The 115,343-nt window shown below is 72.1% G+C and carries 95 protein-coding genes, 2 tRNA genes and 2 pseudogenes (2 of these 99 running past the window's edge); 55 read left to right on the forward strand and 44 right to left on the reverse strand.

Going from position 1 to position 115,343, the window contains the following annotated elements:
* Both NYF13_RS26640 and NYF13_RS26645 read right to left on the reverse strand, forming a co-directional pair.
* Positions 1-573, reverse strand: partial view of a TetR family transcriptional regulator C-terminal domain-containing protein gene (locus NYF13_RS26640; protein ID WP_315660491.1) — the 5' portion only. 66 nt of this gene lie to the left of the window's left edge; the window shows 573 of its 639 coding nt (coding positions 1-573); the start codon lies at positions 571-573; the stop codon falls past the left edge of the window.
* A gap of 44 nt (positions 574-617) precedes the next feature.
* The gene (locus tag NYF13_RS26645; RefSeq protein ID WP_315660492.1) at positions 618-1,070 is read right to left on the reverse strand and encodes a nitroreductase/quinone reductase family protein; all 453 of its coding nucleotides are present in this window, start codon (positions 1,068-1,070) and stop codon (positions 618-620) included.
* Between the two features lie 123 nt (positions 1,071-1,193).
* Between NYF13_RS26645 and NYF13_RS26650 the strand changes: the two genes are divergently transcribed.
* From NYF13_RS26650 to NYF13_RS26665, 4 genes are all read left to right on the forward strand, one after another.
* Positions 1,194-1,805, forward strand: coding sequence for a TetR/AcrR family transcriptional regulator (locus NYF13_RS26650; RefSeq protein ID WP_315660493.1), 612 nt, complete (start codon positions 1,194-1,196; stop codon positions 1,803-1,805).
* A 45-nt stretch (positions 1,806-1,850) separates the two neighbouring features.
* Positions 1,851-2,027, forward strand: a complete 177-nt coding sequence (locus tag NYF13_RS26655; protein ID WP_315660494.1) for a hypothetical protein — start codon at positions 1,851-1,853, stop codon at positions 2,025-2,027.
* Between the two features lie 172 nt (positions 2,028-2,199).
* Positions 2,200-3,312: a glutamate--cysteine ligase gene (locus tag NYF13_RS26660; protein WP_315660495.1), complete on the forward strand. Its 1,113-nt coding sequence runs from the start codon at positions 2,200-2,202 to the stop codon at positions 3,310-3,312.
* Positions 3,313-3,322: 10 nt separating this feature from the next.
* A complete protein-coding gene (locus tag NYF13_RS26665) occupies positions 3,323-3,991 on the forward strand; it encodes an HAD family hydrolase (protein WP_315660496.1) in 669 nt (222 codons plus the stop codon).
* 7 nt (positions 3,992-3,998) lie between these two features.
* On the opposite strand, the gene NYF13_RS26670 is transcribed toward NYF13_RS26665, so the two are convergent.
* Positions 3,999-4,451, reverse strand: a complete 453-nt coding sequence (locus tag NYF13_RS26670) for a hypothetical protein (RefSeq protein ID WP_315660497.1) — start codon at positions 4,449-4,451, stop codon at positions 3,999-4,001.
* A 259-nt stretch (positions 4,452-4,710) separates the two neighbouring features.
* Between NYF13_RS26670 and NYF13_RS26675 the strand changes: the two genes are divergently transcribed.
* Together NYF13_RS26675 and NYF13_RS26680 are read left to right on the forward strand one after the other, a co-directional pair.
* Positions 4,711-6,120 carry an MFS transporter gene (locus NYF13_RS26675; RefSeq protein ID WP_315660498.1) on the forward strand — a complete coding sequence of 470 codons (1,410 nt, stop codon included), beginning with the start codon at positions 4,711-4,713 and terminating at the stop codon, positions 6,118-6,120.
* 207 nt (positions 6,121-6,327) lie between these two features.
* A complete protein-coding gene (locus NYF13_RS26680) occupies positions 6,328-7,230 on the forward strand; it encodes a universal stress protein (RefSeq protein ID WP_315660499.1) in 903 nt (300 codons plus the stop codon).
* 151 nt (positions 7,231-7,381) lie between these two features.
* On the opposite strand, the gene NYF13_RS26685 is transcribed toward NYF13_RS26680, so the two are convergent.
* Positions 7,382-7,858: a MarR family transcriptional regulator gene (locus NYF13_RS26685; RefSeq protein ID WP_315660500.1), complete on the reverse strand. Its 477-nt coding sequence runs from the start codon at positions 7,856-7,858 to the stop codon at positions 7,382-7,384.
* A gap of 80 nt (positions 7,859-7,938) precedes the next feature.
* Here NYF13_RS26685 and NYF13_RS26690 point away from each other — a divergent pair, with 80 nt between their 5' ends.
* Together NYF13_RS26690 and NYF13_RS26695 are read left to right on the forward strand one after the other, a co-directional pair.
* Positions 7,939-8,325 carry a hypothetical protein gene (locus NYF13_RS26690; RefSeq protein ID WP_315660501.1) on the forward strand — a complete coding sequence of 129 codons (387 nt, stop codon included), beginning with the start codon at positions 7,939-7,941 and terminating at the stop codon, positions 8,323-8,325.
* A gap of 142 nt (positions 8,326-8,467) precedes the next feature.
* Entirely contained in the window at positions 8,468-9,928 is a 1,461-nt protein-coding gene (locus NYF13_RS26695) for a sulfatase (protein ID WP_315660502.1), read from the forward strand.
* A 48-nt stretch (positions 9,929-9,976) separates the two neighbouring features.
* Here the strand turns inward: NYF13_RS26695 and NYF13_RS26700 are convergent, their stop codons facing one another.
* From NYF13_RS26700 to NYF13_RS26720, 5 genes are all read right to left on the reverse strand, one after another.
* The gene (locus NYF13_RS26700) at positions 9,977-10,729 is read right to left on the reverse strand and encodes a GAF and ANTAR domain-containing protein (protein ID WP_315660503.1); all 753 of its coding nucleotides are present in this window, start codon (positions 10,727-10,729) and stop codon (positions 9,977-9,979) included.
* Between the two features lie 277 nt (positions 10,730-11,006).
* Positions 11,007-11,162: a hypothetical protein gene (locus NYF13_RS26705; protein WP_315660504.1), complete on the reverse strand. Its 156-nt coding sequence runs from the start codon at positions 11,160-11,162 to the stop codon at positions 11,007-11,009.
* A gap of 252 nt (positions 11,163-11,414) precedes the next feature.
* On the reverse strand, positions 11,415-11,864 hold the full coding sequence (locus tag NYF13_RS26710) for an MSMEG_6728 family protein (RefSeq protein ID WP_315660505.1): 450 nt from the start codon (positions 11,862-11,864) through the stop codon (positions 11,415-11,417).
* Between the two features lie 117 nt (positions 11,865-11,981).
* Positions 11,982-12,182: a hypothetical protein gene (locus tag NYF13_RS26715; protein WP_315660506.1), complete on the reverse strand. Its 201-nt coding sequence runs from the start codon at positions 12,180-12,182 to the stop codon at positions 11,982-11,984.
* A 367-nt stretch (positions 12,183-12,549) separates the two neighbouring features.
* Complete coding sequence (locus NYF13_RS26720) at positions 12,550-13,722, reverse strand: AI-2E family transporter (RefSeq protein WP_315660507.1); 1,173 nt, start codon at positions 13,720-13,722, stop codon at positions 12,550-12,552.
* A 354-nt stretch (positions 13,723-14,076) separates the two neighbouring features.
* Between NYF13_RS26720 and NYF13_RS26725 the strand changes: the two genes are divergently transcribed.
* From NYF13_RS26725 to NYF13_RS26745, 5 genes are all read left to right on the forward strand, one after another.
* A complete protein-coding gene (locus tag NYF13_RS26725) occupies positions 14,077-14,505 on the forward strand; it encodes an ATP-binding protein (protein ID WP_315660508.1) in 429 nt (142 codons plus the stop codon).
* A 69-nt stretch (positions 14,506-14,574) separates the two neighbouring features.
* Positions 14,575-14,997 carry an ATP-binding protein gene (locus tag NYF13_RS26730; RefSeq protein WP_315660509.1) on the forward strand — a complete coding sequence of 141 codons (423 nt, stop codon included), beginning with the start codon at positions 14,575-14,577 and terminating at the stop codon, positions 14,995-14,997.
* 214 nt (positions 14,998-15,211) lie between these two features.
* Positions 15,212-15,643, forward strand: coding sequence for an STAS domain-containing protein (locus NYF13_RS26735; RefSeq protein WP_315660510.1), 432 nt, complete (start codon positions 15,212-15,214; stop codon positions 15,641-15,643).
* A 605-nt stretch (positions 15,644-16,248) separates the two neighbouring features.
* Complete coding sequence (locus NYF13_RS26740; RefSeq protein ID WP_315660511.1) at positions 16,249-16,686, forward strand: SRPBCC family protein; 438 nt, start codon at positions 16,249-16,251, stop codon at positions 16,684-16,686.
* 26 nt (positions 16,687-16,712) lie between these two features.
* Positions 16,713-17,507: a DUF1295 domain-containing protein gene (locus tag NYF13_RS26745; protein ID WP_315660512.1), complete on the forward strand. Its 795-nt coding sequence runs from the start codon at positions 16,713-16,715 to the stop codon at positions 17,505-17,507.
* 568 nt (positions 17,508-18,075) lie between these two features.
* Here the strand turns inward: NYF13_RS26745 and NYF13_RS26750 are convergent.
* From NYF13_RS26750 to NYF13_RS26780, 7 genes are all read right to left on the reverse strand, one after another.
* Complete coding sequence (locus tag NYF13_RS26750; protein ID WP_315660513.1) at positions 18,076-19,161, reverse strand: spore photoproduct lyase family protein; 1,086 nt, start codon at positions 19,159-19,161, stop codon at positions 18,076-18,078.
* Positions 19,158-19,904: a pyrimidine reductase family protein gene (locus NYF13_RS26755; RefSeq protein WP_315660514.1), complete on the reverse strand. Its 747-nt coding sequence runs from the start codon at positions 19,902-19,904 to the stop codon at positions 19,158-19,160. The genes NYF13_RS26750 and NYF13_RS26755 overlap by 4 nt, the downstream gene beginning before the upstream one ends.
* A 45-nt stretch (positions 19,905-19,949) precedes the next feature.
* On the reverse strand, positions 19,950-21,755 hold the full coding sequence (locus NYF13_RS26760; protein WP_315660515.1) for a glycoside hydrolase family 15 protein: 1,806 nt from the start codon (positions 21,753-21,755) through the stop codon (positions 19,950-19,952).
* The gene (locus NYF13_RS26765; protein WP_315660516.1) at positions 21,752-22,966 is read right to left on the reverse strand and encodes a glucose-6-phosphate dehydrogenase; all 1,215 of its coding nucleotides are present in this window, start codon (positions 22,964-22,966) and stop codon (positions 21,752-21,754) included. Before NYF13_RS26765 ends, NYF13_RS26760 begins: the two co-directional genes overlap by 4 nt.
* Positions 22,967-22,991: 25 nt before the next feature.
* Positions 22,992-24,359, reverse strand: coding sequence for a mycothione reductase (locus NYF13_RS26770; protein WP_315660517.1), 1,368 nt, complete (start codon positions 24,357-24,359; stop codon positions 22,992-22,994).
* Positions 24,360-24,483: 124 nt separating this feature from the next.
* Positions 24,484-25,677 (reverse strand): cytochrome P450, encoded by a 1,194-nt coding sequence (locus NYF13_RS26775; protein WP_315660518.1) that lies wholly within the window; start codon positions 25,675-25,677, stop codon positions 24,484-24,486.
* Positions 25,674-26,348: a tRNA-dependent cyclodipeptide synthase gene (locus tag NYF13_RS26780; protein WP_315660519.1), complete on the reverse strand. Its 675-nt coding sequence runs from the start codon at positions 26,346-26,348 to the stop codon at positions 25,674-25,676. The genes NYF13_RS26775 and NYF13_RS26780 overlap by 4 nt, the downstream gene beginning before the upstream one ends.
* A gap of 368 nt (positions 26,349-26,716) precedes the next feature.
* Here NYF13_RS26780 and NYF13_RS26785 point away from each other — a divergent pair, with 368 nt between their 5' ends.
* The 4 genes from NYF13_RS26785 to NYF13_RS26800 all read left to right on the forward strand — a co-directional run bounded on the left by NYF13_RS26785 (position 26,717) and on the right by NYF13_RS26800 (position 30,809).
* On the forward strand, positions 26,717-27,472 hold the full coding sequence (locus tag NYF13_RS26785) for a class I SAM-dependent methyltransferase (protein WP_315660520.1): 756 nt from the start codon (positions 26,717-26,719) through the stop codon (positions 27,470-27,472).
* A gap of 108 nt (positions 27,473-27,580) precedes the next feature.
* Positions 27,581-27,748: a hypothetical protein gene (locus tag NYF13_RS26790; RefSeq protein WP_315660521.1), complete on the forward strand. Its 168-nt coding sequence runs from the start codon at positions 27,581-27,583 to the stop codon at positions 27,746-27,748.
* Between the two features lie 352 nt (positions 27,749-28,100).
* Positions 28,101-29,414 carry a tachylectin-related carbohydrate-binding protein gene (locus NYF13_RS26795; protein ID WP_315660522.1) on the forward strand — a complete coding sequence of 438 codons (1,314 nt, stop codon included), beginning with the start codon at positions 28,101-28,103 and terminating at the stop codon, positions 29,412-29,414.
* Positions 29,415-29,483: 69 nt separating this feature from the next.
* Complete coding sequence (locus NYF13_RS26800) at positions 29,484-30,809, forward strand: tachylectin-related carbohydrate-binding protein (protein WP_315660523.1); 1,326 nt, start codon at positions 29,484-29,486, stop codon at positions 30,807-30,809.
* 502 nt (positions 30,810-31,311) lie between these two features.
* On the opposite strand, the gene NYF13_RS26805 is transcribed toward NYF13_RS26800, so the two are convergent.
* Positions 31,312-32,262, reverse strand: a complete 951-nt coding sequence (locus NYF13_RS26805; protein ID WP_315660524.1) for a LuxR C-terminal-related transcriptional regulator — start codon at positions 32,260-32,262, stop codon at positions 31,312-31,314.
* Between the two features lie 189 nt (positions 32,263-32,451).
* Here NYF13_RS26805 and NYF13_RS26810 point away from each other — a divergent pair, with 189 nt between their 5' ends.
* Positions 32,452-32,988, forward strand: a complete 537-nt coding sequence (locus NYF13_RS26810) for a hypothetical protein (RefSeq protein ID WP_315660525.1) — start codon at positions 32,452-32,454, stop codon at positions 32,986-32,988.
* A 395-nt stretch (positions 32,989-33,383) separates the two neighbouring features.
* On the opposite strand, the pseudogene NYF13_RS26815 reads toward NYF13_RS26810, so the two are convergent.
* Positions 33,384-34,187, reverse strand: a pseudogene (locus NYF13_RS26815) (hypothetical protein); the annotation flags it as partial.
* Between the two features lie 129 nt (positions 34,188-34,316).
* Here NYF13_RS26815 and NYF13_RS26820 point away from each other — a divergent pair.
* Positions 34,317-35,249 (forward strand): hypothetical protein, encoded by a 933-nt coding sequence (locus NYF13_RS26820; RefSeq protein ID WP_315660526.1) that lies wholly within the window; start codon positions 34,317-34,319, stop codon positions 35,247-35,249.
* Positions 35,250-35,390: 141 nt separating this feature from the next.
* Here the strand turns inward: NYF13_RS26820 and NYF13_RS26825 are convergent, their stop codons facing one another.
* Positions 35,391-35,615: a DUF6480 family protein gene (locus NYF13_RS26825; protein ID WP_315660527.1), complete on the reverse strand. Its 225-nt coding sequence runs from the start codon at positions 35,613-35,615 to the stop codon at positions 35,391-35,393.
* 187 nt (positions 35,616-35,802) lie between these two features.
* Positions 35,803-35,879, reverse strand: a tRNA-Pro gene (locus NYF13_RS26830).
* Positions 35,880-35,977: 98 nt separating this feature from the next.
* Here NYF13_RS26830 and NYF13_RS26835 point away from each other — a divergent pair.
* Positions 35,978-36,051, forward strand: a tRNA-Gly gene (locus NYF13_RS26835).
* On the opposite strand, the gene NYF13_RS26840 is transcribed toward NYF13_RS26835, so the two are convergent.
* A complete protein-coding gene (locus NYF13_RS26840) occupies positions 36,003-40,742 on the reverse strand; it encodes a HAMP domain-containing protein (protein WP_396287751.1) in 4,740 nt (1,579 codons plus the stop codon). The two genes, NYF13_RS26835 and NYF13_RS26840, sit on opposite strands and share 49 nt — an antisense overlap.
* Before the next feature lie 156 nt (positions 40,743-40,898).
* On the opposite strand from NYF13_RS26840, the gene NYF13_RS26845 reads away from it, so the two are divergent.
* Both NYF13_RS26845 and NYF13_RS26850 read left to right on the forward strand, forming a co-directional pair.
* Positions 40,899-42,446, forward strand: a complete 1,548-nt coding sequence (locus NYF13_RS26845) for a PP2C family protein-serine/threonine phosphatase (RefSeq protein WP_315661252.1) — start codon at positions 40,899-40,901, stop codon at positions 42,444-42,446.
* A 53-nt stretch (positions 42,447-42,499) separates the two neighbouring features.
* Positions 42,500-43,060, forward strand: coding sequence for a type 1 glutamine amidotransferase domain-containing protein (locus NYF13_RS26850; RefSeq protein WP_315660528.1), 561 nt, complete (start codon positions 42,500-42,502; stop codon positions 43,058-43,060).
* A 383-nt stretch (positions 43,061-43,443) separates the two neighbouring features.
* Here NYF13_RS26850 and NYF13_RS26855 read toward each other — a convergent pair whose 3' ends face one another.
* Positions 43,444-44,718: a protein kinase domain-containing protein gene (locus NYF13_RS26855; protein ID WP_315660529.1), complete on the reverse strand. Its 1,275-nt coding sequence runs from the start codon at positions 44,716-44,718 to the stop codon at positions 43,444-43,446.
* Between the two features lie 161 nt (positions 44,719-44,879).
* Between NYF13_RS26855 and NYF13_RS26860 the strand changes: the two genes are divergently transcribed.
* From NYF13_RS26860 to NYF13_RS26870, 3 genes are all read left to right on the forward strand, one after another.
* The gene (locus tag NYF13_RS26860) at positions 44,880-45,977 is read left to right on the forward strand and encodes a hypothetical protein (protein ID WP_315660530.1); all 1,098 of its coding nucleotides are present in this window, start codon (positions 44,880-44,882) and stop codon (positions 45,975-45,977) included.
* 137 nt (positions 45,978-46,114) lie between these two features.
* A complete protein-coding gene (locus tag NYF13_RS26865) occupies positions 46,115-46,951 on the forward strand; it encodes an SAM-dependent methyltransferase (protein WP_315660531.1) in 837 nt (278 codons plus the stop codon).
* Between the two features lie 19 nt (positions 46,952-46,970).
* The gene (locus NYF13_RS26870; RefSeq protein WP_315660532.1) at positions 46,971-47,240 is read left to right on the forward strand and encodes a hypothetical protein; all 270 of its coding nucleotides are present in this window, start codon (positions 46,971-46,973) and stop codon (positions 47,238-47,240) included.
* 36 nt (positions 47,241-47,276) lie between these two features.
* Here the strand turns inward: NYF13_RS26870 and aspS are convergent, their stop codons facing one another.
* Positions 47,277-48,386 carry an aspartate--tRNA(Asn) ligase gene (aspS, locus tag NYF13_RS26875; protein ID WP_315660533.1) on the reverse strand — a complete coding sequence of 370 codons (1,110 nt, stop codon included), beginning with the start codon at positions 48,384-48,386 and terminating at the stop codon, positions 47,277-47,279.
* Between the two features lie 515 nt (positions 48,387-48,901).
* Positions 48,902-50,050 (reverse strand): xylose isomerase, encoded by a 1,149-nt coding sequence (gene xylA / locus NYF13_RS26880; protein ID WP_315660534.1) that lies wholly within the window; start codon positions 50,048-50,050, stop codon positions 48,902-48,904.
* Between the two features lie 119 nt (positions 50,051-50,169).
* Between xylA and NYF13_RS26885 the strand changes: the two genes are divergently transcribed.
* On the forward strand, positions 50,170-51,324 hold the full coding sequence (locus NYF13_RS26885; protein ID WP_315660535.1) for an ROK family transcriptional regulator: 1,155 nt from the start codon (positions 50,170-50,172) through the stop codon (positions 51,322-51,324).
* A gap of 49 nt (positions 51,325-51,373) precedes the next feature.
* Here NYF13_RS26885 and NYF13_RS26890 read toward each other — a convergent pair whose 3' ends face one another.
* On the reverse strand, positions 51,374-54,577 hold the full coding sequence (locus NYF13_RS26890; RefSeq protein WP_315660536.1) for a S8 family serine peptidase: 3,204 nt from the start codon (positions 54,575-54,577) through the stop codon (positions 51,374-51,376).
* 294 nt (positions 54,578-54,871) lie between these two features.
* Here NYF13_RS26890 and NYF13_RS26895 point away from each other — a divergent pair, with 294 nt between their 5' ends.
* The 4 genes from NYF13_RS26895 (at position 54,872) to NYF13_RS26910 (ending at position 60,230) form a co-directional block, all read left to right on the forward strand.
* Positions 54,872-56,341 (forward strand): amidohydrolase family protein, encoded by a 1,470-nt coding sequence (locus tag NYF13_RS26895; RefSeq protein WP_315660537.1) that lies wholly within the window; start codon positions 54,872-54,874, stop codon positions 56,339-56,341.
* 177 nt (positions 56,342-56,518) lie between these two features.
* Complete coding sequence (locus NYF13_RS26900; RefSeq protein ID WP_315660538.1) at positions 56,519-58,873, forward strand: GH92 family glycosyl hydrolase; 2,355 nt, start codon at positions 56,519-56,521, stop codon at positions 58,871-58,873.
* A 266-nt stretch (positions 58,874-59,139) separates the two neighbouring features.
* Positions 59,140-59,583, forward strand: coding sequence for a hypothetical protein (locus NYF13_RS26905; RefSeq protein WP_315660539.1), 444 nt, complete (start codon positions 59,140-59,142; stop codon positions 59,581-59,583).
* Positions 59,584-59,735: 152 nt separating this feature from the next.
* Positions 59,736-60,230, forward strand: a complete 495-nt coding sequence (locus tag NYF13_RS26910) for a DUF2127 domain-containing protein (protein WP_315660540.1) — start codon at positions 59,736-59,738, stop codon at positions 60,228-60,230.
* A 25-nt stretch (positions 60,231-60,255) separates the two neighbouring features.
* Here the strand turns inward: NYF13_RS26910 and NYF13_RS26915 are convergent.
* The 5 genes and pseudogenes from NYF13_RS26915 to NYF13_RS26935 all read right to left on the reverse strand — a co-directional run bounded on the left by NYF13_RS26915 (position 60,256) and on the right by NYF13_RS26935 (position 67,774).
* A pseudogene (locus NYF13_RS26915) lies at positions 60,256-60,970 on the reverse strand (PP2C family protein-serine/threonine phosphatase).
* A gap of 106 nt (positions 60,971-61,076) precedes the next feature.
* Positions 61,077-62,951: a glycosyltransferase family 39 protein gene (locus tag NYF13_RS26920; RefSeq protein WP_315660541.1), complete on the reverse strand. Its 1,875-nt coding sequence runs from the start codon at positions 62,949-62,951 to the stop codon at positions 61,077-61,079.
* Positions 62,948-64,234 (reverse strand): glycosyltransferase, encoded by a 1,287-nt coding sequence (locus NYF13_RS26925; RefSeq protein ID WP_315660542.1) that lies wholly within the window; start codon positions 64,232-64,234, stop codon positions 62,948-62,950. The genes NYF13_RS26920 and NYF13_RS26925 overlap by 4 nt, the downstream gene beginning before the upstream one ends.
* A gap of 71 nt (positions 64,235-64,305) precedes the next feature.
* Positions 64,306-66,147, reverse strand: coding sequence for a glycosyltransferase family 39 protein (locus NYF13_RS26930; protein ID WP_315660543.1), 1,842 nt, complete (start codon positions 66,145-66,147; stop codon positions 64,306-64,308).
* Positions 66,148-66,244: 97 nt separating this feature from the next.
* Positions 66,245-67,774, reverse strand: a complete 1,530-nt coding sequence (locus tag NYF13_RS26935) for a HAMP domain-containing sensor histidine kinase (protein WP_315660544.1) — start codon at positions 67,772-67,774, stop codon at positions 66,245-66,247.
* 141 nt (positions 67,775-67,915) lie between these two features.
* Here NYF13_RS26935 and NYF13_RS26940 point away from each other — a divergent pair, with 141 nt between their 5' ends.
* Positions 67,916-68,503, forward strand: a complete 588-nt coding sequence (locus NYF13_RS26940; RefSeq protein ID WP_315660545.1) for a hypothetical protein — start codon at positions 67,916-67,918, stop codon at positions 68,501-68,503.
* A 9-nt stretch (positions 68,504-68,512) separates the two neighbouring features.
* On the opposite strand, the gene NYF13_RS26945 is transcribed toward NYF13_RS26940, so the two are convergent.
* A complete protein-coding gene (locus tag NYF13_RS26945; protein ID WP_315660546.1) occupies positions 68,513-68,734 on the reverse strand; it encodes a hypothetical protein in 222 nt (73 codons plus the stop codon).
* A 129-nt stretch (positions 68,735-68,863) separates the two neighbouring features.
* Positions 68,864-69,706: a fructosamine kinase family protein gene (locus tag NYF13_RS26950; protein ID WP_315660547.1), complete on the reverse strand. Its 843-nt coding sequence runs from the start codon at positions 69,704-69,706 to the stop codon at positions 68,864-68,866.
* A gap of 205 nt (positions 69,707-69,911) precedes the next feature.
* Here NYF13_RS26950 and tig point away from each other — a divergent pair, with 205 nt between their 5' ends.
* From tig to NYF13_RS26975, 5 genes are all read left to right on the forward strand, one after another.
* Complete coding sequence (tig, locus tag NYF13_RS26955) at positions 69,912-71,318, forward strand: trigger factor (RefSeq protein ID WP_315660548.1); 1,407 nt, start codon at positions 69,912-69,914, stop codon at positions 71,316-71,318.
* Between the two features lie 137 nt (positions 71,319-71,455).
* Positions 71,456-72,067 (forward strand): ATP-dependent Clp protease proteolytic subunit, encoded by a 612-nt coding sequence (locus tag NYF13_RS26960; RefSeq protein WP_315660549.1) that lies wholly within the window; start codon positions 71,456-71,458, stop codon positions 72,065-72,067.
* A gap of 26 nt (positions 72,068-72,093) precedes the next feature.
* Positions 72,094-72,747, forward strand: coding sequence for an ATP-dependent Clp protease proteolytic subunit (locus NYF13_RS26965; protein WP_315660550.1), 654 nt, complete (start codon positions 72,094-72,096; stop codon positions 72,745-72,747).
* 240 nt (positions 72,748-72,987) lie between these two features.
* Entirely contained in the window at positions 72,988-74,283 is a 1,296-nt protein-coding gene (clpX, locus tag NYF13_RS26970) for an ATP-dependent Clp protease ATP-binding subunit ClpX (protein ID WP_315660551.1), read from the forward strand.
* A gap of 196 nt (positions 74,284-74,479) precedes the next feature.
* Entirely contained in the window at positions 74,480-74,878 is a 399-nt protein-coding gene (locus NYF13_RS26975) for a hypothetical protein (protein WP_315660552.1), read from the forward strand.
* Positions 74,879-74,899: 21 nt separating this feature from the next.
* On the opposite strand, the gene NYF13_RS26980 is transcribed toward NYF13_RS26975, so the two are convergent.
* Both NYF13_RS26980 and fdhD read right to left on the reverse strand, forming a co-directional pair.
* On the reverse strand, positions 74,900-75,835 hold the full coding sequence (locus NYF13_RS26980) for an alpha/beta hydrolase-fold protein (RefSeq protein WP_315660553.1): 936 nt from the start codon (positions 75,833-75,835) through the stop codon (positions 74,900-74,902).
* Positions 75,836-76,008: 173 nt separating this feature from the next.
* On the reverse strand, positions 76,009-76,833 hold the full coding sequence (gene fdhD / locus NYF13_RS26985; RefSeq protein ID WP_315660554.1) for a formate dehydrogenase accessory sulfurtransferase FdhD: 825 nt from the start codon (positions 76,831-76,833) through the stop codon (positions 76,009-76,011).
* A 112-nt stretch (positions 76,834-76,945) separates the two neighbouring features.
* Here fdhD and NYF13_RS26990 point away from each other — a divergent pair, with 112 nt between their 5' ends.
* Positions 76,946-78,298, forward strand: a complete 1,353-nt coding sequence (locus tag NYF13_RS26990) for an OFA family MFS transporter (protein WP_315660555.1) — start codon at positions 76,946-76,948, stop codon at positions 78,296-78,298.
* On the forward strand, positions 78,298-78,438 hold the full coding sequence (locus tag NYF13_RS26995) for a hypothetical protein (protein WP_315660556.1): 141 nt from the start codon (positions 78,298-78,300) through the stop codon (positions 78,436-78,438). Before NYF13_RS26990 ends, NYF13_RS26995 begins: the two co-directional genes overlap by 1 nt.
* A gap of 5 nt (positions 78,439-78,443) precedes the next feature.
* Here the strand turns inward: NYF13_RS26995 and NYF13_RS27000 are convergent, their stop codons facing one another.
* Positions 78,444-79,118, reverse strand: coding sequence for a GntR family transcriptional regulator (locus NYF13_RS27000; RefSeq protein ID WP_315660557.1), 675 nt, complete (start codon positions 79,116-79,118; stop codon positions 78,444-78,446).
* 145 nt (positions 79,119-79,263) lie between these two features.
* Here NYF13_RS27000 and NYF13_RS27005 point away from each other — a divergent pair, with 145 nt between their 5' ends.
* Positions 79,264-79,686 carry a VOC family protein gene (locus tag NYF13_RS27005; RefSeq protein WP_315660558.1) on the forward strand — a complete coding sequence of 141 codons (423 nt, stop codon included), beginning with the start codon at positions 79,264-79,266 and terminating at the stop codon, positions 79,684-79,686.
* Between the two features lie 63 nt (positions 79,687-79,749).
* Positions 79,750-81,177 (forward strand): LCP family protein, encoded by a 1,428-nt coding sequence (locus NYF13_RS27010; RefSeq protein ID WP_315660559.1) that lies wholly within the window; start codon positions 79,750-79,752, stop codon positions 81,175-81,177.
* Between the two features lie 60 nt (positions 81,178-81,237).
* Here NYF13_RS27010 and NYF13_RS27015 read toward each other — a convergent pair whose 3' ends face one another.
* Together NYF13_RS27015 and NYF13_RS27020 are read right to left on the reverse strand one after the other, a co-directional pair.
* A complete protein-coding gene (locus NYF13_RS27015) occupies positions 81,238-83,550 on the reverse strand; it encodes an FdhF/YdeP family oxidoreductase (RefSeq protein ID WP_315660561.1) in 2,313 nt (770 codons plus the stop codon).
* A 99-nt stretch (positions 83,551-83,649) separates the two neighbouring features.
* Positions 83,650-83,994, reverse strand: coding sequence for a hypothetical protein (locus NYF13_RS27020; protein ID WP_315660562.1), 345 nt, complete (start codon positions 83,992-83,994; stop codon positions 83,650-83,652).
* Between the two features lie 59 nt (positions 83,995-84,053).
* On the opposite strand from NYF13_RS27020, the gene NYF13_RS27025 reads away from it, so the two are divergent.
* The gene (locus NYF13_RS27025; protein WP_315660563.1) at positions 84,054-86,681 is read left to right on the forward strand and encodes a valine--tRNA ligase; all 2,628 of its coding nucleotides are present in this window, start codon (positions 84,054-84,056) and stop codon (positions 86,679-86,681) included.
* Positions 86,682-86,855: 174 nt separating this feature from the next.
* Here the strand turns inward: NYF13_RS27025 and NYF13_RS27030 are convergent, their stop codons facing one another.
* Both NYF13_RS27030 and NYF13_RS27035 read right to left on the reverse strand, forming a co-directional pair.
* Positions 86,856-87,740, reverse strand: coding sequence for an SGNH/GDSL hydrolase family protein (locus NYF13_RS27030; RefSeq protein WP_315660564.1), 885 nt, complete (start codon positions 87,738-87,740; stop codon positions 86,856-86,858).
* 118 nt (positions 87,741-87,858) lie between these two features.
* On the reverse strand, positions 87,859-88,482 hold the full coding sequence (locus NYF13_RS27035) for a class I SAM-dependent methyltransferase (protein ID WP_315660565.1): 624 nt from the start codon (positions 88,480-88,482) through the stop codon (positions 87,859-87,861).
* Positions 88,483-88,557: 75 nt separating this feature from the next.
* On the opposite strand from NYF13_RS27035, the gene NYF13_RS27040 reads away from it, so the two are divergent.
* From NYF13_RS27040 to NYF13_RS27080, 9 genes are all read left to right on the forward strand, one after another.
* On the forward strand, positions 88,558-90,276 hold the full coding sequence (locus NYF13_RS27040) for a bifunctional folylpolyglutamate synthase/dihydrofolate synthase (protein ID WP_396287719.1): 1,719 nt from the start codon (positions 88,558-88,560) through the stop codon (positions 90,274-90,276).
* Positions 90,273-90,722, forward strand: a complete 450-nt coding sequence (locus tag NYF13_RS27045) for a DUF4233 domain-containing protein (protein ID WP_396287720.1) — start codon at positions 90,273-90,275, stop codon at positions 90,720-90,722. The genes NYF13_RS27040 and NYF13_RS27045 overlap by 4 nt, the downstream gene beginning before the upstream one ends.
* Positions 90,723-90,800: 78 nt before the next feature.
* Positions 90,801-92,348 carry an alkaline phosphatase D family protein gene (locus tag NYF13_RS27050; protein ID WP_315660566.1) on the forward strand — a complete coding sequence of 516 codons (1,548 nt, stop codon included), beginning with the start codon at positions 90,801-90,803 and terminating at the stop codon, positions 92,346-92,348.
* Positions 92,349-92,429: 81 nt separating this feature from the next.
* Positions 92,430-92,840, forward strand: a complete 411-nt coding sequence (gene ndk, locus NYF13_RS27055; protein WP_315660567.1) for a nucleoside-diphosphate kinase — start codon at positions 92,430-92,432, stop codon at positions 92,838-92,840.
* A gap of 83 nt (positions 92,841-92,923) precedes the next feature.
* Positions 92,924-93,634, forward strand: a complete 711-nt coding sequence (locus NYF13_RS27060) for a maleylpyruvate isomerase family mycothiol-dependent enzyme (RefSeq protein WP_315660568.1) — start codon at positions 92,924-92,926, stop codon at positions 93,632-93,634.
* Positions 93,635-93,732: 98 nt separating this feature from the next.
* Entirely contained in the window at positions 93,733-97,098 is a 3,366-nt protein-coding gene (locus tag NYF13_RS27065) for a phosphodiester glycosidase family protein (RefSeq protein WP_315660570.1), read from the forward strand.
* 50 nt (positions 97,099-97,148) lie between these two features.
* Positions 97,149-98,090 carry an ABC transporter ATP-binding protein gene (locus NYF13_RS27070; RefSeq protein ID WP_315660571.1) on the forward strand — a complete coding sequence of 314 codons (942 nt, stop codon included), beginning with the start codon at positions 97,149-97,151 and terminating at the stop codon, positions 98,088-98,090.
* Positions 98,090-98,893 carry an ABC transporter permease gene (locus NYF13_RS27075; RefSeq protein ID WP_315660573.1) on the forward strand — a complete coding sequence of 268 codons (804 nt, stop codon included), beginning with the start codon at positions 98,090-98,092 and terminating at the stop codon, positions 98,891-98,893. The genes NYF13_RS27070 and NYF13_RS27075 overlap by 1 nt, the downstream gene beginning before the upstream one ends.
* A gap of 148 nt (positions 98,894-99,041) precedes the next feature.
* A complete protein-coding gene (locus tag NYF13_RS27080) occupies positions 99,042-99,884 on the forward strand; it encodes an ABC transporter permease (protein ID WP_315660575.1) in 843 nt (280 codons plus the stop codon).
* Between the two features lie 21 nt (positions 99,885-99,905).
* Here the strand turns inward: NYF13_RS27080 and NYF13_RS27085 are convergent, their stop codons facing one another.
* Positions 99,906-101,354 (reverse strand): S8 family serine peptidase, encoded by a 1,449-nt coding sequence (locus tag NYF13_RS27085; protein ID WP_315660576.1) that lies wholly within the window; start codon positions 101,352-101,354, stop codon positions 99,906-99,908.
* A 517-nt stretch (positions 101,355-101,871) separates the two neighbouring features.
* On the opposite strand from NYF13_RS27085, the gene NYF13_RS27090 reads away from it, so the two are divergent.
* From NYF13_RS27090 to proB, 5 genes are all read left to right on the forward strand, one after another.
* Positions 101,872-105,528, forward strand: a complete 3,657-nt coding sequence (locus NYF13_RS27090) for a translation initiation factor IF-2 N-terminal domain-containing protein (protein WP_315660577.1) — start codon at positions 101,872-101,874, stop codon at positions 105,526-105,528.
* A gap of 182 nt (positions 105,529-105,710) precedes the next feature.
* Positions 105,711-106,025, forward strand: a complete 315-nt coding sequence (rplU, locus tag NYF13_RS27095) for a 50S ribosomal protein L21 (protein ID WP_315660578.1) — start codon at positions 105,711-105,713, stop codon at positions 106,023-106,025.
* A 49-nt stretch (positions 106,026-106,074) separates the two neighbouring features.
* Positions 106,075-106,338 carry a 50S ribosomal protein L27 gene (gene rpmA, locus NYF13_RS27100; protein ID WP_315660579.1) on the forward strand — a complete coding sequence of 88 codons (264 nt, stop codon included), beginning with the start codon at positions 106,075-106,077 and terminating at the stop codon, positions 106,336-106,338.
* A 114-nt stretch (positions 106,339-106,452) separates the two neighbouring features.
* On the forward strand, positions 106,453-107,949 hold the full coding sequence (gene obgE, locus NYF13_RS27105) for a GTPase ObgE (protein ID WP_315660580.1): 1,497 nt from the start codon (positions 106,453-106,455) through the stop codon (positions 107,947-107,949).
* Complete coding sequence (proB, locus tag NYF13_RS27110; RefSeq protein WP_315660582.1) at positions 107,946-109,055, forward strand: glutamate 5-kinase; 1,110 nt, start codon at positions 107,946-107,948, stop codon at positions 109,053-109,055. The genes obgE and proB overlap by 4 nt, the downstream gene beginning before the upstream one ends.
* A 17-nt stretch (positions 109,056-109,072) precedes the next feature.
* Here proB and NYF13_RS27115 read toward each other — a convergent pair whose 3' ends face one another.
* The 4 genes from NYF13_RS27115 to NYF13_RS27130 all read right to left on the reverse strand — a co-directional run.
* The gene (locus NYF13_RS27115) at positions 109,073-111,046 is read right to left on the reverse strand and encodes a glycoside hydrolase family 31 protein (protein WP_315660583.1); all 1,974 of its coding nucleotides are present in this window, start codon (positions 111,044-111,046) and stop codon (positions 109,073-109,075) included.
* A 239-nt stretch (positions 111,047-111,285) separates the two neighbouring features.
* Positions 111,286-113,013 carry an arginine--tRNA ligase gene (gene argS, locus NYF13_RS27120; protein WP_315660584.1) on the reverse strand — a complete coding sequence of 576 codons (1,728 nt, stop codon included), beginning with the start codon at positions 113,011-113,013 and terminating at the stop codon, positions 111,286-111,288.
* Between the two features lie 68 nt (positions 113,014-113,081).
* A complete protein-coding gene (locus tag NYF13_RS27125; protein ID WP_396287721.1) occupies positions 113,082-114,416 on the reverse strand; it encodes an MFS transporter in 1,335 nt (444 codons plus the stop codon).
* Positions 114,417-114,928: 512 nt separating this feature from the next.
* Positions 114,929-115,343, reverse strand: partial view of a RecQ family ATP-dependent DNA helicase gene (locus NYF13_RS27130; RefSeq protein ID WP_315660586.1) — the end only. The gene runs 1,694 nt beyond the window's last position; only the last 415 of its 2,109 coding nucleotides appear in the window; the start codon falls outside the window, past its right edge; it ends in the stop codon at positions 114,929-114,931.

Consider the following 115,343-nt stretch of genomic DNA (forward strand, 5'->3'; position numbering starts at 1 on the left):
CTCCAGCGGTTTGGTGTCCCGTTCGAGCTGGGTCATCAGCAGGGCGCCCTGCAGGGTGGAGAGCACGGTCATCGCGAGGTTGCCGGCGTCCGCGCCGGGCCGGAGCTCTCCACGGGCCTGCATGTTCCCCAGGCCGGTGCGGATCCCGCGCTCCCAGCGCCGGAACGCTCGCGCGAGGTCCGAGCGCGCCCCGGCGTCGATCTCGGCCAGCTCGCTGCCGAGAGCGCCGATCGGGCAGCCGCCGCGGCACTGCCGCTGCCGCTGGTGCTCGACCAGGAAATCCCGCCAGGCCCGCAGGCCCGCCATGGAGTCGATCCGGGTGAACATCGGCTCCTGACCGCCGACCACAGCGTCGGACTGGAAGTCGACGACGGCGAGGATCAGTGCCCGTTTGTCGGCGAAGTAGTGGTACACCTGCGAAGTGCTGACTCCCGCGGCCAGGCGGACGTCCTCGATGGTCGTGCCGGCCACGCCGTTCCCGGCCATCAGCTCGGCTGCCGCCTCGATGATCCGCAGGCGGGTCCGCCGGCCTTTGCCGGTCAGTTTCGGGTTCGTCGGGTTTCGGTCGGCCACGCCCTGATGCTAGCGCGTTGTGGAATGTCCGATCCAGACTGAGGTCAAGGTTCGAGCAGGACCATCGGAATCTCTCGATTGCCGTTCTCGAGGGCCTGGCGGCGATACTCGGCGAAGAAGGGGTACAGCTGCTCGGTGTATTCGGCCCAGCTCTCCCGTTCCGCGCCCTCGGCCACCCGTGCGGTCATCAGCCGGCGCTCGGGGCCGTCCTGCAGCTGAACCGTGGGGTGGGCCACCAGGTTGTGGAACCAGCTCGGATGGCGGTCCTGCCCGCCGGCCGACGCGCCGACCGCGTAGACGCCGTCGCGCTCGATCCGCATCAGGGCCACCTTCCGCAGCTTGCCGGAGCGGGCGCCGCGCACGGTCAGGACGACGACGGGGTGGCCTGCCATGGTCGCGCCCTCGCGTCCGTCGGTGCGCTCGTAGAGCTCGACCTGGTCACGGGTCATGGCGTTCGCGCTCGGCTCGTATTCGCCGTCCAGCCGGTCTGCGGTCATGGCGATGGGCTCCTTCGGTGAGACTTATGATGATGATTAACATCATAGACTGCCCGCCGGGCTCGTGGACACCCAATTTGATGATGGGTAACATCGGAGCTGACGCCCAGGGAGGTGGCCGAAGTGCCCCGGATCACGCGAGAGCAGAAGCGGCTCAACCGCGAGAAGATCGTCGGCGCGGCCGGTGCGGGCTTCCGGCTGCGGGGTATCGACGGCATCGGCATCGAAGAGCTGATGAAATCGGCCGGGATGACCCACGGCGGGTTCTACAACCACTTCGCCTCCAAGGACGAGCTCGCGCTGGAGGTCCTGCACCAGGGCTTCACCGATTCGCTCGGCGCACTGGAGGCCATCCGCGAGGCCCACCCGCGCTCCGCCCGCGCGGCCCTGCACGACCTGGTCGACGGTTACGTGACCGCCGAACACCGCGACCACCCGGAGGCGGGCTGCGCTTCGGCCGCCTTGGCCGCCGACGCCGGCCGACACGGCCACGCCGCCCAGGCCGAGTACGAGCGAGGTCTGAACGGCTACTTCAAGTCCATCGCGGAGATGCTGCTGGAGCGGGCCGCTCAGACCGGCACCGAGCTTTCACCGGCCGAAGCGCGCGAACGGGCCGTGGGGCTGTTCTGCCAAATGGTCGGCTCGCTGGTGGTCTCGCGCGCGATCGCCGATGCGGCCCCGGCCCTGTCGGACGAGGTGCTGGCGACCAACCGGAAGCAGCTCAAGAAGGGGTGACCGGACCGCGAGGACAGCTTGCTCTTCGACCGGAGTGGTGATCAAGTGGCAGAACGGAAGAAGTTCGCCTGGTGGTCGGTGGTGATCACCGGTCTCCTGGCCGTGGCCGCCCTGGGTATCGCGTTGGCCGTCCCGGGGGCGGGGTTCATGCAGTACGTGGCCGTGGGACTGTTCGTGGGGGCGGTGGCGACGATTTCGGAAAGCTGGTTCAAGAAGAGCTAGGGTTCGCGGACCTGTGTTCTCCGGCCAGATCCTCGGTCGACTGGCTGCCCCCGTACGCCCGCCGAGTTCGTCGGAAGGAAATCCGCACCGGGGCGGAAACCGGGTTTTCCCCGCTCCCACCTGGGGTATCCCCGCTTCGTTCTGGTCGAGCGAGGATGGGGGAAGCACTCCGGTGAGGGTCGAGAACGGCAGCCACGGCGCACTGACTTTGGGTGTGGAGGAAGAGTTCCTGCTGGTGGACGCGGCGGGGCGGCTTTCGCGGCAGGGGCCGGACGTGGCCACGCGCACCGATGCGCCGGACGGGGAGCTCCAGCAGGAGCTGGTCCGGTGCCAGGTCGAATCGGCCACGGGCATCTGCTCGTCCATCGACGAGGTCGTCGAGCAGCTCGGCGGTCTCCGGCGCCGGCTGGCCCGCACGGCGGCCGACCGGCAGTTGCGGCTGCTGCCGATCGGCTGCCCGGTGCTCGCCGAGGAGCGTTCACCCGAGATCACGCCGAACCCGCGGTACGAGCGGGCCGCCGCGGAGTTCGGGGCCACCGCGCGGGTGGCGGCCACCTGCGGGTGCCACGTGCACGTGGCGATCCCGGACAAGGAGACCGGGGTCCGGCTGATCGACCACCTCCGGCCGTGGCTGCCCCTGCTGCTCACGGTCACCGCGAACTCCGTGTTCGCCGACGGCGCCGACAGCGGTTACGCGAGCTGGCGCTACCCGCTGTGGTCCCGGTGGCCCTCGGCCGGCCCGCCGCCCGCGTTCGGCTCGCTGGACCAGTACGAGTCCACAGTGGAGACCATGCTCCGCTCGGGCGCGATCATCGACCGCGGCATGGTTTACTGGGACATCCGGCTCTCGGACGACCAGCCCACGCTGGAATTCCGGATCGGTGACGTCGCGGCCCACGTCGACGAGGCGGCCCTGCTCGCCGCGGTGATCCGCGGTCTCGTCCGCACCGCGCTCGAGGAGATCGGCGACGGGCGCCCCGCTCCGGCGCTGTCCTCGGAGGCGTTGCGCGCCAACCTGTGGCGGGCTTCCCGGGACGGGTTCACCGGGCAGGTCCTGCATCCGAAGACCGGTTACCTCGCCCCCGTCGCGGTCCAGTGGGCGGAGACCGTGGAGCTGATCCGCCCGGCCCTCAAGGAATACGGCGACGACGAGTTCGTCGAGCAGGGTTTCGCCCGGCTCCGGGAGAACGGCGGAGGCGCCCGGCGCCAACGGGCCGCGTTCGACCGCCGCGAGAACCTGCACGACGTGATCGACCTGCTGGCCGTCGAACCCGGCCGGGACTGAGGAGGACGGGATGAGCAAGTCCGCGGTGCTGTTCGACATCGACGGGACGCTGGTGGACTCGAACTACCTGCACGTGCAGGCGTGGGTGCGGGCGTTCGCCGAGTCCGGGCTGGCGGTCGACTCCTGGCGGGTCCACCGCGGGATCGGCATGGACTCCGCGCAACTGGTGTCCGAGCTGGTCGGGGACCGGATGGCCGAGAAGGTGGGCGAGCGGGCCGAGGCGCGGCACAGCGAGCTGTACCTGGAGTCGGCGTCCTCGCTGCGGCCGTTCGACCAGGCCCGGTCCCTGCTGCAGGCGGTCAGTGCGCGGGGGATCGAGGTGCTGCTGGTCACCTCGGCCGGCCCGGACGAGCTGGACCGGCTCAAGCAGGTGCTGGACCTGGGGGACGAGGTCGCCGGCATCGTCTCGGGCGACGACGCCGACACGGCGAAGCCGGAGCCGGACATGGTCGAGGTGGCGCTGGACCGCGCGGGCGTCGAGGCCGGTCGCGCCGTGTTCGTCGGCGACTCGATCTGGGACGTGGTGGCGGCGAAACGGGTCTCCGTGCCGACGATCGGACTGCTGTCCGGCGGCACGAGCGAAGCGGAGCTCACCGAGGCCGGCGCCGTGAAGGTCTACGCGGACGCGGCCACCCTGCTGGACGGCCTGGACGGCAGCCCGATCGGCCGGATGGGCTGAGCCCCGCTCACCCCGGTGTGGAGCGGGCGCGACGCCACGCCTCCCGCACGATGCCGAGCACGGCCGGCGACTCGGCGCCGACGTGCAACTGCAAGGGCGCGATCATCACTCCGCCGGATCGGTGACCGGCGAAGGCTTTCTCCTTGGCGTTGCCGAATTCGACGAACTCGGCGCCCTTGAGTTCGTGCACGTCCGGAGCGACCAGGTCGCGGAGCCACTCTCCTCGGCGGAGCGTGAACCACCGCAGATAACGGCTTTCCACGACGATGCGTTCGCTGGTGACGAGGTAGCGGCCGTGCGTGAGCAGGTTCTTGTCCACCGACAGCAGCGCCGGCAGCACCAAGGGTAGCCAGGCGAAATCGAGCCAGGAGGACCAGCCCACGAGGAAACCGGAGCTCACGTACGCGACGAACAAGGTGATCAGGGCCGCGAGGAGGAATTGCGCCCGTTTTGTTCGCATCGGGGTCGACGAACCCCGCCACAGGACTTCCTCTCCGTCCTGAAGGGGTGCGTCTCTCCGTCTTCGCTGCTCCGCTGTCATGGGGATGAGGTACCCACCACGCCGCCGATTTTCCCGGGTTGACCAGGGAAATTCTGCTTCGCGGGCGCCGCGCGAGCGGGGCCCAGCCGGTGATGGAAGTCGGCTGACTCGCCGAGGTGAAGTCCAGCCGGGGAAAGAGTGCGGCCGTCCCGTCGGCCCGGGGCTAGCATTCGGGACCATGCGGTCCGAAACCGGTGCAGCCGTCACCGTCGCGTCGGCGGCGACGTTCCTCGTCTTGGTCGCCTTCACCACCCCGCTCGCCACGTTGCCGGTCACGGCATCGGCGCTTGGTTCCGGGCCGGGGGGACAGGCGTGGATCCTCAGCTCGATGAGCATCGGGCTCGCGGTCGCGCTGTTGTCCGGCGGGGCGATCGCCGACGACCTCGGGCGGCGCCGCGCGCTGGTGCTGGGCAGCCTGGTGCTGGCCGCCTCCTCCGTGGTCTGCGCCGTGGCCCCGACGACGGCGGTGCTCACCGCCGGGCGGATCGGCTCCGGGGTGGGCGGGGCGGCGCTGATCGCCGCCGGGCTCGGGCTCATCGGCCACGTGGTCCCCGCCGGCGGCCCGGAGGCGAGGCGGGCGAGCGGGATCTGGGGCGCGTCGCTCGGGGCCGGGATCGCGGCCGGGCCGCTGCTCGCGACCGGCGCGCAGAAGCTGGCGGGCTGGGCTTCGGTGTACTGGCTGGAAGCCGGGCTCGCGGTGGTCCTCGCGGTGGCAGCGCGGCTCCTGCTCCAGGAATCCCGCGCCGAGCAGCCCCGCCGGATCGACGGGCCCGGGGTGGTGCTGCTGGCCACCGGGGTCGCGGTGCTGCTGACCGGGCTGGTCGAGGCGCGCGGCGGACCGGGCCGGCCGCTGGTGGTCGGGCTGGTGCTCGGCGGCCTGGCGCTGCTCGGGGTCTGGCTGCTGGTGGAGCACCGCCTGGCCTCGCCGATGCTCGACCCGGCACTCTTGCGGTCCCCGCGGTTCCTCGCCGCGACGCTGGGCGCGTTCGCGACCGGGGCCGGGATCATCGCCACCTCGTCGTTCCTGCTCACGGTGATGTCACGCGGTCTGGGCGCCTCTGAGGTGGTCGCGGCGGTGGTGCTGCTGGCCTGGTCGGCGACCGGCGTGGTCACCTCGTTGCTGGCGCGCCTGATCCCGGTGTCGGTCAGCGCCCGGGCCCAGCTGGGCGGCGGCCTGGTCGTGGTCGCCGCCGGGCAGTTGCTGTTGCTCGGCGCCACGCCGGACTCCTCGCCCTGGCGTTACGTTCCGGGGCTGCTGGTCGCCGGGGTCACCAGCGGAGTGGTCAACTCGGCGCTGGGCCGCGAGGCGGTCGCGAGCGTGCCGGCCGGGCGCGCGGCCATGGGCAGCGGGGCGAACAACACCGCCCGGTACGTCGGATCCGCGATCGGCACGACCGTCGTCGCGATCATCGCCACCCGGCCCGGACTGCCCGCGGGACCGGCGGGCCTGCTCCGCGGGTTCGACTCCGCGGTGCTGGTGGCGACCGCGTTCAGCGTGCTCGGCGCGATCGGGGTGTTCGCCTGCCGCCCACGCACGGCCACCCGCCGCGCCCGCGCCGCCCGTCCGGAGCCGGACGCCCGCCCGTGACTCCGCTCGCTCTGCCCGTCCCGCGCCGATACGGAGGATCCGGGCGATCCACGGAGTGGTCGGGGGAACCCGTGCGCTCGCCCCGGCCGCAGCGGACCTGGTCGTGGCCTGGCCCAGGTTCCCTGAGCGGGTGACTTCGGGCGGTGTTTTCCCGTCCGGCCGGTACTTTCGCGGTGAAGACCGTGCACCGAGGGAAAGCAGGGCGGGATGAGCGGGTCGGGTTCAGCAGTGGTGGCCGGTGTCGACGGTTCCGGGGCGGCGCTCACGGCGGTCCGCTGGGCGGCGCTCGTCGCGCGCGAACGGCGTCGGCGCCTTCGCTTGATCCACGCCCTACCCGAGCTGCCCACGCTCTACCCGGGGACGGACACAACGTTCGAGCAGGTCCAGGAAGCGATTGGCGAGCGGGGCGAGCGCGTGCTCGCCGAAGCGCGCGACGCGGCTTCGGATGCCGCGCCCGGTGTCGAGGTGGAGTCGGAGGTCCGGGCCGAAGGGGCCGCCGAAGCCCTGCTCGCCGAGGCGGACGGCGCGACGATGCTCGTACTCGGCACCCCGGGCCGCAGCGAGCTCGGACGCGTGCTGCTCGGTTCGGTTTCGGTCGCGCTGGCCGCGCACGCCCCGTGCCCGGTGGCCGTGGTTCGCCCGCACGTCGGGGACGACGAAGCGCCGAAGGAGGGGCCGGTCGTGGTGGGGGTCGACGGCACCCCGCTGAGCGAAGCCGCGATCGCGACCGCGTTCGAGGAGGCGTCCTGGCGCCGGGCCCGGCTGATCGCGGTGCACAGCCGGGCCGAGGGGTTCCTGTCCGAGCTGTTCCAGGAGCGCGGCTGGAAGACCGGCCGCGAAGCCGGCGAGCAGCAGGAGCACGAGCTGCTCGCCGAGCGCCTGGCCGGCTGGCCGGAGAAGTTCCCGGACGTGGCCGTCGAGCGCGTGGTCGAAAGCGGCCGCCCGGCCGAACGGCTGCTCGACCTCGCCGACCGGGCGCAACTGCTGGTCGTCGGGAGCCGCGGGCTCGGCGGACTCGGTGGGCTCGCTCTGGGATCGACGAGTCAGTCCCTGATCTCGTACGCCCTCTGCCCGGTGGTGGTCGTCCGCGGGACCCGGGCGCAGGACTAGCGCCTCCGCCGGGCCGGGGGAGGTCGCGGACGGCGACCCGGCGGGCTCGTCCTCGACGCGGAGTGCGGTGATCGGGCGGGCCGGTTCTCGGCGCCCGAGGACGTGCGTGGCGATCGGGGCGAGGATCGCGGCGCCCGGGTGAACCCCTCGGTCAGGTGGGAAGGCCGAGGGTTTCGACGATGCGCGCGGCCGCGGTGCAGACGGCGAGGAAGTCGTCGCCGAGTGGTTCGACGGCCAGCCGGCGGATGGTGGCGACGTGGTCGGGGGCCGCGGCTTCGACGTGGGCGCGGCCGGTTTCGGTGAGGCTGACGAGGGTGAAGCGCCGGCCCCGACCGGTCTGCACTCTTCGCTCGACCCAGCCGCGGTCCTCCAGCCTGGTCACGGCGTGGGAAATGCGGGGGAGCGAACCATTCGCCATCTCGGCGACTTCGCTCATCCGCAGCGTCTCGCCGGGGATCGCGGCGAGGCGGGACAGGATCATGTAGCCGAGCAGGGTGAGGTCGGAGTCGCGCAGGAGCTGGCTCTCCAGCGCTCCGGGCAGGACGAGCAGGACTTTCACCAGGTTGATCCAGGCCCGGCCCTCTTCGGGTTCGGGCCAGCCTGCCGGTTCGCCGGTCGTGAGCACCACGGCGCCAGCCTGCCCCGCTTGACTTCAACACGCAACCCACTTAATTTGGGTTGCACACGCAACCTACTTGAGGAGCAGCGATGACCGCAGCCACCGTCACCGTTCCCACCATCGCGGCCCGCCTCGGCCTGGCCGCCGTCGCTTCGATGGCGGTGAACGCGGTCATCGCGCTGGTCGCGGGCGCGCTGGACACCGGGGGGATCGGGGTGGGGCTCTCGCCGCTGGAGTACCTGCCGTTCACCGTGCTGGGCGTCCTGCTCGGGACCGCCGGTTACCTGCTGGTCAGCCGGTACGCGCCGAAAGCGCTCCGCGTGGTCGTGCCCGCGGTGCTGGTGCTGACCTGGATCCCGGACCTCCTGCAGCTCAACGCCGGCGCGACCGGCGCCAACGTCGCCGGGCTCATGCTGATGCACGCCGTGGTCGCGGTCTCGGTGGTCACCGCCCTGCGCGGGTGGGCGCACCGGTGAAGATGAGTGGTGCCCGCGCACTGCCGGACCCCGACTGCGGTCCTTTGTGGACGCCGAGCCACCGGTGCGGGCCGGGCGCATCTTTACCGAACCCGAACAGAACGCTGACCGGCTCCGATGCTCGCGCTCCTAGCGTGGGGGCATGTCGCAACGCGCCCGCCTGCTCCTGACCGCGGCACTGGTCGTGGCCCTGGCCTCGACCGCCGCCTGCACCGCCGGCAGCTCCGCCGCGCCCGGGTCCGCCGGCCCGCCGGGAGGCAAGCCGAACCTCGTCCTCGTGCTCACCGACGACCTGTCCACGAACCTGCTCCCGTACCTGCCGCACGTGCAGGACCTGGCCAAGACCGGCACTTCGTTCGCCAACTACACCGTGACCGACTCCCTGTGCTGCCCGTCGCGCTCGTCGCTGTTCACGGGCATGATGCCGCACGACACCGGCGTGTTCACCAACGGCGGCCAGGACGGTGGCTACGGCGTCTTCCACGGCCGCGGCGACGACAAGTCGACCTACGCGACGTCGTTGCAACAGGCCGGGTACCGCACCGCGATGATGGGCAAGTACCTCAACGGCTACCAGCCCAAGACCGACGGGGTCCCGCCGGGGTGGAACGAGTGGGACGTCGCCGGCAACGGCTACGGCGAATTCAACTACGACCTGAACGAAAACGGCACGGTCAAGCACTACGGCAAGAAGCCCGAGGACTACCTGGTCGACGTGATGGCCGGGAAGGCCGCCCAGTTCGTCTCCGGCTCGGCGGCCGCGCACACGCCGTTCGCCATCGAACTCGCCACCTTCGCCCCGCACGGCCCGTACACCCCGGCGCCCCGTGACGCCGACGCGTTCCCCGGCCTCACCGCCCCGCGCGGACCGGCGTTCGACACGCTGCCGTCCGCGGCCCCTTCGTGGCTCGCGTCCCGTACACCGTTGACGGACGCGGAAAAGCAGAGCATCGACAAGGACTTCCGCAAGCGGGCCCAGGCGGTGCAGTCGGTCGACAAGATGATCGGCACCGTCGAGGACGCGCTGGACAAAGCCGGCGTGCGGGGCAACACCGATCTGGTGTTCACCTCGGACAACGGCTACCACATGGGAGAGTACCGGCTCACCCCCGGCAAGCAGACCGCGTTCGACACCGATGTGCACGTGCCGCTGGTGGTCAGCGGACCCGGCGTCAAGAGCGGCGCGACGGTGAGCCAGCCGGCGGAGAACGTCGATCTGCGACCGACCTTCGAGGCCCTGGCCGGTGCCGCCACCCCGGCCGAGGTCGACGGCGAAAGCCTGGTGCCGCTGTTGAACGGGACTTCGCCCCCGGCGTGGCGCACGGTCGGGCTGGTCGAGCACCACGGGCCCGACTTCGACCAGGCCGACCCGGACAAGCCGACGAAGCACAGCGGCAACCCGAGCACCTACGAAGCGATCCGTAGCACCACTTACACCTACGTCGAGTACAAGGACGGGACGAAGGAGTACTACGACCGCAGCACGGATCCTCAGGAGCTGCACAACACGGCGGCCCAGCTACCCGCGGACAAGGCGCAGCAACTGCACGACACGTTGCAGGCCATGATCTCCTGTCACGGAGCAACCGCCTGCCGGCACTGAGAGCCGGTCGTCGCTCGAGGCAACCGGTGGCCGGGAAGGGCCCGCGCTTCAGACTTGGCCGGGCACGCTGGAGGCGGAGGCGGTGGCGACGAATTCCTGCGCGGCGTCGCGGAGCTTGACGTTCTGCTCCTGGGAAGCCTTGACCAGCAGCGCGAACGCGTCGTCGGCCGGGATGCCGTGCAGGGCCATCAGGATGCCCTTGGCCTGGTCGATCACGGCGCGGGAGGTCAGGGCGGTGCGGAGCTGGACCATCGTCTCGTGGGCGGTCTGGTGCCGCCGGGTGCTGCGCAGCGCCGACTCGGCCGCGGTGGTGTAGAGCTCCAGCAGGGCCGCGTCGAGGGTGCCGAAGCTGTTGCCGCCGGTGTCGTAGAGGTTGAGCGAGCCGTGGTAGCCGTCGTCGACGAACAGCGGTGCGGACAGGTAGCCGAGCACGGCGGATTCGGTTGCGGCGGCGGCGAATTCGGGCCAGCGCCCGGCCGCTTCGGCCACCAGGCCGCGCTGGAGCTCGCCGGTCCGGGCCGCTTCCAGTCCGGGACCTCGCCCCGCGGAGTCCTGGGCCTGGTCGATGCGGTACGCGGCGTCATCGGTGGCGGTGGCGGTGTAGGGGTTGCCGTCGCGCAGCAGGGTGATGCCGGCGATTTCGGCGTCGGGCACGGCGTGCATGGCCTGGCGGCACACGCGCTGGAGGGCGACGGTCAGGTCCTCCTCCTGGTCGAAGGTGCCGGCCAGCCGGTCCAGTGCGGCGGTGACGTCGTCCACCCGCCGCGCGGCGTCCCGCTCGTCGAGCAGGTTCTCGTCCATGTGGGTGCTCCCTCGGGGTCGATGCGCTCCGCGGTGCGGACGACCTTACTGCCGGGCCGCCGGGGCGGCGGGGTCTCGCGCCGGGCGGCCTGCGTTCGCCCGGGGACACGACCGGCCGAGGAAAGTACCCCGGGTGCGGAGTCCGCACCCGGGGTACTGTGCGCCCGGTCGCCGAGCCGGTGCGGGTCGGTGCGACCGCCCGGCCCGGCGGTGTACCGGTCTGGCTAGGGGGCCTGCCTCACGCCGGCCCTCGAGCCCGGCCTCGCGGGGACGAGGCTCAGAACCAGTGCGCTCGCCCGCCGATCTTACGGCCGGTTCCGCCCAGCACCGCCAGGATGACGCCGGCGACAGCCAGGATGATGCCGATGGTGTAGAGCACGGGGATGCCGACGATGAAGCCGATGATGAGCAGAATGACACCGAGAATGATCATGCTTGAAAGGCTCTTTCTCTGACGGGGAGTCGCGGTACCCGGAGTGGCGCCGTCTTGCCCCGGGCCCGGAGTGCCCAATAGTCCGCACGGTCAAACAAGCTTTTTCACTCAATGGGGTAACTTTCTGGGCCGAGTCGCCTCGCTGTGTCACCAGCCGTGGTCTCCTAGCTGCCCTTTTGGCCCGTTCGAGCTGAAAACCGCGGTCGCGGAAATCGCGGTTTCCGGTTGGTGATCGGGACCACGATCGGCCGCTCAGCGGTCCGAGGCCGGCCACACGTAGGGCAGGTCGTCCGGAACGTCGGGGAACAACGGCCGGTAGTGCTCCGGGTCCTTGCGCACCAGTGCCGATCGGTGACTGCGGTGGACCGCGTCGTCGCCCAGCCACGGCGGGAGCTCGCCGGCGTCCGCCAGTTCGGCCTGCGTCCGGATCTCGCCGCCCGCGTACTGGTCGACGAGCTTCACCGCGCAGGTGTCGGCCGCGCCGGTGGCGCACCAGGCCTCGCACACGTCGAGTCCGTAGCGGGTGAGCGCTTCGGGATAGCCGGTCCACATCTTCGCCGCCGGGTGGTTCCGCCAGCCGTAGCCCGGGATCACGAGGGCGCGCAGGACCTGCAACGTTTCGACTCGTTGTTTGCCCAGCCGCCGCCGGTCGAGTACGCGCGCACTTCCGACGAAGTCCGGGGAAGGGAGAAAGGTCTGCACCTGGGCCCGAGTACCCCGAACCAGGCCCGGCAACCCCGGTCCGGCGTGATCACCCGCGGGCACGGGTTTTCCTGGCCCGGCGGGCAGATCGACGGCTGGGCACACCGCCGGCTGGGGTCAGTTGCGGGAGCCGTTCAGGCTGCCCGCGACCAGGGATGCGCACTGGCTCAGGGAGATGTGCCGCTCCCGCGCCAGCTCGCCCAGGGCGGCTCGAGCCCGTCCGGGGTGCACGCCCTGCCCGGCCAGCACGGCCAAGGCGCGGTCGATGTCACTGAGGCCACCGAGGTGACCGAGGACGGGCTTGCGGATCTGCACCATGACCCCCAGGAGTCGGCCGGGCGAACAGTTCCTGATAACCGGTCCGGCCCGGTGCCAAACCGTTCGGCCGGGACGAAACCGCGGACCCGGCCGCGTTCCGCTGAAAAGGTGCCGGACGTTGCGGCGAATGGCGGATGCGCCGCGAACGGGAATGGGGTGGGCAGACCGGATGCGGACACGCGCGTGGGCCCGGCGCTCTGTTGTACCGGGCCCACTGCGCGGGGCATGGGAATGTCACTCGCGCATGCAGTGGCTGCCCCGTTCGGGCGGAAGTAAAACTCCCGGTGGCCGGTGGATTTCCGAAATCTCCCAGCGCTGCTCCGGAGCGGGGGAGCCGATCGCGGCCCACCGGTGGACTCCGGGCCGGTCAGGCGGTGTCGAGGCGGGGATAGAGGACCTGTTCGAGGAGCAGCAGGATCGCGGCGGCGACCGGGATCGCGACGAGCGCACCGACGACGCCGAGCAGGGCTCCGCCGAGCAGCACGGCGACCACGGTGACCAAGGCCGGCACCTTGAGCGCGTTGCCGATGATCCGGGGCACCAGCAGGTAGTCCTCCACCACCCGGTAGACCAGGGCGAACCCCACCGTCGCGAAGAACACCGGCAGGGACACCGTGAGCGCCACGAGGGCGATAAGCGCGCCGCCGATCACCGAGCCGATCACGGGGACGAGGTCCAGGACCGCGACGGCGATGGCCAGCAGGGCCGCGTAGGGCACCCCGAAGCTCAGCAGCCAGACCAGCGTGAGCACCCCGGCGATGACGGAGACGGCCAGGTTCCCCAGGACGTAACCACCGACCTTGGCGAAGATGTCGTCGCCGATCAGGATCGCGCGGGGCCGGCGGGAATGCGGGATCAGCCGGTACATCGTGGCGCGGATGCGGGGCAGGTCGGCGACGAAGTAGATGGTCAGGACGACCAGGATCAGTCCGTCGGTCACGACGTTGAACACCGCCTTGCCCGCGCCCAGGACACCGCTGGTCAGACCGTCACCGGAAGTGACCGCCGACTCGATCGCCTGCTGCAGGTGGAAGCGTTCGTTGAGCCGGCCGAGGAAGGTGTTGTGGTCCTGGGCCTGGCGCAGGTACCCCGGGGCCTGGTTGACCAGCGCGGTGGCCTGTTCGACGATGACCGGGATGGCCGCGGCGAGGAACCCGCCGAGCGCGGCGAAGGCGACGACGAACACGGTGGTGACCGCGAGCCAGCGCGGGAAGCGGTGGTTGACCAGCCACGACACCGCCGGTTCCAGGCCGATGGCCAGGAACAGGGCCAGCCCGACCAGGACGAGGATCTGCTCGGCCCCGGCGAGGAGCTGGATCAGGCCGTAGGTCACGGCGACGCCGGCCGTGGCGGCCATGCCGATGAAGAACGGGGACCGCCGGTCGAGCCGTTTGCCGACGGTGCCCAGGGGCTGCTCGGGGGTGCTGATCTCGGCGGCTTCGGCTTCCGCCTCGGCGACCGAGCCCTCTTCGTCTTCGCTGTGCGGTTGCCCGACGAGGGGGTGGTGGCCCTCGGCGGCTGGATCGGACGACGATGTCATGGGTACCGCACTGTCTCGCACCGCTCGGTGCGCGTGGAGGAGGGCCGGCTCGATCTCGTGACAGACCTGCGTGCCAAGGGTCGGCTGTGGGCTCAACCTCGGGCAGGATAGCGAACCCAAGGCACAGGTTGGCCCGCGTTCGAGGTTCGGCGCGGGCGCAGCGTTTCACGGCAGCCCGGCGCGTGCCGTCGATGCGGATTTCGACCGGACCGGAGCCCGGCCCGCCGGCCGGTCGGCGTGACGGCCGCCACCTTGCGCTCGCCGCCGGTGAGGTGTGAGCGGCAGCCGGATCGGGCAATCGGATTCGGACAGCGATGTCACAGCGGAACCGGATGGGAACTGGGTGGGTTTTCGATGACGGCTGAGTACGCCGAGCGGACCTCGGGTGAGGTCGAGGTCCGGATGCTGGATGTGGCCGACGACCTGGCCGAGCTGAGCCGGGTGCGGGCGTGGGCCCGCGCGGCGCTGCAGGATGTTCCGGCGCGGGAGCTCGCCGACATGATCATGGTGCTGGACGAGCTGGTGTCCAACGCGCTGCGGCACGGGGTGCCGCCGCGTCAGGTGCGGCTGAAGCGGCGGCCGGGCTGGCTGCGGATCGAGGTCGACGACGCCTGCGTCGACGAGGCTTGCCCGCGTCCGCCCTCGGACACCGGCGGCCGGGGCCTGGCGCTGATCGAGTCCTGCGCGATGGTGTGGGGCCAGCAGCAGCAGCACGACACGGGCAAGACCGTGTGGGCCGAGCTGACCTCGGTCGACGATCCGCAGGGCGCCGTCACCGAATAACTCCGGCCGGATCGGGTAGCCGTGGTTTCACGAGTGACCGGTCCGGGATCCGGCGGAAGGCAGGCCATGATGACCAGCAGCAACTCGACCGAGTCCGCCCCGTCGCAGCCCGGCGTGACGGCGCGGTGTTCGCTGAGCCCGGCGGCGGGCCCGGACGGTCCGCGCCAGGTTCGGGCCTGGGTGCGCCGGACCGTGAGCCGCCTGCTGCCCGGGGTCGGCGCGAGCTGGGTCAGCGACGTGGTGATGGTGCTGGACGAACTGGTGTCCAACGCGCTGCGGCACGGCCGGGGCTGCCGGAACGTGCAAGTGACCCTCGGCGAGGACCACATCGTGCTGCAGGTCACCGACGCCAGCCCGGCCCCGGCCCGGCTCGTGGACACCGCGGTGCGCCGGGTCAGCGGTCTGCGGCTGATCGAGCAGGCGTGCACCCGGTGGGGTCAGGGCGCCGCCCGCGGAGGCAAGACCGTGTGGGCCGAGCTGCCGCGCGGGTGAACCGGGCCTGCCCGGAGTGACGGCTACGTCACAACGTGGGCGCGAGTCGGACCCGGGGTCGGGGAACTGTCGGTCCGGGCGGCTACCGTGGTGGCACGGCATCGTTGAGTCCACAGCTTGCCCGGTTTTACCCGCTGCTTCCCCGGTGCGGCCGCGTCCTGCGCGCCGGCCGCCGGTCAGCGGGTTTCCGTTCGCTGCGGCTGGAGTCCCTGAGATGATGTCCGAATTCACCCCTTACCCGCGCTCGCGGGACGCGTTCACCGTCGAGGTCGCCGATCGCGGCGACGTGGTGATCGTCGAGACGACCGGGGAGCTGGACCTGGCCGCCGATCCACTGCTGGGCGCGACCCTGGCCCAGGCCGAGGCGCTGGGCCGGCCCGTGGTGGCCGATCTGACCGCGGTGTCGTTCTGCGCGTCGTGCATCCTCGGGCAACTCGCCGCCGCGGCGACCCGGCTGAGCGCGGCCGGGCAGGAACTGGTGGTGGCCACCGAGGCGTACGTGGTCCGGCGCCCGCTGAGCCTGCTGGGCATGGACCGCTACTTCACGGTCGTGCCCGACGTGCCCGCCGCCCTCGCCCACCTCGGCCGGTCCGCCGCAGCCCCGGCCACACCGGAGCCGAGCCGGTTGGAACCCGACCCGAACTGAGCCGAACCGGTTGGGACCCGACCCGAGCCGAGGCCCCCGGCTGAGTCGAGCCGAGCCGCCTCGATCCGGGTCAGGCGACCGATCCCGGGCCCGCCCGACCTGCGCCGCCTCGACCCGGATCAAGCCGACGGAACCGGGACTGGGCCGAGGCCGAGCCGAAGCACTCGGCCGGACAGGGCTGAGCCGAATTCATACGAACCGAACCGAGCCGAGTCCGACCCGAAGCACTCGGCCGGACAGGGCTGAGCCGAATTCATACGAACCGAACCGAGCCGAGTCCGAGCCGAAGCACCGTGCCGGACCGGCTGACCCGAACTGATCCGAGGCCGAACCGATCCGAGGCCGAACCGGCCCGAACCGACCTGGCCCGCGTTGAGCCGACCTGGCTCGATCGATCCCGGCGCGAGACGGGTGCGCACTTCCGGGCCACGGAAAGCCGTCCGGCGTCCCTCGCCGTGACACCTCGGCCGCTGTCCTCTCGACGCGGCGGCCCCGGCCCGCAGCGGCACCCGGCCGAGGTGGCTCTGGTTTGCCGCGGGGGCAGCGGGGGAATGCGGAGCGGGTCGACGTTTCTTCCGGTTCGGCTCGTCTTGGAGGACAGCTCAGTGAGTTCTGTTTCGCGCACGTTCACGGTGCGGGCCGCTCCCGGTGTGGTGGTGCCCTACCTCGCCGATTTCAGCCACGCCGAGCAGTGGGACCCCGGCACCGAGCGCTGCACCCGCGAAGGCAGCGGCCCGGTCGAAGTGGGGTCCACCTGGCACAACACGTCCAAGATCGCGGGCATCAGCACCGAGCTCACCTACACCTTGGAGGAGCTCACCGGCGACCGCGTGGTGCTGGTCGGACGCAACGACACCGCGACCTCGACCGAGACCATCGAGGTCGTCCCCGAAGCCGGGGGATCGCGCATCACCTACACCAACGACCTGGAGTTCCACGGGGTGGCCAAGCTCGCCGCCCCCGTGGCGAAGGTGGTGTTCGAGAAGCTGGGCAACGACACCGAGCGGCAGCTCAGCTCCGTCCTCAACGGCCTGGCCGGTTGACGGTGGTCCGGGGACGGCGAGGTGCGGTGGACACCGGGAACCTCTTGCGGGTGGCCGGCTGGTCCGCGGCGGTGGTCGGGGTGGCGCAGACCGCAACGGCCGTGGTGGCGCTCCGGAAGGGGCGCCGGGACTACGCGGACGCGGTCTGGGGGCCGGGGCTGGCCGCGGTGGCGCTGACCGGCGCCATCGTGGGAAGTGGAGATGCCCGGCGACGCTGGACGCTGGCCGCGGTCACCACCGCGTGGGCCGCGCGCCTCGAACGGCAGATGCTCAAGCGCATGCGCGACAGTTCGGAAGAAGACCCACGCTACAAGGAATTCCTCGAAGGGGACTCGACGGCGGCGGTCGTCGGCAAGGTGTTCGTGACCCAGGGGTTGTCCCAGCTGCTGGTTTCGGCGCCGCTGCAACTGGCGGCGGCCAGCGCGCTACCGCGTGGGGCGCGCCGGTGGCTGGTGCCCGCGGGCGTGACCGTGGCGGTCGGCGGGGCCGTGGTGGAAGCGATCGCCGACGAGCAGAAGGCGAAGTACTCCCAGCAGGACCGCGAGGACCGTTCGGACGTGCTGGACACCGGGGTGTGGGGCTGGTCGCGCCACCCGAACTACTTCGGTGATTCCCTGGTGTGGGACGGTTTGTGGCTGGCCGGCGCCACTACCTGGCCGGGGGTGCTGACGCTGCCCGCCCCCGCGTTGATGAGTTACCTGCTGATGTTCGCCACCGGAGCCAAGCGCACCGAGAAGCGGATGCAGGACCGGCCCGGCTACCGCGACTACCAGCGGCGGGTGGCGTTCTTCTTCCCCCGGCCGCCGAAGGACAGCCGGTAGGCCGCCGGCGTCTCAAGATCGTTGGGGCTCAAGGAAATCGGGCCGGTCCGCTCGGAGACATCCGAGCGGACCAGCCCGAGAGCGTTGCCCATCGCGTTCGTGCCTCGCCCGATTACCGGATAAGCAGATCCGATGGTTGCGGAGACCCGGCCGCGTCCGATCGCCGACCACGGCGGGAAATCGGTGACCGGACCGGTCTTTTCCTTACCGGGGCGGCGTTCCCGTCACCGGGGCCGGGGAGCGGCCGGCACCCGGGGAGAGGGCCGGGCGGCCCGGATGCGCCGCCGGTGCAGCTCCTGCTCTCGACGTTGCAGGTCGGCGTGCCATCTACCTGAGTCGTTCATCATCAGGAGCCTCCACAGTCATCCGGTACAGCGGAAACACAACGCAGGTCACTGGCAAGCAGCTGAGGCAAGCCGCAGCGAATCCGCCGGACCTCACCTGGCGGTGACTCCGGCCCTGCTCGCTCAGAGGTATCCGGGAGATACCCACGGCGGACGCTTCCGAACCCTCGAATCTGCGCTTCCATCAGGCAATACGTACTGTGACGAAAGTGCGGGTGCGGCGCTCAGAAGGCGTATCGGACGCGGAGGTAGGGGGCGTGCCCGGCGATGAGGTCGAGCAGTTCGTCGAGCAGTGCCCGTTTGTGGCCGCTCCGGTAGCGGACGTTGAGGCCGCCGCTTTCGCTGCGCTTGGTCTCCTGCAGATCCGGGCGCCAGAGCAACTGCTCGGCTTTGGGGTGCCAGCCGAGGTTGACCTCGTGGAGGGCGCGGTTGTGGGTGAGCATGATGATTTCCGCGGCCAGCTGGGCTTTGGCCCGTTCGCCGGTGGCGTCGCCGAGGTCGTCCAGCAGCCGGGCCCAGTCGGCCTGCCAGCCGGGGTAGACGACCACGGGGCTGAGGTTGAGGTGCACTTCGTAGCCCGCTTCGACGAAGTCGTCGATCGCGCGGAGCCGGTCCGGGACCGGGGTGGTGCGCAGGTCCAGCAGCTTCGCGGCCCGGTCCGGCATCAGGGAGAACCGGATGCGGGTGCGTCCGCGCGGGGCCAGTTCGAGCAGTTCGCGGTTGACGTACTTGGTCGCGAACGATGCTTTCGCGCCGGCCCGGTGGGCGAACAGCTCGATGAGGTCGGCGACGTTGTCGCTGACGAGGGCGTCGAGGGAGCAGTCGGAGTTCTCGCCGATGTCGTAGACCCACGCTTGCGGGTCGCACTGGTTCGGGGTCGGCTTGCTGCCCTGCCGGTCGATGTGGCGGGCGAGGTAACCGGTGATCTGCTCGATGTTGGCGAAGACCGTGATCGGGTTGGAGTAGCCCTTGCGCCGGGGTACGTAGCAGTAAGCGCAGGCCATGGCGCAGCCGTTGGCCGTCGAGGGGGCGATGAAGTCGGCGGAGCGGCCGTTGGGGCGGGCGGTCAGCGACTTCTTGATGCCCAGCACGAGGGCCTCGTGCTTGATGCGGACCCAGCGCCGGACGTTGGTCTCGTCGCCGTGCAGTTCGGGGATCTGCCAGTGGCTGTCCACCTCGACCCTGGTGGCGTCGGGGAACCGGGCCAGGATCTGGCGTCCGCGGGGCAGCTCGGCCGCGGCGGGCTCGAGGTAGATGCGGGTGGGCGACAACAGGCGTTCGCGCTCGGGCCGCTCGTCCACCCCGGTCATCGCCGGCGGTGGTAGCGCAGCAGCAGCGACCCGTCGGCGTGCACGAGCGAGACCAGGTCCAGGGAGCGCGGCACCTTCGGCTGGGCGCCGGACGCGATGCGCCCGGCCTCCCCGGCGACCAGGACCGGCTCCACCGTCAGGCACAGCTCGTCGACCAGGTCGGCGGCGATGAGCGTGGCGAACAGCCCGGGACCGCCTTCGCAGTTCACCCGCCGCAGCCCCAGACCGTCCAGAGCGGCCGGCAACTCGGCGGGCTCGACCTGGTCCCCGCCGCACTCCAGGACGACAGCACCGGCGGCCCGGAGCGCGGCTTTGCGTTCGGCTGGGGCCTTTTCACAGGTCAGGATGAGCGTCGGCGCTTCGGCGTCCTCGAACAGCGGCGAGTCCGCGGGGATCGAGCAGCGGTTGCTCACCACGGCGATCGGAAGGGCGGGCGAAAGCCGGTGGCGGGACCGCCGGGCGGAGTCGAGTTCGTGGCCGCGGACGGCGGCGTAGCCCTCCGCGATCGCGGTCCCGGCGCCGACGAGCACGACATCGGCCAGGTCGCGGTTGAGCTCGTACACGCGACGATCGGCCTTCCCGGAAAGCTGCTGCGAGCGACCGTCCACGGTGACCGCGCCGTCCACGCTGCTCACGAAGTTGACCCTGATCCAGGGCCGGGCCGGGTGATCCGGGTAGGCGTACAGCTCCTCCAGGTCGTTCGCGGTGAAATCGTCCGTGGAGGGGGGCAGCAGAAGATCCATCAGCTCATTCCGGGTTCGGGGGCCAGGTGCGGCGTCGGGCATCCGCTATTCGCCCAGTGCGCGGTCGAGGTTGATCGCGGAGCTGATCAGCGAAAGGTGGGTGAAGGCCTGGGGGAAGTTGCCGAGCTGGTCACCGGTCAAGCCGATCTGCTCGGCGTACAGGCCGACGTGGTTGGCGTAGGTGAACATCTTCTCCAGCGCCAGCCGGGCGTCTTCCACCCGCCCGAGGCGCGCCAGCGCCTCCACGTACCAGAACGAGCAGATCGAGAACGTGCCCTCGGAACCGGCCACCCCGTCCGACGCCTCGTCCGGGTCGTAGCGGAAGACCAGGCTGTCGACGACCAGGGTGCGCTCCATGGCCTGCACCGTGGCCACGAAGCGCGGATCGGTGGGGCTGCAGAACTTCACCAGGGGCATCAGCAGCAGCGAGGCGTCGGCGACGAAGCCGTCGTAGCGCTGGGAAAAGCTGTTCTCCGCCTCGTTCCAGCCGCGGGTCTGGATCTGCTGGTAGATCTCGTCGCGGACGCTGGTCCAGCGGGTGAGGTCGGCGGGCAGGCCCCGGCGGCGGGCGACGCGGATCATGCGCTCGATCCCCACCCAGCACATCAGCCGGGAGAACGTGTGGTCCTGCCGCCCGGAGCGGGCCTCCCAGATGCCTTCGTCGGGCCGGTCCCAGTGCTCCAGCAGCCAGTCCATGACCTGCACCAGGCTGTGCCAGGCCTGGTGGGAGAGGCCGGCGCTGTACTTGTCGAACAGGTAGATCGAGTCGATCAGCTCGCCGTAGATGTCGAGCTGCAACTGCTGGGCCGCGGCGTTGCCGACCCGGACCGGAGCGGAGCCCCGGTAGCCCTCCCAGTGGTCGAGAGTCTCCTCCTCGCGGGCCGGATCGCCGTCGATGGTGTACATCACCCGCAACGGGCCCAGATCGCCGTCGCCGGGGTCGGCGAAGCGGTCGGTGAGCCAGCCGAAGAAGTCTTCGGCTTCGCAGGTGAATCCCAGTCGCAGCAGGGCGTAGAGCGAGAAGGCCGCGTCCCGGATCCACACGTGCCGGTAGTCCCAGTTGCGCTCGCCGCCGAGCTGCTCCGGGAGCCCGCAGGTGGGTGCGGCGATGATCGCGCCGGACGGTTCGTGGGTCAGCAGTTTCAGCAGGAGCGCGGAGCGGTGCACCATCTCCCGCCAGCGGCCGGTGTAGGTGGACTGCTCGATCCACGACCGCCAGAACCCCGCGGTGGCCCGGAAGAGCTCTTCCACCTCTTCGTCCAGGGGGCCGCTGGGCAGCTCGCCGTCGAGCACCTCGAGCACGAACAAGGCGGTGTCGCCGGGGCCGAGGTCGAACTCGCCGGTGAGGCCGTCGTCGTCGCGCTCCAGCGGGACCGACGTCCTCAGGCCCAGCCGCAGCCCCGCGCCGGTGAAGACGGTCCCGCCCTCGGTGGCCTCGGTCCGGTGCTCCGCCCGGGCGTAGTCGAAGCGGGGCCGGACCTCGGTGCGCAGGCGCACGTGCCCGCGGATGTTCACCACCCGGCGCACCAGGCGCTGCCGGTGCTCGGGATCGCGCCGGACCCGGATCGGCATGAAGTCCTGGACCTCGACGATGCCGTCCTCGGTCAGGAACCGGGTCACCAGGATGTTCGAGTCGGGGATGTAGAACTGGTGGCGGTTGGTCACCTCGCACACCGGCTGCAGGGCCCACCGGCCGCCGCCGTCGGCGTCGAGCAGGGCGCCGAACACGCTGGGGGAGTCGAACCGGGGCGCGCAGAACCAGCTGATCCCGCCGTCGGTGCCGACGACGGCGGCCGTGCGCAGGTCGCCGATGAGCCCGTGTTCGGCGATCGGGAGGTAGCGTTCGCTCATCGGCCGTTCGCGTCCCAGCCGTCGGCGCCGGCCAGCCGGTCCGCGTCGCGCGGACCCTGCGAACCGCGCGGGTAGCGGTGGGTGGGTGGCGGCGAATCGAGCACGGGCGCGCTCACCTCCCAGAGCCGTTCCACCTCTTCGGCGGTGGTGAACCAGGTCCGGTCGCCCCGCAGCGCCTCGTGCAGCAGGCGGGCGTAGGCCGTCGCGTCCGTTTCCTCGGTGAGGTCGAACCGGTGCGGACCGGCGGTGACCACGACGCTGGTCCGCGCCAGCGCCTTGCCGGTCCGCAACCGGAACGGCACCCCCTGCCAGCGCGGGGTGTCCACGAAGGTCTCCAGCGCCACGAACGTCTCCCGGTCGGAATCCGGGTCGACGTCCTCTTCGTCGCGGTAGCCCTCGTACTGGCCGAACACCGTGCGCTCGGGGGCGAAGGGCCGCAGCGCCCGGAACACGGCCAGTTTCGCGGCGTGCACACCGGCGGCGTCCCGGCGTTCGGGAGGATCCATGGCCAGCACGCCCAGGACCTGGCACAGGTGGGTGGGCACCATGTCGCGGAACGTGCCGGTGGCTTCCATGAACGAGCCGCGGCCTTCGATGTCGATCTCCTCGGGCACCTCGATCGCCACCGCCGGCACCGGCCCGGTCAGCCGTTCGGGCAGCCGGCGGACCGCCTCCTTGCCGAGGAAGTGGTCGATCCGGAACACCTGTTCTTCGGCGAAGGTCGCGCGGACGGTCTCGTGCAGCTCCCGCGCCGAAGCGAGGTCGTGCCCGATCGGCTTCTCCAGGATCAGCCGGGCGTCGTCCGCCAAGCCGGTGTCGCCGAACATGCGCACCATCGGTCCCATCGCCTCCGGCGGCACCGACAGGTAGAGCAGCGTGCGGGCGTCGTCACCCAAGTCCGCGCGCGCCGACCGCACGGCTTGGGCGAGGTCGTCCCCGTCGTCGCTGTCCGAGGCCACGAACGACAGGCGCCCGGCGAACGAGGACCAGTCCGCCGCATCGACGTCGGCGTGCTCCCGGACCTTCTCGCCGAGCTCGCTGCGGAACTCGTCGTCGCTTCCCGGCGACGTGCGGCCGGACCCGATCACCCGGAACCCGTCCGGCAATCCGCCTTCGCGCCACAACTGCACGAGGCCGGGGAACAGCAGCCGCTGGGCGAGATCGCCGGTGGCGCCGAAAATCACCAGGACGTGCGGCGGGGTCGCCGACATGGTTCACCTCGTTCTGTGGAGTGGGTCAGCGGGTCAGGTCCCGCAGCGCGTTCTCGACCACTTCGGTGAGGGCCGGGTGGATCCAGTACGGCGCCGAGGCCAGCGTCGGGGCGTCGATGCCCAGCGTCATGGCCAGGACGAGGGGCTGGATGAGCGAGGGCGCCTGCGGGCCCATGATGTGCGCGCCGAGCAGCCGGCCGCTGCCGCGTTCGGCGATGACCTTGCAGAACCCGGTGTCGTCCTCCAGCGCCCATCCGTAGGCCACGTCCGCGTAGCGCCGGGTGCCGACGACGTAGTCGATCCCCTCGTTGCGGCAGGACTGCTCGGTCTTGCCCACGGTGGCGATCTGCGGCCGGGTGAACACCGCGGCGGGCACGACGTCGTGGTCGGCACTGCGAAGGTCCGCGGGGTGGCGCAGGTTGTGCTGGACCACCTCGGCCTCGCGGTTGGCCACGTGCTTGAGCTGGACCGGGGTGCAGACGTCCCCGAGGGCGAACACCCCGTCGACGGTGGTGCGCTGGTGGGCGTCCACGCGGATGCGGCCGTCGTCGTGGGTGTCGATCCCGGCCGCGGGCAGGTCGAGCCGGTCGCCGTTGGGAACGCGCCCGGAGGCGACCAGCAGCCGGTCGGCGGTCACGACCGAGCCGTCGTCGAGCACCAGCCGCAGCGCGCCGGGCTCGCCTTCGAGCCGGGTCAGCTCCCGGCCCAGCCGCAGGGTGAACCGTTCGCCCGCGAGCCGGGTGAACGCGTCCGCGATCGCCTCGTCCTGCGGGCCGAGCAGCCGGTCCGCCTGCTCGACGATGGTGATCTCGCTGCCCAGGGCGGCGAACACCTGGGCCAGTTCGGCGGCGATGTAGCCGCCGCCCAGCACCGCGAGGTGGTGCGGCGGCTCGTCGATCCGCATGACGGTTTCCGAAGTGTCGTACGGCAACCCGGACTTCTCGACCGGCGGGGGGACCACGGGCCGGGCACCGGCGGCGATCACCACCTGGTCGGCCTCGACGTCGATCGGCCCGGCGGCCCCTTCGATGCGCAGGCTCCGCGGTCCGGTGAACCGGGCCTGCCCGGTGTAGACGGTGATGAAATCGCTGTCGCGACGGCCTTGTTCGCCGCTGTCGCGCTGATCGTCGACCCGGCCGAAGACGCGGTCGCGGATCTTGCGCCAGTGCACGCCGCGAAGCTCGGCGTCGAGGTCGAAGGTACCGGCGCCGCGGACCTCGTCGGCGACCTCCGCGGTGTGGGCGAGCATCTTGCTGGGGATGCAGCCGTAGTTCAGGCAGGTCCCGCCGAACGGGCCCTCGGTGACGATGGCCACGTCGGAGCCGGAGAACGAATCGTCGATGACGCTGTTCCCGGAACCCGCACCGAGAACGATCAGATCGTGGTGTCGCACCGGCTGAATGCTATGTGCCGGTGCACAGCGCCGCACGCCGAGCGGAGCCGGTGCGGGGCCGCGCACCACCCCGCCGCCGGTGCCACCGGGAAAGCGGCCGGGGCCGGGGGCCGCCCCCGGGTGGTCACCAGGCGACCGGGACGATGGCCGGGCGGGTGAAGACGATGTCGTTGCGCCACGGCACTTCCTCGGCGTTGATCGCGAGGTAGAGCTCCGGGAGCCGTTCGAACAGGGTGCGGAGCGCGGTGGCGAGGTAGACGCGGGCCAGCTGCGAACCGAGGCAGTAGTGGGGGCCGGCGCCGAAGGTGGCCTCGGCGGTTTCCTTCCGGCCCACGCGGAACTTCTCCGGGTGCCGGACGTGGGCGGGGTCCCAGGTGGCGGCCTGCATCGAGGCCGCCACCCCGTCACCCGCCCGGATCGTCGTGCCGTGCAGCTCCACGTCCTCGGTGGCGATGATGGGGAAGCCGAGAACTCCGTTGTGGTAGAAGCGAAGCACCTCCTCGGCGGCCAGGGCCCACCGCTCGGGACCGGCCAGGCAGTCCTTGAGCTGATTGCGGTGCTGCATGAGGATCAGCGCGCCCTCGGCGGTGGGGGCGATCACGGCGTCGGTGCCGGTGAACAGCAGCACGAAGACCGTTCCGGCGACCTCGTCGGCGCTGAGGTCACCGGCTCGCCGGGCGGCGAGCAGCGCTCCGACGGGGTTGTCGCCGGACGGTTCGCCGACGGCCAGGATCCGGGCGGCCAGACCGCGGATGTTGGCGGTCTCCTCGGCCACCTCCGCGGGACCGGAGGTGATCGAGGCCATGGTGCGGAAGATCCGCTCGTGCTCGGGCCACAGCGGCTCGGGCACACCGAGCACCCGGCGCATGACCCGGAACTGCAGGGGCTGGGCGTAGGCGGCGACCAGGTCGGCCGGGTCGGGACCGTCGGCCATGGCGTCGAGCAGCCGCGTGCCCTGCTCGGTGACCAGCCGCCGGTGGTCCTGCACGGCGCGGCGGGTGAAGAACCGGGAGACCACCTGCCGGACCCGGGTGTGATCGGGCGGGTCGAGGTGGAACAGCCCGCGTTCGACGGTGGTGATGTCCGGGCCGGCCAGCCGCGGGGAGTCGTCGCCCAGCCGCCGGGAGAACCGGGAGTCGGCGAAGACCTCGGCGATGTCGTCGCGGCGGGTGAGCATCCAGATCCGGTCCCCGGACGGCAGGAGCACCGGGCACACCGGCCGGTGGGCCTGGGCCCAGCGCACCAGCGGCGGCAGCCCGCCCAGCTCGCCGAGCGGGAACGGGTAGCGCAGAGGCAGCTCGGGCGATCCGGTGCTCACCGGGCACCGCCGTCCTGGTCGGTGACGATGGCGTACCCCTGCCCCGGCGCCGGCGGCAGGAAGGCCCCGGGCCGCAGGAACGGGTGCAGCAGCTCCATGTCGCGGTGGTAGAGGAACAGGGTCGACTTCACCCCGTAGATCTCGGGTCCGTGCAGGACCAGCGGGAGTTCGGCGATGGCGTAGCCGACGGCGAGGTCCACGTGCGCGTCGGTGATCGCGCTGTGGTCTTCGAGCCGGCTGATGGCGCCGTGCGCGGTGGCCCGGCAGGCGGCCCGGGCCTCGGGATCGGATTCGTAGGCCTGGCGGGCCAGCTCCAGTCCGTGGACGTAGGCGGGCCGGTTGTGCAGTTGCGTCCACGTCCGCACGTGCGAGGCGGGATCGGCCACCCCCAGCTCGGCCAGCGCGCGCACGCTGGGGTTGCGCAACCGGTTGATCGCCCGGCGGGCCCGGTGCACCGACTCGCCCACCGGGTACCCGCCCGCGACCAGGGTGTGCGCGGCCTCGTACCCGGGGACGAAGACGTCGAGCCGGCCGAAGCGCCGGTAGGCCCAGGTGACCAGTTCCTTGATGTACGGGGTTTTGTACCGGCCGTTCCAGGGGCTCAGCCCCAGCGTGACGTGCTCCGGATCGGCGGGGAAGAACCGGCGGTCCAGCGGGGTGAGAGTGAACACGACGGGTCACGGGCTCCTTAAAACGAATCGTGCGATTCCGGGCAGCGCGCGGTTATTTCGGCGGAGGTCGATCGAAGAATGGAGATTTTCGGCGCATTTTCGACGGCTCGTCCGAATCGGTCGCCGACTGCTCCGACGGTGGGGATACCTGTTGCGAGACCGGCAATGTGTCCGCGACGTCCTTCGGGCCGCGGTTTTTCCGGAGAGCGGATCCTGGTGGTGTGCTAGGTTCCTGACCAGTGTTTCACCGGTCGTTTCCGATCTCAAATGCCGAAACCGAAAATCCGGGTAACCTACCTGAAAGTAGGCCCGCCACGAGCCGCTTCCCGGGGATTTCCCACGGTGCGTGACGAGAGAGGGTCCATCTGATGGAAACGCAATTTGATCAACTCGCCGAAGCGTACGAGCGGAGCTTCACCGAGTTACCGTTCCGGCGGCACATCGAGTTGCCTTCGGTGCTGGCCGCGCTGGGCGCGCCGGACGGGATCGCCGGGCAGCGGGCGCTGGACCTCGGCTGTGGATCCGGGTACTACACCAGGCTTCTTGCCGATCTCGGCGCGGAACCGGTCGTCGGTCTGGACCAGTCCGCCGGCATGGTCGGCTACGCGCGCGAGCGCGAAGCCCGCGAGCCCCGCGGAGTGCGCTACCTCGTGCAGCACGCCGGGGACGGCAGTGCCGGTGTCGCCGACCCGACCCTGTCTGGCTCCTGCGACCTGGTGCTGGCGGTGTACGTGCTGCCCTACGCGACGACGTCCGAGATCCTGCACCAGATGTGCCTCACCGCCCGCACCGCCCTGGTCCCCGGGGGCCGGTTCGTCACCGCCGTCCTCAACCCCGATTTCGCCACCGAGCCGGGCTACTACCGTCCGTTCGGCTTCGACCTGGTGGCCGGCCCCGCCACCGCGAACGAGGGTGGCTCCTTCCTCCTGCGCACCCACATCGGGGAGCACGCCATGGAAGTCACCGCTCACCGCTGGTCCCGCTCCGCTCACGAAGCGGCGCTCACCCGTGCCGGTTTCACCACCTTCGCCTGGCAGGCACCGCACTGCGACCCCGGCAGCGACCCGGCACCGTCCGGCCGCTACCTCGCCGTGCCCCACTTCCTGCTGTTGACCGCGAGCTGAGGGCCCTTCCGGTTCCGCGGCGTGATCTACGCCAGACGGCCTCACCCATCCGGGCGGTAATCGGCGCCGCGAGGGTGAAGGGCCGGGACCGGGGGTAGCTCGGCAGGCATGACGGACACGACGGCCATGCACGCGGGGATCCACGCGGGAATCACGGAGACCACCGGGCGCGGCGGGGAGATCGCGGGCCTGCGCCGGGTGCTGCTCGCCTTCGGCGTCGGCGGGGCCATGGGCTTCCTGCTGTGGATGACCATCTGGCTGTCCGTCCACCTGTGAGGCGCGGCGTCGCCGAAGTTTCGGTCCACTTCCGGGAGCGACCCGGCTCAAGTCCACATCGGACTTTGACTGACGGGGAGCCCGGCCACCGGCCGGTGTGCTGATCCCGTCTTGATCAATCCTCGAACGGCGCTGGTCGGCCCCAACGGCTGAGCCGTGCGCCGCGGACCACCCCGCAGTGGTGGCCGAGGTGCTGGGGAGCGGGCCGGCGGATGTGGCGTGTCCGCTTGCGGCCAATGGCCGGTTTAGCGCACGCGCCGTGACGGAAATCCCTCTTAAGCTCTGCCTCGTCGAGCTGCTTTCTCGGGGGTCGCGGCCGACGTCAAGCTTCCCATCGACGAGGGGTTTTCCCATGCTCGGAAACAGAGTGCGCACCGCGCTGCTGGCGTTTCTCGTACTGCTGAGCGGTCTCACCACCATGGCGCTGACCGCCGCTCCCGCCTCCGCCGCCGCGGCCTGCACCAGCGGGGTCTCGGTCTACGGCGTACTGCCCGACGGCCGGCTCAGCTACACCGCGATCGACCCGGACACCGGGGACATCACGCACGTCGTCGTGTCCTCGAAGACGCTCGGGTTCACCGCGAAAGCGCTGGCCACGCTCAACTTCAACACACTGCTGGTAACCTCGACGGCCGGGGTCCTCTACCGGGTCGACGTGGTCACCAACAGTGGCAGCCTGACGTTCGACGATCCGATCGACGTCCAGCACGGCTGGACCCACACCCTGCTGTCCTACGACGGCCACGGGCACCTCTACGGCACGACCGCCGGCGGTTCGCTGCTGCAGTACCTCGTTTCCGCGCCCAAGCCCGGGGTGAACCAGATCGGGCAGCGCCGGGAGATCGGCAGCGGCGGGTTCTCGCTCAAGACGCTCACGACGGCCGGGGACGACCGGCTCCTCGCGACCGCGTCCGACGGCCAGCTGATCAGCTACGCGGTTTCGCCGACCGGCACCACTTACACCCGCGCCCAGCTCGACGACGCCGGCTGGCAGAGCTTCGAAAACCTCGTCTCGCCGGGCGGCGGCCTGTACTACGGCAAGAACCCCGACGGCGCCATGTACTGGTACGAGGACGACGACCCGGCCGACGGGTCCGGCACGGACATCGCCTACCACCTCAACGATCCGGTCGCCTCACGCGGCTGGACGCAGTCCCTGCTCTCGGCCGACCCGGCCGGCTGCACCAGCACGCCGCCGGTCAAGCCGCTGCGTTCGAAGATCGCCGCCCTGGCCACGGGGGAGGTCGGCACCACCGAGGCGAGCTGCGACAAGTACAACGACGGCTGCAACCACGGCGCGAACGACTGGTGCGCGATGTTCGCCACCTGGACCTGGTCGGCAGCCGGCGTGGCGAACGTTCCGCGCGGCACGTGGGTCGCCCGCGGCCTCGGTGCGTGGGGGGTCGACCACGGCCTGTTCAAGTCCCGGACCGGCAGTGCGCACGGCAGCCCGAAAATCGGTGACTGGGCCATCTACGGCCCGCCGGACGGCAGCACGGGCGGGCACGTCGATGTGATCACCGCGGTGCACCCCGACGGCACGCTCACCGTCGTCGGCGGCAACGTCAGCAACAAGGTGACGCGGCGGGTGATCGACCCCGGCACCGCCCGCTCGGGCGTCCAGGATCAGCTGATCTCCGGCTACGTCTCCCCGCCCGGCGCCTGACCCGTTCCCCCTTCCCGAGCGGTGCCGCGGCCCGGCCGCGGCACCGCCGGACCACCTGGAGTCCTTCCCATGCGATTCACCCCGAGACCGATCGCGGCGGGCCTCGTGGCCCTGGCCGTCCTGACCGCGGGCGCCACCGCCGCCGGTGCCACGACCGAATCCGACGCCACGGCCGCGCGGATGCAGCAGCTGGCGGCCTACGCGACCGCGCCCTGCGTCACCGGTGGCCCGACCGCGGCCGACACCGCCGCGGCCACCCGGCTCAACGGTGTCCTGACCGGCGCGCTGAAGGGGCACATGACGCCGTACCGAGTGTCGTGCGCCCGGGCCGTGATCGACGCCGTGCAGGCCCGCGGGCTGGACGAGCGGGCGGCCGTCATCGCGATCACCACCACGATCGTCGAATCCCTGATCGAGAACATCAGCGAACGGGTCGATCACACCAGCCTCGGGCTGTTCCAGCAGCTCGACTCGTGGGGCACCGAGTCGCAGCGGCTGAACCCGGCCTGGGCCACCGGAGCGTTCCTGGACGCGATGGAAGGCTTCTACCCGAACGGGAGCTGGCGCACCGCCAAGATCGGCGACGTGTGCCAGCGGGTCCAGCGCTCCGCCTTTCCCGAGCGGTACCAGCCCGAAGCCGCCGACGCCCAGCGCATCGTCGACGAGCTGAGCAGCCCGGCCGCGACCACGGTTTCGGTCTACGGCGCGCTGTCCGACGGACGGCTGACCTACAGCACCATCAACTCGCAGACCGGCGACCGCACCAAGACCCTCGTCTCGACCGACCGCCTGGGGTTCGCACCCCAGGCGCTGGCCACGCTCAACTTCAACACCGTGCTCGCGACCTCGCCCGCCGGCGTGCTCTACCGCATCGACGTCATCACGAACGACAACTCGCTGCAGTTCGGCTCGCCCGTCGCGTTGGGCAGCGGCTGGACCCACGACATGCTGACCTACGACGGCCACGGCCACCTCTACGGCATCGCGGGCAGCACCCTGATGTCCTATGTGGTCTCCCGGCCCAAGCCCGCGAGCAACCAGATCGGCCAGCGGGCCGTGATCGGCACCGGGTTCACGATGCGCACGATCGCCGCCACCGGCGACGACTGGCTGGTCGGCATCAGCACCGCCGGCGTCCTGCGCTCGTACCACATCGCGGCCGACTACACCTGGACGGGCACGACGCTGGCGGACCGCTGGAGCACGTTCGACCAGATCGTGTCACCCGGCTACGGCCTGTACTACGCACAGACCTGCGACGGAGCGCTGTACCGCTACCACGACCACAACCCGTTCGACCTGGACGGCTCGGACATCCAGGGGTTCGGGGCCGACCCGGTCGATACGCAGGGCTGGACGCAGACGCTGCTGTCGGCCCAGCCGTTCGGCACCTGACCACGACCCGCGGGCTCGCCATGGACGAAGGACCGCCCACCCGCCGGAGGTGCGATTCGGAGGATGATCCCCGGCCGGACCCGCAGGGGTGGTGGCCCGACCCGGACAACCTCCACTGGGTACGAAACCCGGATCCTGACCCGGACCCGCAGGCCGATCCGGCGTGACCGGATCCGGACACTGGCCGGACCTGCTCTTCCGATATGGGACATCGATGCCTAATCTGTCACTTATCGCAGATTGCTCGGAGGGGGAGGACGCTATGACCAGGAGAATGCTGACCGGGGTGGTGTCGGTCGTGATGACGGCACTGGCCTTCGGTGCCGTGGCGGCACCGGAGGTATCGGCCGTGGAGAAACCGCAGCCGAAGTGCGTGTGGATCTGGACTGCCGGCGGTTCGGGGTGCGGGCTCAGCTAGGCGGCCGGCCGAGCCGGAAGCGGCGGGAGGCCCGGCCGGCGGTGGAGGCCGGGGATGGCCGCGTGGCCACCCGGTTCGGTTCCGCTAGGCCAGCCAGCCGCGCCGGGTGGCCGCGTAGACCGCGGCCACCCGGTTGTCCGCCTGCAGCGCGTCCAGCAGGCCCTGCACGTGACGGCGTACCGTCCGCTCGCTCACCTCCAGGTGGCGCGCGATGGCTCCGTCGGTCATCCCGGTCGCCAGCAGGTCGAGCACCTTGGCCTGGGCCGGGGTCAGGCCATGACGCCGGCCGTCGTCGCCGATCGGCACCGCCTGGCTCCAGACCAGCTCGAACAACATGCGCAGACCCGCGACGATGGTCGGACTGCAGACGAACACCGCGCCCTCCATCCCGCTCGGGTCGAGGGGCACGAGTGCCGAGTGCTGGTCGGCGATCACCATCTTCATCGGTAGCTCCGGTGCCACCCGCATGGTCCAGCCGCCGGCGATGCTGGCCTCGACGACCCCCTTGGCGCCCTCGAACTCCAGGGCGGCACGCTCGTAGACGTTACGCAGGCGAACGCCTCGCTCGGTCACCGCGGCAGGCAGGGACATCGCCGTGTTGGCGTCCGGCTTGCGCTTGAAGTGGCGTGTGGTGAAGGTGACGAAGTCGGTCTTCGCCGACAGGCACAACTCGAGCGACAGTGCGCCGATCCGCTGCGGGTCCGTCAGAACCTCCACAGCCGCGTCGCTGCCGGCGCTGTAAGTAGTCCGGTAGACGGCTTGGAGCAGGTCGAGCTGATGGCGCGCGGCCACGATCTGGCGCTGCTGCTCGACCAGGCGCTGCTGCGCGCCGAGGATTGCGTGGTCGACCGCCCGGATCGGTTCCATCGGCGCCAGCACCGGCCCGTCGCGGTGGTCGCGCCGGACGAACCCGCCGTCGATCAGCTCGCGCATCTCGGGGCCGGCGGCCCGCGGATCGTCCAGCGATACCGGCCCGGACCGCACCATCGCGTCGTACAGCGCACCCGCTCCGGCCGACAGTAGTCCTTCGAGCATTCCTGCCACCCCTCCGGGCCCAGAGCTTAATCCAAGTCCCGGGGAACGCGAGGCTCAGCGGACACCCGGCCGGTTCGGCCGACCGCCGCGATGCGGATCCGGGCGAGCACGCCGGCCGAGCCATCGACGGCAGGGCGTACGCCACGCTGGAGCGGATGGGCTCACCACGGCTGAGGTAGCGTCGGCGAGATGGCCCAGGTACTGATCCAGCCGTCCTACGGCACTCCCGAAGCGCGCCGGTACGGGGCCAAGACCCTGGAGCAGACCGTGGCGTTGCGCGAATACGCCGGCCTGCTGCACCCCGCGGAGCTTGCCCGCCTGAACGAGCTGCACCCGGACGGCCAGGCCCGATTCTGGGGCGCCAAGGACAAGTACGACCGCCGGATGGACACCGTCGTCACCGGCGATGTCGTGTTGTTCACCGGCGGCAAGCAGGTTCGCGCCACCGCCGAGGTGGGACACGCCTTCCGCAACCCTTCGTTCGCCCGTGGCCTCTGGCACCCCGATCCCGGCAAATGCCTGTGGAGCAACGTTTACAGCCTGCGCCGCTACCGGTCGCTCGAACTGCCGTACGAGGTGATCTGGGACCTTCCCGGATTCACCGCCGGCGACAACTTCATGGGCCTGCGGTTCCTCGACGCGGCCAAGTCGGCGGCGATCATCGCCCTGCTCGGCCGGGTGGAGCACGCGGATGTGGCCGGTTTGTCCAGCCCCGGCACCGAATGACGGCGCCGGGGCTGCGACAGCCGGGTCACGTCATGGGTTCGTTCAGTAGGCGAGGGCTTGGCTGGTGAGGTCTGGGGCGAGGGTGGTTTCGGTGTGGGGGTAGGTGATGGTGGTGGGGTCGCCGTCGGAGGTGTAGAGGTGGCTTCCGGGTTGGGCGAGGAGGTCGAGCCAGTGGGTGGAGCCGTATTGGGATTCTTTGCCGGTGGTTTGGGAGCGGATGCGGGGGATGGATTGGGGGGTGAAGCGGGTGGAGTAGGGGAGGGTGCGGGGCCGGCGCCGACGAGGAGGGCTCCGGTGTAGGTGTAGGTGCTGCCGTGGAGGGTGAGGTTTTCCTGGTGGGGGTGGGCGCCGTAGGGGAGGGCGAGGGTGGTGGGTTGGTAGCCGGGGATGGCGTGGCGGATGAGGGTGTCGCCGTCGCTGATGGCGGTGTCGGCGGCGGTGGGGGTGACGGTGCGGAGGTTGGTGTGGGTTTTGGTGTGGTTGCCGATTTCGAATCCGTGGTGGTGGAGCCAGGCGAGTGCGGGTCCGCCGTCGGGTTCGCCGTAGGGGTGCTGGTTGACGTAGAGGCTGGCGGTGGGGGTGAAGCCGGGGTGGGTGGCGGCGGTGTCGAGGAGGATGCGGATGGCGGTGCCGGGGGTGGGGTCGCCGTGGGGGGTGAGGGTGAAGATGGAGGGGTCGCCGTCGTCGAAGGTGAGGACGACGGGGTGGGTGCCGGGGGGAGGTCGAGGTGGCGGGTGGTGAGGGCGGCGGTGGTGGTGGGGATGTAGTGCTCGTTGGCGAGGCGGGTGAGTTCTGCGGTGAAGTCGGCGGGGGTGCGTTCGTAGACGGAGGTGGGGTGGGGGGTGAGGCGGTGGTACATGAGGATGGGGATGTGGCCGAGTTCGTTGGCGTGGAGGGCGCGGGCGGTGTCGGCGGTGATGCGGGCACGGGTGGTGGTGGGGTGTGGGGGTGTGGTGCCGGGGCTCGCAGCGGTGGAACTCGCCGGGGCCGCTGCCGTGGTGCCGCACGCGGTGGCCGCGAGGACGACGGTGGCTGCGGCCCCGAGCCGGGAAAGTAGACGCATGGCGGTGATCCTGGGGCCGGCCGGGCCGGGTGGCGCCTGGATGAACCACTTCGGGTGAACGCCGGAAGGCGGGCAGCCGCGGGAAAATCGGCGTTCGTGCTGGCTGAGGGGTTGAGCCGGAAATCGGCTCCGGCACGATGCGGTGGTCGTGGCGAACCGGGTCTGTCGATGATCACCCCGGGTGACTCCGCGCGCTACCCTCCTCGCGATATCCCCGGAGTCGTCCGTCGGCCGGCGTGGTGGGGGCATCCCCAGGAGGACTCCGGTGAGCGTGGACCAGACCCTGACCCGTCGTGTGGCGTTGCTCGTCGCGTTGGTCGGGTTGTCCGTCAGTGCGTGCGGGGTGTCGGCGGGGGAGACGCCGGTGGCCGCGCCCGTACGCCCGGCGCCGCGGCCGGTGGTCACCGCCCCGCCGAGCCCGCCGCCGAGCCCGCTGGCCACCAGCCTGCTGGTCGGGTTCTCCGGCGCCCCGGGCACCCAGGCCCTCGGGGAGATGACCGGCGACCTGGACGCGGCCGGGCAGAAGCTACGCCGGCAGATCGCGGACTTCCCCCACGACCGGGCCGTCACCCCCGTCGTGGAACTGATCGCCACCACCGCCCACCGCGAACCGGGCGCGGACGGGATGTACCGCAGCCGCGCCTCGGACACCACCATCCGCGCCTACCTCGCCCAGGCCCGGGCCCTGCACGGGCTGCTGCTGCTCAACATCCAGCCCGGCCGGGCCGACTTCCTGCCCGAGGTCCAGGCCTACCGGCAGTGGCTGACCCAGCCCGACGTCGGCGTCGCACTGGACCCCGAATGGGCCGTGGACCCCGGAGTCGTACCCGGCCGCACATTCGGCCACACCACCGGCGCCGAACTCGACACGGTCGCCACCTACCTCGGCGACCTCGCCCAGCACGCCCACCTCCCGGACAAAGTCATGGTCTACCACCAGGTCGCGGCCACCGTCGTCCGGGACGAAACCGGCCTCACCCCCCACCCCGGGGTCTCGGCCGTGAAAGTCGTCGACGGCATCGGCAGCCCCGCCGCCAAAACCGCCACCTGGAAAACCCTGATGACCACCAAACCACCCACCGTGCTCCCCGGCTTCAAACTGTTCTTCCACGAAGACACCCGCCACTCCGCCCCCCTCATGACCCCCACCCAAGTCCTCAACCTCACCCCCCACCCGGCCTACATCCTCTACGAATAAACCCAGGCCCCTGAACCGGACCGGCGGAGGTTTACCGATCCGCCGGTCCGGCAATCCGTTCGTCGCCGACCGGGACGCGGCCCCACCACGAATCCGGTCGGCACTCTTCTGCCCGGGCCCGGCGCCGGTCGAGCGCCGTGATCAGCCGAAGAGGTCGAAGGCGCGGGCGACGAAAAAGGCCGCCACCGCAATCACGATGACACCGATGATGACCAGAGCCGCGATCGGAATGGTCCGTGAGGGAATCGGCTGGGGATGGGAAAGGCCGGAGGTCTGCCCGGCGTCGGGCGGGGTATCTCCGGGCTGGACCGAACCGCCCGCCTCCAGCCCTGGTGCTTCGTCCGGTTCCGGGCCGGGAGAACTCATCGAAGGCTCCGTCCTGTTGGGCGATGGGTGTGGTCGCAAGGGGGCGGGTACCCCCGCAACGGCGGGCTACACCAGGGTCGCACCATCGAGACACCGGCCGCTCACCCGGCGACAGCGTCCTGCCGCGGCGCCCAAGTGAAAGGTCCGACGGCGCGAAAAAGGGTTGAACTCGCAGGTCCAGCCCCTGTGGTCGGGATGACAGGATTTGAACCTGCGACCCTCCGCTCCCAAAGCGGATGCGCTACCAAGCTGCGCCACATCCCGGTGCCCGCCCCGCCCCGGTGCGTGTCGTGAGGGGGTGTGCCGGACCAGACTAACCCTCACGCTAAGCTGGGTGCGCCGCCGGGTCGAACCGGGGCGCTGCGGGTGTAGCTCAATGGTAGAGCCCTAGTCTTCCAAACTAGCTACGCGGGTTCGATTCCCGTCACCCGCTCCATTGGCCGAGTGGCGGCCGGTCGGCGAGGTCGGAGAGACCGGGGCCGCGTCCGCTTCCAGGCGGAGCGCGATCACGTCCAGCAGCAGGTCGGTGTCCACCGGCTTGGTGAGGTAGTCGTCGGCGCCCGAGGCCAGGGTCCGTTCGCGGTCTTCGGCGGTGGCTTTCGCGGTCACGGCGATCACCGGTAGGTCTTCGTGGGCGGCTTCGGCGCGGATGGCGGCGATGGTGGCGTTGCCGTCCAGCTCCGGCATCATCACGTCCATCAGCACCAGCGCCGTGTCCTCGTGCCGTTCCAGGGCCCGGATGCCCGCCACGCCCGTGTCGGCGTAGACGACCTCCAGCCCGGCCTGCTCCAGGACCGCGGCCAGGGCGAAGACGTTGCGCAGGTCGTCGTCCACGATCAGGACCTTCTCGCCGTGGAAGCGCTTCGGGGCGCCGTCCGGCTCGGCCACGGTGGTGGTGCTGGGCCGCGACGGCTGCTTCGGCCGGGACCGCACGGGCGCGGTCGGCGCGCTCAGGTTCGCCGCGCCCACCGGCAGGTACAGCGTGAACGTGCTGCCCCGGCCCGGCTCGCTGTGCACCCGCAGCTCCCCGCCGAGCAGCTCGGTGAGCTGCTGGCTGATCGACAGGCCCAGCCCGGTCCCGCCGTACTTGCGGCTGGTCGTGCCGTCGGCCTGGCGGAACGCGTCGAAGATGATCGCCAGGTTCTCCTCCGGGATGCCGATCCCGGTGTCCGCCACGGCGAAGGCGATGATCCCGGCCGCCGAGCGCAGGGACTGCTGCTCGACCTCCTCGGCCGGGGCCATCCGGATGTGCAGCCGCACCCCGCCCTCGTCGGTGAACTTCGCCGCGTTGGACAGCAGGTTGCGCAGCACCTGCTGCAGCCGGTGCTCGTCGGTGTGCACGCTGCCCGGCACCGGCGGGTCGATCAGCACGGCGAACTCCAGGCCCTTGTCCGCGGTCAGCGGGCGGCACAGGGATTCCACGTAGGTCACCAGCTCCGGCACCGGCACGTCGGTCATCTGCACCTCGAGCCGGCCCGCTTCGACCTTGGCCAGGTCCAGGATGTCGTTGATCAGCTGCTGCAGATCGCTGCCCGCGGCCCAGATCGTCTCAGCGAACTGGATCTGCTTCTCGGTCAGGTTCCCTTCGGGGTTCTCCGAGAGCAGCTTGGCCAGGATCAGCGCGCTGTTGAGCGGGGTCCGCAGCTCGTGCGACATGTTGGCCATGAACTCGGTCTTGTACTGCGAGGCCACGGTCAGCTGCCCGGCGCGCTCTTCCAGCTCCTGGCGCGCCTGCTCGATCTCGATGTTCTTGACCTCGATGTCGCGGTTCTGCTGGGCCAGCAGCGCCGCCTTCTCGGCCAGCTCGGTGTTCGACCGCCGCAGCTCGCCCTGCTGCGACTGCAACTGCTCCGAGCGCGCGCGCAACTCCTGCGCCAGCCGCTGCGATTCGGTCAGCAGCGCCTCGGTGCGCGAGTTCGACAGGATGGTGTGCACGTTGACGCCGATGGTGTGCCGCAGCTGCTCCAGCAGGTCCAGGTGGACGTCGGAGAACTCGTTGACCGAAGCCAGTTCCAGCACGCCCAGCACCTCGCCCTGGAACAGCACGGGCAGCACGATCACGTTCACCGGCGGCGCCGCGCCGAGGCCGGAGGAGACCAGCGCGTACTCCGGCGGCGCCGCGCGCACCAGGATGGTCTGGCGGTCGACGGCGGCCTGACCGATCAGCGACTCGCCGAGCGCGAACCGCAGCCCGGCGCGCGACCGCGCGAGCCCGTAGGCGGCGATGCAGTCGAGCACCTGCGCGTCCGGGCCGTCACCGTCGGCCTGGGCCAGGAAGAACGCGCCCTGCTGCGCGCTGACCAGCGGCGCCAGCTCGGACAGGATCAGCGCGGCCACCGAGGCCAGGTCGCGGTGACCCTGCATCCGCCCGGACAGCCGGGCCAGGTTGGTCTTCAGCCAGTCCTGCTCGCGGTTGGCGGAGGTGGTCTCCTTGAGGTTCGCGATCATCTGGTTGATGTTGTCCTTGAGGTCGGCCAGCTCCCCGGACGCGTCCACGGCGATGTGCCGGGTCAGGTCGCCCGCGGTCACGGCCGTGGCGACCTGGCCGATCGCCCGCACCTGGGTGGTCAGGTTCCCGGCCAGCTGGTTCACGCTCTCGGTGAGCCGCTTCCAGGTGCCGGACACGCCCTCGACCTCGGCCTGCCCGCCCAGCTTGCCCTCGGTGCCGACCTCGCGCGCCACCCGCGTGACCTCCGAGGCGAACGCCGAGAGCTGGTCGACCATCGTGTTCATCGTGGTCTTGAGCTCCAGGACCTCGCCCCGGGCGTCCACGTCGATCTTCTTGGACAGGTCCCCGCGCGCGACGGCGGTGGTCACCTGGGAGATGTTGCGCACCTGGCTGGTCAGGTTGTGGGCCATGAAGTTGACGTTCTCGGTCAGGTCCTTCCAGGTGCCGGCCACCCCGGGCACCCGGGCCTGGCCGCCGAGGATGCCTTCGGTGCCGACCTCGCGCGAAACGCGCGTCACCTCGTTCGCGAAGGCGCGCAACGTTTCGACCATGCTGTTGAGCGTGTCCGCCAGGCCCGCGACCTCGCCCTGGGCCTCGATCGAGATCTTCTTGGACAGGTCGCCGCGGGCCACGCCGGTGGCCACGTTCGCGATGCTCCGCACCTGCACGGTCAGGTTGTCGGCCATCACGTTCACGTTGTCGGTGAGGTCCTTCCAGGTGCCCGCCACCCCGCGGACCTGGGCCTGGCCGCCGAGCTTGCCCTCGGTGCCGACCTCGCGGGCCACGCGGGTGACTTCGTCGGCGAAGGCCGAGAGCTGGTCGACCATGGTGTTCAGGATGTTCTTGAGCTCCAGGATCTCCCCGCGGGCGTCGACGGTGATCTTCTGCGTCAGGTCCCCGCGGGCCACGGCCGAGGTCACCTGGGAGATGTTGCGGACCTGGTCGGTCAGGTTGTTGGCCATGAAGTTGACGTTGTCGGTGAGGTCCTTCCAGGTGCCGGCCACCCCGGGCACCGCGGCCTGGCCGCCGAGCTTGCCCTCGGTGCCGACCTCGCGGGCCACACGGGTGACCTCGTCGGCGAACGCGGAAAGCTGATCGACCATGGTGTTCAGCGTGGTCTTGAGCTCCAGGATCTCCCCGCGCGCGTCCACGGCGATCTTCTTGGTCAGGTCGCCGCGCGCCACGGCCGTGGCGACCTGGGCGATGTTGCGGACCTGCGCGGTGAGGTTGTTGGCCATGAAGTTGACCGAGCCGGTGAGGTCGCGCCAGGTGCCCGCGACGCCGGGCACGGTGGCCTGGCCGCCGAGCTGGCCCTCGGTGCCGACTTCGCGCGCCACCCGGGTGACTTCGTCGGCGAACGCGGAGAGCTGGTCGACCATCGTGTTCATCGTGGTCTTGAGCTCCAGGATCTCGCCGCGGGCGTCGACGGTGATCTTCTGCGTCAGATCGCCCTTGGCCACGGCGGTGGTCACGTGGGAGATGTTGCGGACCTGGTCGGTGAGGTTGTCGGCCATCTGGTTGACCGAGTCGGTCAGCCCGCGCCAGGTGCCGGCCGCGCCGGGGACCTCGGCCTGGCCCCCCAGCCGCCCGTCGCTGCCCACCTCCCGCGCCACCCGGGTGACTTCGTCGGCGAACGCCGAGAGCTGGTCGACCATGGTGTTCAGCGTGTTCTTCAGCTGCAGGATCTCGCCGCGGGCGTCCACGTCGATCTTCCTGGTCAGGTCGCCGGTGGCCACGGCGGTGGCGACCTGGGCGATGTTGCGGACCTGGTCGGTCAGGTTGTCGGCCATCAGGTTCACCGAGTCGGTGAGGTCGCGCCAGGTGCCGGCCACGCCGGGCACCCGGGCCTGACCGCCCAGCCGGCCCTCGCTGCCGACCTCGCGGGAGACCCGGGTGACCTCGTCGGCGAACGAAGAGAGCTGGTCGACCATGGTGTTGATGGTGTTCTTGAGCTCCAGGATCTCGCCGCGGGCGTCGACGTTGATCTTCTGCGTCAGGTCGCCGCGGGCCACGGCGGTGGTCACCTGGGCGATGTTGCGGACCTGCTCGGTCAGGTTGTCGGCGAGGAAGTTGACCGAGTCGGTGAGGTCGCGCCAGGTGCCCGCGACGCCCGGCACCTCGGCCTGCCCGCCGAGCCGCCCCTCCCCGGCGATCTCGCGGGAGAGCCGGACCACCTCGGCGGCGAACCGGGACAGCTGCGCGAGCAGTCCGTTCACCGTGCGGGCCAGGCCCTCGTACTGGCCCCGCAGCGGGCGGCCTTCGAGTTGCAGCGCCATCGGCTGCGACAGGTCGCCCGAGGCGACGGCGCCGAGCACCCGGTCCAGCTCCACCACGGGGCGGCTGACGTCCTCGATCAGCCCGTTCACCGTCTCGACCGCGGTGGCCCAGCCGCCGGGCCCGACGTCGGCGCGGACCCGCTCGGTCAGCCGGCCCTTCTCGCCGACCTCGGTCCGCACGCGCAGGAGTTCGGTCACCAGCCGCTGGTTGCGCTCGGCGATGTCGTTGAACGCGGTGGCGAGCTGCGCGGTGACCCCGTCGCCGTGGGCCACCAGCCGGCGCCGGAAATTGCCTTCCCCGAGGTCGCGGGCCGCGGCCAGGAGCCGTTCCAGCGCGGCTCGCTCACCGGAGCCGGGGCCGTCCGGCCCGGTGAGCCCGCCGGGCCCGGATCGCGTAGTCATCTCTGCCGCACCTCTCCACCATGCGTGTGCCGGGCACGGTCGTCGACCCAGCGTGCCACGGTTCGCCCTACACTTCGAGCCAGTCCGCCCGCGCACGCGGTGCCCACCTGGCAGAACCAGGAAAGTCAGGTCGACCCGGAGGCAGGAGGTTCGTGCATGGTGTCACGGCCCGCTCCGGCCTCGGCCCGGCCACCCGGCGCCCCGGCCGAGGGGCTGCCCGAATACGGCGCGTTCTGGCGGCCGGTGCTCGAAGACGTGCGTGAACCGGTGTTCGTGACCGACCCCGCGGGCGCGCTGCGCTGGGCGAACGCCGCGGCCCGGGCGCTCGGCCCGGACCCGGCGCTGGTGAGCGTGACCGAGACCACGGGCCGGATCGACACCGCGGGCCGCCGGCGTGCGGCCCACGTCCGCGCCCTGCCCGAAGGCTGGCACGCCTGGACCGTCGTCGACGAAAGCCCGCGACGCCCGGAGGAGTTCCTGGCCGAAGCCGGGCCGAGGCTGGCTGCTGCGCGCGGGCGGCACGGCACCGCGCGGCTGATCGCCGAGCTGGCCGCCTCCGCGCTCGGCGAGTGCGCGTTCGTGCTGCTGCCCACCACCCGCGGCCGCTGGGAGTGGTGGAGCGCCGAGGACCACGCCGCGCCCGGCCACGGCCGGATCCGCCGGGTCCCGGCCCAGCTCGCGCCGGTGGTCGCCGAAACCTTCGCCGCGGTCGGCCCGCCCGAGACGCAGCCGGTGCCGGAGGCGGAGGTGAGCGCGCTGCCCGCGGTGGTGGCCGAGCGGTTTTCGGGCGCTGCCGAGGTTTCCGCGGTCTCACTCGGCGTCGGCGGCAGCGCGGGGGTGACCGGCGCGGTGCTGATCGGGCGGCGCGGCGAGCCCGGGTTCGGCGCCGGGCAGGCCCGCGCCACCTCGCTGTTCGCCCGAGCCGCGGGGACCGCGCTGGCGAACGCCCAGCGGTACGCCCGGCAGGAAGAGGCGACGCGCGGGCTGGAGTCCACGCTCCGGCCGCAGCCGCCCGCGGACGTCGAGGGCGCGCGGTTCGAGATCTGGTACGAACCGGCCGGCGGCGTGCTCGGGGTCGGCGGCGACTTCTACGACGTGCTCGGCCGCGAAGACGGCAGCGCCTTCCTGGTCGTCGGCGACATCTGCGGCAAGGGGGCCGAAGCGGCCGCGCTCACCGGCCGCGTCCGCCACTCGCTGGCCGCGCTGCACCTGGTCGAGCGCGACGCCCGCACCCTGTTGCGCCTGCTCAACGAACTGCTCATCGCGGGCGGCAGCAACCGGTTCGCGACGCTGGTGCTGGGCTCGGTCGTGCCCGCGGACTCCGGCCTGGACCTGACGCTGGCCTCCGGCGGCCACCCGGCGCCGCTGATCCTGCGCCGGGACGGAACGGTCGAGGAGGTCAGCGTGCCCGGCACGCTGGTCGGCATTTCCCCGCAGGCCCGCTTCGCCGAGGCCGTGACCCATCTCGACCGGGGTGAGGTCTGCCTGCTCTACACCGACGGCGTCACCGAAGCCCGCAACCGCACCGAGTCCGCCGAGCTGTTCGGCGACGAGCGGCTGTTCACCGTGCTCGCCGGCTGCGCCGGCCTGCCCGCGCGGGAGGTCGTGCGGCGGCTGCGCGAAGCCGTCCGCGAGTGGCTGGGCAACTCCGGCCACGACGACATCGCGGTGCTGGCCATCGAGGCCGCGCCCGCGGTCGGTTGAGCGGTTTGGCCGGCGGGTACCCGGGCGGGGAAACCACCGGAGGAGAACAGATCATGGGTAACACGTTGGCGGGCCGCAAGGTCGCGATCCTGGCGGCGGACGGCGTCGAGCAGGTGGAGCTGGAAGAGCCGCGCAAGGCGGTCACGGCCGAGGGCGCCACCGTCGAGCTGGTGTCGCTCGAAGAGGGCGAGATCCAGGCGATGAACGGCGACATCGACAAGGGTGACAAGTTCCCGGTCGACCGGGTCGTGGCCAAGGTCTCGGCCGGGGACTACGACGCGCTGCTGCTGCCCGGCGGCACGATGAACCCGGACAACCTGCGCCAGGACCCGGCCGCGGTGGCGTTCGCGGGCGACTTCGTACGCGCGGGCAAGCCGGTAGGGGTGATCTGCCACGGTCCGTGGACGCTGGTCGAGGCGGACGTGGTCCGCGGGCGCACCCTGACCTCGTTCCCCAGCATCCGCACCGATCTGGCCAACGCCGGCGCGAACGTGGTCGACCAGGAAGTGGTGACCGACCAGGGCCTGGTGTCGAGCCGCAACCCGGACGACCTGCCCGCCTTCTGCGCGAAGATCGTCGAGGAGTTCGCCGAAGGCCGCCACTCGGTCGGCTGAGCGGCGAAGCCGGGCTGGCGCCCCCACCGGCCGCGGGGGACCCTGGTGGGGTCCACCGCGGGAACCGGGAAGGGGCGGCGTGATGACGGCCCACGCAAGGCGCTACGGCAAGCGGTGCCGGGACCACTTCGGTGCGCCGGCCCGGGCGGATCCGGCCGATCGGCCCGACACCGCGGAGGATCCGGGTCCACCTCGAGCCCCGGCGGTCCCGGCCGATCGGAAACCGTCCGAGCCGGGGGAGACCGACGACCATCCGTCCTGAGTGGAGTGTCCACAAGGGATCTCCCGGCCGGTGGCCGGATGTGAGACGGCCGTGGTGATGCTGTGGCGGATCCGGAGCGGGACCGAGCTTCGCTGAGGGGCCAACGGTGCGCCGCGCGAGGTCACCTTCGCCGGGGCGCTTTACCGTGGTGCCGGGGACCGGGTCCGCTGGGCCAGCGCCGGGCCTGGTGCCGGGCTTTGTGGTCGGCTTGGCCCCTTGCCATCGGTGGCCGGTGGGGGGTGCCGGTCGGCGGGATGGGCGGGGCCGGGAGCGCGACTCCTGGAGCGTTCACCGTGGGGGCCGGCGGGGGTTCGAGACCGGCGTCGTCGGGCGGGTCGGCGGTGGTCAGGTTCAGCAGCAGCGCGGCGCCGACGGCCGCAAGCACGACCGGCACCGTGGCCACCGAGGCGAACACCGCCAGCCGCCGGCGCCGCGACCCCGTGAGCAACCGACGCCACGGTTCGGCGAACAGCCGGGTTCTGGTGGATCGCGTCCGACCACCGGACCCGGACTCACCGCCTGGCAGGCCGGCGAAGGCCCGAGCTTCACCGGCGTCGCCCCGCAGTGCGCGAGTCACCGCCGCGGCCGTGGGGCGCTGCTCCGGCTCGCGCGCGGTCATCGCGCGCAACGTCGACGCCAGCCCTTCCGGCAGATCGTCCGGCACGTGCGGCTGCCGGTGCAGCCGGACCACGGCGGACTCGGCCGGCGTGCCCTCGTACTCCCGCGCGCCGGTCAGGCACTCCAGCAGCACCAGCCCGAGTGCGTAGACGTCGGCGGGCGCGCCGGGGTGTTCGCCCAGCACCTGCTCGGGGGCGAGGTAGGCGGCGGTGCCGACGGTGGCCCCGCTCGCCGTCACGCGGGTCGCGTCGACCAGGCGCGCCACCCCGAAATCGGCGATCAGCGCCTGGCCGCCGGTGAGCAGGATGTTGGCGGGCTTGAGATCCCGGTGCGTCACGTGGTGGGCGTGCACGTGCGCGAGGGCTTCGGCGAGCTGCGCGCCCAGTTCCGTCACCTCGCCGGCCGGGAGCGGGCCGCCGCGCAGCCGGGAGGCCAGGTTCGGCCCTTCGGCCAGCTGCATCACCAGGTACGCGTGGCCTTCGTCGGTGCCCGCGGCGTAGAGGCGGACCAGACCCGGGTGGCGGAGCGCCTGGAGCGCCTGCACCTCCTGCGCGCGCCGGTCCCGGCCGAGCTCGACCGTGCCGGGGTGGAACAGCTTCACCGCGACCGTGCGGTTGAGCACCCGGTCGTGCGCCCGGTGGACCCGCGCCGTGGCGCCCTCGCCGAGCCGCTCGCCGAGCTCGTACCGGCCCGCGACCACCGAGGGTGCGGGACCGAACGACCCCAGGCCGAAGTGCCTGGCGGTGGTTCCCGCGTCCGCAGCGTCCGCATCGGACATCAGCCCCGCACCTCCGTCTCGCCCAGCAGGCCGGAGGAGACTACCCGGGGTCCGGTCTCGAAGCCACCCGGCCGAGCGGTCGCCCTCCGGTCCGTCCGGACCGATGCGGAACCGATGATCTTCACCAGGCAACCTCGCCCCGTTCCGCACGTCTGCCCGGCATGAAACCCACTCGGTTGGCGGCCCTCGCGGCGGCCGTGCTCGGTGTGCTCGGTATCGCCTCCCCGGCTTCGGCCGGGTCCGTGGTGCCCGCCGGCTTCGAACCCTCGTCGACTTCCTGGAGCAGCGCGGAGCACGGGCTGGTGCTCGGCTTCACCGACTGCGGGACGCCCGGCTGGTGCCCGTCGCTGATCGAGACGGCCGACGGCGGGTCGAGCTGGCGCCGGCTCCCCGCGCCGCCGATCTCCTTGCCGGACAACCACGACCAGGTCCGGCTGACCGCGTTCGGCGACGAAGTACGGTACGTCACCGACGGCACCAGGATCGTCGTGACCAGTGATGGCGGGCGGCACTGGCTGCCGGTGCGGCAGGCGGGTGACGCCGGACAGCGCCGGTACGTCTCGAAGATCGCCGAGTCCGGCGGCCGCGTCTTCGCGGTGATCACGACTTACGGCGACGACACGGTGAAAACCGCGGTCTACAGCGGGATCACCGGGGCGCCGGTGCTGGTGCCGATGCCCGGCTTTGCCGTCACCGGCGGGCTGACCAGTGGTGACGTGTCGACCCGGGGCGGCCTGCAGATCGCCCTCGACGCCGATTACCGGACGGAGAAGTACTGGACCTCCGGCGACGGCGTGGCCTTCACCCCGGCCCGGCGCCCGTGCCCGCAGGGGACCGTGGCGGTGCTCGGCGGGGTGAAGGACGGCCAGGTGCTCGTCCTGTGCAACAGCGGGGGCGGCCAGCCGCAGCCCGGTTCGTCCGAGCGGGCGATCTGGCGCGCGCCGAAGCTCGGCGGCCCGTTCACCGGCACCGAGCCGGCGCCGACCACCGGCATCACCCAGGGCTTCGCCGCCGCGACGGCGGACGACGCGACGGTCGCGGCCGTCGGCGGCGGCGTCGGGTTCCTGCACCACACCACCGACGGCGGCCGGACCTGGAGCACGCTGGAGCTGAGCGAGCGCGGTTTCGAGCTGACGGACCTGGACTTCCCCGGCGCGGGCACCGGCGTGGTCGTGGACGGCGCGCCCGACGCCGGCGGCTCCGCCGTGTACCGCACGACCGACGGTGGCGGGCATTGGGCAGAACTGGCCTTCTCCTGATCGGGGGAGCCGGTTACTGCAGGTAGGTCTGGCTGCGGGGAGTGGGTTCTCCCGGTCCACCCGGTGTCGTACTCTGTGCACTGTCCGTCGCCGGCCACACCGGGCCCCGCGGGCGGCAGTGAGGGGGGCGGCGCCGGATGACGGCTGGGGACCTGGTTTCCGGGGCCGCGCGCCCGGCCCGGCCGTACGCGGGCCGGGTCAACCTGGCTCGGCTGTCCGATGCGTTGCTCGGTGGTCAGGACCACTACGAGGACGACCGCGAGGTGCTGCGCCGGCTGCTGGAGATCGCGCCGGACGCCCAGCTCATGGCCCGGGAGCAGCGGGCCTGGCTGGTGCGGGTGGTCCGCCACCTGGCCGCCGAGCGCGGCGTCGACCAGTTCCTCGACCTCGGCTCGGGCCTGCCCGCCGAGGAGAACACCCACCAGGTCGCCCAGCGGCACCGCCCCGGCGCCGAGGTGGTCTACGTGGACCACGACCCGGTCGTGCAGGTGCACGGCCGGGCCGTGCTGGAGGAGAACGAGCACACCCACATCACCGGCGCCGACCTGACCGACCCGGGGGCCACCCTGGGCGACCCGGTGGTCTACCGGCACCTGGACTTCGACCGCCCGGTGGCGGTGCTGCTCTGCTCGATCCTGCACCACGTGGAGAGCCTGAACCGCGCGCGCTACCTCGTGCGCAGCTACGTCGACGAACTGCCGCCCGGTTCGTACCTGCTGCTCACCCACCAGTACGAACCCCCGGACGACCCGCCCCGCCAGGCCCTCGCGCACACCCTGGACCGGGAGTTCGCGGGCACCCCGCTGGCCACGTTCCACCGCAGCCGCGCCGAGATCGAGTCGTTCTTCACCGGCCTCGACCTGCTCGACCCGGGCCTGGCCCACCTGCACGACTGGTGGCCCGACGGTCCCCGGATGACCCCGCTGACCGACCTGAACCTGATGATGCTGGGCGGGGTGGCGATCAAGCCGTAGGCCGGCGACGTTTTCCTTGGTGTGCCAGGATTTCGCCCGGCGACGAGGTCGTCCGGTCCTCGTCCGTGAATGCCCGCTCCGCCTCGGCGAAGTCGCGCGGATCGAGGACCGGCTGCAGCGCGACCACGAACTGTCGATGAGCGAGTACACGGTGCTCGACCTACCGGCCCGCCAGTACGGCTCCCACCCGAGGACGAACCAGCTCGTCGGCGCCGCGACACTGGCCGAGCTGCCGGAGCCGGCCTCGCTGGTGGGTGCGCTCGGGCCGTGGGCCTTCGCCGCGAAGTGACACCAGGTTGCCGGGCGCCGACGAACGTCTTCGGGCTCAGGGCCGCAGCCGGTGCAGGTCACGCGGGAACAGCGTGGCCTCGCGGATGTTGGCCAGTCCGAGCAGCCGGGCGGTCCAGCGCTCCAGGCCGATCGCGAAACCGCCGTGCGGCGGCAGACCGTGGGCGAACGCGGCCAGGTAGTCCGCGTGGTTCGCGGCCTCCTGACCGAGGACGGCCAGGTACTCGGCGTGGCGGTGGCGCCGCTGGCCGCCGGTGACCAGCTCCAGACCGCGGAACAGCAGGTCAAAGCTGTTCGAACGGTCCGGAGTGGACGGTGACGGCTGAGTGTAGAACGGCCGCTTGGCCATCGGGTAGCCGGTCACGAAGAGGAAATCCGAACCGTGCTCGCGCCGCGCCCAGTCCGAGAGCCAGCGCTCGTGGGCGGGCGCCAGGTCCGGCTCGCCGCGTGGGTCCTCGCCGGTGTGCTCGGCCAGGAGCGCTTGGGCCGCGAGGAAGTCGACGGCCGGGATCTCGCCCGGCACGTCGGGCACCTCGGCCAGAGGCGCCACGGCCGCGGCCATGCCCGCGACGACCTCGCGTAGCACCGCCATCACGTCCCGGTGGTCGCGGATGAAGCCGAGTTCGGCGTCGAGGCTGGTGTACTGCGCCAAGTGGCGCGCGGTGTCGTGCGGTTCGGCGCGGAAGACCGGGCCCACCTCGTAGACCCGCTCGAACACGCCGACCAGGGCCTGCTTGAACAACTGCGGCGACTGCGCGAGGTACGCGGGCCGGCCGAAGTAGTCCAGGGCGAAGACGTTCGCGCCGGACTCGGTCGCGGTGGCGACGAGCTTCGGGGTGTGCACCTCGGTGAAGCCCAGTCCGTCGAGCGTGCGGCGGAAACCGGCCACGCTCGCCGCTGCGACCTCGAACCGCCTCCGCAGCAACGGATGCCGCAGCGCGTAGGCGGCATTGTCCAGTATGGACGGCAGGCCGGCGGTCACGGTGGGCCGGTGCAGGTCGAACGGCGGCCGCGCGGACGGTTCGGCGATCGTGGTCAGCTCGGCTTCGGTCAGCTCGACGCCACCGGGCGCCCGCGAGGTGAGCGTCACCCGCCCGGTCACCTCGACCACGGTCTCCCCGGCCACCGCCAGCCGGTGCGGGAACACCACCTGCGCCGCGGGCGGACCGGTCCCGGACCACCACGAAGGTCACGGACTTCAGCTCGCGCCGGCGGTGCACCCAGCCGGCGATCTTGACGGTGGCGCCCGCGTGCTCACGCAGTTCGGCCACCAGGGTTCGAGACACCATCACTCTCCCGGAGCGTGCTCGGTCGACCCCTTGGGGGTGCGGGCGAGCAGGGAACTCGCGGTACCACCGCACCTTCGCCGCCGGGGGAGCCGGCGGCCTCGACGGGCCGGGTCACGGCGGCCGGCCGGCGGGGCATGGGACGGCCGCGGCCGTCGTTGCTCCCCGCACTCGGGAGGGTCTTCGCCCGGGGCGCGAGGCCGCCATCCCACCACCGGCGGCTCTCTGGTGCTCGCGTGCTCCCCGCGCTACTCGTCTCCGTCAACGCGTTGCCGGGAGTGTAGAAAGCGGGAGGCGCCGGTGTCGCGCGGTTTTCGCCGGTGCGCCGGCGGAGCGGCCGGACCCGGATCGCGGCCCGGGCCCGGGCGCCGGGGGTTCAGCGGGTGCCGAGCAGGTGCTCCAGGGCCAGCTGGTTCAGCCGGGTGAAGTGGTAGCCCCGCTTTCCGGCGGCCTCCACGTCGAACTCGTCGGAGGCCAGGTCGTCCAGGGTCTCGCCCGGTGACAGCGTCGGGGTGGACAGGTCCGGCACCCGGGAAGCCGCCAGGGCCTCGGCCACCTCCGGGTCCTGCCGGAACGCCGCCGCCTTGGCCTTCAGGATCAGGTACATCCGCATGTTCGCCGCGGCCGAGACCCAGACGTCCTCGGGGTCCTCGGTGCGCAGGGGTTTGTAGTCGAAGTGGCGCGGACCGGGGTAACCACCCTGCTCCAGCAGGTCGACCAGGAAGAACGCGCTGGTCAGGTCGCCGTGCCCGAAGATCAGGTCCTGGTCGTACTTCGGCCCGTGCTGTCCGTTGAGGTCGAGGTGGAACAGCTTGCCCTGCCACAGCGCCTGGGCCACGCCGTGCACGAAGTTCAGCCCGGCCATCTGCTCGTGGCCGACCTCGGGGTTGAGGCCGAACAGCTCGGGGCGCTCGAGCTGCGAGATGAAGCCCAGCGCGTGCCCGATGGTCGGCAGCAGGATGTCGCCGCGGGGCTCGTTCGGCTTGGGCTCCAGCGCGAACCGGAGGTCGTAGCCCTGCGCCACGACGTACTCGGCGAGCAGGTCGAGGCCCTCCTTGTAGCGGGCCAGCGCGGCCCGGACGTCCTTGGCCGCGTCGGACTCGGACCCCTCGCGCCCGCCCCAGACCACGTAGGTCTGCGCGCCCAGCTCCGCGGCCAGGTCGAGGTTGCGCCGGACCTTGGTCAGCGCGTACCGCCGCACGTCGCGGTCGTTGCTGGTCAGTCCGCCGTCCTTGAACACGGGATGGGTGAACAGGTTCGTCGTCGCCATCGGCACCCGCAGGCCGGTGGCTTCGAGCGCGGCCTTGAACCGCCGCACCGCGACCTCCCGGTCCGGCTCGGTGGCCAGCAGGTCGTCGTCGTGGAAGGTGACGCCGTAGGCCCCCAGCCCGGCCAGCCGGTGCACGCTCTCCACCGGGTCGAGCGCCGGCCGCGTCGCCACGCCGAACGGGTCGGCGGCCGGCCAGCCGACGGTCCACAACCCGAACGAGAACTTGTCCTCGGGGGTGGGGGCATAGGCGTCCATGACGGTCCCTTCATTTAGTTCACGTTATATACTAAATATGCGACGCGGGGGCCCGGGCGTCAAGGGGCGGCCGGTCGCGGTGCCGCCGCCGGTTACAGTGCCGGGGAGGAGGGGCGGGGATGACGCAGGCGGTGCGGCACGACTCGATGCGGGCGCGCAATCTCGAGCTGGTGCTCGGCGAGGTCGGCCGGCGCGGCCCGCTCACCCGCGCCGCGCTCGCGGAGCTGACCGGGCTGACCAAGTCCACCGTGTCCAAGCTGGTCGGCGATCTGGTCGACGCCGGGCTGCTGGCCGAGACCGGCCCGGCGCGGGCGGGCGAGCGCGGGCGGCCCGGGGTCGAGGTGGTGCTGAGCGGGGCGCGGGTGGCTTCGCTGGGGCTGGAGGTCAACGTCGACTACCTGGCCGTGTGCCTGCTCGACCTGGCCGGCGTGGTCCGCCGCACGAGGCGCCGCGAGCGGGACAACCGCGGCTCACGACCGTCCACAGTGGTGCGGGAGCTGGCCGGGCTGGCCACCGGGGTGCTGGACGAGGCGTCCGCGCTGGGGCTGACCGTGGCGGGCGCGGTGCTCGCGGTCTCCGGCCCGGTCGGCGACGGGGTGGTGCTCAGCGCCCCGAACCTCGGCTGGCAGGGGGTGCGCGCGGCGGCGATGCTGCGCCTGCCGGTGCCCGTCGACCTGGACAACGAAGCCAATCTCGGCGCGCTCGGCGAGCTGTGGTTCGGCGCCGGAGGCGACGATTTCCTGTACGTCTCCGGCGAAGTCGGCATCGGCGCGGGCCTGGTCGTCGGCGGCTCGCTCTTCCGCGGCGCGCACGGGCTGGCGGGAGAGCTGGGGCACGTGGTGGTCTCGCCCTCGGGACCGGCGTGCCGCTGCGGTTCCGCCGGGTGCCTGGAGGTCTACGCGGGCCAGGAAGCGCTGCTGAGGGCCGCCGGGGTTCCTTCGGTGCCGGATCTGGTGGCCGCGCTGGAATCCGGGACCGCCGCCGCCGTCGGGGCCGGTGCCGCGGCGGGCGAGGCGCTGGGGCACGCGCTCGCCTCGGCGGTCAACCTGCTCGACCTGGACCGGATCGTGCTGGGCGGGGCGTTCGCCCGGCTGTTCCCCTGGCTCGCACCCGCCGCGGACTCCGTGCTCACCGCCCGGCTGGGCCGGCTGCGGGGCTCGGTGCCCACGCTGGTCCCGTCCACTTTGCCCGGTGACGCGGCCACGCTGGGCGCGGCGGGCCGGACGATCCACCGGGTGCTGGCCGATCCTTCGCCGTTCCTGGCCCGGACCTGACGGAGGCCGCCCCGGTGGTGACCGGGACGGCCTCCGTCCACTGAGGATTTCAGCTCACCGCGTGCACCACCACCGTGCCGCCGCCGATCGCGACGCCGGCGTCGGTCACCACCGACAGCGCGCCGCGCAGGACGCGGCCGGCCTCGGGGGCCGAAGCGGCGGTCACCGTGGCCGGGACGGTCCACGAGGTGCCCGAGGCGTGCGCCACCGACGGGTCGTCGGCCGTGACGGCGCCGAAGGCCGGGTTGGCGAACGCGTCGAGGTAGTCGTAGGCGGTGGTGCCCGCGGGCACCGAGTACCCGTCGACCACCACGTGCCACTCGCCCGCCGCCGGGTTCGCCAGCGTCACCGACTCCTCCGAATCACCGTCGGCGCTCTGCCCGGCCAGCACGCAGGAACCCGTCACGCAGTTGTACACCGACAGGTCCAGGTCCGCCGTGACGTCGGCGGTCTTGCCGATGCTCACGGTCAGGGAGGTCGAACCCGGGGCCACCGTCAGCCGCGTCTGCGCGGACGCGCCCTGCGCGATGGTCGGCCGCCCCACCGAAGCGCTGCTGAACGGACCGCCGACGAGGTGGCCGGTGAACGCGCCGAGGGTGTTCTGCACCGTGTACGTCCGCGGCAGCGCGGCGCCGGCCGGGGCCGAAGCGATGTCATCCGGGTTCGGCGAAACCGTGGTGCCCAGCACCGAAGCGGAGAGCTGGTACGGCGCACTGTCCACATCGGACGTGCGACGGGCCTCCACGGTGATCTCCCAGACCCCCGGCACCGGGTTGGCCAGCGTCCGGCTGGTCGGCGAGCCGCCCGCGCACCCGGCTCCGGCGTCCGGGTTGTAGCAGTTGGTGGACGTGTTCGAGTCCACCGGCACCCCGGTCGGGTCGTACCGCAGGAACCGCACCTGTCCCTTACCGGGAGCGCCGCCCGCCGCCAGGTCGACCTGCAGCGCGCTCGCGCCCGGCGGAACGCGCACGAAGTAGCTCACCGACGTGTTGCGCGCGACCGAGCCCGAGGCCCCGAACTTCGCCCCGGTGAACTCCGCCGGCGCGAAGACCGTGTTCATGGTCTGCACGTCGATCCCGATGGTCAGCGGATTGTCCAGGTACAGCAGGGCGGAGTGCGCCCCGGCCGACTTCGGGTCCACCTTCACGGCGAAGCTCACCGGCTTGTTCAACGGCAACTGGAGGAACGAGCCCGAGGAGAACGTGCCGTCGTTGCCCACCCAGCGCGCGAAGTACGGCACCGGGTTGGAGGAGCCCGAAGTGCGCGTCAGCGTGTACGTGCGGGTGTAGGACTTCCCGACGGTCACGCCCTCGCGGTCGTGGATGCCGATGCCGACGCCGGGGGTCTTGAGCAGGTTCGCCTGCACGGTGTGCACCTCGACCGCGGTGGTCACCGCGTCCGGCTTCGGGTTGAGCGAGAGCGCGGTGAACGCGGCGGGGACGTTGAACAGACCCGCGCCCTGCTCGTACGCGCCGATGCCCGGCACGAACCGCGCGGTCGACTTGATCGCCGAGCGCAGTGCCGCGACCGCCGGGCGCTGGCCCCGGTGCGTCGCCTTGTACGCGCTCACCAGCAGCGCCGCCGCCCCGGTCGCCTGCGGCGACGCCATCGACGTGCCCTGCAGCATCGCGTACCCCGCCGGCAGCGGGTACGTGCCCGCCACCGGACCCGAAGCTTCCCAGCGCGGCACGGTCGCGATGGCCGCGCCCGGCGCGATGATGTCCGGCTTGAACCCGCCGTCCTCGCGCGGGCCGCGAGAGGAGAACGGGTGCAGCGCCTCGGCCGCCTTCACCTTCGCGCCGTAGTTCGACAGCCAGGTCTCACGCGTGATGTAGGAGCCGACGCTGATCGCGTCCGTGGCCACCGAAGGGTCGCCGACGGAGTTCGCACCCGCGCCCGAGTTGCCCGCGGAGATGAAGATCTGCACGTTGTACTCGGCGATGACGCGGTTGTAGAGCTCGGCGCGGGCGTTGTTGCCGTCGTTGAGCGCCGGCAGGCCGCCGATGGAGATGTTGATGACGTCGGCGCCGTGGCTGGCCGCGTAGGAGACGCCGTCGATCAGGCCGCTGGAGGTGCACGAAGAGGTGCTCAGGCAGACCTTCACCGAGAGCACCTTCGCCCCCGGCGCGGCCCCGTCCATCTTGCCGCCGAACAGGTCGTTGGCGGTGGCGATGCCGGCCACGTGGGAGCCGTGCTCGGCGCCTGCGATCCCGATGTTGACGAAGCCCGGCTTGTCGGTCTGGACCACGAAGGCCATTCGCTCGGCGACGTCGGTGGCCGGGTTGTCGGTACCGAAGAAGCCGACGTCGAAGTTCTTGGCGTAGTCGGTCATCGGCTTTTCGTCGGTGAAGTCGCCGTTGCCGTTGAGGTCGACGCGCACCTGCTTCGTGACCGGGTCGAGCAGCACGCCCCAGGAGTCGGTGCGGTCGCCGTCGCGGTTGAGGTCGCCGCCGGTCTCGCTGCCGGCTCCGCCCAGATCGCCCGCGGTCTCGCTGAACCGGCCGAACGTGTAGGGGCCGCCGGTGGCCGGGGCGGTCCAGGAGCGGCCGTTCGCGGTGAACGGTCCGGTGTAGGACTGGGTGGACAGCTTGACCCAGGTGCCGTCGCCGGAATCGGTGGCGTTGGCGTTGTACCAGTCGACGATCTTGCGCTCGCCGTGGCTGGTCTTGGCCAGCGCGGGGGTGTCGAGGTCGACGCCGGAGTCGAGCACGGCGACGGTGGTGTCCTTGCCGTCCCAGTTGCCGAAGGTCTGGCCGAACTGCGCGGCGTAGGTGTCGCCGGTGGGCAGGTACGGGTTGACCCGCGGGGTGTTCTTCCCCGGGGCGGGCTGCGGGATCGGGCTGGTCGCGCCCTCGGGCTTCGGGTCGTCGCGCTGGATCAGGCCGTCGACGTCCACCGCGTCCACTGTCTTGAGCTTCGCGGCCTTCTCGGCGTTCGCGACCGGGACGGAGACCTTCACGTAGTCGAGCTTCGGATCGCTCGACTGGATCACGCCGCCGAGCGCCTTCAGCTCGTTCGCGGCCGCGTCGGCCTGACCGCGTTCGGCGGCGACGAGCAAGGTGACGTCGGATTTCCCGGCGCGCTCGGCCTCGGCGACCCGGGCGCGGTCGGCCTGGTCGAGCGTCTTGCTGCTGGGGGGAGGGGAATCGGGAGCCGCATACGCTGCGGGCACGGCGATCGGGGCGACGCCGAGAGCGGTGGCCAGGAGGGTGATCCCGGCCCGGCGTCTCCAGGGCGATCTGGAATCTGTCATCCGAGCAGTACACAGTCCGGACCGACCGGCAGCAATCAGACACTTAGCCTATCGGCCGCAAATCGTTGTGAGCCGAACGGCCTAGTGCGCTCGTTCCGTTGGGCGGCAACATGATCGGCCGAACCGTGGTGTGAAACTGGCGGCAGCTCGAGGATTTCGAGCCCGGCGCGGCCGGTGTCGCCGCTCCGGACGCCGGGATGCCGCCGCGAATCCCGCGTTCCGGACCCGGCCCGCCCGTCCGGACCGGGGCCGGGTGGATTCCCTTCCCGGGTACCGGCCTGGCAGGCTGGCCCGATGGATGATCTCCTGCTCCGCCGCGTCCGGGTCGGTCTGGACGGGCAGCTCGCCGATGTGCGGGCGAACGAAGGCCGGATCCGTGCCATCGAGGAGCCCGGCTCCGGCTCGGGGTTCGCCGCGCACGTGGTCGACGGGCACGGCGGCACGCTGTTGCCCGGTCTGGTCGACGCGCACGTCCACGCCGTGCAGTGGGCCGGCTTCCGGCGCCGCATCCCGCTGGGCACCGCGCACTCGGCGGCCGAGGCCGTGGAACTGCTCCTGCAGCGGCTGCTGTCCGCGCCCGCCTACCCCGGGCTGCCCGAGGAACTGGTGGTGGGCGCGGGTTTCCGCGATGCCCTGTGGCCGGACCGGCCGCACAAGGACCTGCTGCAGCGGGCGCTGCCGGGCCGGGCCGTCGCGTTGTTCAGCGCCGACCTGCACACCCTGTGGCTCAGCCCGGCCGCGCTCAAGCTGATCGGCCGCGAGCACCCGACCGGGGTGCTGATCGAGGGCGACTGCATGAGCGCCACGGCCGAGCTGCCGGCCGCGCCGGCCGAGGTGCAGGACCGCTGGGTCGCCGACGCGCTGGAGGCGGCCGCTTCGCGCGGGGTCACCGGGATCGTCGACTACGAGTACGCCGACACGGTCGCGGACTGGACCCGGCGGGCCGCGTCGGCGGCCCCGGTCACGCGCGTCTCCTGCGTGATCGCGCGGCACCTGCTCGACTCCGCGATCGCGCGCGGCCACCGCACCGGCGACGTGCTGCCGGACGGCGGGGGACGGCTGAGCGTGGGCCCGTTCAAGCTGTTCGTCGACGGCTCGCTCAACACCCGCACCGCCTACTGCCACGACCCCTACCCGGAGACCGATTCCCCCGGGCGGCTGGAGCTCCCGCCGGAGGAGCTGGTGCCGCTGATGCGCCGGGCCGCGGAGCACGGGCTGCACCCCGCGCTGCACGCGATCGGCGACAAGGCCAACACGATCGCGCTCGACGCGTTCGCCGAACTCGGCTGCGCGGGCCGGATCGAGCACGCGCAGCTGCTCAGCGCCGAGGACGTGCCGCGGTTCGCCGCGCTGGGCCTGGTCGCGGGGGTGCAGCCCGCGCACCAGCCGGACGACCGCGACATCGCCGACCGGCACTGGCACGGCCGCACCGGGCGCGCGTACCCGTACCGCGCGCTGCTGGAGTCCGGGGCCCGCCTGGAGATCGGCTCGGACGCGCCGGTCGCGCCGCTCGACCCGTGGGACGGCATCGCCGCCGCGGTCGGCCGCACCGACGACACCCGGCCGGCCTGGCACCCCGAGCAGGCGATCCCGCTGGCGGACGCGCTCGCCGCCGCTTCCGGCGGGCGCCGCGGCCTCGCCGTCGGCGACCGGGCCGACCTGGTGATCACCGCGGCCGACCCGGCCGGTCTCTCCCCGGCCGACCTGCGGGACATGCCGATCACGGCGACCTTCCTCGCGGGAGCGCCGACCCACCTGGCCTGAGCCGGTGCGGCGCCGCCCGGTCCGGCGCCGCCCCCGGCCGGCCGCACCCGACCGACCAAAGACGGATTGACGGGACCGTCCGGACCGGCGAGGATCGACGCCACACATCGGTGACAACGTTGTCAGCATCATCAGCACTTTCGGTGCTGCCGGGGTTGTCGGCACGAGAGGATCGCGATGAGAGCGCGGAAACGCGTCTTCGCCGCCTTGGCGATCGCCGGCCTGCTGGGCGCCACCACCACCGGGACCGCGGCGGCCCACGACCGTGGCCCACGGTTCGCCGCCGACCCGGCGAAGCTGGTCGACACCTCGATCGGCAACAACGGCGACGGCACCACCTTCCCGGGCGCCACCACGCCGTTCGGCCTGGTGCAGCTGAGCCCGGACACCCAGCTGAAGAAGTACGCCTCCTACGACTACGCGCAGGACACCGTGCTCGGCTTCAGCCACACGCACCTGTCCGGCGTCGGCTGCCAGACCATGGGCAACTTCCGCTTCATGCCCACCACCGGCGCGGTCACCTCCTCGGACCCGGCGCAGTACGGGGCGAAGTTCAGCCACGCCGGCGAAACCCGCGAGCCGGGCTACTACGGCGTGAAGCTGGACAACGGCATCCAGGCCGAGCTGAGCGCCACCCAGCGCACCGGCCAGCACCGCTACACCTTCCCGGCCGGCTCGGCGAGCGAGAACGTGCTGATCGAGGTCGGCGAGAGCAACGGCTACACCTACGCCGGCGACGTCCACGTGGTCGGCCAGGACACCGTCGAGGGCTGGCTGCAGGGCGGGAACTTCTGCGGGGAGACGCAGAAGGAGCGGTACCGGGTCTACTTCAGCGCGAAGTTCGACCGGACCTTCTCGGCCTTCGGCACCTGGACCGACGGCAAGCTGACGCCGAACCGGCGTGACGCGTCGCTCGGCTCGAAGCGCACGGGCGCGTGGCTGACCTTCGATCCGGCCAAGGGCAACCAGGTCGGCGCGTCGGTCGGGCTGTCCTACACCTCGGTCGACGGCGCGCGGCTCAACCGCCGGGCCGAGCAGCCCCGGTCGTTCGACCGCGCCCGCTCCGCCGCCCACCGCACCTGGACCGACGAGCTGAACCGGATGCGGGTGGCCGGCGGCACCACCGCCGACCAGCGCACGTACTACAGCGCGCTGTACCGCTCGCTGCTGCACCCGTCGGTCGGGTCCGATGTGGACAACCGCTACCGGGGCTTCGACGACCGGGTGCACCGCAGCGATGCGCCGTACTACCAGATGTTCTCGCTGTGGGACACCTACCGCTCGCAGAACCAGCTCGTCGCGCTGCTGCACCCGGACAAAGCCGCGGACATGGCCGAGTCCGTGCTGCGGATCCACTCCGACGGCGGCTGGGTTCCGCGGTGGGCGCTCGGCGGCGGCGAGACGAACGTGATGAGCGGCGACCCGGTCACCCCGTGGATCGTCGACGACTACCGCCGCGGGCTGCTCGACGACCGCACCGCGCGCAAGCTGTTCGACGCGCTGTGGAAGAACGTCAACGAGGTCCCGGCCGACCAGTCGATCTTCCGCGGCCGGGACGGCAACCCGACCTACGTGCGCAACGGCTGGATCGGCTACCAGGACCGGCCGGGCTACACCTTCGGCGACAGCCGCCAGGCCGGTTCCGCGACCCTGGAGTACTCGCTGGCCGACTGCGCGCTGTCCACCATGGCCTCCGGCCTGGGCTACCGCGACCAGGCGGACACGCTGGCCCGGCGCTGCGACAACTTCACGAAGCTGTGGGACCCGAGCATCCAGTCGCACGGCTTCACCGGGTTCCCGCGCACGAGGGCGGCGGACGGCACCGGCGTCGGCGATCCCGACCCGGCGCAGTCGACCGGCTTCCACGAGGGCACGCCGTGGCAGTACCAGTGGCTCGCGCAGCAGGACCCGCAGCGGCTGTTCGCGCAGATGGGCGGGGCCGGCCAGGCGGAGAAGCGGCTCGACACGTTCTTCGACACGCCGCTGGTGCTGACCGACCCGGCGAAGGCCGCCGCGGACTCCTGGGTCCACGGCGCGTACGACTACCACAACAACTTCGCCTTCAACCCCAACAACGAGCCGGACCTGCACGCGCCCTGGATGTACGCGTGGACCGGTGCGCCGTGGAAGACCTCGGCCGTGCTGCGCGCCGCGCGGACGTTGTTCACCGACACCCCGTACGGCATGCCCGGCAACGACGACCTCGGCACCATCTCGTCGTGGCTGGTGTTCTCGATGGCCGGGGTGTTCGAGGCCCAGCCGGGCTCGGGCACGTACCTGCTCAGCGCGCCGATGTTCGAAAAGGTGGAGATCCGGCCCTCCCGCGGGCGCCCGGTGTCCATCGAGGCGCCCGGCGCCGACGCGTCGAAGCTCCAGTACGTGTCCGGTGTGGACACCTGCCGGGGCGAACTGCGCCGGAGCTGGCTGAGCAACGAGGACTTCCTCCACGCGGGGACGGTGCACGTGCGGCTGGCCGACCGGCCGACGGCTTGGGGCACGCAGTCCGCCCCGCCCGCGCTGGTCCGGTCCTGAGCCGGATCCGGGGGCCGCTCCCGCACCGGGGCGGCCCCCGGACCGGGTTCGGCCGGGCCACCCGGCGGGAACGGAGCGGGTGCCGGGCCGCCGAACCGTTGTCCCGGTGGAGATCCGAGGGCACCCGGAAGCCGGGGGCGCCGCCACGGTTCGCCGTCCACCCGGGCGTCACGGCGGCCCGCCTTCTTGATCACGCTCGCCAGCGACAGGTGTCGGCAAGCGCCGACAGGTTAACTACGATCACTGTCCGAAATGGAGTGATCGTCGTGGTCAACTGGTCGCCGGCCGACACCCGGCTGTTCGAGCGGATCCGGGACCTGGAAGCCTCGCTGCCCGGGGACCTGGCCTTCCTGACCCGGGCCGTCGAAGAAGAATCCCCGCGCCCGGACGCCCTGCGCGACCTCGGTGAGCGGCTGGTGGACCTGGGCCAGGCGGTGCTGCGAAGGTCGGAGGAGGTGAACGCCGCCCTCCTCGCCACCCTGCCCGGGCACGGCTGGCTGCCGGAAGCGGGCGCCCGCCGCCGGGCCGCGGGACTGGCCCACCAGGTCGGCCCTCATCCGATCCGGAGTGGCGCGGTGTTCTTGGCCCTCTGCGGTGCGGCGTGCTTTCCCTTCTACGGCAAGGATCCGGCCGACCGGACGGCGCGCCACGAGCGGTGTCCGGCCTGCCTGGCCCGGGCGGTGGCGGTGGTGCGGCACCCCGAGGTCTGACCCACCCGGGCCCGCGCCGGGTTGGTGCGGTTGGGGCGGTAGCAGGGGAATTGGGTGGTATGGGCGAGCGTTCAGCCGGGGCGGGCGCCTCCGGTGGGGCCGAAATCGGGGTAGAACGAGCGCGGCCTGGGGTTTTCGTGTTGGCTGGACCGATGAGTGAGGACAAGGCGGCCGCCTCGACCGAGAGACTGTTCCGGATCGCGATCGCGCTGAAGGGGCTCGACGGTGCGTTGCAGCTCGTGGGGGCGTTGATCCTGGCCTTCATCCCGTCGACCTTCGTCACCGGGTTCGCCCACGCGGTGATCACCCGCGACCTGCTGGGAGACCCGTCGGGCACGATCGCCCGGCATCTGGAGCTCGCGGCCGAGCACTTCGCCGACGGCAGCAGCAAGACCTTTGCCGTGGTGTACCTGCTGGCGCACGGGCTGATCAAGCTCGCGCTGGTGTTCGCGCTCGCCCGGAAATGGGTGCGGGCCTACCCGGTGGCGATGGTGGTGCTGGCCGCTTTCGTCGTCTACGAGGTGTACCGCGCGATCAACACCGGTTCGATCGCGCTGCCGTTCTTCGCGGCCCTGGACGCGATCATCGTCGTGCTCGTCTTCCGGGAGTACCGGAAGCTGCGCCGTGAACGGAACGCCGCCCGGTAGCCGTTTCCGGCCCGGCCCCGGAACCTCAGGCCGCTACCGGAAACCGCTGCGTGACGACGTGGGACAGGTCCACCTCGGGCGGCTCGACGAACAGCGCCGTGGCGTTGTCCGAACCGCCGACGGCGATGGCCGTCTCCACCAGCGCCGCCGCCCCGTGCTCCGGGTCGGCCAGCAGCCGGTCGATGGTGGCGGGCGGAAGCACCTTGTGCACCCCGTCGCTGGTCAGCAGGAGCCCGCCGCCGACCACCTCGGAAGTGCCGATCTCGTGCGGCTTCGCGGTGCGGACGCTGGTGGTGACCAGGTGCTCCATCCGCGGCGTGCAGGGCTGGTGGCGCGAGCGGAAGTACTCGGCCAGCGTGTGGTCCACGGTGAGCCGCCGCACCATGCCGCCGTGCCAGGCGTACGCGCGGGCGTCGCCCACCCAGGCGATGCGGTAGCCGCCGGCGAACGGCATCGCGACCACCAGCACGGCGTCGCCGGTGCCGCCGAGCTCGCGCAGCGCCCGCTGGGCGTTGAGGATCGCGGCGACCGGGCCTTCGGCCGGCGGGGTGCGCGCGGCGGCCGCGACGGCGGTCCGCGCGGGCGCGCGCGGCGCCGGGGTCGTCGCCGACGCCGTCGGCGAGCGCGAACGTGATCCCCGGTGCGCCGGCCGCCGCGTACGCGCTGACCGCGTCCGCATTGCGCTCGCGCGGTCCTCGCGCGCTCGCGGTGTGCCAGTGTGGGTGCCGAGTCCCGGCCATGGCTTCCTCCCGGATTTCCCGCGGTTTCCCCGTTCCCCCAGGATGCGCTCCCTTTCTGGGAGGATCCTGAGGGACGGCTGTACATCGGCTGTTCGCGGCGGCTCGTTCAGGACAGCAGCGAGTAGACGGTCTGCCCGCCCACCGTGGTGGCGCTGAAGTTCGCCGCCACCCACTCGGTGATCGCCGAGGAGCCCCCGCCGCCGCCCGGTCCGCCGCCCTGGCCACCGGCCACGTAGTACGAGATCTCCCCGTCGGCCACGTACTGCTCGAACTGGGCCAGGGTCGGTGCCGGGTCACTGCCGTCCCAGCCGCCGATGCCGATCACCGCCTTGCCGCCGGCCAGCTCCAGCTCTGCGGCCGACTGGGAGCCGGTGGTCGCGGCCGCCCACTTCGTCGTGGTCCCGGCCAGCAGCCGCGAGAGCGCGGTGTCCGAACCGCGGTCCCCGAGGCCGCCCCGGCCCATCCCGCCGAACCCGTTCTGCGTGGCCGGCCCGGACACCGGGATCGAACCGGTGTGCGGCACCGCGGCCGTCTCCGCGGCGTACGCGGCGGTGCCGAGGCCCAGCGACAGCACACTCACCGCGGCCAGCACCGCGAGCGCCCGGCGCAGCGGCGGCAGCCCGACCACCACCACGGTGGCCACCACCACCGCGAGCACCACGACGACCCAGCGCAGCCACGGGAGCCAGTCCGGCGTCCGGTCCAGCAGGATGAAGTCCCACACCCCGGTGACGGCGATCATGCCGCCCAGCACCGTCCGGGCCGCGGTGCTCGCCCGGCCGCGCCACAGCGCGTGCCCGGAGATGGCGACCACCGCGGCGATCGCCGGGGCGAGCTGCACGGAGTAGTACGGGTGGATCGTCCCGCCCATGAAGCTGAACACCAGCCCGGTCACCAGCAGCCAGCCGCCCCAGACCAGCAGCGACGCGCGGGTGCGGTCGGTGCGCGCGGCCCGGCGGGTGAACCACAGCCCGGCGGCCAGGCCGATCAGCGCGGCGGGCAGCAGCCAGGAGATCTCCGTGCCGAAGCTGGCGCCGAACATCCGGCCGAGGCCGCTGGCGCCGCCGAACATCGTGTTGGCCCCGCCGCCGGAGCCGCCGCCGGGCCCGCCCCCCGAGCCGCCTCCGTTGCCTTCACCGCCGAAGATCCGCCCGAGACCGTTGTACCCCAGCGCCAGCTCGAGCAGGCTGTTCCCGGTCGAACCGCCGATGTAGGGCCGTGAACCGGCGGGCCAGAGCGCGACCAGCACCAGGAACCAGCCCGCCGAACCGGCCACCGCGGCCGCGGCGCCGAGCAGGTGCAGCAGCCGCTTGCCGAGCCCGGCCGGCGCGGCCACCAGGTAGGCCAGCGCGAACGCGGGCAGCACCAGGAACGCCTGCATCATCTTGGTCAGGAAGCCGAACCCGATCGCCAGGCCGGCCAGCGCCAGCCACGCCGGGCTCGCCTGCTCCACGGCGCGGACGGTGAAGTACGCGGCCGCGATCAGCAGCAGCACCAGCAGCGCGTCCGGGTTGTTGAAGCGGAACATCAGCGCGGCCACCGGCGTCAGCGCGAGCGCCCCGCCGGCCAGCAGTCCGGGCACCGGCCCGGACACCCGCCGGACCGTCAGGTACAGCAGCCCGACCGACGCGACCCCCATCAGTGCCTGCGGGGCCAGCACCGTGAAGCTGGAGAAGCCGAAGATCCGCGCGAAGGCCGTGCCGACCCACAGCGCCGCCGGCGGTTTGTCGACCGTGAGCACGTTGCCGGAATCCAGCGAGCCGAACAGCCAGGCCTTGAGGCTCTGGGTGCCGGACTGCACGGCGGCCGCGTAGAACGAGTTCCCGAACCCCGAGGCGGTCAGGTCCCAGAAGTACAGCACGGCGGTCAGCGCGAGCAGCCCGAACACCGACGGGCGCACCCAGCGCGGGCCGCTTTCCTTGCGGCGTGGGGAATCCTGGACGGTAGCGCCCTCGGCCGGGGCGGGCAGGACGGCGGTCATCGGTTCTCCTCGGTGGTGGCGGGCCCGCGGCGGGGGTTGAAGACCCAGCCGCGCAGCAACAGGAAGCGGAGCACGGTGGCGGCCAGGTTGGCCAGCACGAGCACCGTGGTCTCCAGGACGATCCCGGGGTGGGTGGCGGCGTTGAGCAGGGCCAGCGAACCGCTGGTGAGCACCAGGCCGAGGCCGAACACGAGCAGCCCTTCGAACTGGTGCCGCCCGGCCCCGCCCCGCCCGCGCACGCCGAAGGTCACCCGGCGGTTGACGGCGGTGTTGGCGACCGCGGTGACCAGCAACGCGATGAAGTTCGCGGCCTGCGCGCCGACGACGGTGCGCAGCAGCAGGAACAGCAGCAGGTAGGCGGCGGTGCTGGCCACCCCGACCGCGGCGAACCGCACGAGCTGCCGCGCCAGGCTCGGCGGCACGCCGGGTGCCTCGACGCCGATGGGCTCGCGGCCGAGCTGCTCGCGCAGCCGGCGGAACGGGATCGCGCCGGTGCACGTGGCGCGGGTCAGGCGGGCGACGCCCTTGAGGTCGGCGGTGGCCGTGGCCACGAGGTGCACGGACGAGTCCGGGTCGTCCACCCAGTCCACCGGCACCTCGTGGGTGCGCAGTCCGGACCGCTGCGCGAGCACCAGCAGTTCGGTGTCGAAGAACCAGCCGGTGTCCTGCACGTGCGGCAGCAGCCGCCGGGCGACGTCGGCGCGGATGGCTTTGAACCCGCACTGCGCGTCGGAGAACTTCGCCGCGAGGGTGCCGCGGAGGATCAGGTTGTAGCAGCGGGAGATGAATTCCCGCTTCGGTCCCCGGACCACCCGGGCGCCCCGGGCCAGCCGGCTGCCGATGGCCAGGTCCGAGTGCCCGGACAGCAGGGGCGCCACGAGCGGGGCGAGCGCGGCGAGATCGGTCGAGAGGTCCACGTCCATGTAGGCCAGCACACCGGCGTCGGAGGCGGACCAGACCGCTCGCAGGGCGCGCCCGCGGCCCTTCTCGTCGAGGTGGTGGACCACGACCTCGGGCAGCTCCCGCGCGAGCCGTTCGGCGATGTGGCGGGTCTCGTCCGTGCTCGCGTTGTCCGCGACCGTGATCCGGTACGGGTGACCGGCGTGCTCTTCCAGGTGCGCGTGCAGCCGGCGGATGCAGGGTTCGAGGTCGGCCTCCTCGTTGTGGACCGGGATCACGACGTCGAGCACCGGGCCCGGGCCGCCCCGGCCGATCGGGGTGGTCCCCGGCCGCGGGACGGGTGCGGCTCCGGTCTCGGTGCGGGAGGCAGCGGTGATGTTCATGGTTACCACCTTCGGAGGGCGGGCTTTGGCCACCTTGTGGCCGGGCTGTGGTGGCCCTGTGGGCCGGGCCTTCAGGAAGTCAGGTCGTACACGGTCACACCGTCCACAGTGGACGACCGGTAGTTCGCGGCCACCCAGTCGGCGATCTGCTGGGCGTAGTCGCTGCCGCTGTCGCCCCGCAGACCCGGGCCGTCGCCGAGGAAGTAGTGGATCTGCCCGCTCCGGACGTACTGCTGGAACTGCTGCAGCGTCGGGTAGGGATCGGTCCCGTTGAAGCCGCCCACGGCGAGCACCGGGAACCCGCTGCCGAGCTGGTACCCGGCGGCGTTGTTGGCCCCGACGGCCGCGGCGGTCCAGCGGTACTGCCCGGCGTCGCGCACCAGCAGGGCGGTGAGATCGCGGCCGGGCAGCGAGGTGTCGAGCAGTCCGCCCGCCATCCCGCCGCCGGGGCCCCCGCCGCCGCCGGAACCCCGCGCGGGCCCGGCCGAGGGAATAGCGCCGCTGTGCGGGGTCGCCGCGGTGGCCAGGCTGTACGCGCCGGACCCGGCGAGCAGCATCACCAGCCCCAGCCCGGCGACCCCACGCCCGAGGTGGCCGGCGAACACCAGCGCGGCGGCCGAGACCAGCCCGCCCACGAGCACGGCCGGGGCGAGCCAAGGCGGCCACGAAGCGTCCCGGAGCAGCAGGTACCCGGTCACGGCGGTCAGCGCGGCACCGCCGCTGAGCAGCCCGGCCGCCGCCGGTTCCGCGCGCAGCCGCCACAGCTGCACCGCGGCCGTGCCGACGAGCGCGGCGATCGCCGGGGCCAGCGCCACCGTGTAGTACGGGTGGATGATGCCGCCCATGAAGCTGAACACCGCCGCCGTGACCAGCAGCCAGCCACCCCAGACGACCAGCGCGGCGCGGCCGGGATCGGTGCGGGACGCGCGGCGGGTGAACCACAGCCCGGCGCCGAGCGCGAGCAGCGCGGCCGGGATCAGCCAGGCGATACCACCGGCCATCTCGCCGCCGAACAGCCGGAACAGCCCGGTGCTGCCCCAGCCGCCGCCCGCGCCCCCGCCGACGCTGCCGGTCTCGTCACCGGTGATGCGGCCGAAACCGTTGTAGCCCAGGGTGAGTTCCAGCAGGCTGTTGGTCTGCGAGCCACCGATGAACGGCCGGTCGGCGGCCGGCCACAGCGTCACCACGGCCAGGTACCAGCCCGCGGAGGCGATCACCGCGCCGGTCGCGGCGCCCAGGTGCAGCAGGCGTTTGCCCGGTGTCGTGGGCGCGGCGATCAGGTAGGCCAGGCCGAACGCGGGCAGCACGAGGAAGGCCTGCAGCATCTTGGCCAGGAAGCCGAACCCGACCGCGGTCCCGGCCAGGGCGAGCCACGCCGGGCTCGCCTTCTCCAGCGCGCGGACGGTGGCGTACGCGGCGGCCACGAGCAGCAGCACCAGGAGCGCGTCCGGGTTGTTGAAGCGGAAGATCAGCGCGGCGGCGGGGGTGAGCGTCAGCACCAGCCCGGCCAGCAACCCGGCCGCGGCCCCCGAAGTCCGGCGGACCGCGGCGTACAGCAGCCAGGTGGAGCCGACGCCCATCAGCGCCTGCGGCACGAGGATGCTCCACGCGTTCACCCCGAACAGCCGCGCGGACAGGCCCATCACCCAGAGCGCGGCGGGGGTCTTGTCGACGGTGATGCCGTTGGCGGCGTCGGTGGAGCCGAAGAACAACGCCTTCCAGCTCTGCGCCCCGGCTTGGGCGGCGGCCGAGTAGAACGCGTTGGCCCACCCGGAGGCGCCGAGGCCCCACAGGTAGAGCCCCGCGGCCGAGGCGAGCAGGAGCAGCAGGGCCGGGCGGACCCAGCGGGGATCGGTGCGCCGGCGGGCCCGGGCGGGGGCGACCGGGCGGGCGGGGGTCACGACTGCGGTCATGGGACCAGCGTCGGAGCCCGAGCTGGGGTGGTCTTGTGCCCGTGCTGTGCGGTTTCTGTGGTTCGTCCCCGGGGCTCGGCCACCGGCCGGGCCGGTTTCAGGACGCGCGCAGGTTCTTGCCCGGCCGCCGGGCTTCGAGCTGGGGGACGGGACGGCCGAGGGGCGCGACCGCCGGCAGCCGGACGGCGAACTCGGTGCGGCCCGGACGGCTGTGCACCTCGATCGTGCCGTGGTGCGCGACCAGCACGGCCGCCGCGATGGCCATGCCGAGGCCGGTGCTGCCCGCGGCGCGCGAGCGTGACGAATCGCCGCGCGCGAAGCGTTCGAAGACGGTCGGGAGCAGGTCCGGCGGGATACCCGGGCCGTTGTCGGTCACGGTGACCACGGCGCTGCCGTCGGCCGGGCGCGCGAGCGAGGTGACCACGGTGGTGCCCGGCGGGGTGTGCACGCGGGCGTTGGCGAGCAGGTTGGCCAGCACCTGGTGCAGCCGCTGGACGTCGCCGGGCACCAGGACCGGTTCCTCCGGCAGGCGCAGCTGCCATTCGTGGTCCGGACCGGCGACGTGGGCGTCCCCGACCGCGTCGGCGACCAGCCGGGCCAGGTCGACCTCGGCCACCTCCAGCGGGCGGCCGGCGTCGAGCCGGGCCAGCAGCAGCAGGTCCTCGACCAGCGTGGTCATCCGGTCGGCCTCCGACTCGATCCGGGTCATCGACCGCGCGACGTCCGGCGGCACCGCCATCCGCCCGCGCCCGGCCAGCTCGGCGTACCCGCGGATGGCGGCGAGCGGGGTCCGCAGCTCGTGGCTGGCGTCGGCGACGAACTGGCGCACGCGCGTCTCGCTGGCGTGCCGGGCCTCCAGCGCGGCGGAGATGTGGCCCAGCATCAGGTTCAGCGCGGAGCCGACCTGCCCGACTTCGGTGCGCGGGTCGGTGTCGCCGTCGGGGACCCGCACGGAGAGGTCGACGTAACCCCGGTCCAGCGGCAGTTCGGACACCCGGGCGGCCGTCGTCGCGACGCGTTCGAGCGGCCGGAGCGTGCGCCGCACCGCGTAGGCCCCGACGAGCGCCGCCCCGGTGACCCCGATCGCGGCGACGCCGAACAGGATCAGCCCGACCGTCAGCAAGGTCAGGTGCACGGGCGCGAGCGGGACTCCCGTGACGACCACGCCGCCCGGGATGGCCGAGGCGGTCACGCGGTAGTCGCCCAGCTCGTCGAGGGTGCGGTCGTAGGCCCGGCCGTCGACCGGCACCGCCTGCAGCACGTCGAGCTGCCCGGCGGTGAGCGCGACCAGCTGCCCGTGCGAGGAGAGGGAGCCGCCGTCGACCAGCCGGTCGCCGGACAGGTGCGCGTTGACCGTCCCGGCACCCTGCCCGGGCGCGTCGAGCGGGTTGTTCCCGCCGCGCGGACCGCCGTGCACGGCGAAGTCCTTGGCCCGGTTGGCGGCGGCGTAGAGCTGCCCGTCGGTCTGGCCGGTGAGGAAGGCGCTCAGCGCGAACTCGCTGACCACCCCGATCACCAGGCACACCAGGGACAGCAGCAGCACGATCGACACCGTGAGCTTCACCCGCAGCGAAAGCCGCCCGAACCGGCTGGGCCGGGCGGGCGCTGCCTGCGCGCGAGGTGCCATGCCCAGAGCGTGCGGGCCCAGGGTGTGGGTCCGATGTGTGCTGCCTGTGAGTCGGCTGTGGGACGAGCGCGCGCAGCGGTCACAGCGCCGGCCGATGGCGGCCACAGGGCGGGCACAGCATCGGTGGTCAGGGTGGGGCTCATGACTACTTCTGGCGAACAACGGCTCCCGGTCCCCGGACCGGCCACATCGGACACCTGGGGCGGGACCGCCTCCGCGCCACCCGGCGGCCCGGCCCGCGGCGGCCGGCGCAAGTGGGCCGCCGGTGGGGTGGCCGCGGTGATCGTCGTGGGCGGCGGCGCGGGGATCTGGGTGGCGACTTCGAACTCCGGCGCGGCGGCCGCGACCGGCGGGCCCGGCGGCCGGATGAGCGGTTCGGGCCCGGGCGGCGTGACGACGATGAGCACCGCGCTGCACGGCGAATTCGTCACCACCGGCAGCGGGGGCGAGTACGTCACCGAGTTCCTGCAGCGGGGCAAGGTGACGGCACTGAGCGCCACCTCGCTGACCACGCGCAGCGACGACGGGTTCACCAAGGTCTACGTCATCGATTCCGCCACCGCGACCGGCGTCACCCAGGGCGAGCAGGTGACGGTCGTCGCCACCACCTCGGACGGCACCGCCACCGCCACCTCGGCCACCGCCACCTCGGTCACCGCCACCTCGCACAGCGGTACTTCGGGCAGCGGTACTTCGGGGAGCGGGACCGGCCGCGGCCCGTCGGCCTAGGGCCTGTCCTCAGGGCCAGATGAGCAGCGTGACCAGATCGATCGTGCCCCAGTAGGAGACAGCGGTCTTGTCGAACCGAGTGGCGATGGCACGGAACTGCGTGAGGCGGTCGGAGCAGCGTTCGACGATGTTGCGGCGCTTATGAGCGACGCGTCGAAAGACCGGTGGGCGACCACCGGCCCGGCCGCGGCGCAGCCGGTTCGCCTGCTGATCCCGGCGTCCGGGAAGCATCGCCGGGATCAGCTTTCGGCGCAGGCGAGGTGGATCGGCCGGTCCCGCCAGGCCACCCCGGTCCTGGCCTCGAACGACCTCCCGTTGATCACCCGGCGGTCATCGTCCCGCGCCCCGCCGGCCCAGGGCTCAGAACAGACCGTGCACCACCGAAAGGGCCTGCTCCGCGTACGTCCGTCCGAACAGGACAGCGTGCACCAGCAGCGGGAACAACTGGTGCAGCCCGATCCGCTCCCGCCAGCCGGAGGAGAGCGGGGCGGCTTCGGCGTACGCCCCGAGGACCCGTTCGAGCTGCGGGCAGCCGAACAGGCGCAGCATCGCCAGATCGGACTCGCGGTGGCCGCCGTGGGCCGCCGGGTCGATCAGGTACGCGCGCTCCCGCGTCCACAGCACGTTGCCGTTCCACAGGTCGCCGTGGAGGCGGGACGGCGGCTCCGGCGGGCCGGACACCGAAGCGAAGCGGTGGCAGGCCCGGTCGAACGCGGCGGCCTCGGCGGCGCTCAGCGTCCCCGCGTCGCGCGCCAGCCGGACGTAGGGCCGCACCCGGTGCTCGGCGTACCACTCGGGCCAGCGCGGGCCCGGGGTGTTCGCCATCGGGGCCAGGCCGATCCACGCGCGGTCCGGGGCGCCCGGGGGAGGCGCGCCGAACGCGGGGGCGCCGGCCGCGTGCAGGGCGGCGAGGTCGCGGCCCAGCCGGTCGGCCACCCGCTCCTGCGCCGGTTCGGTCGCGATCCGGTCGAGGACCAGCCAGTGCTCGTCGTGACCGTGCACGGCGGGGATCGGCGCTGCGCCTTCGGCCAGCCAGCGCAGGCCCGCGGCCTCGGCGGCGGTGGCGCCGGGCGCGTGCCCCCGTTTCGCCACCACGACGTCCCCACCCGCCAAGGTGGCTTCGGTCAGCGCACCGGACCGGCGTCGCGTGCCGGTGACCGGGCGGCCGGTGAACCGGGAAACGACGGCCGAAGCATCACTCACGGCGGTGACCGTACGCGTCGGCGGTCGTCGCTGCGGGACGGCCGGGCCCGCAGGGCAACCGCTCGGGCGCGGCCGGCCTCCGGTGGCCCCCGACCAGGACCGCCGCCACCCCTGGCCTAGACTCGGTCGTCCTGGTCGGACCAGGTGACCGGGGCCAATCCGAGGATTGTCCCACCGCAATCGTTTACCGCTCGAGGAGAAGACCTTGAAGAGCACCGTCGAGCAGCTCAGCCCGACGCGAGTCAAGATCAATGTCGAGGTGCCGTTCGACGAGCTCAAGCCGAACTTCGACCGCGCCTACCGCAAGATCGCCCAGCAGGTGCGCATCCCGGGCTTCCGGCCCGGCAAGGCGCCCGCTCGCGTCCTGGAAAGCCGGATCGGCCGCGCGCCGGTGCTCGACGAGGTCGTCAACGAGGCCATCCCGGCCAAGTACATCGAGGCCGTCCGCGCCGGGGAGGTCCGCACGCTGGGCCAGCCCGAGTTCGAGGTGACCCGGATCGAAGACCGCGACGTGCTCGAGTTCACCGCCGAGGTGGACGTGCGCCCGGAGATCGAGCTGCCGGACCTCGCGGGCCTGGAGGTCAGCGTCGACGACGTCGAGACCACCGACGCGGAGGTCGACGAGCAGCTCGACGAGCTGCGGGCCCGCTTCGGCACCCTGACCGGTGTCGAGCGCCCGGCCGAGAACGGCGACTTCGTCTCCGTCGACCTGTCGGCCACCGTCGACGGCGAGACCGTCGAAGAGGCGGCCACCACCGGACTGTCCTACGAGATCGGCTCCGGCCAGCTCGTGGACGGCATCGACGAGGCCATCATCGGCGCGAACGCCGGCGAGACCAAGACGTTCACCACCCAGCTGGTCGCGGGCGACCACGCGGGCCGGGACGCCGAGGTCACCGTGACCGTGCAGTCGGTCAAGCAGCGTGAGCTGCCCGAGGCCGACGACGAGTTCGCCCAGCTCGCCAGCGAGTTCGACACGATCGACGAGCTGAAGGCCGACCTGCGCGAGCGCCTGGCCCGGGTCAAGAAGATGCAGCAGGGCGTGCAGGCCCGCGACCAGGTGCTGGACATCCTCCTGGAGCGCACCGAGGTGCCGATCCCGGAGAAGGTGCTCGAAGGCGAGATCGAGAACCGCAAGCACGACGCGGTGCACCCGTTCGACCACGACGAGGAGCAGTTCTCGAAGGCGCTGGAGGCCGAGGGCCGCACGCTGGACGAGTTCAACGCCGAGGTCCAGGAGGAGTCGGAGAAGGCCGTCCGCACGCAGCTGCTGCTGGACACCATCGCCGACCGGGAGAAGACCTCGGTCAACGACGGCGAGCTCACCGAGCGCATCGTCTACCAGGCCCAGCGCTTCGGCGTCAGCCCGGACGAGTACGTGCAGCGCGCCCAGCAGTCGGGCCAGCTGACCGCGATCTACGCCGACGTGCGCCGCGGCAAGGCGCTGGCCTCGGTGGTCCGCGGCACCACGGTCAAGAACGCCTCGGGTGAAGCGGTCGACCTCTCCGAGCTGTTCGGCACCGGTGACGAGGCCGACACCCCCGAGGTCGTCGAAGGCGGCGTCGAGGAGACGCAGGTCACCGAGGAGACGGCCAAGACCCCGGCGGAGTGAAGCTGTGAGCGAACTTGGGCGGTGTCAGGCATTCTGCACCGCCCAAGTTCGTTAGGGTCGGTTGTTAGTCAGGCATCTGAAGACGACAGCGGCGTCCGGTACGACACGGGCCGCCGCCGGCGAAAAGGCAGGCAGACGTGAAGCAGCACATGCCCGAGGGGCGGACCGGCACCGCGGGGCTCACCCTCACCGACTCGGTGTTCGAGCGGTTGCTCCAGGAGCGGATCGTCGTCCTCGGCTCCGAGGTCAACGACGAGATCGCCAACCGGATCACCGCGCAGCTGTTGCTGCTCGACGCGGACGACGCCGAATCCGACATCCGCTTCTACATCAACTCACCGGGCGGCTCGGTCACCGCCGGGTTCGCCATCTACGACACCATGCAGCTGATCCGCCCGGACGTGGCGACCTACGCCATGGGCATGGCGGCCTCGATGGGGCAGTTCCTGCTCTCCTCGGGCACGCCGGGCAAGCGGTACTCGCTGCCGCACGCCCGGATCCTCATGCACCAGCCCTCGGCCGGGGTCGGCGGCACGGCCTCGGACATCGCGATCCAGGCCGACCTGTTCAACAAGTGGAAGCAGGAGCTGGCCCGGATCACGGCCGAGCAGACCGGCCAGACCACCGAGCAGATCATCAAGGACGGCGACCGCGACCGCTGGTTCACCGCCGAGGAGGCCAAGGAGTACGGCTTCGTCGACCACGTGCTGAGCCGGGGCGACGGCAACGGCCTCAACCCGTCCAACTGAAGCCCGAACCACACAGGAGACCTCTCATGAGCAATTTCCGGCTCCCGGGTGACTTCCGGGCTCCGCAGACCCCGCAGTCGCGGTACATCCTGCCCTCCTACGTCGAGCGCACCAGCTACGGCGTGAAGGAGTCCAACCCGTACAACAAGCTGTACGAGGAGCGGACCATCTTCCTCGGGGTGCAGGTGGACGACGCTTCGGCCAACGACGTGATGGCCCAGCTGCTCCACCTGGAGCACGAGGACCCGGACCGCGACATCAGCATCTACATCAACTCCCCGGGCGGGTCGTTCACCTCGCTGATGGCGATCTACGACACCATGCAGTACATCCGCCCGGACATCTCCACCGTGTGCCTCGGCCAGGCCGCCTCGGCCGCCGCGGTGCTGCTGGCGGCGGGCACGCCGGGCAAGCGCATGGCGCTGCCGAACGCACGCGTGCTGATCCACCAGCCGGCCACCGAGGGCACCTACGGCCAGGTCTCCGACCTGGAGATCCAGGCCAACGAGATCCAGCGGGTGCGGCGCCAGATGGAGATCATCCTGGCCAAGCACACGAACAAGGAGCCGGACCAGATCAAGGCCGACATCGAGCGGGACAAGATCCTGACCGCCGAGGAGGCCAAGGCCTACGGCCTGATCGACGAGGTGCTCCCGTACCGGAAGGCCTCGGCCAACTGACTCCCGGGGCCGGTGCGCGTCGTCAGGACGACACGCACCGGCCCTCTGGTCTAGGGTCGGGCGGTCCGGGGCCGGGTGAACTCCGGGCCCGGGACGGGCGGCGGGTGTTCCCGCTCGCGGGTCCGGACGGGTACCGTCAGTGGCAATGCGTGAGGCCCCGGTGCGGTCGGTCAGCGGCCGGGGCGGCGAGACAGTGTCAGGTGCGTGTTGCGCGCACCGGAGGGGACGAGGTCAACGGCCATGGCACGGATCGGTGACGGCGGCGACCTGCTGAAATGTTCTTTCTGCGGGAAGAGCCAGAAGCAGGTGAAGAAGCTCATCGCCGGCCCCGGGGTCTACATCTGCGATGAGTGCATCGACCTCTGCAACGAGATCATCGAGGAGGAGCTGGCCGAAGCCGGCGACGTGAAGCTCGACGAGCTGCCCAAGCCCGCCGACATCCACGAGTTCCTCCAGCAGTACATCATCGGCCAGGACGACGCGAAGAAGACGCTGGCCGTCGCGGTGTACAACCACTACAAGCGCATCCAGGCCGACGACAAGGCCGGGCCCAAGGACTCCAAGGACGAGCCGGTCGAGCTGGCCAAGTCCAACATCCTGATGCTCGGCCCCACCGGCTGCGGCAAGACCTACCTCGCGCAGACGCTCGCGAAGCTGCTGAACGTGCCGTTCGCCATCGCGGACGCCACGGCGCTGACCGAGGCCGGGTACGTCGGCGAGGACGTGGAGAACATCCTCCTCAAGCTGATCCAGGCGGCCGACTACGACGTCAAGCGGGCCGAGACGGGCATCATCTACATCGACGAGGTCGACAAGATCGCCCGCAAGTCGGAGAATCCGTCGATCACCCGGGACGTCTCCGGCGAGGGGGTGCAGCAGGCGCTGCTGAAGATCCTCGAAGGGACCACCGCGTCGGTGCCGCCGCAGGGCGGGCGCAAGCACCCGCACCAGGAGTTCATCCAGATCGACACGACGAACGTGCTGTTCATCGTGGCCGGCGCGTTCGCCGGGCTGGAGAAGATCATCAACGAGCGCGTGGGCAAGCGCGGCCTCGGTTTCGGCGCGGAGATCCGCACCAAGGCCGAGATCGAGGGCAGCGACGTCTTCTCCGAGACGATGCCCGAGGACCTGATCAAGTTCGGTCTCATCCCGGAGTTCATCGGCCGGCTGCCGGTGGTGGCCACGGTGAACCACCTGGACAAGGAATCGCTGGTCTCGATCCTCACCCAGCCCCGCAACGCGCTGGTGAAGCAGTACATGAAGCTGTTCGAGATGGACAACGTCGAGCTGGAGTTCACCAAGACCGCGCTCGAGGCCATCGCCGACCAGGCGGTGCTGCGGGGCACCGGCGCCCGCGGCCTGCGCGCGATCATGGAAGAAGTGCTCCAGCCGGTGATGTACGACATCCCGAGCCGCGACGACGTCGCCAAGGTCGTGATCACCGAGCAGACCGTCCGGGAGAACGTGAACCCCACGATCGTGGCGCGGCAGCCTTCCCGCCGCACGCGCTCCGAGCGGGGCGAGAAGTCGGCCTGACCGGCGCTTCGGTGGCCACCCGGGCTTGAACCGGCCGGGGGTGGCCGCCGAACGGCCCGGCCGGGGTTCTCGTGGCGACCGCGGAACCGGGGGTGTTGCGGGCCGGCCGGCCGGGAAGCGAGCGTTCCGGGGCCGGTCCACGGGGGAAGTGGAGTCCGCTGACGAGGCGTCCGCGGCGGGCGCGATAATGGAGTGGATGACAACCGTGCCGCTGACCGCAGCTTCCGGGGACGAACTGGCCACCGACCCGGCCGGGACTGCGGTGCCCGCCGAGCCTTCGGGCGTCTCCATCGGCCTGGTCGAGCTGAGTGAGCGGGTCGTGGCCTCGGTGCTGACCCGTTGCCCGTGGCTCTACCGGGCCGCCACCTCCGTGCTCGCGGTCTTCGCCGCGGTCTGCCTGGTCGCGGTCGGGACCCGGCTCTCGGCGCTGCCGCTCATCCCGATCCCGCTGTTCGGCGCCGCCTGGTACTTCCTCCGGCTGCTGCGCGCCGCGGAGACCCGCCGGATGCAGTTGCGCTGGGCCGCCCTGTTCACGGTCGCGACCATGGTCGGCTTCTGGCTGATCTCGGTGGTCGCCCGCTGGGTCTCCCACTGACCGAGTGCGACCGGCGAGGACTCAGTCGCCCTTCGGCCGGTGCTTGCCGACGAAGCTCACCAGGCTCGGCACCACCGAGTGGAAGAACGTGTCGCTGTGCCGGCCCTTGGCGGTGTAGCCGATGGCCGGGTGGGTGGCGGCGATGTACCGGCGCACCCCGGTGATGAACGAGTCCTCGGTGCCGCACCAGAGGGCCGTCGGCACGTCCCGGAGCGCGTCGAGGTGGCGCAGCGGGTCGAGGTTGGCCCAGTCGGTGCTCCCGGTGAAGATGTGGCGCTTGGCCATCTCCGGCCACGACGTGATGAGCGCGGGCGAGACGGCCGCGACCGCTTGCGGCGGCTGACGGCGCTCGACGCGCCGGCGGCCGTACAGCAGGGCGCCGAACCCGCCCATGGAGACGCCGGAGCAGGCGAACGGCAGCCCGTCCTCCCCGGCGAAACCGCGGGCGCGCAGCCACTGCGGGACCTCTTCCAGCAGCATCGCCATCGGGTCGTCGCCGGGGTGGACCTGGTGCCAGTAGTTGTCGCCGCCGTCGACCGCGACGTAGCCGTACGCGGGCACGGCTTTGCGGGCCACATCGCTGGCGAGCTGCTTCATCAGCCCGCTCGGCGCGGCAGTGCGCGCGTTGCCGTGCAGGCCGTGCAGCATCAGCGACATCGGCAGGCCCCGCGGCGGCTTCTTGCTCGGCAGGATAAGCACGAGGTCGACCTGACGACCGCGGGCGGCGGAGTACACCCGTTCCACCCGGGTGCTGCCGAGCTGGGTGACCGGAGTGGACGAGGCGACGCCCAGCACCCGTTGCAGCGCCGGGCTGAACGGCACCGCGCCGGTGGCCGTCCCCACGGCGAGCCCGGCCACGCCGAGCCCGGCCGCGCCCGCGATCACCACGGACCGGCGGCTCACCCCCCGCCGGGGCCCCGAAGCGGGGATCTCGGCGGGTTTGTCCTTTTCGCGCACCTGGTCTCCCTCCCCCACGCCCCTTGAGACGCGGCGCAGCGGTCAGGCGTTGCCTTCGTCGGTGTTTATGGTCCTGCTCACGCCCGCTTCGCGCCAACCCGGGCGCGTCCACAGTGGTCACTGCGTCCACTGCCGAGACGCACCCGGCGTGGTCTCGCGGAAGGACCGATGGCCTAAGCCGGCACCCGGTGGTCGCCGGTGTAGAGGTTCAAGCTGTCACCGCGCAGGAAGCCGATCAGGGTCATCCCGTTCTCCTCCGCCAGCTCCACGGCCAGCGAGGACGGTGCGGACACCGCGGCGAGCAGCCCGATGCCCGCCATCGCCGCCTTCTGGACCAGTTCGAAGGAAGCGCGGCCGGAGACCAGCAGGCCGAGGCCGGGCGCCGGGATCCGCTCGGCCTGCAGAGCCCAGCCGAGCACCTTGTCCACGGCGTTGTGCCGGCCGACGTCCTCGCGGACCACCAGCAGCCCGCCGTCCGGGTCGAACAGCGCGGCCGCGTGCAGCCCGCCGGTCGAGGCGAACACCTTCTGCTGCTCGCGCAGCCGGTCCGGCAGTTGCACCAGCACCTCGGTCTTCACCGTGAAGGTGGATTCGGCGGGGGAGAAGCGGCTGCGCAGCTTGACCGCGTCCAGCGCCGCCTTGCCGCAGACGCCGCAGGACGAGGTGGTGTAGAAGTTCCGCTCCACGCCGGTCTCGGGGGGAGCCACTCCGGGCGCGAGTGTCACATCCAGCACGTTGTAGGTGTTGCGGCCCCGATCGTCCACGCCGTCGCAGTAGCGGGCCGCCGAGACGTCCTCGCGGGAGCCGATCACGCCCTCCGAGAGGAGGAACCCGTGAGCCAGCTCGACGTCGCTGCCCGGCGTGCGCATGGTCACGGCCAGGGCTTTTCCGCCGACCCGCAGCTCCATCGGCTCCTCGGCCGCCAGTGAGTCCGGACGCCGCCGCTCACCCGCGGCGGAGATCCGGCGCACCGGGCGGCGCACGGTGACCCGGCCCATCTGCCCACCTCTCCTCGAAATTCGGCCCGAACGTACGACATTCAGCCGGTGCAACGCCGGGTTTTTGGTAATACATTCCCAGCACCACCTCACAGTTCGGAGGAGTCTGACGATGGCCAACGGCTTCCTGGCCCGCTCTCGTATCGTCGCACCGCCCGGCTGGACGCGCTGGCTGGTCCCGCCCGCCGCGCTCTCGATCCACCTGTCGATCGGCCAGGCCTACGCGTGGAGCGTGTTCAAGACCCCGCTCGAGAAGACCCTGCACCTGTCGGGGACCCAATCGGGCCTCCCGTTCCAGCTCGGGATCGCGATGCTCGGCCTGTCGGCGGCGTTCGGCGGCACCCTGGTGGAGAAGAACGGCCCGCGCTGGGCCATGTTCGTGGCCACCGTGTGCTTCGGCGCCGGGTTCGTGGTCTCCGCGCTCGGCGTGGCCACCGGGCAGTTCTGGCTCGTGGTCCTCGGCTACGGCGGCATCGGCGGGATCGGGCTCGGCATCGGCTACATCTCCCCGGTCTCGACGCTGATCAAGTGGTTCCCGGACCGGCCGGGCATGGCCACGGGCATCGCGATCATGGGCTTCGGCGGCGGCGCGCTGATCGCCTCGCCCTGGTCCTCGGCCATGCTCGGCACCACGCCCACCACCGGCGACATCGCGACCGCCTTCCTGATCCACGGCGTGGTCTACGCGGTGTTCATGACCATGGGCGTGCTGATCGTGCGGGTGCCGGCCGAGGGCTGGAAACCCGGCGGCTTCGAGCCGGCGGCGGTGGCGGCCAGGACGCTGGTTTCCACCGGTAACGTCTCGGCCGCGAACGCGCTCAAGACGCCGCAGTTCTGGTGCCTGTGGGTCGTGTTGTGCCTCAACGTGACCGCGGGCATCGGCATCCTGGAGAAGGCCGCGCCGATGATCGGGGATTTCTTCAGGAACACCTCGGCCCCGGTGGGCACCGCGGCCGCCGCCGGGTTCGTGGCGATGCTGTCGCTGACCAACATGCTGGGCCGGTTCGTCTGGTCGTCCACTTCGGACCTGGTGGGGCGCAAGAACATCTACCGCTTCTACCTCGGCGTGGGCGCGGTGCTGTACCTGGTCATCGCGCTGACCACGAACTCCTCGAAGGTCGTGTTCATCCTCTGCGCGATGCTGATCCTCTCCTTCTACGGCGGCGGGTTCGCGACGCTCCCGGCGTACCTGAAGGACCTGTTCGGCAACTACCAGGTGGGCGCGATCCACGGTCGCCTGCTCACCGCGTGGTCGGTGGCCGGGGTGCTCGGCCCGCTGATCGTCGACGGCATCGCCGACCGCGCGAAGGCAGCCGGCAAGTCCGGCCCGGACCTGTACACGACGTCGTTCTTCATCATGATCGGCCTGCTCGTGGTCGGCTTCGCCGCCAACGAGTTCGTGCGTCCGGTGAAGGCGAAGTTCCACGAGCCCGTGGGCCGCGACCAGGTGGGGAGTGAGGCGTGATGAGCGCACCGGCGACCGAAGGCACGGCCCGCTCGGGCGGGCGGACCCTGCTGCTGGTGATCGCGTGGCTGTGGGTGCTGGTCCCGTTCGGCTACGGGGTGTACGAGCTGATCCGCAAGGTGGTCGACCTGTTCGGCTGAGCCGGTCAGCGGGGTTTCAGCCCGGAGAGCAGGCGGCGGCGGGCCGAGTCGACGTGCTCCTCGGCGACCCGGGCCAGCGCGCCCGGGTCGCCGTCGCGCACCAGCTCCGCCAGCTCGCGGTGCTCGGCGACCACCCGCGAGCGGTAGTGGTCGTGGTCCAGCGACACCCGTTGGAGCTGGAACAGGAACACCTGCGAGCGCACGGCCCGCCACGCGTCGGTGAGCCGGCCGTTGCCCGCGGCGGCGTAGACGTGGTCGTGGAAGGCGATGTCGAGGGCCAGCAGGCGCGGGCCGCCGGCGTGTCCGGCCTCCGCCGCCATCGTGTCCACGAGTTCGTCGAGCCGGCCCAGGTCGCCGGGCGTCGCCCGCGCCCGCGCGGTGGTCGCAGCCAGGCGGTCGAGCGCCGCGCGGACGGAGTAGAGCTCTTCGACGTCATCGGGCGTCACTTCGACGACGGTGGTGGGGCGGTGCCAGCCACCCTGGACCAGCCCTTCGCGCGCGAGCTGGAACAGGCCCTCCCGCACCGAGCCGCGGCTGATCTCCAGCGATGCGGCCAGCTCGACTTCCCGCAGCGCCGCGCCCGGCGCGAAGTGCCCGGCGAAAATCGCTTCGCGCACGCGGTCCGCGGCTTCCTCGGCCAGTCCACGCCGGGCGGCCTTCCGTAGTGGGGTGACTTCCATGGGCCAATGTTGACATTCGGACATCGTCGGATCAAGGTGAATCGGCCCGATCCCGGACCGCGCTCACCGGACAGCTACTCGCCGGACTGCACTCACTGGACTGCACTCACTGGACTGCACTCACTGGACTGCACTGAGGAGACCCATGGCCACCCGCCCCGCCTTCCACCTCGCCATCCCGGTCGACGACCTGGACCGCGCCCGCGCCTTCTACGGCGGGGTGCTCGGCCTCGGCGAGGGCCGCTCCTCCGGGGCCTGGGTCGACTGGGATTTCCACGGCCACCAGGTCGTCACCCATGTCGTGCCCGGTACGCGGGCCGAGGCCGGCCGCAACCCGGTCGACGGCCACGACGTGCCGGTCCCGCACTTCGGCCTGGTCCTCGACGTCGACGCCTTCCACGAACTGGCCGCCCGGCTGCGCGCGGCGGACACGGAGTTCGTGATCGAGCCGTACCAGCGCTTCGCCGGGGAACCGGGGGAGCAGTGGACGATGTTCCTGCACGATCCGGCGGGCAACGCGCTGGAGTTCAAGGCCTTCTGCGACGAGACGCAGCTCTTCGCACGCTGAGCCGGCTGATGTGAACTGGGTCACTTTTGCAGCAGCCGGGCGTACCGCGGAGTCGGTGGAGGTGTGCGGATAGCGGGAAAGATCGTCGTTTCGGTGCTGTCGGTGATCACGTTCGCGGGTACGGCCTACGGTTACTCGACCCTGACTTCGCTCGACGAGGTCAGCCGCAGCGACGTGCTCGGCGGCGGCGAGCCGGCGAAGCCCGGCGAGCGGCCGGCCGACGGCTCGCTCGACATCCTGCTGGTGGGCCGGGACTCCCGCGACGACACGCAGGGCAACCCGCTGCCCCGGAACGTCCTGCAGGAGCTGCGCGCCGGGGCCAACGGCGACGACCTCACCGACACCCTGATCGTGCTGCGCATCCCGAACGGGCAGGAGAGCATCAAGGCGTTCTCCATCCCGCGCGATTCCTACGTCCGGCTGGCGGGCGGGCCGGACAAGATCAACTCCGCGTTCGGCAAAGCCAAGGCGGCCGAGGCTTCGCGGCTGCGCGCGGCGGGTGAGACGGACAAGGACAGGCTCAGGGTGGAGTCCCTGACCGCCGGGCGCCGCGCGACCCGGCAGGCGGTGGAGGACCTCACCGGCGTGACCATCGACCACTTCGCCGAGGTGAACCTGCTGAGCTTCTACGACATCAGCAACGCCGTCGGCGGGGTGCCGGTGTGCCTCAAGGAGGCGACCAAGGACGAGGACTCCGGCGCGGACTTCCCGAAGGGGCCGCAGAAGGTCTCCGGCGGCGACGCGCTCGCGTTCGTCCGCCAGCGCAAGAACCTCCCGCGCAGCGACCTCGACCGCGTGGTGCGCCAGCAGGTCTTCCTCGCCTCGCTGGCGCACGAAGTGCTCTCCGCGGGCACGCTGGCCGACCCGGGGAAGCTGGGTGCGCTGATCGACGCGGTGAAGAAGTCCGTGGTGATCGACAGCACGTGGAACCTGCTGGACTTCGTCGGCCGGTTGCAGGGGATCACCGGCGGCGGCATCCAGTTCTCCACCATCCCGGTGGCCAACCCCGACTACCGCTACAGCAGGCAGCACCCGAGCTGGACGGCCGTGCAGGTGGACCCGGTTCAGGTCAAGGCTTTCGCGGCCGGATTGATCGGCGCCCCGCCCTCGGGCGCGCCACCGTCCGGCCCGGCCGCGGGCCCGATCGTGGACGTGTCGAACGCCGGCGAAGCGAGCGGGCTGGCCGCACGGGTGGCCGATGTGCTGGAGGAGCGGGGTTTCACCCCGGGCCGGACCGGCAACACCACCGCCCGCCGCGCTTCGCTGGTGCGGTACGGGCCGGGCCTCGCGGCACCGGGCGCGCAGGTGGCGGACCTGCTCGGCGGGCTGGCCACCACCGAGTCCGCCGACGTCCCGGCCGGGCACATCGAGGTGCTGCTCGGCCAGGTCTACTCCGGCCCCGGTGCCTCGGCGGGCGGTGGCGGCGGCGCGGCGGCCGGCCCCCGCGACGACGCCCCGATCACCTCGGCCGGGGAGAACTGCGTCGACTGAACCCGGCACCACCGGGCCGGTCCGCTCACCCGAGCCCGTTCGCGCCGGTCCGCGCCGGGGTCAGTCGTGGTGGTGCGGGTCGAGCCGCACCACGATCGCCTTCGACACCGGGGTGTTGGACTTCTCCGCCACGGAGTCCAGCGGCACCAGCGCGTTGGCCTCCGGGAAGTACGCCGCCGCACAGCCGCGGGCGGTCGGGTAGGAGACGGCGCGGAAGCGGGGCGCGCGGCGCTCGCCGTCGCGCCATTCGGAGACCAGGTCGACGATCTCGCCGTCGGCGATGCCCAGCTCCGCCAGGTCCTCGGGGCTGACGAACACCACCCGTCGGCCGTCCTCGATGCCGCGGTAACGGTCGGAGAGCCCGTAGATCGTGGTGTTGTACTGGTCGTGGCTGCGCAGCGTCTGCAGCAGCAGCCGGCCCTCGGGCACCTGCGGGTACTCCAGTTCGGACACGGTGAACGTGCCCTTCCCGGTGGCCGTGCCGGTGAACTCCCGCGAATCGCGCGGCGCGTGGGGCAGCACGAAGCCGTCCGGCTCGCGCACCCGGCGGTTGTAGTCCTCGCAGCCCTTGACCACGGCGGCGATCCGGTCGCGGATCAGGTCGTAGTCCGCCTCGAAGGTGCGCCACGGCACGGCGTGGCCCGCGCCGAACAGCCGCTCGCCCAGCCGGCAGATGATCGCCACCTCGGAGAGCAGGTGCCCGCTGGCCGGGGCCAGCCGGCCGCGGGAGGCGTGCACCTGGGACATGGAGTCCTCGACGGTGACGAACTGCGGGCCCGAGGACTGCGTGTCCCGCTCGGTGCGGCCCAGCGTGGGCAGGATCAGCGCGGTGCGGCCGTGCACCACGTGCGAGCGGTTGAGCTTGGTCGAGACGTGCACGGTCAGCGAGCACCGGCGCAGCGCCTGCTCGGTCGCCGCCGAATCGGGGGTGGCCGAGGCGAAGTTGCCGCCCATGGCGAAGAACAGCTTGCCGCGCCCGTCGCGCATCGCGCGGATCGAGTCGACGGTGTCCCAGCCGTGCTCGCGCGGCACCTCGATGCCGAACTCCCCGGCCAGCGCGTCCAGGAACGACTGCGGCATCTTCTCCCAGACGCCCATGGTCCGGTCGCCTTGCACGTTCGAGTGGCCGCGCACCGGGCACAGTCCCGCGCCCGGTTTGCCGATCATGCCGCGCACCAGCGCCAGGTTCGCGATCTCGGAGATGGTCGGCACGGCGTGCTTGTGCTGGGTCAGCCCCATCGCCCAGCAGTAGACGGTGCGCTCGGAGGTGGCGATCATCCGGGCGATGTGCTCGATCTGCGCGCGCGGCAGGCCGGTGGCGCGCTCGGTCTCCGGCCAGTCCAGCTCCCGCAGGTTCTTGGCGTAGTCCTCGAAACCGTGGGTGTGGCCGTCGACGAACTCGCGGTCGACGACCGTGCCGGGCGCCTCCTGCTCCCAGTTCAGCAGCAGGTGGCCGACGGCCTGGAACAGCGCCAGGTCGCCGCCGAGGCGGATCTGCGCGAACTCGTCGGCCAGCGGCGTGCCCTCGCCCACCACCCCGCGCACGTTCTGCGGGTTCTTGAACCGCATCAGCCCGGCCTCGGGCAGCGGGTTGACCGCGATGATCTTCGCGCCGTTGCCCTTCGCCTGCTCCAGCGCCGAGAGCATGCGCGGGTGGTTGGTGCCCGGGTTCTGCCCGACCACCACGATCAGGTCGGCGTGGTGGATGTCGGCCAGCGAGACCGAGCCCTTGCCGATGCCGGTGCTGGTGGACAGCGCCGCGCCGGAGGACTCGTGGCACATGTTCGAGCAGTCCGGCAGGTTGTTGGTGCCGAAGGAGCGCACGAGGAGCTGGTAGAGGAACGCGGCCTCGTTGCTGGTGCGCCCGGAGGTGTAGAAGATGGCTTCGTCCGGGGCGGCCAGCGCGGACATCTCGTCGGCGATCAGGCCGAACGCGTCGTCCCAGGAGATCGGCTCGTAGTGCCCGGCGCCCGCCCGCAACACGAACGGCTCGGTGATGCGGCCCTGCTGGCCCAGCCAGTAGTCGGTCCGGCCGGCCAGTTCCTCGATCGGGTGAGCGGCGAAGAGCTCGCGCCCGACCTGGCGCTTGGTCGCCTCCTCGGCCACCGCCTTCGCGCCGTTTTCGCAGAATTCGGCCACCTTGCGCTTCTCGCCGTCGACCTGGCGGGGCTCGGGCCAGGCGCAGCCGGGGCAGTCGAAGCCGTTGCGCTGGTTCAGCAGCCGCAGCGTGCGGGCGGTGCGGGTGACCCCCATCTGCTCGACGCCGCGGGCGAGGGAGACCGCGACGCCCGGGATGCCGGCGGCCCAGCTCTTCGGCTTGCCCACCTCGAGGCGGGTCTCGTCCACGTCGTTCTTCGGCGCTTCACGGGTCATGCCCCCATCGTGCGCCTCGGCCGCCGGTTTCCCAAGCCGGGGCCGGTGTCGCGACCGTTCCGGCGTCGTCGACCTGCGGGGGCCCCGCGCCCGGGTCGCTCAGAAGAGCGGCGTGACCGGCGGCGGCTGCGCACCGAGGCTGAAGGAGTACTCCGGCGCCTGCTCGTTCACACCGGCGCCCTGCACCTGGTGCACGACGATGGCGGCGACCAGCAGCACGACCAGTCCGGCCACGGCGATGAGGCCGGGCCAGCGGCTCGGCGCGGCCGGGGCGCCGTAGCGCACGGGTGAGCCGGCGCCGGAGCGGCGCTCGCGCTTGCGGCGCTTCTTCAGCTCCTTCTTGGCGCCCAGCCAGGCGTCCAGCTCGGCGTGCTTCTGCCAGTTCGGGTCGATCAGGTCCGGATGCGTTTCGATCCGGTCGTCCGGCTCTTCCGGGCGGGTCATCCGGGTACCCCTTTCCCCCTGCGCAACCCCGCCGGAGCGGGTTCGTAGACTTGTCCATTGTGACCGAGAACGCTCCGCAGCAGACCACCGACCTCCCGGGTGCCTGGGACCCGGCCGCCGAAGAAGCGCCCCTGTACGACCGCTGGGTGGCGGCCGGGTACTTCACGGCCGATGCCACGTCGGACAAGCCGCCGTTCTCCATCGTACTGCCGCCGCCGAACGTGACCGGCAGCCTGCACATGGGTCACGCGCTCAACCACACCCTGATGGACGCCATGAGCCGGCGGCGCCGGATGCAGGGCTACGAGGTGCTGTGGCTGCCCGGCATGGACCACGCCGGCATCGCGACGCAGAACGTGGTCGAGCGCCGGCTCGCCGCCGATGGCCTGTCCCGCCACGACCTGGGCCGGGAGGAGTTCGTCGAGCGGGTCTGGGCGTGGAAGGCCGAGTACGGCGGCCGGATCCTGGGCCAGATGCGGCGGCTCGGCGACGGCGTCGACTGGTCGCGCGAGCGCTTCACCATGGACGAGAACCTGTCCCAGGCCGTGCAGACGGTGTTCAAGAACTTCTTCGACGCGGGCCTGATCTACCGCGCCGAGCGCATCATCAACTGGTGCCCGCGCTGCCAGACCGCGCTGTCGGACATCGAGGTGGACCACAGCGAAGACGACGGCGAGCTCGTCTCCATCCGCTACGGCGACGGCGACGGCGCGATCGTGGTCGCCACCACCCGCGCGGAGACCATGCTGGGCGACACCGCCGTGGCCGTGCACCCGGACGACGAGCGGTACGCGCACCTGGTCGGCACGGAGGTCGAGCTGCCGCTCACCGGCCGCACGGTCCCGATCGTGGCCGACCGGCACGTCGACCCCGAGTTCGGCACCGGCGCGGTGAAGGTGACCCCGGCGCACGACCCGAACGACTTCGAGATCGGCCGGCGGCACGGACTGCCGATGCCGACCGTGATGAACGAGCGCGCCCAGGTCACCGTGCCCGGCCCGTTCGAGGGACTGGACCGGTTCGAGGCACGGCCCGCGGTCGTCGCGGCCCTGCGCGAGGCGGGCCGGATCGTGGCCGAGAAGCGGCCGTACGCGCACGCGGTCGGGCACTGCTCGCGCTGCGAAACGGTGGTCGAGCCGCGGCTTTCGCTCCAGTGGTGGGTGAAGGTGGAGGAGCTGGCCCGGGCGGCGGGCGACGCGGTGCGCGACGGCCGTACCCGGATCCACCCGGCCGAGCTGGAGAAGCGCTACTTCGACTGGGTCGACAACATGCACGACTGGACCATCTCGCGCCAGCTCTGGTGGGGTCACCGGATCCCGGTCTGGTACGGACCGGACGACCAGGTGGTGTGCGTGGGCCCGGACGAGCAGCCGCCCACCGGCGAGGGCTGGCACCAGGACCCGGACGTGCTGGACACCTGGTTCTCCTCGGGCCTGTGGCCGATGTCGACCCTGGGCTGGCCGGAGCGGACCGGCGACCTGGCCAAGTTCTACCCGACCAGCGTGCTGTCCACCGGTTACGACATCCTGTTCTTCTGGGTCGTGCGGATGATGATGTTCGGCGTCCAGGAGATGGCCGGGACCCCGCCGTTCGACCACGTCTACCTGCACGGCCTGATCCGCGACACGCAGGGCAAGAAGATGTCCAAGTCGCGCGGCAACGTGATCGACCCGCTCGAGTGGATGGACGCCTACGGCGCCGACGCCACCCGCTTCACCCTGGCCCGCGGGGCGAACCCGGGCGGGGACATGGCGCTGGCCGACGAATGGGCGGCCGGCTCCCGCAACTTCTGCACGAAGCTGTGGAACGCCAGCAAGTTCGCCATGATGAACGGCGCCACGGTGGCGGCGGAGCTGCCCGCGCCGGGCGAGCTGACCGAGGCCGACCGCTGGATCCTCGGCCGGCTGGCCGCGCTGGTGTCCGAAGTGGACGGATTGTTCGAGGACTTCCAGTTCGCCAAGGTCGCGGCCGCGCTCTACCAGTTCACCTGGAACGAGCTGTGCGACTGGTACCTGGAGCTGGCGAAGGTCCAGCTGTACCAGGGCGACGAGGCCCGGGCCGGGGCCACGCGCTCGGTGCTCGGCCACGTGCTGGACACGGTGCTGCGGCTGCTGCACCCGTTCGTCCCGTTCATCACCGAGAAGCTGTGGATCGCCCTGACCGGCGGAGAGTCGCTGGTCATCGCGCCGTGGCCGAAGCCGTTCGAAGGCTACGCGGACCCGATCGCCGACGCGCGCGTCGCCGACGTGCAGAAGCTCGTCACCGAGGTCCGCCGCTTCCGGGCCGACCAGGGGCTCAAACCGGGCCAGAAGGTGGCCGCCCGCGTCGCCGGCCCGGGCTTCGCCGAGGTGTCCGGCCACGAGGACTCGATCCGCTCGCTGGTCCGCCTCACCCCGGTTGAGGAGGGCTTCTCCGCCAGCGCCGCCCTGGAGGTCGCGCTGGCCGGCGGTGTGGTGACGGTGGAACTGGACCTGTCCGGCACCGTCGACGTGGCCGCCGAGCGCAAGCGCCTGAGCAAGGACCTGGGCCTGGCCGAGAAGGAGCTTTCGCAGACCGAGGGCAAGCTCGGCAACGAGTCCTTCATCGCCAAGGCCCCGGCCCCGGTGATCGAGAAGATCAAGCTGCGCCGCGAGACGGCCGTGGCTGATATCGAGCGGATTACGGCTCGCCTGACGGCTCTGCGGTAATTCTGCCTCGGCTTCGTCGAGGCGGCGAGATCGCCCTTGAGCCGCCGTCTTCCCTCCCGATTCCGTCCGGCCTTGGGGCCGGACGGAATCGCTCGGTCCAGACGGCGGCGGCGATCTCGCGTGGGGGTTCAGGGGGCCCGGGGCGAGGGGGCTGGGTGAGGGGTGCCGCGGGGGCTAGCGGTTCAGGTGGCGGGCGATCACGGTGGCCACGCCGGCCATCCCGCGGGCCAGCGGGTGGTAGGCGGCCGCGGCCAGTGGCAGCGTGTCCTTGCCGTTGATCCACGCCGCGCCGTCCGGGGCGCAGGCGTCGTGCCCGGACGACGGGCCGAAAGTGTCCACATAGGACGAGTGGCCGTCGGCGGCCACGGCGTTCGAGATCGCCGCGTTCAGTGCCTCTTCGACGCTGGAGAGCCAGGCGTAGTCCCCGTCGGCGAAGGGCAGGATGTCCGGGCAGTAGCCGGATTCCGGGGCGATGCGCGGGTAACCGACGGCCAGCACCTTCGCGTGCGGCGAGCGCGCGTGGATGCCGGCCAGCACCGACTGGACGTTGCGTTGGGTGGTGGCCAGCGCCGCCTTGACGGTGTCCACGCCGTTCGTGGTGAAGTGCTGCTGGCACGGGTTGCCGGTGGGGTCGCTCGCGCGCAGCGACGGACAGGTGCCGACCAGGCTGCCGAACACCCCGGAGTCGTTGCCGCCGATGCCGAGCGTCACCAGGTCGGTGCCGGGCCGCAAGGCGCTGAGCTGCGCCGGGTTCACCCCGAGCGGCACGTTCTGCGCGTGCGTCATGTCCGAGGTGTCGGCCCCGGAGCAGCTGACGTCGGTGTAGGTGCCCACGTGCAGCCGGGCCGCGAGCACCGCCGGGTAGTTCGCCGTCGATCTCAGGCAGCCCAGCGGGTCCAGCCGGGGCAACGGGATCAGCGGGCCCGCCGTGTACGAATCGCCGAGTGCGACGTAGTGGCGGTAGCGCGCCGGGTGGGTGGCCGCCGCGGCGGCGGTGGCCGAGGCGGCGAGCAGGGCCACCACCGCGAAGGCGGTGGACAGGAGCCGGGTGGTGCGCATCAGGACCTCGTTCTGCGGGCGGCGTCGTGGACGCCGTTCACGCTGGTCCAGCGCGGCACCGGTCGCTGCCGCCGAAAGGGTGGTCGCCGCGCGGCTTCACCCGGCAGTCGAGTGAACCTCACCCTTCGTCGAACGGTTTCCGGTAGGTCAGCAGGTACCGCCAGAACAGCAGCGGGCGCACCGTGCTGCCCGGCAGCAGCCGCCGGGCCCCGGCGCGCACCTCGGACAACCGGGGGAACTCCGGGTGCACCGGGGCGGGGGGCTGGGCGTCCACCCCGCCGCCCAGCCGGTCGGCCGCGTGGGTCAGCAACCGGGCGGCGGCGTTCACCGGGACCGCCGCGAGGCCGCGCGCGTGGTCGGCGGCCGTGCTCGGGCGGGCCAGGCCCAGCACGGCCAGCACCCCGCCGGGCCGGAGCGCCTCGCGCAGGGCCGTCACCGTGTCGAACGGCACGTGGTGCAGCGACGCCAGGCTGGAGATGAACGAGTAGTGCCCCTCCGGCAGCGGCTGGGTGGTGATGTCGGCCCGCCGGAAGTCGATCGTGCCGGGACCGGGCGAGCCGGTGGCCTCGGCCAGCCGGATCATCGGCGCCGAGACGTCGATCGCGTCCACGTCCAGCCCGGCCGCGGCCAGCCGGCGGGCGAACCGGCCACTGCCACAGCCGACGTCGAGCGCCCGCCCCGGTCCCGGCGGGAGCTGGGCCAGCAGGAGCGGGTGGTAGTGGTGGTTGTGGTCGAACGGCATGGCCCGAGACTGCCAGGAACCGCGCACGTAGACTCGTCTGGTCAGGTGAACCAGGGTGTCGAGGGGAGCGGTCGCGTGCCGCGTGGTGAGGACGGGCGGTTCGGAGCCGGGGAGCACGAAGGCTTCGAAGACGAGGCCGGCGGCGCGGCCGGGCCGGGCCGGCGCCGGGACCTCGCGGATCCGGACAGCTTCGCCGGCGTCGACGAGCTGGGCGCCCGGGCCCACGACGAATCCGACGACGTCGATCCCGACCTCGACGCCCCCGACGCGGCGTACACCGTGGGCGGCGGTGCTCGCGGCGGGATCGGCGGCATCGGCCAGCTGGGCGACAACCTGGCCACCGGCCCGGTGCCCGACCTGCTCGGGGCCGGGGACGCCGAACTGCACGAGCTGGACGACCAGGGCGTCGAGGAGCAGCTCGCCGACCCGAACGGCCAGCAGGCCCGGCGGGAGCTGATGGCGGTCGAGGCGGAGCTGAACCAGCGCTGGCCGGAGACGAAGATCGCGCCCTCCCTGGCGCGGATCCAGGCGTTGGTCACCCTGCTGGGCGAACCGCACCGCGGCTACCCGGTGCTGCACGTCGCCGGCACCAACGGCAAGGGCTCGGTCTCGCGCATGATCGACGCGCTGCTCACCCGGATGGGACTGCGCGTGGGCCGCTACACCAGCCCCCACCTCCAGCTCGTCACCGAGCGCATCGCCGTGGACGGGCACCCGATCCCGGCGGCGAAGTACGTGGACCTGTTCCGCGACGTCGCCCCGTACGTCACGATGGTCGACGGCGCGAGCGAGGACGGCGTGCCGATGAGCAAGTTCGAGGTGCTCACCGGGATGGCGTTCGCCGCGTTCTCCGACGCGCCGGTGGAGGCGGCCGTGGTCGAGGCCGGTATGGGCGGGGCCTGGGACGCCACGAACGTCGCGGACGGCGACGTCGCGGTGATCACCCCGATCGGCGTCGACCACGTGGAGTACCTGGGCCCGAAGGCCGTGGACGCCGCGGTGGAGAAGGCCGGGATCATCAAGCCCGGCGCCGTCGCGGTGATCGCCGAGCAGGACCAGGACGTGCTGAACGTGCTGCTGGAGCGGGCGGTCGAGGTCGACGCCTCGGTGGCGCGCGCGGGCAGCGAGTTCGGCGTGCTGGAGCGCGAGGTCGCGGTCGGCGGCCAGCTGCTGAAGCTGCAGGGCCTCGGCGGCGTGTACGACGAGATCTTCCTGCCCCTGCACGGCGCGCACCAGGCGGCCAACGCGGCGCTCGCGCTCGCGGCCGTCGAGGCGTTCTTCGGGGCGGGCAAGGACAAGCAACTGGTCCTCGAGGCCGTGCGCGAGGCGTTCGCCGAGGTGGAGAACCCGGGGCGGCTGGAGCGCGTGCGCGCGGCCCCGACCGTGCTGATCGACGCCGCGCACAACCCGATGGGCGCCCGCGCGCTGGCCACCACGGTGGCCGGGGAGTTCGCGTTCCGCCGCCTGGTCGCGGTGGTCGCGGTGATGGCCGACAAGGACGCGCGCGGCATCCTCGACGCGCTGGAGCCGGTGGTGTCCGAGGTGGTGATCACCCGGAATTCGGCCCTGCGCTCGATGCCGCTGGACGAGCTGAACGAGCAGGCCATCTCGATCTTCGGCGAGGACCGGGTGCTGGCCGAACCGGACCTGGAGACCGCGGTGGAGACGGCGATCGGCCTGGTCGAGCAGTCCGACGACCCGGAAGAGCCCCTGGCCGGCGGCGGGGTGCTGATCACCGGCTCGGTCGTCACCGCGGGCGACGCGCGCACCCTGTTCGGGAAGGAGCCGGCATGAGTGAGACCCCCGAGAGCGCGACCCCGGCGGGCGCCGCGACCGGCGAAGCCGCGGCCGAGGCGGTCGCCCCGCCGCCCAAGGACCCGATGAAGGGCTTCCGCGGCGTGCTCGCGGGCACCCTGATACTGGAGGCGATCACCGTCGCCCTGGCCCTGCCGGTGATCGACAAGCTGGGCGCCGGCCTGACCAGCGCCCTCGGCTGGACGGTGCTCGCCATCGCGCTGGCCCTGGTGGTCCTGTGCGGGATGATCAAGCGCGTCTGGGCCCTGCCCGTGGTGCTGCTCCTGCAACTGGCCCTGATCGCGATGGCCGGCGCCCTGCCCGCGATCGCCATCATCGGCGTGGTCTTCCTGGCCGTCTACCTGTGGCTGCTGTGGCTGCGCCGGGATGTGGCCCGCCGGATGGCGGCCGGGACCCTGATGAGCCAGCAGCCGCCCCCGGCCTGAGCGGCTCCCCTCCGCCGTTCACCGCCGCGTCAGCCCGCGTTGGCCGCCGCGCCGTGGGCGCGGGATAGAACGTCCGGCATGACCGAATCGACTCCCACCCGCCGCACCCTGCTCAAGGCCGGGCTGGCCACGTCCGCGCTGGCCGGTGGCCTGCTCGTCCCGGGGGTGGCGAGTGCCGCGCTGGTCCGCCGCGACCGCCCGGTGCTCACCCACGGCGTCGCTTCCGGTGACGTCACCACCGGCTCCGGCATCGTCTGGTCGCGGGCCGACCGGCCGTCACGGCTGGTGGTGGAGCTCGCGCGGGACCCGTCCTTCCGCGCGGCCCGCCGCGTGAGCGGGCCGGTGGTCTCACCCGAGACCGGCGGCACCGGCAAGGTCCGCCTCACGGGCCTGCGCCCGGGCACCGGCTACCACTACCGCGTCACCGCCGTCGACCTCGACGGGCGCACCACCAGCGAAGCGGTCACCGGCCGGTTCGCCACCGCCCCGCTCGGCCACGCCGACACGCGCATCCTCTGGAGCGGCGACGTCGTGGGCCAGAACTACGGCATCAACCCGGAGCTGGGCGGCATGACCATCTTCGGCGCCATGGCCGACCGCCACCCGGACCTGTTCCTGCACAGCGGCGACACCGTGTACGCCGACAGCCCGCTCACCGAATCCGTCACCCTGCCCGGCGGCGGGACCTGGCACAACGTCGTCACCCCGGAGAAAGCCAAGGTCGCCGAGACCCTGGCCGAGTTCCGCGGCCAGCACGCCTACAACCGGCTCGACCGGCACTTCCGCCGGTTCGCCGCCGAGGTTCCGGCGCTGGTCCAGTGGGACGACCACGAGGTTTCGAACAACTGGTACCCGGGCGAGGTGATGAACGACCGCCCCGAGTACACCGAGAAGCGCGTGGACGTGCTCGCCCCGCGCGCCTACCAGGCCTTCCACGAATGGCACCCGATGGACCGGCGTCAGGCCGTCGACGGCCGCGTCTACCGCAGCCACCGGCACGGCCGCCGGGTCGAGGTGTTCGTGCTCGACATGCGCAGCTACCGCGACGCCAACACCGCCGACCAGGGCGCGCCCGGTCACATCCTCGGCGAGCGGCAGGCGCGCTGGCTCGCCGGTGCGCTCGGCCGCAGCACCGCGACGTGGAAGATCGTGCAAGCGGACATGCCGATCGGCCTCGTGGTGCCGGACGGCACGGCGATCGAAGCCGTGGCGAACAACCGCCCCGGCGCCCCGGGCGGGCGGGAGACGGAGCTGGCGTGGGTGCTGCGGGAGATCTCGCGCCGCCGCGTGCGCAACGTCGTCTGGCTGACCGCCGACGTGCACTACACCGCCGCGCACCACTACTCACCGGACCGGGCCGCGGTCGGCGATTTCGACCCGTTCTGGGAGTTCGTCTCCGGCCCGCTCAACGCCGGCGCGTTCGGTCCCAACGCGCTCGACCCGACCTTCGGGCCCGAGGCCGTGTTCGTGCACGCCCCGGTGACGCAGAACTCCTCGCCCGCACAAGGGTTCCAGCACTTCGGCGAGCTGAACGTCGACGGCGCCAGCGGCGACCTGACCGTCGACCTCCGGGACGCCGGCGGCGCCTCGCTCTGGTCGAAGACCTTCCACCCGCAGGGCCGCTGAGCACGCCGGAACCGGCGTTCCGGGCGCGTCGGCTAGGCTCGGCAGCCCTCACCACGAATCAGTACAAGGAGAAGCACCGTCGTGACTGAACGCACGCTGGTCCTCGTCAAGCCCGATGGCGTCGCGCGCGGCCTCGTCGGCGAGGTCGTCTCGCGCCTCGAGCGCAAGGGCCTGAAGCTGGTCGCCCTCGAACTGCGCACGGTCGAGCGCTCGCTGGCCGAGGAGCACTACGCCGAGCACAAGGAGCGGCCGTTCTTCGGCGACCTGCTGGAGTTCATCACCTCGGGCCCGGTCGTGGCGCTCGCCGCCGAAGGCCCGCGCGCCATCGCCGCCTTCCGCCAGCTCGCCGGCGGCACCGACCCGGTCGAGAAGGCCACCCCGGGTACCCTGCGCGGCGATTTCGGCCTGGAGACGCAGTACAACCTGGTGCACGGCTCCGACTCGCCGGAGTCGGCCGAGCGTGAGCTGAAGCTGTGGTTCCCGGACCTGTGAGCCGGGACTGAGGCCGGGGCGGCACCGCGTGGTGCCGCCCCGGCTTTTCCTTTCCTGCCGGACATTCCCTCGTGAGGTGACCGATGACCGCGTTGCCGCCCGCGGCGTACCTGCCGCACCTGCGCACGCTCACCCGGGCGTTCGCCGAGGGGCTGCGCACCGGTGAGCCCGGCGCGCCGGTGCCCGACTGCGGCGGCTGGACGCGCGCGGACCTCGGCGCGCACCTGGGCCACGTGCACCGCTGGGCGGCCGAGGTCGTCCGCACCGGTGAGCCGCGGCCCCAGGAGTTCGGGAACCCGCCGTCCGCGGACCTGCCCGGGTGGTACGCCGAAAGCGCGTCCGTGCTGCTGGACGCCCTCGCCGAGGCCGATCCGGAGGCGAGCTGCTGGCACTTCGGCGCCACCGCCAGGACCAAGGCGTTCTGGTTCCGCCGCCAGGTGCACGAGACCGCGGTGCACCTGATCGACCTCACCGAGGCCGCCGAGCTGGACCCGGTGATCGCCGCCGACGGCGTCAGCGAGGTCTTCGAAGCCATCCTGCCGCGGATCGCCCGCCGGCACGCCGTCCCGCCGCTGGCCGCGCCGATCACCTTGCGCGCCACCGACACCGGCCACTCCTGGACCCTGGTGCCGGGCGAGCCGCCCGCGCTGGGCGAGGCCGAGGCCGTCGCCACCGTCGAAGCCCCGGCCCGGAACCTGGTGCTGCGCCTGTGGAAGCGCACGGTGGCCGAACCGCGGATCACCGGCGACGAGGCCGTGGCCACGGCGTTCCTGAGGGCTCCGCTCACGCCCTGACCTGAGCCGTTCGGGCGACGTTCACCGGGAAGCCTTCCGCCGGCCGCACCGGTGGACTTTTCTGGGCGCAGCCCACTCACTCGATCCTGGGGTTCCTCGTGAAGAAGTCCCGCCTGGTACTGCTCGGTGCCCTGACCACGATCCTGGGCACGGCCGTCACGGCGCCCGGGCACGCCGACCCGCTGGCCGCGCCGCTCGGCCCGCCGCCGGTCGAAGGGGCGCCCGCCGCGTCCTCGGCCCGCGAAGCCCCGATCACCTACGCCGCCCTGGCCCCGGACGACGGGTTGGTGACCAGCAGCGCGACCACGGCCGTCGCGCCCGGACTGGACCTGACGCAGTTCGACCGCTTCGACCCGAAGGGCTGGATCCGCGGCGACACCCTGAGCGTCGACCTGTCCGGCAACGGGCTGAAGCCGACCTACCTGAGCCCGGGCACGGTTTCCGCGCGCGCCCCGCTCTCCCGGCAGGTCGCGCGGGCCGGCGCGGTCGCGGGTGTGAACGGCGACTTCTTCGACATCTCCGCCACCGGCGCGCCGATCGGCGTCGGCATCGACCACGGACGGTTGCAGACCGCGCCCGCCGCCGGGCACAACACCACCGCCGCCATCACCGAAGCGGGCCGGGCGAAGCTCGCGGACATCTTCCTCGAAGCCACCGTCACGATGCCGGGCGGCCGAGCCGTGCCCGCGACCAACTTCAACAGCCCCGTGCTCGGCCCGGACGCCCTCGGGGTCTACACCCCGCTCTGGGGCGCGTCGGCGCGGACGACCTCGGTGGCCGGGGCCCGGCGCGTGGCCGAGGCCGAGGTCCGCGCCGGGGTGGTCACCCGGCTGGGGACCGCGCCCGCCGACGGCCCGATCCCGGCCGGCAGCACGGTTCTGCTGGGCCGCGAAGCCGGCGCGGACACGGTGAACGGCCTGCACGTCGGCGACCGGGTGGGCGTTTCCTACGCGCCGCGTTCGGACGCCGGGAAGATCGCGGTCGCGGTCGGCGGCAACGAGGCGCTGCTGGAGAACGGCCGGCCGCAGCCGGTCGACGACGTCACGCTGGCGCCGCGGACCGCGGTCGGCTTCTCCGGCGACGGCCGGCGGATGTGGCTCGTGACCATCGACGGCCGTCAGGCCGACAGCCGGGGCATGACCGAGCTGGAGCTGGCCCGCCAGATGAAGGCACTCGGCGCCGAGGACGCGATCAACCTCGACGGCGGCGGCTCGTCCACCCTGCTCGCCCGCACCGAGGGCGAGACCGCGCCGAGCGTGCGCAACTCGCCTTCGGACGGCGGGGAACGCCTGGTGCCCAACGGGATCGGCATCGCCACGGTGCCCGGCAGCGGACGGTTGACCGGTTTCGCCCCGACGCCCGCGCAGAACACCAAGAACGCCACCAGGGTCCTGTCGGGGCTGTCTCGGGTGCTCGTCGCGGACGGCCACGACGAGACCGGGGCGGCCGTCGCGGCGCAGCCTCGCTGGAGCACGTCGAACCCGTTGCGCGGCAGCGTGACCCAGGACGTCTTCACCGCGCACGCCGATCACCTCCGCCCGGACGCGCGGGCGGAGGTGGACGTGATCGCGCGCGACGGCCGGGCCTCCGGCCACACCAGGCTGTCCGTGCTCGGCTCGCCGGTCCGGCTCGGCACGAGCACCGGGCAGGTCGCGCTCTCCGGCGCCGGTGCCAAGAGCACGTTCCAGGTCTACGGCTACGACGCCGACGGTTACGGAACCTGGCTGGAACCCCGCGACGTGAAGCTGGACTACGACCCCGCGGTGGTCGACGTCGAGCCCTCGGCCGACGGGTTCGCCGTCACCGCGCTCACCGCTTCGGGCGCGTCGGCGATCACCGTGCACGCGGCGGGCCTGACCGCGCACCTGGCCGCCTCGGTGGGCGCTGTGCCGCGGATCGCGTCCCCTTTGGACGGTCCGGCAGGGTGGACTGCCAGCGTGTACCCGGCCGTGGCCGGCGCCGCGCTCTCAGCCGCTCCCGGCCGTGACGGCGGGGCGGGCCTCGGCCTCGACTACCGCTTGACCGGGACGGATGCCACGCGCGCCGCCTACGTCAACGCGGCGACGCCGATCCCGGTCCCGGCCGGCACCCAGAAGATCGGGCTGTGGGTGAACGGCGACGGCCAGGGGTCCTGGCTGCGCGCGGAACTGCACGACGCGGCGAACGTTGCGTCCATTGTGGACCTTGCGCTGAGCGTGGACTGGACCGGCTGGCGCCACGTGAGCGCCACCGTGCCCGCCGGGCTGCCGGCCGGGCAGGCCCTGACCCGTTTCTACGCCGTGGAGAACCGGCCGGACCGGCAGTACTCGGGCCGGCTGGTGTTCGACGACCTCACCTTCGAGGTCGCGCCGTCGGTCCCGGTGCCCGCGGACCCGCCGGTGCACGACCCGGCGCTGGTCACCGACGGCTCGCTCGGACCGGGCGGGTTGCGCATCGCGGTGGTCAGCGACGCGCAGTTCACCGCCGACGCGCCGGACGGCCCGCTCGTCGCGCAGGCGCGCCGGGCCATGCGCGAGGCCGTCGCGGCGAAGCCGGACCTGGTGCTGATCAACGGCGATCTGGTCGACCGCGGCACGGCACCGGACTTCGCGCTGGCGCGCAAGGTGATCGACGAGGAGCTGGCGGGCCGGGTGCCGTGGTACTACCTGCCCGGCAACCACGAAGCCGAGGCCGGCGACGGGCTGAAGCAATTCCAGGCGGTGTTCGGCGCGACCCACCGGGTGGTGGACGTGCACGGGATCCGCCTGGTGCTGCTGGACTCTTCTCGCGGCTCGCTGCGCGCGGGCGGGTTCGACCAGGTGCGGATGGTGCGGGACGCGCTCGACGGCGCGGAGCGCGACCCGTCGGTGCGCGGGGTGGTCGTCGCGATGCACCACCCGGTGAAGGATCCGAGCCCGACCGGCAACTCCCAGCTGGGCGATCGCAAGGAAGCGGGCCTGATCACCGGCTGGCTCACCGATTTCGAGCAGGTCTCCGGGAAGCAGGCGGCCTCGATCGCTTCGCACGCGGGCGTGTTCGGCCTTTCGCGCACCGACGGTGTGCCGTACCTGGTGAACGGCAACTCGGGCAAGACGCCGGCGGCCGCGCCCGGCGACGGCGGTTTCGTCGGCTGGACGCTGGTGCGGTTCGACCCGGGCGACCGGGCGCAGCCGGTGCGGTTCGAAACGCGGCCGAACGTCGACGCGCTGTCGATCACCGGGCCCTCGTCGCTGCGGCCCGGCCAGAAGGCCGAGCTGCGGGCGACGCTGACCCAGGCCGGGCGGGTGGTCCCGGTGGCGTACCCGGTGAGCGCCGATTGGGGCGGCTCCGGCGTGCACATCGGCCCGTGGCCGCCGTGGCCGTGGGACGTCGTCTCCTACGATCCGGCGACCGGTTCGCTGACCGCGCTGCACCCGGGCGTGGCGCGGATTTCCGTGACGGTGAACGGGGTTTCGCGGGTGTTCCCGGTGACCGTCGGCCGGTGATCGGCCAAACCGGTCGAAAACTGTCGGTGTCCCGTCCTAGGGTCTTCGGTGTGGGAGACACAGCGACAGAGCCGCCACTGGTCCAGGCCAAGGCACTGGTGAAGCGGTTCGGTGACTTCGAAGCGGTCCGCGGGATCGACGTGGAGGTGCGCCCGGGCGAGGCGTTCGGCTTCCTGGGGCCGAACGGCGCCGGGAAGTCCTCGACCATGCGGATGATCGCCTGCGTTTCGCCGCGCACCGACGGCGAACTGCGGGTGCTGGGCCTGGACCCGGACGTGTCCGGTCCGCGCGTCCGCGCGCGGCTGGGCGTGGTGCCGCAGGAGGACAACCTCGACCTCGAGCTGACCGTGCGGCAGAACCTGCACATCTACGGCCGGTACTTCGGGCTGTCCCGGGCGCACGTGCGGCGCAAGGCCGAGGAGCTGATGGAGTTCGCGCAGCTCACCGACCGGGCGGAGAAGCCGGTCGACTCGCTGTCGGGCGGGATGAAGCGCCGGCTCACGATCGCCCGCTCACTGGTGAACGACCCGGAGCTGCTGCTGCTCGACGAGCCCACCACCGGGCTCGACCCGCAGGCCCGCCACCTGCTGTGGGACCGGCTGTTCCGGCTCAAGGCGCAGGGCACCACGCTGATCGTCACCACGCACTACATGGACGAGGCCGAGCAGCTCTGCGACCGCCTGGTGGTGATGGACGCCGGCCGGATCGCCGCCGAGGGCTCGCCCGCGGAGCTGATCGCGCGGTACTCCACCCGGGAGGTGGTCGAGCTGCGGTTCCCGGCGGGGGAGCAGGAGGCGGCGGCGAAGCGGGTCGAAGACCTGGCCGAGCGGGTCGAGGTGCTGCCCGACCGGGTGCTGCTCTACACCGGAGCGGGGGAGGACGCGCTGGCCCGCGCCCACGAGCGGGGCCTGCGGCCGCTGTCCAGCCTGGTCCGCCGCAGCTCGCTGGAGGACGTGTTCCTCCGGCTCACCGGCCGGACGCTGGTGGACTGATGACCGCATCCGCAACCGGCCGCGTGGTCGGCCGCTGGCACGGCGCGTGGCTGCGCGTCGAGGGCCACTGGACCTGGTACCGGCGCTACTGGCTGGCCACGCTGTACTCCACCGGGCTGCAGCCCGTGCTGTTCCTGGCCGCGATGGGCCTGGGCTTCGGCTCCCAGGTCCAGGCGGGCCCGGCCACCGGCGGCCTGCCCTACCTGCAGTACGTGGCGCCGGCCCTGCTCGTGGCCGGCTCGGCCCAGATGGGCGTGGCCGATTCGAGCTACCCGGTGCTGTCGGGGTTCAAGTGGCAGAAGGACTACCTGGCGGTCACGGCCACCCCGGTCTCCCCGGGTCAGGTGCTCGGCGGCCACCTGATCTGGACCACGCTGAAGCTCTCCCTGGCCGGCTCGATCTACGCGCTGATCGCGGTGTTCTTCGGCGCCTGGGTGAACTTCGGCGCACTGGCGGTGATCCTCGCCGGCACCCTGACCGGCCTGGCCTGCACCACCCCGATGGCCGCACTGGCCGCGAAGACCTTCGACGAGGGCACCCGCTTCGGCCTGATCTTCCGCTTCGTGGTCATCCCGATGACGCTGTTCTCGGGCACCTTCTTCCCGATCACCCAGATCCCGCTGTACCTGCGCTGGCTCGCCTGGATCTCCCCGCTGTGGCACGGCACCCAGCTCTCCCGGGCGGTGACCCTCGGCGGCGTCGGCGTCTGGCCCGCGCTCGGCCACGCGGCCTACCTGACCGCGCTGGTGGCGGTCGGCTGGGCGCTGGCCCACCGCTACTTCGGCCAACGGCTGGTGAACTGATGCGCCGCCCGCCCGGTTTTCCCCCACGCCCGTCCCGAGCCCCGGATCGTGGGTGGCCAGGATGGCCGGAACCGTCCTCGTCACGCACCGCCCTGCACGCGCAGCCTCCGGTCTCGGCCCCGCGCCCGTACCGAAAGCCGGTGACCCCATGACCCTGTTCGAAGCCCCGGAGTTCGCGGCGCCGGCCCGGCGCGGCCTGATGCTGCGCGTCCTGCCCCCGGGCCTCTACAGCGGCCGGGCCGGAGCGCTGGTCGAACGGGCGCTCACGGTCTACCGCCGCTCCTGGATGATCCTGCTGTCCGGGGCCCTGGAGCCGCTGTTCTACCTGCTCGCCTTCCAGGTCGGCTTCGGACGGCTGGTCACCAGCGTGCCGGGTCCGGACGGGCGGCCGATGAGCTACGTCGCCTTCGTCGCGCCCGCCCTGCTGGCGTCCTCGGCGATGAACGGCGCCGTCTTCGAGTCGACGTACAACCTGTTCTTCAAGCTGCGGTACGCGAAGACCTACGACGCCATGCTCGCCACCCCGGTCGGCCCGCTCGACGTCGCTCTCGGCGAGATCGGCTGGTCCATGCTGCGCGGCGGCATCTACTCGGTCGCGTTCATGGCCGTCACCGGCGCGATGGGACTGCTCACCTCGTGGTGGGCGCTGCTGCTCCTGCCGGTGTCGCTGCTGGTGTCGTTCGCCTTCTCGGCCATCAGCATCACGCTGGTCAGCTTTCTGAAGTCGACCTCGCAGTTCGACTACATCCAGCTCGTGCTGATGCCGATGTTCCTGTTCTCCACCACGTTCTTCCCGCTGTCGGTCTACCCCACGGCGATCCAGTGGGTGGTGCGCTGCTTCCCGCTCTACCACGGCATCGAGCTGATGCGCGGGCTCGCCACCGGGATCCTGTCCTGGAGCCTGCTCGGCAACCTCGCCTACCTGCTGGTGCTGGCCGGCCTCGGCGTCTGGGGCTCCACGAGGAGGATCACCAAGCTCCTGCTCACCTGAATCCCCCGGTCGCCGGGGAGCTCAACGGGAGACGGGATCGGGCGGCCCGGCCGCGGGCGGCTGCACCGCGGCGAGCGCGTCGGTCAGTCCGTGGCCGTAGAAGCCGTTGTAGCTGTCGTAGCCCGCGCAGTACGCGTCCTGCGCGCCGTCGCCGGTGAGGTCGTAGTCGTCCGGGCAGGGCAAGGGCGAGGACCCGGCTTCCAGGTCGCGGCGCAGGCTCGCGGGGGAGGCGGCCGGGTGCACGGACTTCAGCAGGGCCAGCACCCCGGCCACGTGCGGTGCCGCCATCGACGTGCCGCACAGCGGCGCGTACCCGCCCGGCACCGTGGACAGCACGCACTGGCCGGCGTCCCCGCCGGGAGCGGTGACATCGACCACGCCGAGGCCGTACGAGCTGTAGCCGGTCTTCACCCGGTCCGCGCCGACGGCGGAGACCGCCACCACGTCACGCAGCCCGGCGGGCAGCGCCTCGCACCGGCCGGGGGCGGAGGGCGTGCCCGAGGGCGCCGAAGGGGCCAGGTCGACGGCCTCGTTCGTCGCCGCGGCGACGTTCAGGGTTCCCGCCGCCGTCGAGTACTCCACCGCCCGCGCCAGCACCTCGTGCACCACGCCGCGGTCGTCGCCGCGCACGCACGAGAGCGACCACGGGTTCACGAACCAGCTGCTGTTGGTCACCGGCAGGTGGTGCGCCGCCGACCACATCAGACCGCAGACCGCCGCCTCCGGGTCGGCGTTGCCGCGGTCGTCGATCACCTTCACCGACGCGATCCGCACGCCGGGCGCGACTCCGGTGACCCCCCGGCCGTCGTCGGCCGCCGCGATGACGCCGGCCACGTGCGTGCCGTGCACCGAGGTGGTGGGCTGCCAGGCCTCGGGCCGCGGGTCGGGGGCACCGGTCAGGCAGCCCGCGGAGTCCGCGGGGTCGATCGCGGCCGCCAGGTCGGGGTGCAGCGGGTCGACGCCGGAGTCGAGCACGCCCACCACCACGTCACGACGGCCCTCGGTGATCCGGTGCGCCGCCGGGGCGTTGATCGCGCGCATGTCCCACTGCCCGCCGGACCGGTCGCCGGACGGCACCCGCGCCGGATCGGTCGGGGCGAGCCGGGCGGGCGCCGGCGACGGCGAAGCCGGGTCGATCCCACTCGCCCGCTGCGCCGCCAATCTGGTCCCTTGCGCGCTGAATGCCCGGTCTGCCCCGATTTTCGCGGTGAACTTCGCTTCCGCCGACGTGGCCACCGCCACAGCGATCTGCGGGTAGTACACGGTCGTGTCACCGCAGGCCGCCGCAACCTGCCGGCGCGCGTCCGGTTCGGCCGTGCCGCGGTCGAACGCCACGACGTAGCGCAGGGACCGGCCCGCGGACTCGCAGGAGCCGCCGTCCGAGGCCGCGGCCGGGACGGCGGCGAGGCACCCGGAAAGGGCCACCACGGTGCACACGGCCACCTTCAGCGGCCGCGCCAGCAGGGACACCGGACCTCCCACCGGACGCAGGGAACGCGGGGCGCCACGACGTCGTGCGCACGCGGGCCCGAGGCGCACGGTAGCCACCCCGCGGCACCGCGACAAGCGGCCCGCCCAAGTTCGCCCGGGCGCATGAGCGCGGCACGCCCGGCTGCCTGCGTGGGGCACCGAGTACACCGGGTGCACACCTCGGTGTGGGATACTCACCTCGGCCGCTTCGGCGACGGGCACCCTGCCCGGAGCTTGAGCGGCCCGGTGGAGTGCCGGACCGGCACCACGTGCGTCGCCCCCGGGAGGCCGGGCAGCTCGACGTCGTGGTGGGTGGCCTGCGGGGTTGCGAGCCAGACCGGCGCACCGCCGAGCAGACCTTGCCGTGCGCGTCCCGCCGACCGGTGGACCGCACGGCTGTTGGCAAGGATTCCCGGCGGTGGACTCCACCTGGCGGGCACGAAACAGAAAGGGCCCCTGCGCGGCCGCGTCGTCACCGGTGTTCACCGGCCGACGCGCCCGGGGGCGGAGGAGAAACATGCCGAACGCGGATACACCCGCCGATCAGACCGGCGGGAACACCGCCGCACCCGCCACCAGTCCGCTGGGGGAGCTGCCACCGCGCCTGCGGGTGCACGCCCTGGCGAAACTGCTGGGCTCGAACAGCCGCGACATCCTGGCCAAGCTGGCCGAGATGGGGGAGGCCCCGCGCAGCGCGCAGTCCAGCGTGACCCGCGAGGTCGCGATCCGCCTCGCCGAGGCGCTCTCCGGCGACGCCGCCCAGGAAGGCGGTCCGGCCACCCCGGAAGCCGCCCCGGCCCCGGCCGCCACATCCCCCGCTGCTGAACCCTCAGCCGCGGCATCCCCGGCCGCCGAGACGGGCACCGCTCCGGTCACCGGTATCGCTCCGGCCACTGTGACCACCCCGGCCGAATCTCCGGCCGCCAGGACCGGTGCCGCCCCGACTTCCGGTGCCGCGCCGACCTCCAGTGCCGCGCCGACCACCGACGCCATTGCTGCCACCTCGGCCGCCGGAGTCACCCCGGCCGCCGGAACCACCTCGGCCGCCGGAACCACCTCGGCCGCCGAAGCCACCCCAGCCGCCGAGACCGCCGGGACTCCCGCCGCCGAGGCGCCCGCCAAGTCCGGCGGCCGTCGAGCCGTGCGCCGTGGCGCCACCCGTAAGGCGGGCCAGCCGTCCGCCGTGGACCAGGCCGCCGGGGACCAGGCCGCCGAAGAGCAGACCACCCAGCCGCAAACCGGCACCCAGCCGCAAACCGGCACCCAGCCGCAAACCGGCACCCAGCCGCAAACCGGCACCCAGCCGCAAACCGGCACCCAGCCGCAAACCGGCACCCAGCCGCAAACCGGCACCCAGCCGCAAACCGGCACCCAGCCGCAAACCGGCACCCAGCCGCAAACCGGCACCCAGCCGCAAACCGGCACCCAGCCGCAGACCGGCACCCAGCCGTCCGCCGCCACCCCGTCGGTCCCCGAACCGCCGACCGGTACCCGGCAGGCCGCTGACCAGCAGGGCACCGGCCGTCCGGAGGCCGAAGCAGCCGCCGGTGAGCAGGCGGAGCGTCCTACCGGCCGCCGCAAGCGCCCGGTCCACGTGCCGGTGTTCGCCGCGCCGTCGCCGGTCTTCCTGCCGCCCGAGGCCGAGACCGAGACGGAGGCCTCCCCGGCCAGGCGGTCCAAGCCGGCCCCGGTCTTCGGCGGGCCCGAGGCGCCGGCCGACGAGGATCAGGCCGAGGACCAGGCTGAAGACACCGACGAGCGCGACGACCGTGACAACCGCGAGGACGACGACAGCGATGAGGCCGCCGGTCGCCGTCGCCGTCGTCGTGGCCGCCGGGGCCGTGGCCGCGGTAAGGGCGGCGACGAGGGCTCGGGCGAGGGCGAAGACGACTCGGCCGACGAGCATCCGGAACGTCCGCAGGGCCGCAAGCGCGGTCGCGGCGGCGACACCGAGGACGACAAGCACGCCGAGGCGGAGAGCACCGGCGCGGCCGAGTCCGAGGACAGCTCCGACAGCGACTCCGACCACGATTCCGACGGTGAAGGCGGCAACAAGCGCCGCCGTCGCCGTCGCCGCCGCAAGGGCGGGGACGACGACAGCTCCGACGGCTCGGGCAGCGACGACCCGCCCAACACCGTCACCCACGTCCGCCAGGCCAAGGCCGAGCAGCCGCCCAGCGAGCGCCCGGCGCGCGACGAGGTGCGCAGCGTCCGCGGCTCGACCCGGCTGGAGGCCAAGCGCCAGCGCCGCCGGGACGGCCGCGAGGCCGGCCGCCGCCGCGCGCCGATCCTGTCCGAGGCCGAGTTCCTGGCCCGCCGGGAGTCGGTCGAGCGCACCATGGTCGTCGCCGAGAAGGGCGACTCCACGCAGATCGGCGTGCTCGAGGACGGCGTGCTGGTCGAGCACTTCGTGACCTCCTCGGGCACCGGTTCGATCGTCGGCAACGTCTACCTCGGCCGGGTGCAGAACGTGCTGCCCAGCATGGAGGCGGCGTTCATCGACATCGGCCGTGGCCGCAACGCCGTGCTGTACGCCGGCGAGGTCGACTGGGACGCGGCCGGGCTCGAAGGCAAGGCGCGCAAGATCGAGCAGGCGCTCTCCACCGGCGACAGCGTGCTGGTGCAGGTCACCAAGGACCCGGTCGGGCACAAGGGGGCCCGGCTGACCACGCAGATCTCGCTGCCCGGCCGCTTCCTGGTCTACGTGCCGGCCGGCGGGGCCACCGGCATCTCCCGCAAGCTGCCGGAGAACGAGCGGCGCCGGCTCAAGGACATCCTCAAGCGGATCGTCCCGGAGGACGCGGGCGTGATCATCCGCACCGCCTCCGAGGGCATCGCCGAGGAGGAGCTCGACCGCGACGTCCGCCGGCTCAAGGCGCAGTGGGACGTGATCAAGGAGAAGGCCGGTTCGGGCCCGCCCAAGAAGGGCGGCGCGCCGACCATGCTCTACGAAGAGCCCGACCTGCTGGTGAAGGTCGTGCGCGACCTGTTCACCGAGGACTTCGTCAAGCTCGAGGTCCAGGGCGGCCGGGCCTGGGACACCATCCACTCCTACGTGGAGCACGTGGCGCCGGACCTGATCGGCCGGCTCAAGCGCTACACCGGCACCGGCGACGCGTTCTCCGACCACCGGATCGACGAGCAGATCACCAAGGCCCTCGACCGCAAGGTCTGGCTGCCCTCGGGCGGCTACCTGGTGATCGACCGCACCGAGGCGATGACCGTCATCGACGTCAACACCGGCAAGTTCACCGGTTCGGGGGGCAACCTCGAGGAGACGGTGACCCGCAACAACCTGGAGTCGGCGGAGGAGATCGTCCGCCAGCTCCGGCTGCGGGACATCGGCGGCATCATCGTGATCGACTTCATCGACATGGTGCTGGAGTCCAACCGCGAGCTGGTGCTGCGCCGGCTGACCGAGTGCCTCGGCCGGGACCGCACGCGCCACCAGGTGGCCGAGGTCACCTCGCTGGGCCTGGTCCAGATGACCCGCAAGAAGATCGGCACCGGGCTGCTCGAGGCGTTCTCGACGCCGTGCGAGCACTGCAAGGGCCGCGGCGTGGTCGTCTCGACCGAGCCGCAGCGCACCGGTGGCGGCGGCAACGGCGGGAGCAACGGCGGGGGGAACACCAACGGCCACAACCACGGCGGCGGCGAGGGCAAGGGCTCCCGTCGTTCGCGCGGGGGCCGCGGCAAGGGCGAAGACGTCCAGCCGCACGTCGAGCCCAAGGCCGAGGCGGCCCCGCCGGCCCCGACGCCGGAGCAGCGCGAGTCCGTGGTGACGGCGGTCCAGGCCATGGCCCAGGCGGCGAAGGTCGCGGCGGTCAGGCCGGAGCACGAGGAGCACGCTCCCGAGCTCACCGACACCGCCGAGACGCCCGAGGTGTACGAGACCGCCCCCGCGGTCCCGGAGCCCGCCACGGAGGTGGCCGGCCAGCCGGTCACCAGCCCGGCCGACGAGGTCGAGGTGCCGCAGGAGGAGCCGGTCGTGGAGTCCACGCCGGAGCCCGAGCCGGCCGAGGAGCCGGTGACCCGCCCCGGGACTCCGGCCGGGACGGACCGGTCCGCCGAGCCCGAGGCCGCGGCCCCGGCCGGGCGGGCCCCCCGGCGGCGCCCGCGCCGCGCGGCTTCGCGTCCCGCCGGTCCGCCGGTGGGCGCCCCGGGACAGAGCTGAAAGACCACGTAGGGGACCCCGGTGTCCATCCACCGGGGAACCTCACGTAACCTGTAGTACGGCCTGCCACCAGAGCAGGTCGCTGCGCGAGTACCTGGACCGCCGCCACGGCGGGCCGTCCGCGCCAGCCCCCATCCGAATGCCCAGTAGTTACCGGGCCGAGATCAACGCAGGAGACTTCCGTGTCGGCGTACGCGATCGTCAAGACCGGCGGCAAGCAGTACAAGGTGGCCGTCGGCGACGTCGTCGAGGTCGAGAAGCTCGAGGGCGAGCCGGGCACCGAGCACATCCTCCCCGCCGTGCTGTTCGTCGACGGTGGCGAGGTCACCACGGACGCGGACGCGTTGGCGAAGGTCTCGGTCACCGGCAAGGTCGTCGAGCAGACCAAGGGTCCGAAGATCCGGATCCACAAGTTCAAGAACAAGACCGGCTACCACAAGCGCCAGGGTCACCGGCAGAAGCTGACCCGCGTCGAGGTCACCGGTATCTCCCTGTAGTTCGCCGGATCTTCGTCAGACTGAAACTTTCGCAAGAAGGGCTTTCCGCATGGCTCACAAGAAGGGTGCGTCCAGCTCCCGCAACGGTCGCGACTCCAACGCCCAGCGGCTGGGCGTGAAGCGTTACGGCGGCCAGGAAGTCAACGCCGGTGAGATCCTGATCCGTCAGCGTGGCACCAAGTTCCACCCCGGCGTGAACGTCGGCCGTGGTGGCGATGACACGCTGTTCGCCCTCGCCGCCGGTGCGGTCGAGTTCGGCACGAAGCGTGGCCGCAAGACGGTCAACATCGTGCCCGCGTCCGTCGACGCCTGATCCAGGCTTTTCGACACGCACGATTCTTCGAACGAGGGGTGGAGCCGGAATATCCGGCCCCACCCCTCGTTCGTCTTGTCCGGTAGCTTTTTCGCGAGTGAAGAGAGGCATGTCATGGCGTCCCGGTTCGTGGACCGCGCGGTGATCCACCTGACCGCCGGCGACGGTGGGAACGGCTGTGCCTCGGTGCACCGCGAGAAGTTCAAGCCGCTCGGCGGCCCCGACGGGGGCAACGGGGGCAACGGGGGCGACGTCACCCTGGTCGTCGACCCCAACGTGCACACCCTGCTCGACTTCCACTTCCGCCCGCACGCCCGCGCCGGCAACGGCAAGATGGGCCAGGGCAGCAACCGCAACGGCGCCGCGGGTGACGCGCTGGAGATGCACGTGCCCGCCGGTACCGTGGTGTTCACCGAAGACGGCGAGCTGGTCGCGGACCTGGTGAACACCGGCACCACGTTCGTCGCCGCCCAGGGCGGGCGCGGCGGCCTCGGCAACGCCTCGCTGGCGTCCAAGGCGCGCAAGGCCCCCGGGTTCGCGCTGCTCGGCGAGCCGGGGGAGAGCCGCAACCTGGTGCTGGAGCTGCGCTCGGTGGCCGACGTCGGCCTGCTCGGCTTCCCCTCCGCGGGCAAGTCCTCGCTGATTTCGGTGCTGTCCGCGGCCAAGCCGAAGATCGCCGACTACCCGTTCACCACGCTGGTGCCGAACCTGGGCGTGATCACCGCCGGAGCCACCGCGTTCACCATGGCCGACGTGCCCGGACTGATCCCCGGCGCCTCCGAGGGCAAGGGCCTGGGCCTGGACTTCTTGCGCCACATCGAGCGCTGCGCGGTGCTGGTGCACGTGGTCGACTGCGCCACCCTGGAGCCGGGCCGCGACCCGCTGTCCGATGTGGACGCGCTGGAGGCCGAGCTGGCCAAGTACACCCCCGGCCTCGGCGGCAAGCTCGACCAGCGGCCGCGAGTGGTCGTGCTGAACAAGATCGACGTGCCGGAAGCGGCGGAGCTGGCCGAGTTCGTCCGCGCGGACTTCGAAGCTCGCGGGCTTCAGGTGTTCGCGGTGTCGACGGCTTCGCGCAAGGGCCTGCGGGAGCTCACCTTCGCGCTGTCGAAGGTCGTCGAGGAGCACCGCGAGGCGCAGCCGGTGCTGGAGGCCGAGCGGATCGTGCTGCGGCCGATGGCTGTGGACGAAAGCGGGTTCACCGTCGAGGCCGATCCCGAGGAGGCGGGCGCGTTCATCGTCCGCGGCTCCCGGCCCGAGCGCTGGATCCGCCAGACCAACTTCGCCAACGACGAGGCCGTCGGCTACCTCGCCGACCGGCTCAACCGGCTCGGCGTCGAAGACAAGCTGGCCAAGCTCGGCGCGCGGCCGGGCAGCCCGGTCACGGTCGGCGACGTGCAGTTCGAGTGGCAGCCCTCGACCCCGGACGTTCACGTGCACCTGTCCGGGCGCGGCACGGACGTGCGGCTGGAGCGCAACGAGCGCATCGGCGCGAGTGACCGCAAGGAGGCCCGCCGGATCCGCCGGGACGGGCCGGACGGCGGCGAAGACCTCGAAATCCCGGCGTCCGAGACCGGCCCGGATGAGGATCCGGTGGAGCGGGACCGGTGAGCGGTACCCGCCAGGAGATCGCCGAGGCCCGGCGGCTGGTGGTCAAGGTCGGGTCCTCGGCCCTGACCACGGCGGGCAGCGGACTCGACGTGACCAGGCTGGACGCGCTGGTCGACGCCATCGCCGCCCGCGTGGCCCGGGCGGCGCAGATCGTCCTGGTCTCCTCCGGCGCGATCGGCGCGGGCCTCGCGCCGCTGTCTCTGGGCAAGCGCCCGCGTGACCTCGCGACGCAGCAGGCGGCGGCGAGCGTGGGGCAGTTGCAGCTGGCGCACGCGTACACCGAGTCGTTCGGCCGCTATTCGCTGACCGTCGGGCAGGTGCTGCTGACCTCAGACGACGTGGTGCGCCGCGCGCACTACCGCAACGCGCAGCGCACGTTCTCCCGGCTGCTCGCGCTCGGCGCCGTGCCGGTGGTGAACGAGAACGACACCGTGGCCACTCAGGAGATCCGGTTCGGCGACAACGACCGCCTGGCCGCACTGGTGGCCCACCTGATCGGCGCCGACGCGCTGGTCCTGCTGTCCGATGTGGACGGACTGTACGACGGCGACCCGCGCGACGGCGCCACCCGCCGGATCGCCGAGGTGCTGAGTGAGTCCGATGTGGACGGTATCAGCGTCGGCATGTCGTCCTCCGGCCTCGGCACGGGCGGCATGGTCTCGAAGCTGGCCGCCGCCCGCACCGCCGCCGGCGCGGGCATCCCGGTGCTGCTGGCCGCCGCCGCGGACGCGGCCGCAGCCCTCGGCCCGGCGGACGTCGGCACGGCCTTCGCCCCGGCCGACACCCGCCTGTCCGCGCGCCGTTTCTGGCTGGGCTACGCCACCGACGCCTCCGGCCGCCTCCGCCTCGACGACGGCGCGGTGACGGCCATCGTGCGCCGCCGCCGCTCCCTGCTGGCCGCCGGGATCACCGGCGTCGAAGGCGAGTTCCAGGCCGGTGACGTGGTGGACCTGGTGGACGCCGGGGACACCGCGGTGGCTCGCGGGGTGGTCGCCTTCGACTCGGGCGAGTTGCCCGCCCTGATCGGCCGCTCCACCCCCGAACTGCCCGCGGAGTTCCGCCGCGAGGTCGTCCACGCCGACGACCTGGTGCCGCTGCGCCGCTGACCGCGGGCCGGCCGGGGTCAGCGGGTGAGGGTGGCGATCAGGCCGGTCCAGCCCGGGGCGCCGATCCGCACGAACAGGGGCGCGGTGTCCAGCGGCACCGGGTAGCCGTGCAGCGTGCGCCCACCCACCTCGACCCGCTTGGTGCGGGGGTCGAACCACAGCCCGGCGGGCAGCGTGACGTCCCGGGTGGTGCCGGCGGTGAGCATCGGGGCGGCCAGCACGGCGGGGCCGAGCATCCACTCGTCGTCGATCGTGTCGAAGCGGTGATCGGCGGGGAAGTCGAAGTACACCGGCCGCATGATCGGGGTGCCGTCCTGGACCGCCCGCTGCACCTGCGTCTTCAGGTAGCCCGCCAGCTTCGCGTGGGTGCGGACCGCGTCGGCGTACAGCTTCGCCGTGTCCGGGGGGTAGACGACGGTCTTGCCCGTCGTGGTGTCGACCGTGGTCACCGGCGAGGTGGACGCGTACATCAGCGGCATCAGCGAAGCGGCCTGGGCCCAGCGGATGAGCACCTCGCGGGTGGGCGGCGGCATGCTCTCCGAACCGCCGATCATGTCGGTCTCGACGAAGGGGTAGCCGTCGGTCGAGATCGCCGTCGCGCGGCGCACGGAGGTGCGCAGGCCGTCCCAGGTGGTGTCCGCGTCGACCGCGCGGATCACGAAGCCGTAGCGCTGGTTGCCCCAGTGCGTGCGGATGCCCGCGCCCTGCTGGTCGAACGCGTCGGTCATGTCCGCACCGAGCTTCTGGTAGTCCCGCGGGGTCAGGGTGCCGGTGGTGGCGCACCGGTCGTCGAAGAAGCGGGTGTCGAACTTGAAGCCGTCGACGCCGTAGTCGGTCATCAGCTTGCGCAGGTTGCCGGTGTACCAGTCGCGGGCCTGCGGGTTGCCGAGGTCGATGATGCCCGCGGTGCCGTTCCACCAGGTCACCGTGCACGGGGTGGTGGTGCTGCCCTTGGCGTGCACCAGGTAGCCGTGGTCCCGGGCGTAGGCGTAGTTGGCCGAGTCGAGGTTGATCCAGAACGTGGTCCACAGGCCGAACTTCTGGCCCATGGCGTGGATGTCGTCGGCCAGCTTCTTCGGGTCCGGGAAGGTCTTCGAGTCGAAGGTCAGGTTGCCGTAGTTCGACTCCCACTTGTCGTCGAGCTGCACGGTGTGCCCGGCCACGCCCGCCTTCTTCAGGTCCCGCGCCCAGGAGAGCACCTTGGCCTGGTCGATGTCGCGGTAGTACTGCGCCCAGGAGTTCCACAGTGGACTTTTGAACTCGGCGTCGGAAGCGTCGCTCTTGGCGGGCTTGCCCACTTCGCCGATGTAGTCGTCGTACACCGCTCGCCGGGTCGACTCGACGAAGACCGTGCTCGAGTACTCCGCGGAGTTCGTGACGGTCAGGTCGGCGCGCCCGCCGGCCAGCGCGACCTTCATCGGCTGCGCGGTGCGGACGTAGAGCCCCACCGACTTCGAGGTGAAGAAGTACGGCTCCTGCATCATGTAGCTGGCGGGGGAGAACTCCGGCTCGTCGACCACTCCGGCGGAGAGCGGGTACGGCTGGGGCTTGCCCTCAGTGGTCTCGCCGCCGCCGTACCAGTGGCCGGAAGTGGCCAGGTCGAAGTGGGTCGCCCGCTGCCCGGCGGCGAGCCCGCCGACCGTCCAGCTCAGGTCGAACCGGTCCGCGTGCGGGGTGACCCGCAGGGTCACCGGGCGGCCCGCGGTGCTGTCGGCCTCGGCGACGATGGCCGCGCCGTCCCGCGAGACCGACCGGACGCGGGTCGCCACCCCGCCGTCGAAGGTGAACGCGTCGGCCGCGGTGCGCAGCAGCGGCTCGCCGCCACGCGAAACGCTGATGCCCAGCCGCGCGGTGTCGATGCGTAGCTGGTAGCCGGGGGAATCGGGGCCCCGCGGCACCGAGACGGACGAGAGCGAATCTGCGGCGGCAGGAGTCGCGATGGTCCCGGCCAGGACCAGCCCGGCTGCCGCGTACGCCAGTCGTCGATGCACTTGAGCCTCCCGAAATGCAAGATCGTGCTCGTTGGCAGCTTGTAATGTGCAGTAATAAGCACACAGGCTGGACCGGTTTGTCAAGGTACTGGCGTCATCGGACCGGTTTCCGGCCGCCTGCGAACCGGCGCGGAGTGCCCGTCGCTTCGTGACATGGGCGGACGGCTCGGCGTCTCCGGGGCCCGACCCCCGGCCTGTATCGAAGCGTCACGCTTTCGCCGAGCCCGGCCAGTCATGGCTCAGAGTCGGCGCGGCGCCTCGATGCCGAGCAGATCGAGCCCGAGTACCAGCGTCCGCGCAGTGAGGGTGGCCAGCTGGACCCGTGAAGCGCGCAGCTCTGGTGTCGCGGCGGCGAGGACCGGACACTGTTCGTAGAAGCGCGAGAAGGTCACGGCCGTCTCGTACAAGTAGGCGCACAGCTTGTGCGGCGCGTACCCCGCCATGGCGGCGCGGAAAGCCTCACCGAAGCGAAGCAGCGAGAGGGCCAGCGCGCGTTCGGCCGGCTCGCCGAGCAGCACGGGCGCCTCCGCCGGCTGCGCACCGGCCTTGGCCAGGATCGACTCGATCCGCGCGTGCGCGTACTGCAGGTAGACCGAGGTGTTGCCGTCCTTGGCCAGCATCCGGTCCCAGGCGAACACGTAGTCGTGCTCGCGGTCGCCGGAGAGGTCCGCGTACTTCACCGCGCCGATGCCCACCGCCCGCGCCACCTCGCGCTGCTCGCCCGCGTCCAGTTCGCTGCGCTCGGCGACCACGGCCGCGGCCTGCCCGACGGCCTCTTCGAGCAGGTCGGCGAGCTTGGTCGTCTCGCCGGCGCGGGTGCGCATCACCTTGCCGTCCGCGCCGAGCACGGAGCCGAACCCGATGTGCTCGGTGCGGACGCCGTCGAGCCAGCCCGCCGCGCGGCCGACGGCGAACACCATGGCGAAGTGCTGGGCCTGCGGGGTGCCGACGACGTAGAGCAGGTCGGTCGCGCCGCGCTCGGCCGTCCAGTACTTCGCGGTGGCCAGGTCCGTGGCCGCGTAGCCGTAACCGCCGTCGCGCTTGCGCACGATCAGCGGCAGCCGGTCGCCTTCGCGGTTGTGGAAGCCTTGCGGGAAAACGCATACGGCGCCGTCGCTGACCTCGGTGAGACCGTCGGCCGCCAGCTCGTCGACCACCTTGGCCAGGTACGGGTTGTAGAAGCTTTCGCCGTAGATGTCGGCGTCGGTGAGCGTGACGGCGAGCTGGCGGTAGACCTCGTTGAAGTGCCGTGTCGATTCGTCGACCAGCTCCTGCCAGACGGCGAGCGTCCCGGCGTCGCCGCCCTGCAGCTTGACCACGCGCTCGCGGGAGCGCGTGGCGAACGCCTCGTCGGAGTCGAACTTGCGGCGCGCGGCCTGGTAGAACGCGTTGAGATCGCCGATGCCGCTGGGCCCGGTGGGCGGCTCGTCCAGCAGGTGCTCGATCAGCAGGCCGAACGGGGTGCCCCAGTCGCCGAGATGGTTGTGCGGCAGCACTTCGTGGCCCGCGAAGCGCAGCAGCCGCGCGATCGCGTCGCCGATCACCGAGGAGCGCAGGTGCCCGACGTGCATCTCCTTGGCCACGTTCGGACTGCTGTAGTCGAGCGCGATGCGGCGCGGTCCGGCCACGGGCGCGACCCCGAGCCGCTCGTCACCGACCAGCGCGCAAACGCTTCGCTCCAGCCATTCCCGGCGCAGGACGAAGTTCAAGAAGCCGGGCCCGGCCACCTCCGGCGGCTCCGCGACCCCCGCGAGGTCGAGGTTCGCCACGATCAGCGCGGCGACCTCACGCGGTGGCCGGCCGAGCCGTTTGCCCAGGCTCATGGCGAGGTTGCACTGGTAATCGACGCCTTCGCGGGCGGACACGGTGATCAGCGCGTCCTCCGGCGCGAGCTCGACGCCCAAGGCGCGGTGGAGGGCGTCCACGACGCGTCGGGCCAGTTCCTCGCTCACCTCAGTCGCCTGCATGGTGTCCCTCCTTCACGTGGGTCGGATCGCCGTAGCCTAACGACCCGCATCACGCCGGAACGACCGCATTACCGCAGCTCAGTGCCGTTGGTCTCGGGCATGCGCAGGATGACGAAGAACGCGATGGCGGCGGCGACCGCGACGTAGGAGAAGAACGCTACCGAAGCACCGCTCGCGGACAGCGCGCTCAGCACGAGTGGCGCGGTGCCGCCGAAGACGGCCACGGTGAGGTTGTACCAGGCGCCGATGCCCAGCCCGCGCAGTTCGGTCGGGAACAGCTCGCTCATGAGGGCCGGCGCCAGCGAGGTCATCGCCGTGTAGAGCACGAGCCCGACGCAGAACACCACGAGCACCCCGCCCAGCCCCGGCCGCACCAGGTAGGACAGCGGCACGATCACCACCGCCGTCACCCCGGACCAGACCAGCAGCTGCGGCCTGCGCCCGAAGCGGTCGGCGAGCATGCCCATCGGGTACTGCAGCGCGACGAAGAGGGCAGTGGCAAGAGAAAGCGCGAGGAACGCGTCGACATCGCCGACCCCGCGGGTCTTCACGGCGAAGGACGTGAGCGCGCTGAAGAACGTGTAGTAGCAGAGCGTCGAAAGCATGGTGAAGCCGACGAGCTGCCCGACCGCCTTCGGGTGCTGGGTCAGGGTGGTCCGAAGTGGACGTTCGACTCGCTTGGCCGCGCCCTTGTTCGCCTCGAACAGCTCGGTCTCGGCCAGGCTCCGGCGCAGCCACAGCCCGACCAGCCCGAGCACCCCGCCCAGCAGGAACGGGATCCGCCAGCCGTACGAGGTCAGCTGTGCCTTGTCCATCGTGCGCGCCAGCACGAACCCGAGCACGGTCGCGACCAGCACGGCCGAACCGGTGGCGAGGTAGAAGAACGAGGAATACCGCCCACGCCTGCGCGGCGGGGCGATTTCCCCGAGGTAGGCCGACGCGTTCGAAACCTCCCCGCCGAGCGAAAGCCCTTGCGCCACCCGGGCGAGCAGCAACAGGACCGGCGCGAGCCACCCCACCTGCGCGAACGTCGGCAGCACCCCGATCGCCACCGACCCGCCCGCCATCAGCACGATGGTGAGGATCATCGCGGGCTTGCGCCCGTGCACGTCGGCGAACCGCCCCAGCAGCACCCCGCCGAGCGGCCGGAAGAAGAACGCCAGCGCGTAGGTGCCGAAGGTGTTGATCAACGCGAGAGTTTCGTTGCCAGAGGGGAAGAACGCCCCGGCGAAGTAGATGCTGAAGGTCGCGTAGACCGTCCAGTCGAACCATTCGAGCGCATTACCTGCACTGGCGGCGAACAGCTTCCGCACCGGCAGCCGGTGCCGCGCCCGAACCCCCGCCCCGCCCGTCGCATCCGTAGCACCCGTCGCATCCGTCGAGTCCGTTGTCGGTCCGGCCATGGCGACCTCCACGTGCGGGAATGGGGAACGGCACTCTGCCAGAAACCTCCCGGAACCGGTAGCTCCGCGCGGGATTTCCAGCGGCACGCCGCGACCGGCCGTCAAGGAGCCGCCCGGTCACGCCAACTCGGCCACCCCCGGCCCCGCCACGTTCAGCCTCGCCCGGTCCGGCTCTGACCTCGCTACGTCCAGCCTCGCCCGGTCCGGCTCTGCCCCGCCACGTCCGGCCAGCCACGCCAGCCCGGTCACGCCCAGTCCGGCTCTGCCCCTGCCGCGTTTAGCCTCGCCAGGTCCGGCTCTGCCCCGCCACGTCCGGCCCCGCCCGGTCCGGCTGTGCCACGTTCAGCCCCGCCCGGTCTGCCTCCCGTCACGTCCGCCCGGCCACGCCAGCCCCGTCACGCTAAGTCCGGCTCACCCAGCCGAACCTCGCTCACCCCGGCCGGTCCCAGTCCGTTCCGTCTGCGGCCGTCCTCGATCCGGTCCGGTCGCTTTCGCCGCCGGTTCCGCCTCGCTCAAGCCGTGCTGGCCAGCGCGAACGGCAGCACCCCCTTCGCCCCGGCCTGGCGCAGCAGGCGGGTGGCCAGGGTGACCGTCCACCCGGTGTCGATCACGTCGTCGACGAGCAGGATCGGCCCGCCGGCCGCAGCCACGCGGGTGGCGACCTCGTCCGGCAGGCTGAGCCGGCGCCACAGATCGGCGAGCCGCTGCGCGCTGTTCGCCTGCCGCGGTGGTGGCCCGGCCGATTCCAGCGAGCCCAGGAACTCCAGCCGTCCGATCTCGGCCAGCTTCGTGGCCAGGCTGTGCGCCAGCCGCGGGCGGGTCACCGACGGCACCGCCACCACCGCCACCGGCCGCTCCGCCCATTGCCAGCCCGCCAGCACCTTCACGCAGGCCTGGAACACACCCTCGGGTACCTCGGTGTCCGCC

It is taken from the genome of Amycolatopsis sp. PS_44_ISF1 (genome assembly GCF_032335455.1).
Lineage (GTDB): Bacteria > Actinomycetota > Actinomycetes > Mycobacteriales > Pseudonocardiaceae > Amycolatopsis.

Excerpts from the sequence above, each read along its gene's own strand:
- NYF13_RS26900 (WP_315660538.1), top strand. The coding sequence starts at position 56,519 with ATGAGAGCGCGGAAACGCGTCTTCGCCGCCTTGGCGATCGCCGGCCTG.
- argS (WP_315660584.1), bottom strand. The coding sequence starts at position 113,013 with ATGCAGGCGACTGAGGTGAGCGAGGAACTGGCCCGACGCGTCGTGGAC.
- NYF13_RS26665 (WP_315660496.1), top strand. The coding sequence starts at position 3,323 with ATGAGCAAGTCCGCGGTGCTGTTCGACATCGACGGGACGCTGGTGGAC.
- NYF13_RS26845 (WP_315661252.1), top strand. The coding sequence starts at position 40,899 with ATGGTGTCACGGCCCGCTCCGGCCTCGGCCCGGCCACCCGGCGCCCCG.
- NYF13_RS26995 (WP_315660556.1), top strand. The coding sequence starts at position 78,298 with ATGAGCGCACCGGCGACCGAAGGCACGGCCCGCTCGGGCGGGCGGACC.
- NYF13_RS26760 (WP_315660515.1), bottom strand. The coding sequence starts at position 21,755 with ATGAGCGAACGCTACCTCCCGATCGCCGAACACGGGCTCATCGGCGAC.
- NYF13_RS27030 (WP_315660564.1), bottom strand. The coding sequence starts at position 87,740 with ATGCGCACCACCCGGCTCCTGTCCACCGCCTTCGCGGTGGTGGCCCTG.
- NYF13_RS27020 (WP_315660562.1), bottom strand. The coding sequence starts at position 83,994 with ATGACCCGCCCGGAAGAGCCGGACGACCGGATCGAAACGCATCCGGAC.
- NYF13_RS26645 (WP_315660492.1), bottom strand. The coding sequence starts at position 1,070 with ATGACCGCAGACCGGCTGGACGGCGAATACGAGCCGAGCGCGAACGCC.
- NYF13_RS26890 (WP_315660536.1), bottom strand. The coding sequence starts at position 54,577 with ATGACAGATTCCAGATCGCCCTGGAGACGCCGGGCCGGGATCACCCTC.
- NYF13_RS26855 (WP_315660529.1), bottom strand. The coding sequence starts at position 44,718 with ATGTCCGATGCGGACGCTGCGGACGCGGGAACCACCGCCAGGCACTTC.
- NYF13_RS26865 (WP_315660531.1), top strand. The coding sequence starts at position 46,115 with ATGACGGCTGGGGACCTGGTTTCCGGGGCCGCGCGCCCGGCCCGGCCG.
- NYF13_RS26690 (WP_315660501.1), top strand. The coding sequence starts at position 7,939 with ATGACCGCAGCCACCGTCACCGTTCCCACCATCGCGGCCCGCCTCGGC.
- NYF13_RS26675 (WP_315660498.1), top strand. The coding sequence starts at position 4,711 with ATGCGGTCCGAAACCGGTGCAGCCGTCACCGTCGCGTCGGCGGCGACG.
- NYF13_RS26700 (WP_315660503.1), bottom strand. The coding sequence starts at position 10,729 with ATGGACGAGAACCTGCTCGACGAGCGGGACGCCGCGCGGCGGGTGGAC.
- NYF13_RS26965 (WP_315660550.1), top strand. The coding sequence starts at position 72,094 with ATGAGCAATTTCCGGCTCCCGGGTGACTTCCGGGCTCCGCAGACCCCG.
- NYF13_RS26975 (WP_315660552.1), top strand. The coding sequence starts at position 74,480 with ATGACAACCGTGCCGCTGACCGCAGCTTCCGGGGACGAACTGGCCACC.
- NYF13_RS26730 (WP_315660509.1), top strand. The coding sequence starts at position 14,575 with ATGACCAGCAGCAACTCGACCGAGTCCGCCCCGTCGCAGCCCGGCGTG.
- NYF13_RS26755 (WP_315660514.1), bottom strand. The coding sequence starts at position 19,904 with ATGGATCTTCTGCTGCCCCCCTCCACGGACGATTTCACCGCGAACGAC.
- NYF13_RS26895 (WP_315660537.1), top strand. The coding sequence starts at position 54,872 with ATGGATGATCTCCTGCTCCGCCGCGTCCGGGTCGGTCTGGACGGGCAG.
- NYF13_RS26825 (WP_315660527.1), bottom strand. The coding sequence starts at position 35,615 with ATGAGTTCTCCCGGCCCGGAACCGGACGAAGCACCAGGGCTGGAGGCG.
- NYF13_RS26785 (WP_315660520.1), top strand. The coding sequence starts at position 26,717 with ATGGAAACGCAATTTGATCAACTCGCCGAAGCGTACGAGCGGAGCTTC.
- NYF13_RS26885 (WP_315660535.1), top strand. The coding sequence starts at position 50,170 with ATGACGCAGGCGGTGCGGCACGACTCGATGCGGGCGCGCAATCTCGAG.
- xylA (WP_315660534.1), bottom strand. The coding sequence starts at position 50,050 with ATGGACGCCTATGCCCCCACCCCCGAGGACAAGTTCTCGTTCGGGTTG.
- NYF13_RS27090 (WP_315660577.1), top strand. The coding sequence starts at position 101,872 with ATGCCGAACGCGGATACACCCGCCGATCAGACCGGCGGGAACACCGCC.
- rpmA (WP_315660579.1), top strand. The coding sequence starts at position 106,075 with ATGGCTCACAAGAAGGGTGCGTCCAGCTCCCGCAACGGTCGCGACTCC.
- NYF13_RS26810 (WP_315660525.1), top strand. The coding sequence starts at position 32,452 with ATGGCCCAGGTACTGATCCAGCCGTCCTACGGCACTCCCGAAGCGCGC.
- NYF13_RS26750 (WP_315660513.1), bottom strand. The coding sequence starts at position 19,161 with ATGACCGGGGTGGACGAGCGGCCCGAGCGCGAACGCCTGTTGTCGCCC.
- NYF13_RS27005 (WP_315660558.1), top strand. The coding sequence starts at position 79,264 with ATGGCCACCCGCCCCGCCTTCCACCTCGCCATCCCGGTCGACGACCTG.
- NYF13_RS26940 (WP_315660545.1), top strand. The coding sequence starts at position 67,916 with ATGACTACTTCTGGCGAACAACGGCTCCCGGTCCCCGGACCGGCCACA.
- NYF13_RS26715 (WP_315660506.1), bottom strand. The coding sequence starts at position 12,182 with ATGGTGCAGATCCGCAAGCCCGTCCTCGGTCACCTCGGTGGCCTCAGT.
- NYF13_RS27060 (WP_315660568.1), top strand. The coding sequence starts at position 92,924 with ATGACCGCGTTGCCGCCCGCGGCGTACCTGCCGCACCTGCGCACGCTC.
- NYF13_RS26735 (WP_315660510.1), top strand. The coding sequence starts at position 15,212 with ATGATGTCCGAATTCACCCCTTACCCGCGCTCGCGGGACGCGTTCACC.
- NYF13_RS27050 (WP_315660566.1), top strand. The coding sequence starts at position 90,801 with ATGACCGAATCGACTCCCACCCGCCGCACCCTGCTCAAGGCCGGGCTG.
- NYF13_RS26920 (WP_315660541.1), bottom strand. The coding sequence starts at position 62,951 with ATGACCGCCGTCCTGCCCGCCCCGGCCGAGGGCGCTACCGTCCAGGAT.
- obgE (WP_315660580.1), top strand. The coding sequence starts at position 106,453 with ATGGCGTCCCGGTTCGTGGACCGCGCGGTGATCCACCTGACCGCCGGC.
- NYF13_RS26805 (WP_315660524.1), bottom strand. The coding sequence starts at position 32,262 with ATGCTCGAAGGACTACTGTCGGCCGGAGCGGGTGCGCTGTACGACGCG.
- NYF13_RS27075 (WP_315660573.1), top strand. The coding sequence starts at position 98,090 with ATGACCGCATCCGCAACCGGCCGCGTGGTCGGCCGCTGGCACGGCGCG.
- NYF13_RS26705 (WP_315660504.1), bottom strand. The coding sequence starts at position 11,162 with ATGATCATTCTCGGTGTCATTCTGCTCATCATCGGCTTCATCGTCGGC.
- NYF13_RS26765 (WP_315660516.1), bottom strand. The coding sequence starts at position 22,966 with ATGTCGGCGACCCCGCCGCACGTCCTGGTGATTTTCGGCGCCACCGGC.
- NYF13_RS26720 (WP_315660507.1), bottom strand. The coding sequence starts at position 13,722 with ATGACATCGTCGTCCGATCCAGCCGCCGAGGGCCACCACCCCCTCGTC.
- NYF13_RS27045 (WP_396287720.1), top strand. The coding sequence starts at position 90,273 with ATGAGTGAGACCCCCGAGAGCGCGACCCCGGCGGGCGCCGCGACCGGC.
- NYF13_RS26670 (WP_315660497.1), bottom strand. The coding sequence starts at position 4,451 with ATGCGAACAAAACGGGCGCAATTCCTCCTCGCGGCCCTGATCACCTTG.
- NYF13_RS27125 (WP_396287721.1), bottom strand. The coding sequence starts at position 114,416 with ATGGCCGGACCGACAACGGACTCGACGGATGCGACGGGTGCTACGGAT.
- NYF13_RS26725 (WP_315660508.1), top strand. The coding sequence starts at position 14,077 with ATGACGGCTGAGTACGCCGAGCGGACCTCGGGTGAGGTCGAGGTCCGG.
- NYF13_RS26935 (WP_315660544.1), bottom strand. The coding sequence starts at position 67,774 with ATGGCACCTCGCGCGCAGGCAGCGCCCGCCCGGCCCAGCCGGTTCGGG.
- NYF13_RS26840 (WP_396287751.1), bottom strand. The coding sequence starts at position 40,742 with ATGACTACGCGATCCGGGCCCGGCGGGCTCACCGGGCCGGACGGCCCC.
- NYF13_RS27080 (WP_315660575.1), top strand. The coding sequence starts at position 99,042 with ATGACCCTGTTCGAAGCCCCGGAGTTCGCGGCGCCGGCCCGGCGCGGC.
- NYF13_RS26695 (WP_315660502.1), top strand. The coding sequence starts at position 8,468 with ATGTCGCAACGCGCCCGCCTGCTCCTGACCGCGGCACTGGTCGTGGCC.
- NYF13_RS26800 (WP_315660523.1), top strand. The coding sequence starts at position 29,484 with ATGCGATTCACCCCGAGACCGATCGCGGCGGGCCTCGTGGCCCTGGCC.
- clpX (WP_315660551.1), top strand. The coding sequence starts at position 72,988 with ATGGCACGGATCGGTGACGGCGGCGACCTGCTGAAATGTTCTTTCTGC.
- NYF13_RS27000 (WP_315660557.1), bottom strand. The coding sequence starts at position 79,118 with ATGGAAGTCACCCCACTACGGAAGGCCGCCCGGCGTGGACTGGCCGAG.
- NYF13_RS26925 (WP_315660542.1), bottom strand. The coding sequence starts at position 64,234 with ATGAACATCACCGCTGCCTCCCGCACCGAGACCGGAGCCGCACCCGTC.
- NYF13_RS26910 (WP_315660540.1), top strand. The coding sequence starts at position 59,736 with ATGAGTGAGGACAAGGCGGCCGCCTCGACCGAGAGACTGTTCCGGATC.
- NYF13_RS26850 (WP_315660528.1), top strand. The coding sequence starts at position 42,500 with ATGGGTAACACGTTGGCGGGCCGCAAGGTCGCGATCCTGGCGGCGGAC.
- NYF13_RS26945 (WP_315660546.1), bottom strand. The coding sequence starts at position 68,734 with ATGCTTCCCGGACGCCGGGATCAGCAGGCGAACCGGCTGCGCCGCGGC.
- NYF13_RS27015 (WP_315660561.1), bottom strand. The coding sequence starts at position 83,550 with ATGACCCGTGAAGCGCCGAAGAACGACGTGGACGAGACCCGCCTCGAG.
- NYF13_RS27035 (WP_315660565.1), bottom strand. The coding sequence starts at position 88,482 with ATGCCGTTCGACCACAACCACCACTACCACCCGCTCCTGCTGGCCCAG.
- NYF13_RS26930 (WP_315660543.1), bottom strand. The coding sequence starts at position 66,147 with ATGACCGCAGTCGTGACCCCCGCCCGCCCGGTCGCCCCCGCCCGGGCC.
- fdhD (WP_315660554.1), bottom strand. The coding sequence starts at position 76,833 with ATGGGCCGGGTCACCGTGCGCCGCCCGGTGCGCCGGATCTCCGCCGCG.
- NYF13_RS26680 (WP_315660499.1), top strand. The coding sequence starts at position 6,328 with ATGAGCGGGTCGGGTTCAGCAGTGGTGGCCGGTGTCGACGGTTCCGGG.
- NYF13_RS26795 (WP_315660522.1), top strand. The coding sequence starts at position 28,101 with ATGCTCGGAAACAGAGTGCGCACCGCGCTGCTGGCGTTTCTCGTACTG.
- NYF13_RS26790 (WP_315660521.1), top strand. The coding sequence starts at position 27,581 with ATGACGGACACGACGGCCATGCACGCGGGGATCCACGCGGGAATCACG.
- NYF13_RS26990 (WP_315660555.1), top strand. The coding sequence starts at position 76,946 with ATGGCCAACGGCTTCCTGGCCCGCTCTCGTATCGTCGCACCGCCCGGC.
- NYF13_RS26860 (WP_315660530.1), top strand. The coding sequence starts at position 44,880 with ATGAAACCCACTCGGTTGGCGGCCCTCGCGGCGGCCGTGCTCGGTGTG.